This window comes from Streptomyces sp. NPDC048258, from assembly GCF_043201995.1.
Lineage (GTDB): Bacteria > Actinomycetota > Actinomycetes > Streptomycetales > Streptomycetaceae > Streptomyces.
The window spans coordinates 53469-163640 of record NZ_JBICZH010000007.1 but is presented as its reverse complement, the minus strand read 5'-3'; the positions used below and the strand labels follow the sequence as shown (position 1 = coordinate 163640).

Here is a 110172-nt window from a genome sequence, read left to right as displayed (position 1 = left end):
CGCCGGCCTGGCGCTGAGCCGCAAGCCCCACCACTGACCGCGGTACCGAGCGGTTCCTGTGGCAGTCGTCGCGTCGCGGCGACTGCCACAGCCGTGTCGGCCACCACACACACCGATTGACGAGGCCCGGGGGACATGACCAGTCATCAGTTGCAATTCCTCTTCATCGACATCGCACTCGTCCTCGGCATGGCGCGGGGGCTCGGACACCTGGCGACGCGGGTCGGGCAGCCCGCCGTCATCGGGGAGATCATCGCCGGCGTCCTGCTGGGTCCGACGCTGCTCGGGGGCCCGCTGAGCGAGACGCTGCTGCCCGCCGAGGTACGTCCGATGCTCGCCGGGATGGCCAACCTCGGCGTCGCGCTGTTCATGTTCGCGGTCGGTCTGGAGATCGACGGCGCCACGCTCCGGGGCAACGGCCGGGTGACCGCGGCCGCGGCCATCGGCTCGTCGGCCGTGCCGTTCCTCCTCGGCATCGGGCTGGCCTTCGTCCTCATGCGCGGTCACGAGAGCGCCGACAGCGCGGCGTTCGTCGTCTTCATCGGACTGTCCGTCTCGGTCACCGCGTTCCCGGTACTGGCCCGCATCCTCACCGACCGGGGACTGAGCCGGACCGCGGTGGGCGCGATCGCCCTGGCCACGGCGGCGGTCGTCGACGTGGTCGCCTGGGCGGCACTCGCCGGGGTCAACGCCTCCGTCGGCGCCGGGGACGGCCACTGGCGGGTCCTTCTCGTCCTCCCCTACCTGCTGGTCATGCTCTTCGCGGTGCGGCCCCTGCTGCGCCGGTACCTGGCGCCCGGCGGCGAGGCGAAGCCCTTCACCCCGCTCCGCTTCGCGGTCGTCCTGACGGGGGCGCTGCTGTCGGCCGCCGCCACCGAGGCCATGGGCATGCACCACATCTTCGGCGCGTTCCTCTTCGGCCTGGTCCTGCCCCGGGAGGGGACGCGGGCGCTGCGCGAGGACCTCCACGAACGCACGGGCCATCTCACGGGACTGCTGCTGCCCGTCTACTTCGTGGTCGCCGGGTTCCAGGTGAACCTGGGCGGCATCGGCCTGCCCGGGCTCGCGGAACTCGCCCTGATCATGTTGGTGGCCGTCGGGGGCAAGTTCGGCGGCACCTACCTCGCCGCCCGCTCCCAGAAGCTCCCGCACGCCTCCGCCGCGACCCTGGCGTCCCTGATGAACACCCGGGGACTCACCGAGCTGGTGATCCTCGGAGTCGGGCTCGAACTGGGCCTGCTGGACGGGTCCCTGTACTCGATGATGGTGGTCATGGCAGTGGTCACCACCATGATGACCGGCCCGCTGGTGTCCCGTTTCCACCCCAAGGCGCCCGCGCCCCGGGACCGGGTGGCCACGCCCACGGCGTCGGTCTAGGGAGTGTCGGCCGGAGGCTCGTGGAGTGCGGCGAGTTCGGCGCGGATCAGGTCGACGAACGCGGCGCTGAGGCCCGGTTCCGTGCCGCGGGAGGCGGCCGTGGCGTCGAGGTAGTTGAGGACCTCGTTGACCGTGGAGAAGGGGCCGACCGGGCGGAGCAGCCAGAGGCGGCCCTGGGGACGGGGCGGGAGGCCGAGGGCGGCGAGGACCGTATCGGTCTCGCCGTCGAGCTCGCGGAGGTCCGCCTCGGGGAGCGGGGCGCATTCCACCCCGGTGACGTGGCCGTGGCCGTCCAGTGAGGTCTCCACCGCCCAGTGCGTGGAGCGGTCCGGGATCCAGGTGCGAGCCGCCGCGGGCCAGACGTACGGGAGGAACGCCCAGCGCAGTTCCTCGGGCGCCGGCTCCCACCCGAGCGCCTCCAGCTCCCGGATCTCGGGCAGCCGGTCCGGCTCCAGTTCGCTGCGGCCGGTGCGCCGCAGTGCGAGCGGGTGCGGTGCTCCGCCCTCGTCCCACGACATCTCGTCCCACGACATGCGGGCACGCTATCCGACGCGGTAGCGGATGTGGGTGACCTGCGGGGTGGCGACCGTACGGTCCGGGGTGAGGCGGACGGAAGGGTCGACGCCGTCGAAGAGACGGGTGCCGGAGCCCAGGAGGATCGGGGCGAGGTGGATCTCCAGTTCGTCGACGAGACCGGCGTTGAGGCAGGTGCGGACGGTCTCCGCTCCGCCCGAGATCTGGACGTCCTTGCCGCCGGCCGCCTCCCGGGCCGCCGCGAGGGCCGCTTCCGGCCCGTCGGTGACGAAGTGGAAGGTCGTGCCGCCCTGGCGGACCCACGGTTCGCGCGGGGCGTGGGTCAGGACGAAGACGGGCGCCCGGAAGGGCGGCGGGTCCGGCCAGCCGAGCTCGCCCTCCGCGAACATCCGGCGGCCCATGACGTAGGCGCCGGTCCGGGCGAAGTTCTCCTCGACGAGCTCGGCCGAGGCATTGTGCTCGCCGCTGCCGCCCGGAAGGCCCTGCCGCTCGCGCCAGGCGTCGATCTCGAACACCCAGCGGTGGATCGTGAGCCCGCCGTCCCCGAGGGGGTTGCCGGGGCGGGCGTTCGGGCCGGCCATGAAGCCGTCCAGGGTGGTTCCGACGGACGCGAATACGGTGCTCATACGGGGAACTCCCTCAGCAGCGCGGCCGGGCGGGATGCGGCGCGGATACGAACCGCCGCCCCTGCACATGTGGACGATGTCCACTTCCCACGCTTAGGCTATGCCCGGAAGTAAACGCTGTCCACATCTCAGAGAAGAAGCTCATGTCCTCAACGACACCGGACACCGGTCCACCCGCGAAGCGCAGTACGTACCGGCACGGCAACCTCCGCAACGCCCTCCTCGACGCGGCGCTGGAGCTGGCCCGCGAGGGCGGCCCCGACGCCGTCTCGCTGCGCGAGGTCACCCGGCGTGCCGGGGTCTCGCCCAACGCCGCGTACCGGCACTTCGCCGACCGCGCGGCCCTGGTGCACGGGGTCTCGCAGGCGGCCATGGCCCGGGTGGCGCTCACGATGGAGGACGAGATCGCGCGGGCGACCACCGGCGCGGCCCCCGCGGGCGCGGCCCCCACCGACGCGGGCCCCACCGACGCGGGCCCCACCGACGACGCGGCCGTCGCCCGCGCGCGCTTCCGCGCCGTCGGGACGGGGTACGTCCGCTTCGCCGTGACCGAACCGGGGCTCTTCCGCACCGCGTTCCACGTCCCGGCCGACATGACCTACGCCACCGACACCACCGCCGCCGGGGCAGGCGGGCTGACCCCCTTCGAACTGCTGGGCGCCGCCCTGGACGACCTCGTGGAGACGGGCCTGCTGCCCGCCGAACGCCGCCCGGGCGCGGAGTTCCTCGCCTGGTCGGCCGTGCACGGACTGGCGGTCCTGATGATCGACGGTCCCCTCCGCGGAGTCACCGAGGCCCAGGCCCACGACGCCGGCCAGGACCTGATCGGCATGATCGAGCGCGGCCTCTGACAGCCGTCGCTCAGCCCTGCCGGCCGAACCGGTCCAGCGGGTTCGCCGCGATCCGGGTGGCCGCGCCGCCCGCGACGTAGGCGGCCGCCGCGCACTCGGGCTTGCGCTTCGCCTGGTCCTCGACCAGCGCGAGGAAGGAGGCGCCGAAGTCGCCCCGCGGGTACGCGGCGAGCAGGTCGGCCGTGAACGACGGGTCGAACTCGGTGACGCGCAGGCCCGATACGTCGGCGCTCGTACCGACCTGGAGGAGGTGGCTCTCCACGTCCTCGGCCGCGCTCACGTCGTCCCGCATGTGCAGGACGATCACTTCCGCGGCGCGGGCCCGGCGGGCGGCCGGCCAGCCCAGGCCCGCCGTCAGGACGCGCGCGACATGGCCGCCCGCCTCCTCGAAGGGGAGGCTGTGACTGTCGAACGGCGCGGTCAGGCCCAGGTCGTGGACCAGGGCCGACACGTAGAGGAGCTCCTCGTCGTACGCCAGGCCGTGCGCGTCCGCGTACCGCGCGCCGAAGGCGTACGAGCGGACCGAGTGGTGGAGGAGGTCCGCGTCCGCGTACTCCGACGCGATCTCCAGGGCGGCCCGGGCTGAAGGGGTGTCAAGCGTCCATGTCATGGGGCGTCAGCGTAGGCTCCGGCCGAAGTCGACCTCCGACGGGGGCTCCCCCGGCCAGTACAGGCGGGCCGGGGCGGGCGGGGTCTCGGCGACGACGGTGCCGCGCGAGACGACGTACCGCGGGCGGACCTGGCGGCGGAGCGCCTCCTCCGGCGTCGGGGCCGGCAGCAGGACGAAGGAGGCGGGGGCGCCCGCCGTGATGCCGTACTCCGTGTCCGGCAGGCCCAGGACCCGCGCCGCGCGCTCCGTCACCATCGAGAAGGCCAGAGGGATCTCGTCCGCCCCGGTGAGCTGGGCGGCGTACAGCCCGACCAGGGCGGTCTGGAGCGGGTTGCCGGTGCCGAGCGCGTTCCACGGGTCCATCACGTCGTCGTGGCCGAAGGCCACGTTGACCCCCGCCGCCAGCATCTCCTTGACCTGGGTGAGGCCGCGCCGCTTGGGATAGGCGTCGAAGCGGCCCTGGAGGTTGAGGTTGGCGAAGGGGTTGGAGACCAGGTTGATGCCGGAACGGGCCAGCAGGCGCTGGAGTTTGAAGCTGTACGCGCCGTTGTAGGAGCCCATCGCCGTCGTATGGGAGGCCGTGGCGCGCTCGCGTAGGCCGGAGCGCAGCGCGAGGGTGGCCAGCACCTCCACGAAACGGGACTGCTCGTCGTCGATCTCGTCGCAGTGGGCGTCCACCCGCAGGCCGTGCTCCTCGGCCAGCGCGAAGGCCGTCCGCAGCGAGGCCACGCCGTCCTCGCGGGTGTCCTCGAAGTGCGGGATGGCGCCGACGACGTCCGCGCCGCGCGCGACCGCCTCGCGCAGCAGTGCCTCGCCGCCGGGGAAGGAGACGATCCCCTCCTGCGGGAAGGCCACGATCTGCAGGGTCATGACGTCCCGGACCCGGTCGCGCACTTCGAGCAGCGCGTCGAGCGCGGTGAGGGCCGGGTCGGTGATGTCGCAGTGGGTGCGGACGTGCAGCACCCCCTGCGCCGCCTGCCAGCGCAGCACCTCGGTGGCCCGCGCGAGCACGTCCTCGCGGGTCAGGGTCTGCTTGCGCTCGCTCCAGCGGGCGATGCCCTCCCAGAGGGTGCCGGAGACGTTGGGGCGCGGTTCCCCTGCGGTCAGGGCCGTGTCGAGGTGGATGTGCGGCTCGACGAAGGGCGCGGTGAGGAGGCAGCCGTGGGCCTCGATCAGGGTGCCGGTGGCCGGCGGCTCCTTCTGGTCGTCGTACGGGACCACCCGCGCGATCCGGCCGTCCTCGGCGACCTCCACGTCGGACAGGCCATCGGTGTGGAGCAGCCGGGCGCCCCGGACGATCATCCGCATGCGGCCACCGTAGGCCTTGTCCGGGCGATCTCCGAGGACCTCCGCTCGCCTCCCGGACTCAGCCGCGCTTGGCCTGAGCCTTCTGCTGCATGCCCCGCGTCTTCGCGGAGAGCGACTGCGCGTCCCTGACCGCGGCCTTGGCGCGCGCCTCGGCCGCCGTGTTCTTCGCCATCGCGCGTTCGGAGTCCTCGTGGGCATGGTGGCCGTGGTGACCGGTGCGAGCCTTCTTCGCCATGATCGTTCCTCCTTGGACTACGGGTTCCACTGTGCGCCCGTACGGAGCAGTCGGCATCCCGGCGGCCGCTGCGGCCACAATGGGCGCATGACCAGCGACAGCGAGATCACCCCCGAGATGCCCGACTGGGAGAAGCGGTTTCGGGCGCCGCGCGTCGGGCTGCCCGACTGGGCGGAGGACGCCCCGGACCGTTCGCTCTTCGTCTCCAACGCGACCGGGACCTTCGAGCTCTACGCCTGGGACCGCGCCACCGGCGCCCAGCGGCAGGCCACCGACCGCCCCAACGGGACCACCGACGGCGCCCTCTCCCCCGACGGCGAGTGGATCTGGTGGTTCTCCGACACCGACGGCGACGAGTTCGGCACCTGGGTGCGCCAGCCCTTCGCGGGCGGCCCCGACGAGCCGGCCACCCCGGGCCTGGAGCCCTCCTACCCCGCCGGGCTCGCCATCGGGCGGGACGGCACGGCGGTCGTCGGACGCTCCACGGACGAGGAGGGCTCGACGATCCACGTCGTACGCCCCGACGGCTCGGCGCCCTCCGTGATCTACCGGCACCGGGAGTCCGCCGGGGTCGGCGACCTGTCCCGCGACGGGACGCTGGTCGCCGTCGAGCACACCGAGCACGGCGACGCGATGCACTCCGCCCTGCGCGTGCTCACCCTCGACGGGACCACCGTCGCCGACCTCGACGACTCCCGGGGCGGGACCGAGGAGCTGGGCCTGGAGGTACTGGGCTTCGCGCCGGTCGCGGGCGACACCCGGCTGCTGGTCGGCCACCAGCGGCGCGGCCGCTGGGAGCCGATGGTCTGGGACGTGGCCACCGGCGCCGAGGAGGAACTCGCCGTCGACCTGCCCGGCGACGTCAGCGCCGAGTGGTACCCGGACGGCTCCGCCCTGCTGGTCGCGCACAGCTTCGAGGCGCGCAGCGAGCTCTGGCGCTACGACCTGGCCGCGCGGGAGCTCATGCGCGTGGACACGCCGCCGGGGACGGTATCGGGTGCGACGGCGCGCCCCGACGGGGCCGTCGAGTACCAGTGGTCCTCGGCGGCCGAGCCCGCGGCCGTACGGTCCACCGCGGGCGGGATCGTCCTGGACCCTCCCCCAGCTACCGCTGGGGGGACCCCCAGGCTCCGGCCGCCCGGCTCGGTACCGGTGGAGGACGCGTGGGTGGAGGGCCCCGGCGGGCGGATCCACGCCCTCGCGCAGCGGCCGACGGGCCACGGCGACGGGCCCTTCCCGACGGTCTTCGAGATCCACGGCGGGCCCACCTGGCACGACAGCGACGCCTTCGCGGCGACCCCGGCGGCCTGGCTGGACCACGGCTTCGCGGTCGTGCGGGTCAACTACCGGGGCTCGACCGGCTACGGCCGCGAGTGGACGGATGCCCTCAAGCACCGGGTCGGCCTGATCGAGCTGGAGGACATCGCGGCGGTCCGGGAGTGGGCGGTGGCCTCCGGCCTCGCCGACCCGGCGCGCCTGGTGCTGTCGGGCGGCTCCTGGGGCGGCTACCTGACGCTGCTGGGGCTGGGCACGCAGCCGGACGCCTGGGCGGTGGGCCTGGCCGCCGTACCGGTCGCGGACTACGTGACGGCCTACCACGACGAGATGGAGGCGCTGAAGTCCCTGGACCGCACCCTCTTCGGCGGTACGCCGGAGGAGGTCCCGGACCGCTTCGAGGCGTCCTCGCCGCTGACGTACGTGGACCGGGTGACGGCTCCCGTCCACATCGCGGCGGGCGTCAACGACCCGCGCTGCCCGATCCGCCAGATCGACAACTACGTGGACCGGCTGGCGGCGCGCGGGGCGGTGCACGAGGTGTACCGGTACGACGCCGGGCACGGCTCCCTGGTCGTGGAGGAGCGGATCAAGCAGGTCCGGATGGAGCTGGAGTTCGCGCTGAAGCATCTGCCGCGCTGACTCCCCCAGCTACCGCTGGGAGGGGCCCCCACCCGGCGGGAAGGCCGGTGCACCCCCGTACGGTGGTGGGGTGCACCGGTTTCTCCTGACCCCGCGCTGGTGGGGGATCAACGTCTTCGTCGCGCTCGCCGTTCCCTTCTGCCTGTTCATGGGGTCCTGGCAGCTCGGCCGGTTCGAGGACCGCGTCGACAGCCACCGGGAGGCGACCGCCGAGCGGCCCGCCGACCAGGCGCCCGAGCCGCTGGAATCGCTCCTCCCGGTGGACAAGAGGACCTCCGGAAGGCTCGCCTCCACCTCCGGTGAGTACGGCGAACAGCTGCTGGTCCCCGAGCGGCGCCTCGACGGCGCGACCGGCTTCTACGTCCTGACCCTGCTGAAGACCGACTCCGGCAAGGCCGTCCCGGTGGTCCGGGGCTGGCTGCCGGGGGCGGCCGACCCGGCGAAGGCCCCGGCCGCGCCGGCCGGCCGGGTCGAGGTCACCGGCGCGCTCCAGTCCTCGGAGAACTCCGGCACGAAGGGCGTCCACGCCCAGGGCGGCCTCCCGGCCGGGCAGCTCGGGGTCATCGGGGCCGCCTCACTGGTCAACCTCGTCCCGTACGACCTGTACGACGCCTGGCTGACCGTGCAGACCCCCTCCGACGGGCTGACCCCGGTGCCCGCGCAGGCCCCGAACGGCACCGGGCTCGACCTGAAGGCCTTCCAGAACCTCGGCTACACCGGCGAGTGGTTCGTCTTCGTCGCCTTCGTGCTCTTCATGTGGGTCCGCCTCTACCGCCGCGAGCTCGAAACCCTCCGCGACACGGAGGCGGGGCTCCTGCCCGCGGAGACGGCGACGACGGCGGCCTGAAAGCCCTGCCGCCGGGCTACGGCTTGGGTGCTTCCACCGGGATCGCCCCCGTGCGGTACACCGTGCCGGCGCACGCCTCGGGGATCGTCGTCTGCGTGGTCGGGGACCCCGCCTGCGGCGTGTGGGACACCGCCACGCCGGCCGACGCCGGAGTCGTGGTGTCCGTCCGCGGCTCGGGCGCGTCCGCCGCGGTCCCGGAGGCCCCCGCCGCGTCGCCGGACTGGCCCGGCGGCTTGGAGCCCGTCTCCGTGGTCGGTGCGGGGCACGCCTCCCCCGACGGCACGAACGCGAACTGGACCTCGTACGCGGTGTTCGGCTGGAGCACCAGCACCGGCGCCTCCGCCGACGGATCGGGCAGCAGCCCGCTCGCCGGGTCCCCCGCCGTGTGGCCGACCACGGTGACCCCGGCGCCCGGCCCGGTCGCCGTACCGGCCGCGGCGGCCGCCGTGACGGTGTCCGGGCCGGTGACGGCGCAGCCGCGCGCCGAGACGTTGGTGACCTTGAAACTGCCGTACACCTTGCCGTCGGCACGCGGGGCGCGGGCAGAGCCCACCACCCCCAGCTGCTCGGCGCCGCACCCGGGCGCCCCCGCCGCGGATGCCGGCGGCTGCGGGCCCGTGCCCGCCGCCGGAGCCGGGCCGGTGCCGGTCGGACCGGCCGTCACGCCCCCGGTCGGGGCGCCGGCCGCCGCCGGGTCCGGCTGCCCGGTGGCGCCGCCCGCTTCGGGGGCGCCTCCCGCGGAGCGGGTGGACCTGGGCTGGGCCCCGGCGCCGTTCTGGTGCGGGTCGGACGGCACGGCGGCCGGCTTCCCGCCGGGCTCCCCGTGCCCGGCCATGGCCGAGTGGTCGGTGGCGGTGCCCTCCGCGGCCGTCATGTGCAGCGCGGCCGGGATCGCCGTCCCGGCGAGCAGGGCCACGGCCGCGGCGCCGACGTAGACCTGCCGCTTGAGGGTCCGGCGCGCGGGGACGGCGTACCGCAGCCGCTCCAGCGCGCCCTCGGAGGGCTCCAGGCCCTCGACGGCCCCGCGCAGCAGGCCCCGCAGTGCCTGTTCCTCGCTCGCCCCGCCCTGCGGAGTGTGGTCGTCCATCATGACTGCGCAGCCTCCATCGCCACCCGCAGCGCGGCAATGCCCCGCGATCCGTACGCCTTCACCGAGCCGAGTGACACCCCGAGCGTCTCGGCTACCTGGGCTTCCGTCATGTCCGCGAAGTAACGCAGCACGAGCACCTCTCGCTGGCGGCGCTGGAGTCCGCGCATCGCCTTGATCAGATCGTCCCGCTCCAGCTGGTCGTACGCGCCTTCCTCGGCGCTCGCCATGTCCGGCATCGGCTTCGACAGCAGCTTGAGGCCGAGGATGCGCCGGCGCAGGGCGGACCGGGAGAGGTTCACGACGGTCTGGCGCAGGTACGCCAGCGTCTTGTCGCGGTCGCGCACCCGGTTCCGGGCCGAGTGCACGCGGATGAACGCCTCCTGGACCACGTCCTCGCAGGAGGCGGTGTCGTCGAGGAGCAGCGCGGCGAGGCCCAGGAGCGAGCGGTAGTGCGCCTGGTAGGTCTCCGTGAGGTGGTCGACGGTGGTGCCGGCCACGACCTCGGCCACCGGCTCGGTCACCGCATCGGCCACCGCATCGGTCACCGCATCGGCAGCCACGTCGGACGCGGCCCCGGTCACCGCCTCGGACGTCTCGTCTCTGCCGCTCCCGACCTCGTCAGCGCTGTCGCGCGGCGCGGGCACGCGGCCGCCCCGGGTCGGTGCGGCGGCCCGTACGGGCGCCTCGGACGGCCCCGTCGGCGGGACGGGAACGATCACGGGGAGACCGTCGCCGGGCGCGCGGGAACTCCGGCGCGGCGGGATGATCCCGATGCGCGCCGGTACGACGGCCAATTCGAGCAGTGCCTCTGCCACGCCTGTTGGACACGCGTCCCCCCGTCAGGGTTGTACGCGCGAGGCAGCCTCACCAGCAATATCCCCATTGCCCTCATGCGTACCCGCTCTTCCCGATTGCCCCGTTTTTCGAGACGGCAGTCGGGCCATCACCTTGATCAAGGGATCAGCACCGATCCTACAAAGCGAATTACGCAGATTCACCCGCGATCAGTTCCGCGATCTGAGTGGCATTGAGAGCCGCGCCCTTGCGGAGATTGTCGGCGCACACGAAGAACTCCAGCGAGCGCCGGTCGTCGAGCGAGGCCCGCACCCGCCCCACCCAGGCCGGATCCGTGCCGACGGCGTCCGCCGGGGTCGGGAACTCCCCCGCCGCCGGGTCGTCCACGAGGACCACGCCGGGCGCGGCCTCCAGGATCTCGCGGGTGTGCGGGGCGTCCACCTCGTGCTCGAACCGGGCCCGCACGGTCAGGGAATGCCCGGTCAGCACCGGAACCTGTACGCAGGTCACGGCGATCGGCAGCTCCGCCAGGTCCAGGATCCGGCGGGTCTCCGCCCGCACGGCCAGCTCGTGCGAGGACCAGCCGTCCTCGCGCAGCTCACCGGACCACGGCACGACGTTGAGGGCCAGCGGAGCCGCGAAGGGCCCGGTGTCCTCGCCCACGGCCCGGCGGACGTCCCCGGGCTGCTCCCCGAGGGAGGTCCCGGCGACCAGCGACAGCTGGCGGCGCAGCACCTCGGATCCGGCCCGGCCGGCGGCGCCGGCGGCCTGGTACGAGGAGACGGCCAGCTCGGCCAGGGAGTACTCGGCGTGCAGCGCGCCCAGCGCCGCGATCATCGCGGCGGTCACGCAGTCGGGGCCGGCGACGATGCCGCGCGGCCGGATCCGTACGGCGTGCCCGTTGACCTCGGGCACCACCAGCGGCACCTCGGGATCCTCCCGGAAGGCGGCGGACTGGTCCACGACGACGGCCCCGCGCGCGGTGACGACGGGGGCCCAGCGGGCCGAGACCTCGGCCGGGGTGAGGAAGATCGCGACGTCGCCCTCACCGAGGCCGTCGAAGGCGTCCTCGGTGAGGGCGAGCACCTCGCTCTCCTCCGCACGGACGGCCAGCACCCGGCCGGCCGAGCGCGCGGAGGCGATCAGGCGTATGTCGCCCCAGACGTCCGCCCGCTGGGACAGGATCTGGAGCAGGACGGAGCCGACGGCTCCGGTCGCCCCGACCACGGCGAGCGCCGGGCCGGAGGACCGGGCTCGGGTCATCGTCCGGTGCCTCCGTAGACGACGGCCTCGTCGCTGTCGGAGTCGAGGCCGAAGGCCGTGTGCACGGCGCGGACGGCCTCGTTGACGTCGTCCTGGCGGGTCACGACCGAGATGCGGATCTCGGAGGTCGAGATCAGCTCGATGTTGACGCCCGCGTCGGACAGCGCCTGGAAGAACGAGGCGGTGACGCCCGGGTTCGTCTTCATGCCCGCGCCGACCAGGGAGATCTTGCCGATCTGGTCGTCGTAGCGCAGGGAGTCGAAGCCGATCTGGCCCTTCGCCTTCTCCAGGGCGTCGATGGCCTTGTGGCCCTCGGTCTTGGGGAGGGTGAAGGAGATGTCGGTGAGGCCGGTCGAGGCCGCCGACACGTTCTGCACGATCATGTCGATGTTGATCTCGGCGTCCGCGATGGCGCGGAAGATCGCCGCGGCCTCACCCGGCTTGTCCGGGACGCCGACGACCGTGATCTTGGCTTCGGAGACGTCGTGAGCGACTCCGGAGATGATGGCGTGCTCCACCTGCTCGTCCCCTTGCGGATTCTCGTTGCTGACCCACGTGCCCGGCAGTCCCGAGAAGGACGAGCGGACGTGGATCGGGATGTTGTATCGGCGTGCGTACTCGACACAGCGGTGCAGCAGCACCTTGGAACCGGAGGCGGCGAGCTCCAGCATGTCCTCGGAAGAGATCCAGTCGATCTTCTTCGCCTTCTTCACGACGCGGGGGTCCGCGGTGAAGACGCCGTCGACGTCGGTGTAGATCTCGCAGACCTCGGCGTCCAGCGCCGCGGCGAGCGCGACGGCGGTGGTGTCCGAGCCGCCCCGGCCGAGGGTGGTGATGTCCTTGGAGTCCGCGGACACGCCCTGGAAGCCGGCGACGATGGCGATGTTGCCCTCGTCCAGCGCGGTGCGGATACGGCCCGGCGTGACATCGATGATGCGCGCTTTGTTGTGGACCGAGTCGGTGATCACGCCTGCCTGGCTACCGGTGAACGACTGGGCCTCGTGGCCCAGGTTTTTGATCGCCATGGCCAGCAGGGCCATGGAGATCCGCTCTCCGGCGGTCAGCAGCATGTCGAATTCGCGTCCGGCAGGCATCGGAGACACCTGCTCGGCGAGATCGATCAGCTCGTCCGTCGTGTCGCCCATCGCGGATACCACGACGACCACCTGGTGGCCGTTCTTCTTGGCATCCACGATCCGCTTGGCGACGCGCTTGATGCCCTCGGCATCGGCTACGGAGGAGCCTCCGTACTTCTGCACGACAAGGCCCACGTGCGCTCCTCGCTCAGTCCGTCTCATTGCTGGTGCAGTCTAACGAGCGGCCGCGATCCGACCGCTTCGTACCACATCATGAGACGAAAAGATCACAGCATACGTTCCCCCACCGGGGCTTTTACATGCGGCTGCATGCGGCCGCATGCAGCTACTTGCGGCCGAGCCCGCCGAGCTCCTCGGCCATGACCTGCCCGGCCTGCTCCGCGAGGTCGTCCTCGGCCAGGTCCTCGTCCGTGTCCAGGCCGTCCAGGGCCGCCAGCGGCTGGTCCAGGCGTACGTGCGCGATCAGCGACTGGAGGGCACGCAGGGTGGCCGAGGCCGTCGGGCCCCAGTTGGTGAAGTACGAGAACTGCCACCACCACAGCGCCTCTGTGACACGGCCCGACTGGTGGTGGATGAGCCCGTGCCGCAGGTCGGCGACCACGTCGGCCAGGTCGTCGGAGATCCGGTGGGCGACCGGAGCCTTGCGCGGCTCGTACGGGTCGAAGACCTCGGAGTAGACGTCGACCGGCTCCAGCATCAGCGCGAACCGCTCGCGCAGGTCGTCCACGTCCGGCTCCGGACCGAGGTCGGGCTCGTAGCGCTCATCGGGCAGTACGTCCTGGTACGCGCCCAGCCGGCCGCCCGCCAGCAGCAGCTGGGACACCTCCAGCAGGAGGAACGGCACCGCGCTGTCCGGGTCCTCGCCCTTGGCCACCTCTGTGACCGCGACGATGAACGACTCGATCTGGTCCGCGATCGACGCGGCGAAGTCGTCCGGGTCCTGGCCCATGGCGTGCAGCGTTGCGTCAGACATCGAGAAGTCGCCTTCCTTCAAAGGCCCGCCCGAGCGTGACCTCGTCCGCGTACTCCAGATCTCCCCCGACGGGGAGCCCGCTGGCCAGGCGGGTGACCTTCAGGCCCATGGGCTTGATCATGCGGGCGAGGTAGGTGGCGGTCGCCTCGCCCTCCAGGTTCGGGTCGGTGGCGAGGATCAGCTCGGTCACCGTCCCGTCCGCGAGGCGCGCGAGCAGCTCGCGGATGCGCAGGTCGTCGGGGCCGACGCCCTCGATCGGGCTGATCGCTCCGCCGAGGACGTGGTACTTGCCCCGGAACTCCCGGGTCCGCTCGATCGCGACGACGTCCTTCGGCTCCTCCACGACACAGATGACCGTGGTGTCGCGGCGCGGGTCACGGCAGATGCCGCACCGCTCCTCCTGCGCCACGTTCCCGCACACCGCGCAGAACCGGACCTTGTCCTTCACCTCGAGCAGCGCGTGCGCGAGGCGGCGGACGTCGGTGGGCTCGGCCTGCAGGATGTGGAAGGCGATCCGCTGCGCGCTCTTGGGCCCGACGCCGGGCAGCCTGCCCAGTTCGTCGATCAGGTCCTGGACCACGCCTTCGTACAACGGACTGCCTTCTTTCTCTGTGGGTCGGATTCGGTGTTAGAACGGGAGGCCGGGGATGCCGCTGCCGCCGCCCAGGCCCTGGGCGAGGGGCCCCAGCTTCTGCTGCTGGAGCGCCTGGGCATTCTCGTTGGCCGCCTGGACCGCCGCGACCACCAGGTCGGCGAGCGTCTCCGTGTCGTCCGGGTCCACGGCCTTCGGGTCGATCACCAGTGCGCGCAGCTCACCGGAACCGGTGACGGTCGCCTTGACCAGACCGCCGCCGGCCTGGCCCTCGACCTCGGCCTGGGCGAGCTCCTCCTGGGCCGCGGCGAGGTCCTGCTGCATCTTCTGGGCCTGCTGGAGCAGCTGCTGCATGTTGGGCTGGCCACCACCGGGAATCACAGGTCACTCACTCCGTACGGTCGGGACACTCGGTCGGGACGCTTGGTCAATCCGAGCCTACGTGCTCCCCGGGCGCTGCGCCCTACGCCGTGAGGACCAACTCTTTCGAGTGAGAGTCGGGGCGTGCGCGTACCTGCTGGAACCCTCCTTGCGGGCGGAAATCCCGGGATTCGTTGTCCATCGCGCGTCATTCGAAGGTAGGAAGAGCATGCGCACCATTGCGCACACGCGCACCACCACACGTCAGCGCAGGCAGAGGGAGTGCCGGGTGAGCCAGCCGGAGATGCAGCCCGAGGGGCCACCCCGGGATCCCCGGGAAGAGGGCGGCGGGCCTATGGCGGCGGGCGATCTGACCGGCCGGCCGTTTCCCCTCGGGGACTGGGGCGAGCCCGCCGAGCGCCTCGACGAGCTCTACCGCCGGGTCGAGGACGACGCGCTGCGCACCGCCGAGTGGTACCTGTCCGACCGGGCGTGGAAGCGCCGGGGCGCGCGCGTACTGCGCGCCGGTGCCGCCCTCGGCGCCGTCACGGGCGCCGCGATGCCGCTGCTGGAGCTGACGGGCTCGGCGCCGGGCGCTTCGGCGTACGGGTTCCTCGCGCTGCTGCTGGGCGCGGCCTGCCTGGCCTGTGACCGGTTCTTCGGCCTGACGTCCGGCTGGATGCGGGACGTCGCCACCGCGCAGGCGGTCCAGCGCCGCCTGCAGACGCTCCAGTTCGACTGGGCCTCCGAGAACGTACGGGAGGTGCTCGGCCCGACGGAGGGCACGGCGAGCGAGGCCGCCGAGCGCTGCCTCACGGTGCTGCGGCGCTTCTCGGAGGACGTGACGGAGCTGGTCCGCTCCGAGACGGCGGAGTGGATGGTGGAGTTCAGCTCCGGCCCCGCCCCGCTGGTGATGCAGTCCCTGGGCGCCGCGGGCGCCCGCTCGGACGCCTACATCCCCCCGGCCCGCTTCCCCCTCCCCCCGGGCACCCGCCCCAACATGCCCCGCCAACGCCCCCCGGAACAGCCCCGCTGACCTGCGATCCAGCTGGAGCCCAGCCCTATCCAGCCCCGCCGGCGCTTGAGGCGGGGGAACGGGGGGGCGGAGCCCCGGCACCTCCCAGCCCCGCCGGCGCTTGAGGCGCGGGGTCCGGGGGCGGAGCCCCGGGTCTTTGAGCCCCGCCGGCGCTTGAGGCGCGGGGACGGGGGGGCGGAGCCCCGGCACCTCCCAGCCCCGCCGGCGCTTGAGGCGCGGGGTCCGGGGGCGGAGCCCCGGGAAACGGAGAAAGGGCGGGGCGGGGACCAGCTCCGCGCAGCGGCCCCGCACCCACCCACCGGCACGGATCAGCTGAAGATGATCATCGAGCCCTGCCCGAGACTCCGCGTGGCAGCCGCATGCAACCCCAACCAGACATGCCGCTCACGAGCGAAGGGACTGTGGTCGTACGGAATCGGCCCCGCCGGCTCCTCCAACGACGTCGGCCGCCCCGGCGGAGCCGGCGCGGCAGGCGGATTCCCCGGATCTATCCCGATCGCCGGCGCCACGAACTCCAGCTCCCGCAGCAACCCCTGCGCCGACCCCAGCGGCCCCCCGCCGGCCAGCAGCTCCTCGTTCGCCAGCGGAGCCGCGAAGTCCACGGGGACGTACGCCCCCGCGTGGTCGTAGTGCCACACCAGATGCGACTGCTGCGCCGTCGGCTCGAACATCTCCAGCAGCTGCTCGTAGTCCCCGCCCAGCTCGTCCACCGGCGTCACCGGCAGCCCGCAGATCTGGAGCAGGTACGCCCGCCGCAGGAAATGCAGGGCGTCGTAGTCGAAGCCGGCGACGGGGGCGACGTCCCCGCTCAGGCCCGGCATGTAGGCGAACACGGGCACGGACGGCAGTCCGGCCTCCCCCAGCGCCTTGTCGTACGAGGCGATCTCCTCCGCGAACGGATTGTCGGGGCTGTGGCACAGCACGTCGACAAGGGGGACCAGCCACAGGTCACAGGCCACGCGGGCTCCGATCAGTCGATGCCGCCGATCCGGTCAGAGTAGTGGGCCGAACACCCTCCGCGAAGGGGTGCGCAGAACCTGGTCCACGGTGGGTGACGCCATGGGCACGACAGCCCGGCCGCCGGGGGGCGCTACAGTCCGGCGGCCCAGGCCAGGGCGTGCTGGTTGTAGCCCCGCACGATGCTCCGTACCGCGTCCGCGTCCGCGAGGGTCACCGCGTCCACGAGGTCGCTGTGCCCGTCCCACAGCGCCGCCCGCAGCCGCTGCGGATCGCGCTGGAGGTGCGGTACGGCGAAGACCCAGCACTGCACCCGGATGCGGTGGAGGAACTCGGAGATGTAGGTGTTGCCGACCAGCGCGCTCAGCTCCCGCCAGAAGCGCAGGTCGTAGCCGATCAGCACTTCGAGCGAACCGCTCTGCGCGGCCCGCCGCGCCTCCTCGGCCCGGCGGCGCACCGACACCAGCGTCTCGCCGGAGCCGATGGCGGTGCCCCGCTCGGCGAGCCTGCGGAAGATCCCGTCCACGACCAGCGAGCGGGCCTCGATCATGCCCCGGAAGTCGTCCACGGAGAAGATCCGCACGCGGAAGCCGCGGTGCTGGACCAGTTCGAGCAGCCCCTGGGCCGAGAGGTCCACGAGCGCCTCGCGGACCGGGGTCGCGGAGACCTCGTACTGCTCGGCGATCTGCTTGACGGTGAACTCGGTCCCCGGCGGCAGGCGTCCCGCGAGCACCTCGTCACGCAGCGCGTCCGCGATCTGCTGGCGAAGTGTGTTGCGGGTGACCGCTCCACTGCCTGGCATAGGGGTCCGTCTCCTCTGTAGAACTCCGGACACCATAGGCCAGGCAGCGCGGCCGAAATAGAGCGGTTGAAGATCAGTATGCGGATTTAGTGCCCGTTATACGGACGGAATCCAGCCACCCGCGTCGATGCGCGGACGCGCCGCGGACTACCCGGCCGCGGCCGTGGTGTGGCGGTCGGCGACCGTCAGCGCCTCGTCCAGGAGAGCCAGACCCTCCTTCGCCTCCGCCTCCGTGATGGTGCACGGCGGGACGACGTGGGTGCGGTTCATGTTGACGAAGGGCCACAGGCCGGACGCCTTGCAGGCCGCCGCGAATTCGGCCATCGGCGCGTTGGCGGCGCCCGCCGCGTTGTAGGGAACGAGGGGCTCGCGCGTCTCCTTGTCCCGTACGAGTTCCAGCGCCCAGAAGGCACCCAGACCCCGGACCTCGCCCACGGAGGGGTGGCGCTCGGCGATCTCGGCGAGCCCCGGTCCGATCACGTCCTCGCCGAGGCGGGCGGCGTGCTCGACGATGCCCTCCTCCTCCATCGCGTTGATCGTCGCGACGGCGGCGGCGCAGGCGAGGGGGTGACCGGAGTACGTGAGTCCGCCCGGGTAGGGACGTGTGGCGAAGGTCTCGGCGATCGCGGCGGAGATGGCGACGCCGCCGAGCGGCACGTACCCGCTGTTCACACCCTTGGCGAAGGTGATCAGGTCGGGGGTGACGCCCCAGTGGTCGGCGGCGAACCACGTGCCGGTGCGTCCGAAGCCCGACATGACCTCGTCCAGGATGAAGACGATGCCGTGGCGGTCGCAGAGCTCGCGCACGCCCGCGAGGTAGCCGGGCGGCGGGGTCATGATGCCGGCGGTGCCGGGCACGCTCTCCAGGATGATCGCCGCGATGGTCTGCGGCCCCTCGAAGGCGATGGTGTCGGCGAGGTGGGCGAGGGCGCGGGCGCACTCCTCGGCCTCGTTGGTGGCGTGGAAGGCGGAGCGGTAGAGGTACGGGCCCCAGAAGTGCACGACGCCGGCGGCGGCCGTGTCGGAGGGCCAGCGGCGCGGGTCGCCGGTGAGGTTGATCGCGGCGGCGGTGGCGCCGTGGTACGAGCGGTAGGTGGACAGCACCTTCTGCCGGCCGGTGTGCAGCCGGGCCATGCGGACGGCGTTCTCGACGGCCTCGGCGCCGCCGTTGGTGAAGAAGATCTTGTCCAGGTCACCGGGGGTCCGCTCGGCGATGAGGCGTGCGGCCTCGGAGCGGACGTCGACGGCGAAGCCGGGCGCGAGGGTGCAGAGCCGGGCGGCCTGCTCCTGGATCGCGGCGACGACCTTGGGGTGCTGGTGGCCGATGTTGGTGTTGACCAGCTGGGAGGAGAAGTCGAGGTAGCGCTTGCCGTCGTAGTCCCAGAAGTACGACCCCTCGGCCCCGGCGACGGCGAGGGGGTCGATCAGGGCCTGGGCGGACCAGGAGTGGAAGACGTGCTTGCGGTCGGCGTCCTTCACTGCGGCAAGGGTGTGCGAGGCGACATGAGGGGTCATGGCGTCACGCTAGAAGTGCGCAGGTGGGAAGGGATATCGGCGGACTGTATGGGGGTGGGGGGCGGCTCTCGGCAGTCTGTCGTCAGGCGGGCGAAGTCCCGAAGGTTGACAGCATACTGTCGTCATGACAGTCTCTTGTCATAGAGCGCGACCTGGAAGTCGAATCCCCCTCACTCCGGAGGCGATCACCATGAGCGAGACCCCGCGCAAGCCCGTCCACCTCGCGGTCTACGACACGTACGCGGACTGGGAGACCGGCCACACCACCGCTCACCTGACCCAGCGCGGCCACCGCATACGCACCGTCGGCCTGAGCGTCGAGCGGCCGGTCACCACCATGGGCGGCGTCCGCATCCAGCCAGACCTGGCCCTGTCCGGTCTGCGGCCGCAGGACTCCTCCCTGCTGATCCTCACCGGCGCCTCGCTGTGGGACACGAGCGAGGACCTGGCGCCGTTCGCGGCGAAGGCGCGGGAGTTCCTGGCCGCCGGGGTGCCGGTCGCGGCGATCTGCGGAGCCACGGCCGGCCTCGCCCGGGCGGGCCTGCTGGACGACCGCGCGCACACCAGCGCGGCCTCCTTCTACCTGGCGGAGCAGCCGGGCTACGGCGGCGCCGAGCGGTATGTCGTGGCCGACGCGGTGACGGACGGCGACCTGATCACGGCGGGGCCGACGGAGCCGGTGGCCTTCGCCCGCGAGGTCTTCGCCCGCCTGGACGTGTACAAGCCGGATGTCCTGGACGCGTGGTACCGGCTGTTCCACGACTCGGACCCGAGCGCGTACCCGGTGCTGGCAGCGGCGGCGGAGGCGGGCGATGCGTGAACCCTCGGTCCGAGCCCGGCAGGACCTGCTCAGCCGGACCGCGCTCGGGGTTTTCCGGCTGAACGGCCAGTTCCTCTCGGTCTCCGAGGAACTGGCCCGGCCGGCCGGGCTGACGGCCGCGTGGTGGCAGGTACTGGGCGCGGTGCTGCACGAGCCGCTGCCGGTCGCGGGCATCGCCCGGGCCATGGGGATCACCCGGCAGAGCGTCCAGCGCATCGCGGACCTGCTCGCCGCGAAGGGCCTCGCGGAGTACGTCCCGAACCCGGCGCACCGCCGGGCCAAGCTGCTGCGTCCGACGGAGGCCGGCCGCGAGGCGGTGGCCCGCATCGGCCCGGGCCACGCGTCCTTGGCCACCCGCCTCGCGGAGGAACTGGGCGACGCCGCCTTCACGGAAACGGTCCGCGTCCTGGAACGCCTCTCGACCGCCCTGGACACCCTGTCCCCCCTCCCGCCCCCGCCACCCGCCCCCGCCGGCCCCAATCCAGCCTCGCCGGCGTTTGAGGCGCGGGGTCCGGGGCGGAGCCCCGATCTTTGAGCCGCACCACCCCACCCGGCCCCGCCGACCACACTCCAGCCCCGTCGGGCACATTCCAGCCCCGCCGGCCCCAATCCAGCCTCGCCGGGCACAATCCAGCCCCGCCGGCGTTTGAGGCGCGGGGTCCGGGGCGGAGCCCCGATCTTTGAGCCGCACCACCCCACCCGGCCCCGCCGGGCACACTCCAGCCCCGCCGGCGCTTGAGGCGCGGGGCGCGGGGCGGAGCCCCGGCAGCCCACCCCGGCGACGGGCAACCGACCGCACCCCCACCCCAACTCTCGGCCCGGATCGAGGCCCGCGACTGGCACGGCGTAGCCAAGCTCATCGCCGAGGACGCGGTCATCGAATGGCCCGTCAGCGGCGAACGCATCGTGGGACGAGCCAACTTCATAGCCGTCGACAGCGACGACGAGTACGCGGACGAGAGATCCGTCGACCTGTTGCGCATCCTGGCGGACGGCGACCTCGTCGTCACCGAGGTGGAGATCCCCCAGGACCACGTGGTCTACCGGGCCGTCTCCCTGTGGACGGTGCGCGACGGGGAGATCGTGGGGGCTCGGGAGTACCGGACCAGCCCCGGCCAGGACCCGGCCCCGCGGTGGCGCGCGGGCTACGTCGAACCCCTGGTGGCAGACTGAGCCGCGCGCTCGGCCACCACCTCACCCCACCCTCACCCTGCCCTCGCCCCGCCGCTCGGCGCGACCGGCGGCCAACTGCTCTGGGACGCCCTCACCATGGCGGGCCTGGCGGCGCTGCTCGCCGCACCGGCCTAGGTGTACCTCGCGGTGAAGCCCGCGGGCGCCGCGCACCTGCGACGGCGCCAGATCAAACACACCGTCCCCGAACCGAAGAACCAGCGGGCCAACCGACAGCGAAGGCGCGGCAAGGGCGGCCGACCCGCAGGCTTCGACAAGACGATCTACAAGCGAAGGAACGAAGTCGAGCCCTCCGGGCAGACCTAGCCCTTCGAGTCCGGCTTCCAGTCCTGCGCGAGGAGCCCGAGCAGCACCTCGTCAAGAAACTCGCCCATCACCCAGGCCGAGGAGCGCAGCACGCCCTCGCGGACGAAGCCGTTGCTCTCGGCTGAGCGCAGCATCGCGGCGTTGTCCGACAGCGTCTCGATCTGCAGCCGCTGCAAGCCGCGCACGATGAAACCGTAGTGGCACAGCACCGCGACCACGTCGGTGCCGTAGCCCTTGCCACGACAGGACGGCAGCAGTCCAAGGCCGATGTGCGCGGACCGGTTGTGGGTGTCGATGCCCCACAGCGTCGCGGTGCCGACCAGCGTGCCGCCCTCCAGCTCCACTACAGAGAAGGGGACGTGCCCCTGCTCCTTGTCGTCCACCACGAGCCGCGGGTCCTTCGAGCCGGGCGTGATCGGCCGCCACGGCCCCCCTTCGGCCCGCGAGGCGTTGACCACGTCGTCGTAGAGCTCAGCCCGCAGGATCGGGATGTCGTCCTCGTGCCGGGCCCTGAGCCCGACCTTGCTGCCTCTAAGCATGCAGGTTTCCTACCCGACCGGGTTCGCCGACGGCAAACCGATTAGGCAACTGCATCGGCATCTCCCAGGCCCCCAGGGCCCGGAGGCGCGTCGCCGGCCCCAGAAGATCCGCCGGACAGCAGGCCCTGGTCGGAATGCCCTGCCAGGGCATCGAGTTCCGCTCCGATGGCGACCCGCAGACCGTCGTGCCGACGGCTCAGCGCGTGCTGCTCGCCCCGCCAGTACTCCTCCTCGTACAGCCACACGGGCAGCCGGACGCGGTCGGCGGGCTCCCAGTCGTAGCGGGGCCAGATGTGCGCGTGGAGGTTGGGTCGGTGTTGCCCAGGATCTCGATGTTCACGCGGCGGAAGGCCGGGTCGAGCCGCCGGCAGGCGCGCTCGACGGCCTCGGCGAGCCGCTCCAGGTCGGTGAGGTACGCGGTCCTGCCCGCCCGGGGGAGGCCGGAGAGGCGGGTCACGGCGGAATCGTCGGTCAGCAGTACGGAGTATCGGGGCAGGAACTGCCGGTCCCCGATCACGGCGAAACCGGAGTCGAGGCGGCGCAGGACGGTGGGGTTCTCCCCGCGGTGCGCGCTGCCGATGCGGTCGTGGCGCCAGTCGGCCTGGGTCATTCCGGGACCCTAACCGAGCTGTGGCTGGGGCGACTTGGGCTTCGACGTGCCTCTCAGGTATCCCCAGTCATACCTGAGAGCTACGCGCGAACACGGCTCTGGAGCGTGACGCCGACGAGGGGTCCCGATTTCTAACTTCGGAAGCAGAGAAGGGCGGTGACGGCTCTTCCCGACCGAAGGAAGAGACAATGGCGGCGGGGGCGACGACCGTGGGCACGACGGCGGGCAGCGGCGGGGCGCAGGGAGCGGAGGCAGGACCGGGCGCGGGGTCGGAGGCGGGGTCGGGGCGAAGGGCCGTGTCGGCCGGGCGGCTGCGGCGCACGCTGCTGGCCGCGCTGGTCGCGGCGGCGGTCGTGGTCCCCGTGTCCGCCGCCGCCTCCCCCGGTGTTCCCGCGCCGGCGCCCGTGGTGTTCGCCGAAGGCGCCGCTCCGCACGGCCGGTACGCCGCCAACCGTGCCAGCCTCGCCGAGGCGGCCCGCATGGCCGAGGACGCGGGACGGACCGGCCGCGCCGCGAAACTGCGCGTCATGGACGCGGCGGGTTCGGCGCGGTTCCTCGTCTTCGACGGCCGCGGACGGGGCCGGGCCGTCGAGGTGTTCGGCGACCTGGAAACCGCCGACCGGGTCACGGTCCTGGTGCCCGGGTCCGACACGACGCTCGACACCTACCAAAGGTTCCGTGCCGGGGCCGTCTCCCTTCAGCAGCGCCTCCAGGCCGAGCATCCGCGCTCCGCCGTGGTCGCCTGGCTCGGGTACGACACACCCGGCACGGTCAGCACGACCGTCCTGACCGCCGATCGGGCCGACCAGGCCGCCGCCGAACTGGGGCCCTTCCTCGACGGGTTGCGGGACATGACGGGGCCCGGCTCCCACATCTCGCTCCTGTGCCACTCCTACGGCTCCGTGGTCTGCGCCCGGACCTCGACCGGGCCCGAGGTCACCGACATGGTCCTCTTCGGCAGCCCGGGGACGGGGGCCGGCTCCGCCCGGGACCTGCCGACGGGAGCCCGCGTCTGGGCCGGGCGGGGCGGCGGCGACTGGATAGGCAACGTCCCGCACGTCCGGCTCGGCGGGATCGGCTTCGGTACCGACCCCGTCGACCCCGCCTTCGGAGCACGGGCCTTCTCCGCCGGCCCGGCCGGGCACAGCGACTACCTCAAGCCCGGCACCGAGTCCCTCGACAACCTGGCCGCCATCGTCCTCGGTACCGCTGCCCCCGCCACCACCACCACCACCACCCAGGAGGACCCCCATGCGTAAGCTCCGCGCCCGCTGGTCCGTCCTGGCCGAGGGTATCGAGGCGGCCACCCCGGCCGACCGGGACCGCGCCGTGGACGCGCTGCGGACCTTCGCGATCCTCGGCGTGGTGCTCGGCCACTGGCTGGTCACCGCCCTGACCACCGCCGACGGCGGCCTGAGCAACACCAGCCCGCTCGCGCACATGGCCTGGCTCGCCCCGGTGTCCTGGGTGTTCCAGACCCTCGCCGTCTTCTTCCTCGTCGGCGGCCACGTAGCCGCCCGCGGCTACGTCTCGGCGCGCGAGCGCGGGGACTCGTACCGCACCTGGGTCGGGCAGCGGCTGGGCCGGCTGTTCCGTCCGGTCGCCGCCGTGCTCACCGTGTGGGCCGTCGTGGCGGGCGGGATGCTCGTCGGCGGAGTGGAGCTGAACACCGTCCAGACGCTGGTGAAGCTGGTCCTCTCCCCCCTCTGGTTCCTCCTCGTCTTCGCCGCGCTGACCGCGGCGACCCCGCTGGTGGCCAGGCTCAACCCGCTGTGGCCGCTGGCCGTGGTGGCGGGCGTCGACCTGTGGCGCTTCGGACTCGGCGGGCCCGAGTGGGTCGGCTGGGTCAATGTGGCCGCGGGCTGGCTCGTCCCCTACACCCTGGGTGCCGCATGGTCCCGAGGGGCGTTCGCCCGGCGCGGTCCCGCACTCCTCCTGCTCGCCGCCGGAACCGTCGCCACCGCCGCGCTGATCCTGTGGGGCGGCTACCCGGCGTCCATGGTGGGCGTCCCCGGGGCCGCCATGTCGAACCTGAACCCGCCGACGCTCGCCGCGGCCGCGTTCGGACTGGCCCAGTGCGGGCTGGCCCTGCTGGTCCGCGAGCCGCTGGCCCGGGCCATGCGGCGGCCGGCGGCCTGGGCGAAGGTGGCCCTGGTGAACCTCTCCGCCATGACGATCTTCCTCTGGCACCAGACCGCGATGATGGCCGTCACCGCCCTCGGGCTGCTGGTCCCGGCCGACCTGCCCGGGCTGCACACGGTGCCCGGCTCGATGGAGTGGATAGCGGCCCGGCTGCTGTGGCTGCCGGTGTTCGCCGCCGCGCTGACGGTGTGTTGGGCCGCGTTCCGTACGTACGAACAGGCCTCCTGCCATCCGAAGCCCGGCCCCGCCGAGGCCCCCACCGCGGCCCCCACCACGGCTACCGCCGCCGTCCCCCGCCCCCGGACGGCCACCGCCGTCAGGAAGATCACCCATGTCTAGGGCCGGCCTTAGCCTGGACGACGTGAACCAGCAGACCGAGCCGCCCGCCGAGCACCGCACCGTCCTGCCGCGCGGACTGGCCCGGGACCTGTTCACCCTGAAGGGGGATCCCCTCCCGAAGATGTCCCGGCCGCGCTGGCTGGCCTGGCTCCCGCACGTGATCCTCGGCTACGCGGCCATTCCCTGCGGTGTCCTGACGGGGATGCAGCTGAACGACCACTACGGGGTCCACGGCTCCGCCGTGCTGGGGCTGTCGCTGCTGACGTCCGCGTCCATCGTGCTCAGCATGTTCCGGCCGATCGCCGCCTGGTGGCTCGGCCTCGTCACCGCGGCTCTCATCGCCTGGGTCATCCACGACCACGTCGGTCAGGGACAGTCCTGGCCCTGGACGCCCGCCGGGCCGTTCACGCTCGCACCCCTGATCCTGATGGTCGCCCTGCGGGTGCCGCCCCGGGTGACCGTCTGGGTCATCGGCATCACGCTCGCCCTCTCCGGACTGGCCGAGGCCGTCCTCAGACCGCCGCAGAGCCAGACGATCATCGCGGGCGTGGCCATCCTCTTCGGGTTCGTGGGAATCCTCGGCTACGCCCTGCGGGCCACCCGCCTGGCCCGCGGCAAACTCGTCGAGCAGGAGACCCTCACCGAGGAGGAGCGCGCCCGGCGCACGCTGCTGGAGGAGCGCAGCCGGATCGCGCGCGAGCTGCACGACGTCGTCGCGCACCACATGTCGGTGATCTCCATCCAGGCGCAGGTCGCCCCTCACCTGGTGGAGAATCCGTCCGAGGAGCTCAAGGAGAACCTCGCGGGCATCCGGGAGAACGCGCTGGAGGCCCTGACGGAGCTGCGGCGGGTGCTGGGCGTACTGCGCTCCGAGCAGCCTGACGATCCCGCGAACCCCCACCATCCGCAGCCGACCCTCGCCGAGTTGGACGGCCTCGTGGACAACGTGCGCGGGGCCGGGCTCGATGTCACCACCGAGATCGCGGGGATACGGCGGCCGCTGACTCCCGGCGTCGAGCTCACCGCGTACCGGATCGTGCAGGAGGCGCTGAGCAACTGTCTGCGTCACGCGCCGGGTTCGCGGGTCGAGGTCGGCATCGCCTACGGGCCGCGCGACCTGCACCTGTGCGTAGCGAACACCGCGCCGACCCGGCCGGCCGCGCCCTCGCCGGGCGCGGGGCACGGGCTGCTGGGGATGCGGGAGCGGGCAGGCATGCTGGGGGGCGAGCTGGCCGCCGGTCGCCGCCCCGACGGCGGATACGAGGTGACCGCCGTACTCCCGATGGATCCGCAGGACCTGCCCGGCGGCCCCGTACCCGAGACGAAGAGGAATACATGAGCGCCCCGATCAAGGTGATGATCGCCGACGACCAGATGATGGTCCGGCAGGGCTTCACCGTGCTGCTCAACGCCCAGCCGGACATCGAGGTGGTCGGCCAGGCCGTGGACGGGGCGGATGCCGTGGCCAAGGTCGGCGCACTGGGACCGGACGTGGTCCTGATGGACATCCGCATGCCGGGGATGGGCGGCATCGAGGCCACGTCCGTCATCACGGGCGCCGCCGGAGCCACCGTGAAGGTGCTGGTGCTGACCACCTTCGACCTCGACGAGTACGTGTACGAGGCGCTGCGGGCCGGAGCCTCCGGGTTCCTGCTCAAGGACGCGTCGGCCGACCAGCTCGCGGAGGCGGTGCGGGTGGTGGCGGCCGGGGAGGCGTTGCTCTCGCCGAACATCACGAAGCGGCTGATCACGGAGTTCTCCCGGCTGGGGGCGCCGCGCGCGCCGTCGCGGGCGCGCATCGACGAGCTGACCGAGCGGGAGACCGAGGTCCTGTCGCTCGTGGCCCAGGGCCTGTCGAATGCGGAGATCGCGGCGCACCTGACCGTGGCGGAACAGACGGTGAAGACCCACGTGGGACGGATCCTGGTGAAGCTGGGCCTGCGGGACCGTACGCAGGCGGCGGTGTTCGCGTACGAGACGGGTCTGGTCCGTCCGACGGGCTACTGATCTGCCCCACGTAGTACTTGAGAGGGAGCGCGGGATATCCCCATCAGCGGCGACGCGGACGAGGGCGGTGCGGACCTACGGTTCTGTTATGACCGAGACGACCACCGGGGGGACACCCCGGACGCCTGAATTCCGAGTGGCATCGGAGGTGATCGCGACCCTGCGCCAGGATCTCCTCACCGATGCCATGGCCTACCGGCCGCTGCCGCTGGTGGAGACCCCGGGGCGCTTCGTGAGACGGCTGCCCGCTCCGATACGCCGGTACGCGCCATGGAGCCAGTACGCGGCGGTGGGGGCGCTGGCCTTCGTCCTCGTCCTGTTGACCGGGGCTTCGGACTCGGGGTATCTCGGCGAGGCCGGCCTCCTGTTCACGGGGCTGGTGGCCGCGGCGCCGGTCCTGATGACACTGGTCCGGCCGATCGCCGCCTGGTGGGCCGCGGTCGCCATGACGCTGGTGCTCGGCGCCATACCCGGGCTGGGCGGGTATGAAGCGTGGCCCTGGAGCCCGGGGGCCTTCGTCTCCTACATCGCGGTCATGGTCCTCGTCACCCTGCGGACGGGACCCCGGGTGGCCGGGTGGATGTGGACCCTCACCCTGGTCCTCGGCTTCTCGATGTCGGTGGTGCTCAACAACCGGTACGGGACGAACCTGCCGGAGATGGCCGTGACCTCGGCCATCGCGCTGACGATCGCGAGCAGCGTCCAGATACGCCGCAACGCCAAGGCGGAGGTGAGCGCGCAGCAGGAGGTCACGGCCGTCGAGCGGGACAAGCGGACGCTGCTGGAGGAGCGGACCACGATCGCGCGGGAACTGCACGACGTGGTGGCCCACCACATGTCGGTGGTGGCGATCCAGGCGGAGGCCGCGCCGTACCGGGTGAAGAACCCGCCGCCGGAGCTGGAGGCGGCGTTCGTCACCATCCGGGAGAACGCGGTGGCGGCGCTGACGGAGCTGCGGCGGGTGCTGGGCGTGGTGCGTTCCGCGGACTACGAGGCTCCGGACGCCCCGCAGCCGACGCTGGCCTCGCTGGACGGGCTGCTGGCCAATGTGCGTGAGGCCGGGCTGAGCGTGGAGAAGACGGTCACGGGTGCGGTGCGGGAGCTGCCGCAGGGGGTGGAGCTGTCGGCGTACCGGATCATCCAGGAGGCCCTGAGCAACACGCTGCGGCACGCGCCGGGCGCGGCGGCCTCGGTGGAGGTGTCGTATGTGCTGGGCGGTCTGGGGATACGCGTCGTCAACGGGGCGCCGACCGGGGATGTGCGGCCCTCGCCGGGAGCCGGGCACGGGATCACCGGGATGCGGGAGCGGGTGGCCATGCTGGAGGGGGAGATGACGGCTGGCGACACCGGGACGGGCGGGTACGAGGTGGCGGTGTTCATACCGGTGCGCAACCGTCCCGAGCCGGTGGCGGAATCGGGGTCGGGGACGGCATCGGAGGCGGGGACGCCATGACGATCAGGGTGTTGATCGTCGACGACCAGATGATGGTGCGCGAGGGGTTCTCCGTCCTGTTGAACGCCATGGACGGCATCGAGGTGGTGGGCGAGGCGGTCGACGGCCGTGAGGCCATCGCGCAGGTGGCGGCGCTGCGGCCGGACGTGGTGCTGATGGACATCCGGATGCCGTTGATGAACGGGCTGGAGGCGACGCGGGAGATCGTGGCGGCCGACACGGACGCGAAGGTGCTGGTCCTGACGACCTTCGACCTCGACGAGTACGTGTACCAGGCGCTGCGCGCCGGGGCCTCCGGGTTCCTGCTCAAGGACGCGTCGGCCCGTCAGCTGGCGGACGGGGTCCGGGTGGTGGCGGCCGGGGAGGCACTGCTGGCTCCGTCGGTGACCAAGCGGCTGATCGTGGAGTTCTCGAAGCTCGCCGAGACCCCGAAGCTCGCGGACCCCGCGGGGGTGGGTGAGTTGACGGAGCGGGAGAAGGAGGTGCTGGTGCTGATCGCGCAGGGGCTGTCCAACGGGGAGATAGCCGGCCGGCTGATCGTCGCGGAGTCCACGATCAAGACCCATGTGAGCCGGATCCTGGTGAAGCTGGGCCTGCGGGACCGTACCCAGGCGGCGGTGTTCGCCTACGAGACCCGGCTGGTGACCCCGGCATAGGGTGCGGGGATGGGCTTTGATCCGTGGGATGCCGCGTTCGTCGCCGATCCGTATCCGGCGTACCGGGAGTTGCGGGAGCAGGGGCGGGCGGTGTGGTGCGAGGCCACCGGGCAGTGGCTGGTGCCGCACTACGCCGACGTGAGTGCCCTGCTGCGGGACCGGCGGCTGGGGAGGACCTACCTGCACCGGTTCTCGCACGAGGAGTTCGGGCGCACCCCGCCGCCGGCGGAGCACGAGGCCTTCCACGTGCTCAACGGCAACGGGCTGTTGGACCTGGAGGATCCCGCGCACGCGCGGGTGCGCAGGCTGGTGGCGAAGGCCTTCACCCCGCGGACGGTGGAGCGGCTCGTGCCCGCCGTGCGGCGGCTGGCCGGGGAGTTGGTAGGGCGGCTGCTGGCGGACGGGGGCGGGGATCTGCTCACGGCCGTCGCCGAGCCGCTGCCGGTGGCGGTGATCGCCGAGCTGCTGGGCGTCCCGGAGGCGGACCGGGGGCTGCTGCGGCCCTGGTCGGCGGACATCTGCGGGATGTTCGAGCTCCGGCCGGACGAGGAGACGGCGCGGCGCGCGGTGCGGGCGAGCGTCGAGTTCAGCGCGTACCTGCGGGAGCTGATCGCCGAGCGGCGCGCACGCCCCGGCGAGGATTTGATCTCCGGGTTGATCGCCGCCCACGATGAGGAGGGCCGGCTCAGCGAGCAGGAGATGATCTCCACATGCGTGCTCCTGCTGAACGCCGGGCACGAGGCCACCGTCAACACCACCGCCAACGGGTGGTGGGCGCTGTTCCGCAACCCCGGCGAGCTCGCCGCGCTCCGCGAGCGCCACGATCCCGAAAAGTTGTCCACAGCTGTGGATGAACTCATGCGTTATGACACCCCCCTGCAGATGTTCGAGCGCTGGGTCCTCGACGACATCCGGATCGGGGACACCGACATCCCCCGCGGAGCCGAGGTCGCACTGCTGTTCGGTTCCGCGAACCGTGATCCCGAACGGTTCGCGGATCCCGACGCGCTGGACCTCGTACGGGCCGACAATCCGCACCTGAGCTTCGGTGCCGGGATCCACTACTGCCTGGGGGCGCCGCTGGCGCGCCGGGAGCTGGAGGCCTCCTTCGGGGCGCTGCTGGCAGACGGAGTCCCGCCCCTGCGGCTCGTCGAGGAGCCGCAGTGGCGGGACGGGTATGTCATCCGGGGGCTACGGGAACTGCTCGTGCAGTTCTAGGTGTCAGGCGACCAGGTCCCGTCGGCGCAGGGCGGCCAGTCCGGCGCCCGTGAAGGCCACCGCCAGGGCGGTCAGGAGCAGCAGCGGGGTCCAGGCCAGGGCCTGCGCGCCCGGGAGCTTGGGCAGGTGGGCGAAGGGCGAGAGGTCGAGGACCGCCTCCGGGAGGTTCAGCGCCGGGCCGACCCAGCCCAGGGCCAGCGCGGTCCCGGCCACCGCCCAGGCGGCCACCGCGTACGTGGGGGCCGCGCCGTACAGGAGGGCGGCCAGCGCCCCGATCACCCACACCGCCGGGAGCTGCGCGAGGGTGGCACCCACCGCCGCGCCCACGTCCTCGCCGTGCCCGAGCCCCAGCCCGAGGCCGCCCAGCAGCAGGATCAGCGCCGAGCCGCCGAACGCGACGGCGAGGTGGCCGCCGGCCCAGCGCAGCCGGCCGACCGCGTTCGCGAGGAGGGGTTCGGCACGCGCCGAGCTCTCCTCACCGTGCAGCCGCAGCACCGAGGAGACGATGTACAGCGCGGCGACCAGGCCCAGCAGCCCGGCCATCGCGGCGAGGAAGGCGTCGGTGAGCCCGCTCTGCCCGCCCATCCGCTCGATGATCTGACGGGTCTTCTCATTGCCGCCGACCACGTCGGCCGCGCCCTCCGCCATCCCGCCGAAGACGAGACCGGCGGCCAGGAAGCCCGCGCTCCAGCCGAACACGCTGCCGCGCTGCAGCCGCCAGGCCAGCGCACCCGCCGTGCCCAGGCGTCCATCGGCCGGCCCCGGCCGGGTCGGCAGGAAGCTCATGCCCAGGTCGCGGCGCCCGGCCAGGACGTACGCGGCGCCCGCCTGCACCACGACGGCCACGGCGAGCAGCGCGAGCACCCACCAGCGCATCGAGGCGAAGGCCCGTACGTTCTCCACCCAGCCGAGCGGCGAGAGCCAGGTCAGGGCCGACTCCCCGCCGGCCGTCCCGGCGTCGCCCGCCGCCTTCAGGACGAAGGCGGCGCCGAGCACGGCGGCCGTGATCCCCTTGGCGGCCCGGGCGCTCTCGGTCAGCTGGGCGGCGATGGCCGCCATGCCGGCGAAGAGCATCCCGGCGCCCGCGACGGCCAGCCCGAGGGCGAGCGCGCCGGACGCGCCCTGCCCCGCGAGACCGCCCGCGACGAGCAGCGCGACGCACGCGTTGGCCACGAGGGCGGCCAGCAGGGCCGCCGTCATCGGGGCCCGCCGCCCCACCATCGCGGCGGAGAGCGGTTCCTGACGGCCCGTCTCCTCCTCTTCCCTGGTGTGCCGGATGACGATGACCAGGCTCATCACGGCCGCGAGGACGGCGCCGTAGACGCCGATCCGCCAGGCGGTCAGGGCGCCGAGCGAGTCTCCGAAGACCGGCCCGTACAGGGCGCGCATCGAGCTGTTGGCGTTCATCGAGGCGGCGACCTCGGCGCGTTCGGCGGCGCTCCCGTACACGCTCCCCAGGGAGCCGGGCATGCTCACCACCAGCAGGGTGGTGACCAGCACCCAGACCGGCATCATCACGCGGTCGCGGCGCAGGGCGAGCCGGAGCAGCACGCCGGTGCCCGCCAGTTGGTTCTTCATCGCGACGCCTCTTCGGTGTAGTGGCGCAGGAACAGCTCTTCGAGGGTGGGCGGGGTCGAGGTCAGCGACCGCACGCCCGATGCGGTGAGGGCGCGCAGGACGGCGTCCAGCTTGTCGGTGTCGGCCTGGAGCCGGACCTTCAGCCCCTGCACCTGCACGTCGTACACGCCGGGCAGGTGCGCGATGCCGTTCGGCGGGCCGGCCAGCTCGGCGCTGATCGACGTACGGGTGAGGTGGCGCATGTCGGCGAGCGTGCCGGTCTCCACGGTCCGGCCCTTGCGGATGATGCTGACCCGGTCGCAGAGGGTCTCGACCTCGCTGAGGATGTGCGAGCTCAGCAGGATGGTGCGGCCGGCGGCGCGGGCGTCGGCGACGCAGTCCTGGAAGACCTCCTCCATCAGCGGGTCGAGGCCGGAGGTGGGCTCGTCGAGGATGAGCAGTTCGGCGTCGGAGGCGAAGGCGGCGACGAGGGCGACCTTCTGCCGGTTGCCCTTGGAGTACGTACGCCCCTTCTTGGTCGGGTCGAGCTCGAACCGCTCGATCAGCTCGGCGCGGCGGGCCCGGTCGAGGCCTCCGCGCAGCCGTCCGTAGAGGTCGATGACCTCGCCGCCGGAGAGGTTGCGCCACAGGGTGACGTCGCCGGGTACGTAGGCGACGCGGCGGTGGAGGGCCACGGCGTCGGCCCAGGGATCGCCGCCGAGGAGTTCGGCGGTGCCGGAGTCGGCGCGCAGAAGGCCCAGCAGGACCCGGATGGTCGTGGACTTGCCGGCGCCGTTGGGGCCGAGGAAGCCGTGGACCTCGCCGGTGGCGACCGAGAGGTCGAGTCCGTCCAGTGCGTGGGTGCGGCCGAACGCCTTGTGGAGTCCGGCGACGCTGATTGCCTTCGTCATGTTTCTGAACGTACGCTACTTTCACAATTTTATGAAGCTCGGGAATCGCGTAAAGTCGGGAAGGTGGCGGACGACATGGCGGTACCGGCGGTACGGAACGAGGAAGCGGTCTCGCGCTTCGTGGAGCGGTTCGCCGCGCAGCTGACCGAGGCGGGGATGCAGCGGATGGCCGCGCGGGTCTTCGCGCAGCTGCTGGCGAGCGACGAGGGCGCGATGACCTCGGCGGAACTGGGCGAGGCACTGCGGATCAGCCCGGCGGCGGTGTCGGGGGCCGTGTCCTACCTGACCCAGGTCAACATGGTCAGCCGGGAGCGGGAACCGGGCTCGCGGCGGGACCGGTACGTGCTGCACAACGAGCTCTGGTACGAGACCTTCACCCGGCGGGACCAGGTGCTGACCCTGTGGGAGAAGACCCTGCGCGAGGGCGCCACGAGCCTCGGCTCCGACTCGCCGGCCGGGACGCGCATCGCCGAGACGGCCGCGTTCTTCGAGTTCATGCAGGGCGAGCTGCTGGGTCTGATGGACCGCTGGCGGGCCCGCAAGGCGACCCTGGACCTCGGCTAGGTCCTGTCCGGGCGATCTTCGTGGGTCGGCCCGCGTGGTCTGGTGCGGTGCATCGCAAGGCGGAGCACCGCAGCTCGTACTTGGCCGTACTTGCGCAAAGCGACAACGCGGCGAGGTGCCGTGCCAGGCCGCGCGGGCCCGCGAAGATCGCCCGGACGGGACCTGGGCGCCCCGACGGGACGGGCGCGCCCCAGGCGGCGGGCCGCCGGAGTCCAGAGCACGCCCCCGGCCGACGGGTCCCCGGCCAGCCACACCTCGACGGTGTCCGGCGCCGGGGCGGTACGCAGCCACGGGCGCGGCGGCAGGACCCGTCGGCCCAGCAGGCCCAGGCTCAGCGCCGGGCCCGCGTCCAGGACCAGCACCGGGGGCCGCCACCGGGCCCTGACGACGACGGACCCGTACGAGGTCCAGCGCGCGGCCGGGTCCCGCAGGACCCGGCCCGCCCGACGGGCGGCGAGGAGCTCCCGTACCCCGAGCACCACCGGGCTCAGCAGCACCAGCAGCGCCACCGGCCGGGTGAGTACGGCCGCGACCACCGCCGGCCAGCAGAACATCGGCAGGAGGCACAGCAGCAGCCCGTCCCGCCGCCAGTCGGCGAGCGCGTCGCGCATCTGCGCCTCACCCTTCACCGCCTCGCGGGCCACGGCCTCGCGCGCCACCGCCTCACCCCTGACCGCCTCACCCCTCACCGCCCCGCACGCCACCGCCCCGCGCGTCACCGGGGCAGCGTGAGGGTCCATGCCCCTGGGTGCAGGGTCCACGTCCGGCGGCGCACGGGCCCGGTCACCGCCGCGTCGGCCCGGTAGCGGAAGTCTGCGCCCGACACCGTGACCGTCTTCGCCCGGGCCGTCACCTCCGAGCCCGCGCCGGCACCCGTACGGACCACGACCTCCGCCAGCCCTCCGTCACTCCCCATGGCCACCGAGACCTCCTCCACGGGCCGGTCCACATCCGCCAGGACCACCCCGTCCGCCTCGACCCGCAGCCGCAGCCGGCCCGCGCCGCCGCCCGGCCCCGCCGGCCGGACCAGCGTCCGTACCAGCGAGCGGTACGCCGTCCACACGGACGGCCCGGCCGGGGGTCTGACCCCCCGCAGCGGCGGGATCCGCAGTCCGCCCAGGACCACCCCGTCGCTGTCGTCCACCAGCAGGTCGCACCACCGCGGCGCCCCCTCCAGCACCGCCCGCGCCCCGGACACCGTGGACAGCGGCACGCCGAGCGACCTGGCCAGTACCAGGGACCCCGGAGGCCCCACCGGCACGAGCGAAAGGGCCCCCTCGGCCAGCCCCCGCTCCCGGTGCAGCAGCCCCACGGCGCGTGAAAGGGCCCGGTCGTCGCCCACGATCACCAGCCGTCGTTGACCCCGGCGGGCGAGAGCCCGCGCGAATTCCTCCTGCGAGTCCGGGAGGCAGATTTTCGCCGCCGCTCCCGCTGACAACACATCTTTCGCGATCCGCACGGACTCGCCGTCAAGACGGCGGGCGACCGGGTCGACGAGCACGAGCAGGCCGCCTACCGGCGCGCCCGCGTGGCTCATGGTGGGCTCTGGAGCCGACACCTCGGTCCTTCCTCGGGTAGCATCTTTGTGCAAGAGGCCCTTGCGCTATTGCGCCAGGGCCTTCGTCTATTCCGGGGTACCGGTCCGACGGCTCAGCCTGCGGTGTACATCGTCGTACGCCCCCTGACCTTGGACATGCCCCATCCGGAAGAGGTGTACGCCTGTGCCCGCTCTTGTGCTGCTCGGAGCTCAGTGGGGTGACGAGGGCAAGGGAAAGGCCACCGACCTGCTCGGTGGATCCGTTGACTATGTAGTGCGCTACCAGGGTGGCAACAACGCCGGCCACACGGTTGTCGTAGGCGACCAGAAGTACGCACTGCACCTTCTCCCTTCCGGCATCCTCTCCCCCGGATGCACCCCGGTCATCGGTAACGGCGTCGTCGTCGACCCGGCCGTCCTGCTCTCCGAGCTGCGCGGCCTGAACGAGCGCGGCATCGACACCTCCAAGCTGCTCATCAGCGGCAACGCGCACCTGATCACGCCGTACAACGTCACCCTCGACAAGGTCGGCGAGCGCTTCCTCGGCAAGCGCAAGATCGGTACGACCGGCCGCGGCATCGGACCCACCTACGCGGACAAGATCAACCGCATCGGCATCCGGGTCCAGGACCTCTACGACGAGTCGATCCTCACCCAGAAGGTCGAAGCGGCCCTCGAAGGCAAGAACCAGCTCCTCGCGAAGCTGTACAACCGCCGCGCGATCGACGCCGCCGCGATCGTCGAGGAGATGCTCCAGTACGCGGAGCAGATCAAGCCGTTCGTCGCCGACACCACCCTGATCCTCAACAACGCGCTGGACGAGGACAAGGTCGTGCTCTTCGAGGGCGGCCAGGGCACCCTGCTCGACGTCGACCACGGCACCTACCCCTTCGTCACCTCCTCGAACCCGACCGCGGGCGGCGCCTGCACCGGTACCGGCGTGGGCCCGACGAAGATCAGCCGCGTGATCGGCATCCTGAAGGCCTACACGACCCGCGTCGGCGCCGGCCCGTTCCCGACCGAGCTGTTCGACCAGGACGGCGAAGACCTGCGCCGCATCGGCGGCGAGCGCGGCGTGACCACCGGCCGTGACCGCCGCTGCGGCTGGTTCGACGCGCCGATCGCGCGCTACGCCACCCGTGTGAACGGCCTGACGGACTTCTTCCTCACCAAGCTGGACGTGCTGACCGGCTGGGAGCAGATCCCCGTCTGCGTCGCGTACGAGATCGACGGCAAGCGCGTCGAGGAGCTCCCGTACTCGCAGACGGACTTCCACCACGCGAAGCCGATCTACGAATACCTCCCCGGCTGGTCCGAGGACATCACCAAGGCGAAGACCTTCGAGGAGCTCCCGGCGAACGCCCAGGCGTACGTCAAGGCCCTGGAGGAGATGTCGGGCGCCCCGATCTCCGCGATCGGCGTCGGCCCCGGCCGCACCGAGACCATCGAGATCAACTCGTTCCTGTAGGAACGGCCGGTCACGACGAGAAGGGGCGGTGCGCCGTACGGCGCACCGCCCCTTCCGCGTGCCCGCCGGTGGATCAGACCGTCTGGTAGTAGCCGGTCAGGTCGACGAGCAGGTCGATGTTCTCCCAGCCCTGGTTCCAGAAGTCGACCATGCCGCCCTTGCCCCCGGGCGTCTGCACCAGGTTCGGGACGGTCGCGCCCGCCGTCCAGTTCAGGGCCGAGGAGACGGGCCGCTGCGGCGTGACCGCGGTGCCCTTCTGGTAGTCGGACCAGAAGTTCGGGTCGCCGGTGACCGAGAGGAAGCCCGTCCCGGTGGTGTTGGTGACCGTGGTGTTCAGCGCCCAGCCGTCGACGACGGGCGTCGTCGTATCGGCCTCGAGCTGCATGGGTTCGTACGTACGGCCCGCCACCGGGCCGGCCTTCCTGAGGCCCCAGCTGTAGTCCTTGCGGGTGTCCAACATCCGCATCGGCACCCAGGCGGATACGAAGGCGGACCGGCTGTCGGGGGTGTAGTAGCCGACGACGTCGATCACCACGTCGGCCGGGGCCCAGCTGCCGTTGCGAACGGTGATCTTCCCGTCGGGGCCGATCGGCACGATCACCGAGTTGGCGATGGTCCGGCCGGCGGTGAAGTTCAGGTTCGAGGTGGCCGGAGCCGCCTGCCCGCTGGGGTAGGCGGTCAGGTGGCCGTCCGCCCGCGGGTTGGTGGCGGTCAGGTTGAGGGCCACCGCGGTGGCCCCCTTCGGTACGCCCCCGCGCCCGGCGATCTCGACGCCGAAGGTGCCGTAGCCGGGGACCTGGCCCTTCGCCGTACCGACGCCCTCGCGGGTGTCGACGGCGCGGGTCGGGGTCAGCGCGCCGTAACCGGCGGCGGGCGCCGGCGAGAAGGAGCCGGTGACGTCCGCGATCAGGTCGACCGACTCCCAGCCGGCGTTGAACAGGTGCACGTACCCGTCCTCGCCGACCGGCGCGATCACCAGGTTCGGGACGCTCTGGCCCGCGACGTAGTTCACGTTCGACGTCTCGGCGCCCTCGGCCAGGTCCTTATCCTGCTGGACCGAGATGTGGCCCGGTCCCGTGGTGTTGGTGACGGTCACGTTGAGGACCACCGCGCGGACCCCGGCGGGGACCTTGGCGGCGCCCGCGACCTTCAGGGCCACCGAGCTCCGCCCCGCGACCTTCGCCTTCGCGGCGCCGAGGCCCGCGCGGGTGTCCAGCAGCCGGGTCGGCGCGTGCGAGGTGAACTCGTTCCCCGAGGTGACGAACTTGAGCTCGTTCACGGCCTGGACCCCGTGCGTGGTGTCCTTCACCGTGACCGTGACGGTGTACGAGCCGACCGCGGCGTACTTGTGGTTGGTCTGCCGCCTGTCGTAGCCGGTGCTGGAGGCGGTGGCCTTGTCCGTGGTCCCGTCACCCCAGTCGATGGTCACGTCGAGCTCGGCAGCCTCGCTGCTGACGCGGGTCGTCAGCTCGATCGAGTGCGCGCTGGGAGTCGTGGCGTCCAGGTAGATCGCGAGGTACGAGCTGCCCTGCGCGTCCTGCGCCCGCGCGGCCGCCCCGGCCCCGGCGCCGGACGGCGCGGTGACGACCGTACGGTCGGCGGGGCTGCTGAAGGTCTTGCCCTTGAGCCCCCGCGCCGCGTCCGGGCCGGTCCCGGTCGCGGTCGCGGCCACCCCCTGAGCGGCGGGAGCCGCGGGAGCGACAGGACCTGCCGCCTGGGCGATCCCGGGTATGAGCCCCACACCCGCCGCCACGAGGGCAGCGGAAACTACGAGTCGGCGATTGCGCACCGGCCCCCCATTTTCTGTTTCTTGTGCGTGCGTGTGCATACGGAACAGCGCCCCGGGGCCGGCCTTGGCGGCCGGGCCCGGGGCGCTGGAGGGGCTGACTACAGGGTGTCGTAGTAGCCGAAGATGTCGACGATCAGGTCGGCGTCGTCCCAGCCCATGTTCCAGAAGTCGACGATGCCGTGGGTGCCGGCGCTCGCCTGGACCAGGTTCGGGACGGTCTTGCCCGCCGTCCAGTTCAGGGCGGAGGCGGTGGGCTCGTCCGGCCAGACGGCGGTGCCGTTGCCGTACTGGTCCCACGAGTTCGGGTCCGGGGTGACCGACAGGAAGCCGTCGCCGCGCGTGTTCGTGACCGTGGTGTTGAACACGAAGCCGGTGACACCGACCGGGTCGGTGAACGGCCGCATGTAGACGTAGCCGCGGCCCTCCAGCGGGCCGTAGCCCCAGTTCGCGTCGTCGCGGGTGTCGAGCATCCGGCCCGGCGCCGTGGGCATGAAGGCGCCCGAGCTCTCGTTGGTGTAGAAGCCGACGACGTCGACGATGATGTCGGTCCCGGCCCACGCACCGTTGCGGACGTTGATCTTGCCGTCGGCACCGACGGGCACGATCACCGAGTTGGCGACCGTCTGACCGGCCGTGAAGTTCACGCTCGACGTGGACGGAGCCGCCTGGCCGCTCGGGTAGACGGTCAGGTGACCGGCTTCCTTCGGGTTGGTGACCGTCACGTTCAGCGCCACCGCGCTGATGCCCTTCCAGACACCGTTGCGGCCGGCCATCTGCACGTCGAACGACGTCTGCCCGGCGACCGGACCCTGGGCCGTGCCGAGGCCGACACGGGTGTCGACGGCGCGGACCGGGGCCAGCGGGTTGTAGCCGGCGGCCGACTTGTGGCTGAAGTAGCCGGTGATGTCCGCGATCAGGTCGAGCGACTCCCAGCCGCCGTTGTACAGCTCCACGTAGCCGTCCTGGCCGACCGGCACGATCACCAGGTTCGGCACGGTCTGACCGGCGACGAAGTTGACGTTCGAGCTGATCGGCCGCACGACGCCCGACGGGTACGCGGTGACGTGCCCGGCGCTGGTGGCGTTGGTGACGGTCACGTTGAGGGCGACCGCGGTGACCCCGGCGGGGATGCCGCCGTTGCCGCCGACCTTCAGGCGGGTCGTACCGTACGCGGCGACCTTGGCCTTCGGGGCGCCGATGCCGCTACGGGTGTCCAGGAGGCGGGTCGGACCGTACGCGGTGAAGTCCGAGCCCGGCGTCACGACGTTCAGCTGGTTGACGGCCTGCGTGTTGTTCGCGGCGTCCACCACGGTGACGGTGACGGTGTACTGGCCGACCTCGGCGTACGAGTGCTGCCGGGCGACCTGGCCGGAGCCCTGGGCGGTGGCCTTGGTCTCGGTCCCGTCGCCCCACGCGATGGTGATGTCGAGCGCGGCGGGCGCGCTCGTGACGGTGGACGTCACCTCGATCCCGTGGGCGCTCGTGCCCTTGGCCTGGAGACCGACCGCGAGGGTCGGGTTGCCCTCGGCGGCCTGCGCCTGCGGGGCGGCGGCGGCCTTGTCGCCGGCCGCCGGGACGGTCTGCCGGACCGTACGGTCGGCAGGGCTGGTGAAGCTCTTGAAGTTGGAAGCCGCGGCCTTCTTCAGGTCGCCGGCGGGCGCGGACACGCCGTGCGTGCCCGGCTTGACCGGGTCGGCCGCGTGGGCCGCACCCGGGATGAGACCAACGCTGGCCGCGACGATGGCGGCAGCGGACATTACGAGACGGCGACTACGCACCGGCCCCCCCATTTTCGTTTTTGAACGCGCTCAGGGTGAATCCCGATCAGAGTACATAGCCTTTCGGCGGTTCTCATGCGGGTATCACCTTGGGCTGGGGGCGGTTGGCCCGCATCTGCCCGGGAGTGACCCTTTCGGGTGGCCGGGCCCTACCAGGCGAGCTGCGCGATCTCCTCAGAGACCACCGCGCACGCGTCGGCCGCCGGGTCGATGAGCGGGAAGTGGCCGACCCCGTCCAGCAGCGTCAGCCCGACCATCTCCCCCGCCCGCGCGGCGGCGGCCACGTACGCCTCCGCCACCTGCTGCGGGACCACGATGTCGTCGCGGCCCTGGACCACGGCAGTCGCGATGCCCGTCGGGAGCAGGGACGCCGGGTCGGCGGAGGGAAGGCGGGCCTCGAAGTGCTCCGGGCCGCCGAGCAGCTGCGCGCTCGCGCCCCCGCACACGCCCAGTTCCTCCGCCACCGCGAAGTCGGCGATCGGGGCCAGCGCCACCACCCCGCGCAGCGGCGGCGGGGCGGGCAGCCGCCAGGGGGATTCGTACGGGAGCACGTGCCGGGCCGCGGCCCACAGCGCGAGGTGACCGCCGGCCGAGTGGCCGGTGACGACCACGCGGCGGAGGTCGGCCTGCGGCAGCGCTGCGGCGGCGAGCCCCGGGAGGGCGTCCAGCGCCGCGGCGACATCGTCGAAGGTCTCCGGCCAACGCCCCGCGACCGGGCCCTCCGAGCCCTGCTGCGGGAGGGAACGGCCACGCCGGTACTCGACGTTGGCGACCGCGAAACCCTGCCGGGCCAGGAAGTCGGCGAAGGGGGTGACGTGCTGCCGGTCGTACGGGGCCCGCCACGCGCCGCCGTGCAGCACGACGACGAGGGGGACCGGGCCCCGGGTCTCGCCGCGCGGGGCGTAGAAGTCGACGACCTGGTCGGGGTGTTCCCCGTACGCGGCGCTCGCGTCCGGCGCGACGGCCGGATGGGAGAAGGCCGAGGTGGCCTCGGCGGCGTCCCGTTCCACTGCGGCGGGGTCCGTCATCGGCTCAACCTCTCGGTAACGCGTGGGACAGCGGGGACAGATGTTCCGGTGTTCCGGCAGAGCGGGACCGTATCAGTCTGGAACGAGGCATTCCGTGCGGGGCCCGGGATGTGCCGGAGCGGGCGGAGCCGTAGCCCCGCCCGCCCGGTGATGTGACGTTTCGCTACGGGGTCACCCGAAAATGTGACCCAGTGAGCGCGCCGCGCGCTCGGCGTCGGCGAAACCGACGTACAGCGGGGTGAAGCCGAAGCGCAGGACGTCGGGGGCGCGGAAGTCGCCGATGACGCCCCTCTCGATGAGCTCCCGCATGACCTCGCGGGCGTTCTCGGTGCGCAGCGAGACCTGGCTGCCGCGCCGGTCGTGCTCGGCCGGGGTGACCGGCTCGACCCGGCCCTCGGGGACGTACGCGGCCACGCACTCGAGGAAGAAGTCGGTCAGGGCGAGGGACTTCTCCCGGACGGCTGCGACGGACACCCCGTCCCAGGCGTCGAGCGACGCCTCCAGGGCCAGCATGGACAGGATGTCCGGGGTCCCGACGCGGCCGCGCCGCGCGCCGTCGGCCGGGGTGAACTCCGGGGTCATGGCGAAGGGGTCGGCATGGCCGTTCCAGCCGGGCAGGGGGGAGTCGAAGGCGGCCTGGTGGCGGTCGGCGATGTAGAGGTAGGCAGGGGAGCCGGGGCCGCCGTTGAGGTACTTGTACGTACAGCCGACCGCGAGGTCGACGGCGTGCGCGTCGAGGCCGACGGGGAGGGCGCCGGCGGAGTGGCACAGGTCCCAGACCATGATCGCCCCGGCGGCGTGCGCGGCCGCGGTGAGGGCGGGGAGGTCGTGGAGCCGGCCGGAACGGTAGTCGACGTGGTTGAGGAGGACGACGGCGGTGTCCTCGTCCATCGCCTCCGCCGCGTGCGCGGGGTCCACCGGGGTGGCGGTCAGGCCGGTCATCCGGGCCGCCGAGGCGGCGATGTAGCCGTCGGTGGGGAAGGTGGCGGCGTCGACCAGCATCTTCGTCCGGCCGGGGGCCGCCAGGCGGGCGGCACCGACCAGGGCCTTGAAGAGGTTCACGCTGGTGGAGTCGCCGACGACCACCTGGCCGGGGGCCGCGCCGACGAGGGGGGCGAGCTTGTCGCCGATCCGCTCGGGGGCGGTCCACCAGTCGCTCTCGTCCCAGGACCGGATGAGGAGCTCGCCCCACTGCCGCGTGACGACGTCGGCGGTCGTCTGCGCGACGGTCGCCGGGAGGGCGCCGAGGGAGTTGCCGTCCAGGTAGACGACTCCGTCGGGGAGGGTGAAGCGGTCGCGGAGCTTGCCGAGCTCGTCGGTGGCGTCCAGGGCCGCGGCGCGGGCCGCGAGGTCCGGTATCCGCGTCTGCGTCTGCGTCGGGGTCGGGGTCGGGGTCGGGGTCGGCTCAGACATGGCTGCGGGCCGTCCAGAGCTCCGGGAAGACGTTCTTCGTGGCGCGCTTCTCCAGCCAGGTCACACCGGCCGAGCCGCCCGTGCCCGTCTTCGCGCCCATCGCGCGGCGGGTGGCCACGAGGTGGTCGTTGCGCCAGCGCCAGACGAGTTCGGCGACGTCCGTGAGGACCTCGCCCAGGCGGTGGAGGTCAGGGTGCTCGTCGGGAGCGGCGTACAGGCCCGTCCAGACGGCCTCGACCTCGGCCGAGGGCTCGTAGCGCTGCGCGAGGTCGCGGTCCAGGACCGCGTCCGGGACCGGGAACCCGCGGCGGGCCAGGAGGCGCAGGACCTCGTCGTAGAGGCTGGGCTCGTGGAGGGCCTTCTCCAGCTCCGCGTGGACGCGCGGGGCGCCGCGATGCGGGACCAGCATGGAGGAGGACTTCTCGCCGAGCAGGAACTCCATCCGGCGGTACATCGCCGACTGGAAACCGGAACCTTCGCCGAGGGCGGCGCGGTAGGCGTTGAACTGCCCCGGGGTGAGCTGGGCGAGCGGGCGCCAGGAGGAATTGAGGGCCTCCAGCTCGCGGAGGGAACGTTTCAGCGCGTCCATCGCGACCGGAACGCGGTCCTCGCGCAGGGCCTTCGCGGCGGTTTCCCACTCGTGGACGATGACGGTGAACCACAGCTCCATGACCTGGGTCGTGACCAGGAAGACCATCTCGCCCGGGTCGTCCGAGCGGAGGTGCTGGAGGTGGGTGAGGACGTCCGCCTGGACGTAGTCCTCGTAGGGGGTCGTGCCGTCGAAGTCGAGGTTCGGGGTGTCCGAACCGGCTCCGGAGGCATCAAGGGTGTTCGACATCGCTGTCTCCTCGACACGTGCTTCCGGGTAGCGGTCCGCTCCTTCCGTGAGGTGAGTGGAGCCCCGGTCCCCTGCCCGCATCATAGGACCCGCTCGGGGCGGGGCTCCAGCGGGGAGTGACGCAGGTCACATCCCCGCCGTGTCGTGCCGCGTCGTACCTCAGGCGTTCAGCGTGTCCGCCGCCGTCGGGGAGGAGTCGCGCAGGAAGGTCGAGCAGCGCTCGTACTCCTCCTTCTCGCCGATGGCCTCGGCGGCGCGGGCCAGGGCGTGCAGGGCACGGAGGAAACCGCGGTTCGGCTCGTGCTCCCACGGGACCGGGCCGTGGCCCTTCCATCCGGCACGGCGCAAGGCGTCGAGGCCGCGGTGGTAGCCCGTACGGGCGTACGCGTACGACTCGATCGTGCGGCCGGCCGCGAAGGCCTCGTCGGCGAGGGTCGCCCAGGCGAGGGACGAGGTGGGGTGCGCGGCGGCCACCTCGACGGCGGGGGTGCCGGCGGCCAGGGCCTCGCGGCCGGGCTCGTCGGGGAGATGGGTGGGGGCGGGGCCCCCGAGGAGGTTCTGGTGAATGGACATGCCCCCAGTCTGCCGGGCCGGGTGGTGGGCGCCCCACCACCCGGCGGCTCAGGCGTGTGCCCGGCGCACCTCCCCGGGGCGGGGTCCCGGGGCGGAGGGTGGGGGTGCGGACGACGAAGGGGGCAAGTCGTGGACACCAGCACCTGCCGGCGCGATCCGGTCGACGAGGCGGCCGAGGACCTGTGCGAGGCGGTGCTCGGCTCGCTGCGGCGCAGCGATCAGCGAGCGAGGGGGCGCCAGTACGTGCGCGGGCTGCTCGCCACCGAGGGCCGCAAGTCGATCCGCAACATCGCCCAGCAGCTCGGCGGTCCCGCGGCCGAGCAGAACCTCCACCACTTCATCGCCGGTTCCACCTGGGACTGGCAGCCCGTCCGTACCGCGCTGTCGCACTACCTGGAGGAGTCCACCCCGCTCACGGCGTGGGTCGCGCAGCCCATGGCGTTCCCCAAGGGCGGCGAGCACTCGGTGGGTGCCGGGCACCGCTTCGACCCGCACCGGGGCCGGATGTTCCGCGGCCAGCAGGCCTTCGGGATCTGGTTCACGTCGGCGGGGGTGAACACCCCGGTGGGCTGGCGGCTGTTCCTGCCGTCGGAAGACGCGTACGAGTCGTACGAGGAGTGCGCGGTCACCGGTGTCCTGGACACCGTGCGCCAGCGCCGGATGCCCTCGCGGCCGGTCGTCCTCGACGTCCGCGGCATCGGCACCCGCTCCACGATGAACCGTTTCCGCGAGGCCGGGCTGCCGGTGCTGGCCCGGATCGGCGCGACCGCCCGACTGCTCGTCACCGACCCGGCCCTGCCGGGGTACGGCGCGGGGGCGGCGGGCGCGCGGGACATCCTGCAGGGCGTCAGGGGGCTGCGGGTCCCGGTGGAGTGGCCGGACCCCTCGCACCCCGGCGCCCGGCGCACCTCGCTGGTGGCCGCGGTCCGCGTGATGATGCCGGACCCGTCGCCGGCGCGGCGGCGGGAGGTGCTGCTGTTCGGGGAGTGGACCGATCCCCGGCGGCCGGTGGCGCGGCTGTGGGTGACGGACATGACCCGGTCGGCGCCGGCCGCGGTGCTGCGGCTGACGAAGCAGGCGCGGCGGGTGTCGGCGGTGGCCGCGGCGGCGAGCGTGCGGGAGGTCGGGCTGCGGGACTTCGGCGGGCGCTCGCTGTCCGGCTGGCACCGGCACGTCACGATGGCCTCGGTGGCCCACGCGGCCCGCTGCCTGGGCACACGCGTGGCCCTGCGGGCGGATCCCGTCGCCGAACCCGGGCTCTGCCCGGACCCGCGCCTCAATCGCCGGCGAGGCTGAACAGATCCGGGGCTCCGCCCCGCACCCCGCGCCTCAATCGCCGGCGAGGCTGGATTGTGGCTGATGCCGCCTACCAGGCGCGGGATGGTTGCCCGCAGGGCAATTCCAGCCCCGCCGGGACCCAGCCCCGCCTGCGTTTGAGGCGCTGGGGGTCCCCCCGGACGGAGTCTGGGGGAGGGTCCGGGGGCAGCGCCCCCGGCAGCGGCGCCGCGCCCTGGCCCGCCGGCCGCGCTAGGCCTCGGCCTCGGCTCCCGGGCCGCCGCGAAGGGCACCGCGGGCCTTGCGGAGGCGGAGGGCCATCTGGATCTCCAGGGCGCGGGCGGGCTTCTGCCAGCCCTCGCCCAGCAGCTCCGCTATCCGCTCCAGGCGCCGTGACACGGTGTTGGGGTGCACGTGCAACGCCTCGGCGGCATGCGTCGGGCTGGCGCCGGAGTCGAAGTACGCCTCCAGCGTGCGCGTGAGATCCGTGAGCCGCGTCGCGTCGTACTCCACGACCGGCCCGATCGTCGAGGCGACGAACGCGTCCACGTCATGGTCCGCGGACAACAGCAGCCCCAGGAACCCCAGTTCGCGCAGCGACGCCGTCCCGCCCACCCCGCCCAGCGCCGTCAGCGCGTCCAGGCAGCGCGCGGCCTCCTCGTAGACGCCCGCCACCGCCGAGGCACCCTCGGCGGGGCCCGCCGCGCCGGTGGACACCGGGTGGCCGAGCAGCGGCGAGAGCTTCGCCGAGACCTCCCGGGCCACGGCCGAGGCGTCCGTGCCCGGCAGCAGCAGCACCACGCAGCCGCGCCGTACGCCCTTGAGACCGCCGCACCGGTACGCGTACGAACCCGCCCAGGCCACCGCCTTGCCCAGCTCCCCGCCCTCGGGTCGGGCCACGACCACCACGTGCGGCACGTCGAGGTCGATGCCGAGCCGCCGGGTCCGCTCCCGCAGGTGCAGGTCGGAGCGGTGCGGCCGGTCCAGCAGGTCCTGGAGCAGCTCGTCGTGGACCGGTCCCTCGGCGGCCGCCGTGCCCCGCTGGATCAGCAGCAGCGCGGCCACGGACTGGGCCGCCAGTTCCAGCAGCCGTACGTCCTCGTCCGTGAGCGGCGCCGAGGCGCGCAGCACCAGCACCCCGAGGTCCTCGGCCCCGGCCGTCACCGGCGCCACCCACACCTCGCCCGGCAGCGGGACCGGCACCCGCCCGGTGTGCGCCAGCAGGGCGGCCCGGGTGACGGCCTCCTCGGCCTCCTCGTCCAGGTCCGGCATCCCGTCGGCATCGGTCAGCGGCCGCCCGCCCGGGTCCCGTACCTGGAGTACGCCGTCCAGCGCGTCGGCGGCGGCCCGCGCGACGGTGGACAGCCGGGCCCCGTCCAGCACCAGCCGGACCAGCCGGGCGTGGCAGTCCCACAGGTACCGGACGCGGGTCAGCGCGGTGTTCGTGGCGGAGCCGAACCGCTCCAGCTCGGTGACCTCGTCGCGGGTGCGCTCCAGCAGGCCGGCCTGCTGGATGGCCAGCGCCGCGAGGTCCGCGAGGGAGAGCAGCACCCCGATCTCGTCCGGGGTGAAGTGCCGCACCGTGCGGTCCGCGCCGTACAGGGCTCCCAGGGTGGAGTCCCCGTGCCGCAACGGGACCGCGATGATCGCGCGCAGGCCCTCGGCGCGGACCACGGCGTCGATGCCGGGGCCGTGCGGGAAGGAGTCGTCGTCGAGGTAGTCGGCGCTCCACACGGGTGCGCGGCGCTCCTGGGCGAGGCGGCCCAGGCCCTGGCCGGTGCCGAGTTCGAGGCCGGCGGCGAGGGCGGTGGTCTCGCCCTCGGCGGTACGGACGTACGAGGTGCCGTCCGGGCGCCGCAGACTCACGTACGCCATGTCGAAGGTCAGCAGCCTGCGGGCGCGGCGGGCGATCACCCGCAGCAGGGTGTCGAGGTCGTACGGCGAGGTCAGGTCGTGGGCGGTGTCCACGAGCGCGGCGAGGGCCGCCTCCCGTGCGCGGCCGCGTACCGCGACGGCCTGGACGGAGCGGGCGAGTTCGACGGCCTTGGCGAGCTCGGCGAGTCGGGCCTCGTCGGCGCCGGTCCGATGGGCCTCGTGCAGCAGGCCGTCGATGCGGGCGGCCGGGGCCTCCTGGGCGAGGAGTTCCAGCACGGCGAGTGGGCCGCTCCCGTTGTCCCAGGTCATCGCCCTTGTCCCCCTTGGTTCTTGTCGGCCAGGGGTCAAGTGTGGCTGAGGGTGTCTCCGTACAGGCGCGGGAGCGGGGCGAGGGTGGGCAGGGCCGCGGCGGTGCCCCAGCCGATGAGGGAGGGCAGCGCGGCGGAACGCGGCCCGAGGGAGGTCCACATGAGGCGCTGGGGCCTGGCTCCCGCGGCGGCCAGGACGCGCCAGCGCCCGGTGGCCAGGGTCCGGTCCTGGCGCGCGTACAGCAGGCGGGCCGTGCCGATCGCGCCGTCGCCGAGCTCGCGGATCGGGACTCCCGCGTAAGAGGGGATCGCCGCCAGGTCCAGGCCGCGGTCCTGGGCGCGTTCGAGCCCGCACAGCCAGGCCTCCAGGACCGCCTCGTACGCGGCCAGTCCGCGCACCGGGCCCGTGTGCACCCCGGCCCCCTCCCCCAGCAGCCGCGCGGCGGAGTCCAGTCCGGTCGGGGTGGCGGGCAGGACGACCAGCAGGTTGGTCCGGCCCAGCCGGGCGAGCAGCCCGGCGGCGGCTCCGTAGCCGGGATCGGGCGGCGGCATGGCCACCAGGCCGCCGAGCGGCAGGAGTTCGTCGCAGGCGAGGGCCGCCGCGACCGGGTCGCAGGAGGCCAGCAGCACGCCCCGTACGCCCGGGAGGGTCGCGGCGGGGGCGGGGGCGGCCGGGGCTTCGAGCCAGGGCTCCACTCCCTCGGAGACCAGGACGTCGGTCGCGCTCATATCCCGGGAGTGTGCCGCGCCCCGGCGGGGCGGTCACGAAAGGGACGAACAGTGTGTCAACTCGCCTGTCGGCAGAGCCTGTCCGACCAAGGGCCGGTTCACATCGGCCGATTCTCCGTATGCTCGGTATGTTTTGGCCCGGGCAAGGGTCCGCGGCAACCCGTGGGACCCGGGGCCGAGGGCCAGTCCGGCCAGTTCGGCCGGCCCGGAGTGCAGTTCGTGGTGCCGGCCGAGAGCGAGTTCGGCCTCCACCCACTGCTCGGCGACCGCTTCCCGGGTGGCCTCCAGGCCGGCGATCCGCTCGGTGAGCCGGGGGCCGGGGGTCACCCCGCCGAAGGCCGGACCCTTCCAGAGCCGGAGCGCTCCGCGCAGTCGGCGAGCTGCCGTCTCGTAGTCCGCGCGGGCCATCGCGCGGTATCCCGCGCCCGCCTCGCGGGCGAATTCGTGCAGGTCACAGCGGCCGCCGCCGGTGTCGAGGAGATAGCCGCCGGGAGTCTGGAGCAGTACGGTCCCGGCCGTGCGGCGCCCTCCCGGGGCGACGGCGTCGGCCAGCCGCTCGCGCAGTCGGCGGACACAGTTGTGCAGCTCCGACCGCGTGTGCTCCGGCGGTACGTGCACCGCGAGCTCCGCGGCGAGTACGGCGACGGGGACCACCTGGTCGGCGTGTGCGGCGAGCAGGGCCAGGACCTGTCGCGCGGGCGGCGCGGCGGGCGCGATGGGCACACCGTTCTCCAGGACCTTCAGCCCACCGAGTACGTCGATGTCCACAGTCTTCCCCCCGGGCAACGCGTCGCGGAGCCCGGTCGGCGCGAACTCCACCGAGAAAAAGCATACTTGGGATTTTGTTTTATGCCACTGGCCCGCACGGATCAGCGCCAGTGGTCAGCCGTGAGTGGTCAGCGGGGAGTCCGAACAGTCACAGAGGTGCGCCCCGCCGGGCCCGTGCAGCGCCCTGCCGCCGCGGCCGGGCGCGGTGTCGAGCCGGATCGCCACGGCCGAGACCACCAGGCTCGGCATCACGCTCGTGTAGAGCGCCGCGACCTCCTGGTCCAGATCGAGCCCCAGCGTCTGCGACATGACGTTGAGCCCCGCGAAGGCCCCGACCACCAGCCGCGACGGTCCCGCCGGATCCACGTGCGCGAGCAGCTCGCCGCGCTCCTTCGCCTCCACCATCAGGGCGGTGTGCATGTCGATCCAGCCCTGGTAGGGCGCGGCCCGGTCCAGTGCCCGGCCGTTCCGCTCCAGGGTGAGCCGCGCGCTGGCGCGCATCAGCACGTCGTGCCGGAGCCGGTGCGAGAAGATCATGCCGATGTCGACGAACTGCTGCGCCCTGAACTCCTGTGGGGTGAAAGCCGGTTCCACGCCCACCTGGGCGTCGATCACGGCCTGCGCCAGGTCTTCCTTCGAGTCGAAGTGGAAGTAGAGCGCGCCCTTGGTGACATCGGCGATCCGGACGATGTCCGACAGCTTGGCGGCGTCGTACCCGCGGTCCTCGAACACCACGCCGGCGGCTTCCAGGATCGCCTGGCGGGTGCGCACCGCGCGGTCCTGCTTCACCTGCGGTCGTTCGGCCCTCATGCGCATCCGTCCCACTCCATGACCCCGGGCCACCGGCAATACATGCCCCCGGGTACGTATTTGTGAGCAGAAGTTTCACACCCACGCGAAGCCGCCGTCCACCGCGGAAGACGGGAGGCCGGAGACGGGAGGCCGGAGACGGGGGCGGGAACGCCGAAGGGCCCGGCCGCCGTCGTGTGGGACGGGGCCGGGCCCTTCGGTACGTCGTACCGCGGGACTACTTCAGCTTCGTGCCCGTGGAGCGCAGGTTCGCGCACGCCTCGGTGACGCGCGCGGCCATGCCGGCCTCGGCGGCCTTGCCCCAGGTGCGGGGGTCGTACTTGGACTTCGTGCCGACCTCGCCGTCGACCTTCAGGACACCGGCGTAGTTGGCGAACATGTGGTCCACGACCGGGCGGGTGAAGGCGTACTGGGTGTCGGTGTCGAGGTTCATCTTCACGACGCCGTTCTCCAGCGCGGTGGCGATCTCCTCGGCCGTGGAGCCCGAGCCGCCGTGGAACACGAAGTCGAACGGCGAGGCCTTGCCGTACTTCTCGGCGACGCCCGCCTGGAGGTCCTTGAGGAGCTCGGGACGCAGCACCACGTTGCCCGGCTTGTAGACGCCGTGGACGTTGCCGAAGGAGGCGGCCAGCAGGTAGCGGCCCTTCTCGCCCAGGCCCAGGGCCTCGGCGGTGCGGATCGCGTCCTCGACGGTGGTGTACAGCTCGTCGTTGATCTCGTGGCTGACGCCGTCCTCCTCGCCGCCGGTCGGGGTGATCTCGACCTCAAGGATGATCTTCGCGGCGGCGGCCTTGGCGAGCAGCTCCTGGCCGATGGCCAGGTTGTCGGCCAGGGTCTCGGCGGAGCCGTCCCACATGTGCGACTGGAAGAGCGGGTTCAGACCGCGGGCCACGCGCTCGGCGGAGATCTCCAGGAGCGGACGTACGTAGCCGTCCAGCTTGTCCTTGGGGCAGTGGTCCGTGTGCAGCGCGACCGTGATGTCGTACTTCGCCGCGACGATGTGCGCGAACTCGGCCAGGGCGACCGCGCCGGTGACCATGTCCTTGTTGTACTGGCCACCCAGGAACTCCGCACCACCGGTGGAGATCTGGATGATGCCGTCGCTCTCGGCCTCCGCGAAGCCGCGCAGCGCAGCGTGCAGGGTCTGGGAAGAGGTCACGTTGATGGCCGGGTAGGCGAACTTGCCTGCCTTCGCCCGGTCGAGCATCTCGTTGTAGACCTCGGGGGTTGCGATGGGCATCTGTCCGCTCCTTGGATGTGCGGGGAGTGTGCTTATTGCGGGCCCTGACCTGGGGGCGACGTCATCGTCGCGCCTATCTTTCCAGACTCCGCGCGACACTCCACCCCGCCGGTCGCAAGGTGCTGGCCGAACGGGCCGGGATGTTTCACGTGAAACTTCCCGGCCGCCCACAAAAGAGCAGGTCAGGGCCTACTCAGAGCCTCCGCAGGACCTTCGTCTCCAGTTCCGCCCAGGCCGGAACCAGGGCGTCCGGACCCTGAGACCCACCCCTGGGACCTAGGAGAGGCCGAGGTCCTCGAGGCGGTAGCCCGTGAGGTACGAAAGCCCCGCCTCGGCGATGGCGTCGGCCGCGCCGCGGTCCACGATCGTGGCGACGGCGACGACCTCGCCGCCGGCCTCGCGGACCGCCTCGACGGCGGTCAGCGGGGACCCGCCGGTGGTCGAGGTGTCCTCGACCACCAGGCAGCGCTTGCCCTTGACGTCGGTGCCCTCGATGCGGCGCTGCATGCCGTGGGCCTTCTGCGCCTTGCGGACGACGAAGGCGTCCAGGCGCTGACCGCGCGCCGCGGAAGCGTGCAGCATCGAGGTCGCGACCGGGTCGGCGCCCAGGGTCAGACCGCCGACGCAGTCGAAGTCGAGCTCCGCGGTCAGGTCGAGCATGACCTGCCCGACCATCGGAGCCGCCTCGCCGTCGAGGGTGACCCGGCGGAGGTCGATGTAGTAGTCGGCCTCTCGGCCGGAGGAGAGGATCACCTTGCCGTGCACGACGGCCTTGTCCTTGATCTGCTGCAGAAGCGCATCGCGTACGTCACTCATACCCCCGAGCTTAATTGGGTGCTAAGCGAGCCGCCGCCAGGTCCAGGTCGTGGAGATCTCCAGCGGGTCCACCGGGGTGACCAGGCGCGGCAAGGTGTTCAGCCCGTTCGGCGGGCCGGACTGCGGTTCGACGCAGACGGCCTCGGGCGCCTCGTCGAAGACGACCACCCATTCGGCCCGGCTGGTGAGCCTCAGCTCCAGCGCGCCGGGCCAGGTCAGGGTGACGTCGACCCCGTCGGGCATGCCGAAGCAGTCGTCCCAGGGGCCGGGCTTCGGGTCGATGCGGTTGCCGGTGGGGAGGTGGTCGTCGCCGCGCTCCTCCTGCCACGCGGGGTCGAAGGTGAGGCTCACGTCCCCGCCGCCGAGCCCCAGGTCCCGCCGGAACCAGGGGTGCCAGCCGGCCTGGGCCGGGAAGGAGTCCCCGTACGTCTCGACGCCCATGCTGAGGGTCAGCGCGTCCGGCGACAGCTCGAAGATCTGGGTGACGCGGCCCGGGTAGGGCCACGGCTCGCCGAGGTCGTACGTGAAGACCGCCTCGGTGCCGGTGGCGCTGGCCCGGCGCCAGGGCACGTCACGGCCGAAGCCGTGGAGGGCGTGCGGCGGGTGGTTGAGCGGGAGCTGGTGGACGGTCGCGCCGTCCTGGAACTGGCCGTTCCCGGTCCGGCCGCACCACGGAACCATCGGGAAGGACCCGTAGTGCGGGCCCTGGCGCAGCAGCTCCGTCCCGTCGATGCGCAGACTGCTGATCCGGCAGCCGTTCTCCTGGTCGACCGTCACCTCGGCGCCGCCGGCGCTCAGTTGCGTACTCATACGGTCGACCCTAATGGGGCGGCGGGACGTGTCGCGCGTACGGGCTCAGCGGCGGCGGCGCAGGGCCCGGCCGAGGACGACCGCCGAGGCCAGGGCGAGGACGGCGGCCGGGGCGATCCAGCGCAGGCTGTCGCCGGCCGTGGTGGAGGCGGGCGCGGGCACCGGGGCGTACCGGCCGCGCGGGGGCGCGTGGTCCACCTCCTCCGCACTGCGGCCGATCATGGTCCGGCGGGCGTGGGCGGCCTCGGCCGGGGGCCGCGGCAGGTCGTCCTGGTCGTCGAACCCGCCGGCCAGGAAGGGGTCCAGGGACGGCGGCGGCACCTCGGTCTCGAACACGGAGGCGGTCACCTCGGTGACGTCGTCCCCGGAATCCCCGGAACCCGCCGCGTCCCCGGAATCCGAGGCCTCTTCGGCCTCTTCGGCGTCGGCCACGGGATCACTGACACCGGACCCGCCGCCCTCGGCGTCCGCGGCCTCCCCGGCGGTGGCCGCCGGCCCGGTCCCCGGCAGGGTCCCGGCCCCGCCGCCCTCGGCCGCCGGCCCGGTGCGCCCGGTCTCCGTACCCGCCGGGCCCGGCGCCGCCGCGGCCGCCAGCTGCTCGGCGGTCCGCTCCAGCAGCCGCTGTACGGCGGTGGCCGTGGCCTCGGCGGTGAAGGCGGCCGCGCGCCCGTCGGCGGTGCCTTCCGCCGTGAGGTCCAGGCGGGTCCCGTCCCCGTGCGGGGTCAGCCGCAGCGCGAGGGTGAGCTTCACGGTCCCGCTGCCCCGGACCTCCGTGCCCTCGCCGTCGACGGCGAAGTGGCCGGGGTCCCGCTCGGTGACGGACAGGGCCCCCCGGTAGGTCACGGTGTGCCCGCCGACCCGGATCTTGAGCCGGCCCGACAGCGGTCCGGACTCGGCGTCGGCGTCCTGCTGGAGTCCCGGCACGCAGCCGGCCACCCGGACGGGGTCGCGCAGCACGGCGCGGAGGCTGTCAGCCGGTACCGGAACGAACACCTGATGCTCCATGCGGTCGAGCCTACCGACGAGAACCCACCCGGTCACGAATACCGCGGGTGCGGCAGGGTGGACGGCGGGAGCCCGTCCACCCGGGTCCGCTCCGTGTCGCGCGCCGCATCCTGCAGCGAGCCGGTCGACAGCGAGCGCAGCCCCGGCGTGTCGCGGTCCACGCGCAGCGGGGGCACCTGCTCGCGGGAGGCCAGTACGAAGCCCCAGTCCTGCGGTGGCGCGTCGCTGACGCCGAGGGGCGTGCGGTCGGGTCCGGCGGCGAAGCCCGTGAGGCGGCCGCCGGCGCTGTAGGGGGAGGTGTGCAGGCCCGCCGCGCGCAGGGTGGACTCGACGGTCCAGTACGTACGCGGTCGCGTGGCCAGCGGCCCGGCGTGTACGGCGATCCGGCCCCCGGGCCGCAGGGCCCGCGCGGCCAGCCCGTAGAACTCCTGCGAGTACAGCTTCGTGCTGGGGGTGATGCCCGGGTCGGGGAGGTCCGAGACGATGACGTCGTACCGGTCCCGGGCGGCCGGCCCGCGCAGCCAGCGGAACGCGTCCTGCGTGACGACCCCGAGGCGCGGGTCCCCGTACACCCCGGCGTTGAGCGCGGAGAGCATCGGGTCGGTGCGGGCGAGCCGGACCACTCCGGGGTCGAGTTCGACGATGGTGACCGAGGCGACGTCCCGGTAGCGCAGCACCTCGCGGGCGGCGAGCCCGTCGCCGCCGCCGAGGACCAGGACCCGGGCGTGCGGGCCGGTCATGGCGGGGTGGACGAGGGCCTCGTGGTAGCGGTACTCGTCGTAGCCGCTGACCCGCAGCCGCCCGTCGAGGTACAGGTCGAGGGAGCGCGGGGAGCCGGTCCGCGGCCCGGTGAGCACCAGCTCCTGGACGCCGGTCTGGACGGCGACCCGCACCTCCCCGCCGTAGACGGCGCGGCGGGCGACCCGCTCGAAGTCGTCCGCGAGGACGGTCGCGCAGGCGAGCACGGACAGCACGGTCACGTTCGCGGCGATCAGCGTCCACCGGGCGCGCCGGCTCAGGTCGCGGCGGAACAGCCACAGCACCAGACCGCCGCCGACGACCGCGTTGACGGTGCCGGTGAGCATGGCGCCGGTGAGCTGGCCGAGCACCGGCAGCAGCAGGAACGGGAAGGCGAGGCCGCCGACCAGGGCGCCCACGTAGTCGGCGGCGAACAGGTCGGCGACGGCCCCGCCCGCGTCCTGTCTGCGGATGCGCTGGATGAGCACCATCAGCAGCGGGATCTCGGCGCCGATGAGGACGCCGATGGCGAAGGAGAACGCGACGAGCGCGGGCCGGGACTCCCCCAGCCAGGCGAAGGTCGCGTACAGCGCCATGGCCGAGAGCCCGCCGAGCAGGGCCAGCCCGGCCTCGATGGCGGCGAAGCCGAAGGCGGGCCGGTGCCGCAGCCGTTTGGCGAGCAGGGATCCGACACCCATGGCGAAGACCATGACGGACAGCACGACCGACGCCTGGGTGACGGAATCGCCGATGAGATAGGAGCCGAGGGCGAGCAGCTCCAGTTCGTATACGAGCCCGCAGGCGGCGCAGACGAACACGGTGGCCAGGACGAGGAGTCGGCCGGTCCGGGGCCGTACGGGCAGGGCGGCCGGGACGGTCGCCGCGCCCCGCGGCTCCGGAGCCGGGAGGACCCGACGCGGGACGGAACGGTCGATCATGAACCGAACCGTACGTCACCACCCACTCGCACCCGGTCACCCACATGGGTGCAAGTGGCGTACTGATCCAGCCAGTTGGCGTAACCACGCCGCAATGCCCGCACCCCGGACCGCCGCCGGGCGCCGACGCGCTCCGGGCCACCCCACGACACCCGACCGGCCCTAGGTCCGCGCGGCCGTCTGGGCGGCGGCCGTGGCCGTCGCCGAAGCCGTGGCCGTGGTCGCGGCCGTGGTCGCGGCCGTGGTCGCGGCCGTGGTCGGGGCGCCGATCCGTACGGCGACCCGGGTCCTGGTGGCCACCAGCTGGCCTTCCTGCGGGTACGCGTGCCAGGTCCGCCAGCGCACCTGGCCCTCGTAGCGCTGCGCGAGCAGGGCGGTGAAGGCGTGCGGACTGCCCGGGAAGGTGCCCGCTAGTCCGTTCGGGTGGTCGGCGACCAGCGCGAGCAGTTCCTGGGCCCGTCCCGCGAAGGATCCGCGGGACAGCGTCTCGACCCGCGCGGCGAACTCGTACTCCCAGTCGCCCACCCGCTTGGCCACGCCGAGCGGAAGCGGCGTACTGCTGCCGGGCATGCAGGCGACCGTCTCCGAGCAGAGCACCTCACCCTCCTCCAGGAGCACCTGATGGGAGGCCCCGAGCAGGCGCAACTCGACCTTCGCGCCCGACAGTTCGAGGTTCAGTACGGCCAGGGCGGGCAGCCGGTCCCGACCCAGGGCCCAGGCGAGATCGGCGGCACGCGTGTCGGTATAGGTGGTCTGGAGGGTCGTGAGCATGAGTCGGCTCCGCAAACGCGCGAGGGAGATGGGCCGGGGCCCGCCAGCGGTAGTCAACGGGTGGGGGGACACCGGCACGGGTCCACAGGAAGTCCCGGGAGGTCCGGGGACTGGTCTACTCAACCGAGGGAATCATGAAAGGCACGGCACTCACAGCCGTTTTACCCAACTTGACGGGGTTTACATCCCCCCGGGGGCTTCGCAGTTCACGTGTTCAACAAGTTGCGTCCCGCGCGTCGTGGTGCATGGGCGCGAGAGACGCGAAGAAGACCCGAAAGAGACGCTCACGAGTCGCGCGGGCGGCGCGCAGGAGAAGGCGCCCGGCGGACATCAGACCGCCGGGCGCCCCCGTCCGCGCGGCGCCGGCTGCCCCGTGTCAGCTGGAACCGCACCCCCCGCCGCCGCAGGAGGACGACGATCCGCCGCAGGACGAGGAGGATCCACAGGAGGACGATCCGCCCGAACACGAACTCGACGACGAACCACCCCCGCCCGCCCACCAGCTGCTACCGCTGCTGCCACTGCCGGAGCCGCTGCTGCTGCCGGACGAAAAACCGCTCTTGAACGAACGCACCGCCACGGTCACGACGAATGCGACGACCAGGAGCCCGATCACGATGAAGACGAACACGATGCCCGCCCCTCTCTCACACCCCGGTCTTCCCGGGGGGCGGGATCCCCGCGTCCCGCGTGAAGGGGGGATGCCCGCAGGCCACGCGGCCCAAAGCACACTTGAGCAAGTCCAGAGGTTCCCCGCAGGATGGCGCCCATGAGCGCACCCGTGAGCAGCGACCGCCCCTTCCTGAACCGCCGTCTGGCGGCCTTCGGCACCACGATCTTCGCGGAGATGTCGGCGCTGGCCGCCCGCACCGGGTCGATCAACCTGGGCCAGGGCTTCCCCGACACCGACGGCCCGGCCGAGATCGCCGAGGCGGCCTCCCGCGCGGTCCTCACGGGCCGGGGCAACCAGTACCCGCCGGGCCCCGGCGTCCCGGAGCTGCGCGCCGCGATCGCCGCGCACCAGCAGCGCTTCTACGGCCTCGCCTACGACCCCGACACCGAGGTCCTGGTCACGGCGGGCGCCACGGAGGCCATCGCGGCCGCCCTGCTCGCCCTCCTCGAACCGGGCGACGAGGTCATCGCCCTGGAGCCGTACTACGACTCGTACGCGGCCTGCATCGCGATGGCCGGCGCGGTACGCGTCCCCGTCACCCTGCGCCCGCACGCCGGGGCCTTCGCCCTCGACCTGGACGAACTGCGCGCCGCGGTCACCCCGCGCACCCGGCTGATCCTGCTGAACACCCCGCACAACCCGACGGGCACGGTCCTGACCCGCGAGGAGCTGTCCGCCGTCGCCGCCCTCGCCGTGGAGCGCGACCTGCTCGTCGTCACGGACGAGGTGTACGAGCACCTGGTCTTCGAGGGCGCCCACACCCCCCTGGCGGGCTTCCCGGGCATGCGCGAGCGCACGGTCACCATCTCGTCCGCGGGGAAGACCTTTTCGTTCACGGGCTGGAAGGTCGGCTGGGTGACGGCGCCCCCGGAACTGGTCACGGCGGTCCGCTCGGCGAAGCAGTTCCTCACGTACGTCTCCTCGGGCCCCTTCCAGTACGCGATCGCCGAGGCCCTCGCGCTCCCCGACACGTACTACGAGGCCTTCCGCGCGGACCTGGCCGCCAAGCGCGACATCCTCGCCGACGGCCTCACCGCCGCTGGCTTCGAGGTCTTCCGCCCGCAGGGCACGTACTTCATCACCACGGACATCACCCCGCTCGGCGAGAAGGACGGCCTTGCCTTCTGCCGCGCCCTGCCCGAGCGCTGCGGTGTGGTCGCCATCCCGAACCAGGTCTTCTACGACGACACGTCCGCCGGAGCCACCCAGGTCCGCTGGGCCTTCTGCAAGAAGACCGAGGTCCTCCGGGAGGCCGCGGCCCGCCTGCGCCGCCTCTGACCCGCCGCGACAGGGCCTGGGGAAGTGTCGTCAAAGTGGCGTCGGCCGCCCGAAGGGCGGGGCTGGTGGGGCCTGGTGCGTGCGATCGCAAGGCGGAGGAGGGAATCGACGCGGTGGGGGCACCTCCCAGCGGTAGCTGGGGGACGTCGGTGACCGACGACAACGCGGCTGGGGGTCCCCCCGGACGGAGTCTGGGGGAGTGCGTGCCAGGCCCCACCAGCCAGACGGGACTTTGACGACACGACCTAGGAGGGCGGGAGCTCGTAGTCGAACCAGATGCGGTGCGTGCCGTCCTCGTCCACGCGCAGGCCGCCCGCGCCGGTGATGCCGGTCAGGGCGGCCGTGCCGCTGCCCGGGACGATCGCGAAGTGTTCCGCGGCGCGGGACGGGCCGCCGTCGGTGGCGGCCGAGTGGACGAAGTTGAAGGCGCCCTCGCGGCCGTCCAGGACGCCCTCGAAGGACTCCATCGCGACGTAGCTGCCGACGCCCGCCTCCTGGTCGAACGCGGCCGTGAAGAGCGTGGCCGAATGGCCCGTCAGGGTGTCGCCTTCGTACCGTTTCTCCATCGTGGCGACGCCCACCGGGAGACCGGTTTCCACGTGTGGTTGCGGGGTGAGCGAGGCCGGTGTGAAGCTGACGACCTTGAAGGTGCCCGAAGCTCTCATCATCGGATGAGCGTACTCACGAAGAGCGGGAAAGTCGGGATACATGGCAACGGGCAGAGCCTCCGTGTCCGGGTCGCCCCTGGAGATCCGCGCGGTCAAGGCGGTCCGCTCGGCCGCGCCGGCGACGGTCCTCGCGCTCGGAGTGTTCGCCGCCGTGCGCGGCGCCGGGGTACTGGTCCTCACCGTCGGCTCCTGGTGGGCCGGACGGGATCCGCTCCGGGTGCTCGGCGCGTCCTGGGACTCCGCGTGGTACCTGGGGATCGCCGCCAACGGCTACGGCCGGACCCTGATGTGGCCCGAGACCGGCTCCATCCAGAGCGACTACGCCTTCTTCCCGCTCTACCCGGCGCTGATACGGCTCGTCGCCGCCGTCCTGCCGGGCGGGCTCGTCCCCGCCGGGATCCTCGTGGCCTGGCTCTGCGCCGCCGCGGCCGCCGTCGGGGTCTACCGGATCGGGGAGCGGGTGATCGGCCCGCGCGCCGGGCTGCTCCTCGTGGGGCTGTGGGCGGCGCTGCCGCACGCCGTGGTGCTGACCCTGGCCTACACCGAGGCGCTGCTGGCCGCGCTCGCCGCCTGGGCGCTCCACGCCCTGCTGCGGGGCCGCTGGCTGTGGGCGGCCGGCCTGGCCGTGCTCGCCGGGCTGACCCGGCCCACCGGGCTCGCCGTCGCCGCCGCCGTCTCGGCCATGGCCCTGTACGCCGTCCTCGCCCGCGGGTCCCGCGCGCCCGCGGTGTGGGTGGCCGGGCTGGTGGCCCCGGCGGGCTGGGCGGCGTACGTCCTGGCCATCGGGGTGCGGATGGGCGATCCCCTCGGCGGCTACTTCACCGTGCAGCGGCGCTGGGGCTCCCGCTTCGACTTCGGCGAGGGCGCGCTGCGCTCCGCGGAGCGGGTGCTGACCGGCGGGCACGTGCCGCTCGCCACCACCGTCACCGTGGTGCTGCTGGCCGCGGCCGGGCTGCTGGCGGTGCTGCTGGTGCTGGACCGGACCCCGCTGCCGCTGCTCGCGTACACCGCCGTGCTGCTGGTGATCGCCTACGGCGGGGCCGGCTTCTTCGAGTCGAAGCCGCGGTTCCTGCTCCCGGCCTTCCCGCTGCTGCTGCCGGTGGCGGCCGTCATGGCCAGAGCCCGGCCCCGCACCGCGGTCGTGGTGACCGCGGTGCTGGCCGGGCTCGGCTACGGCTACGGGCTGTACCTGCTGCTCGTGGCGCGCGTACCCCTGTAAGAGGGACTGTGGGGGACGGCCGACTACTGGCTGTCGCCGCCGTCCTTGTCGTCGTCGCCGTCGGTGGAGTCGATCTCCTTCTCCAGGCCGAACTGCTCGACGAGCCACTTGTCGAACTCGATGGAGGCGCGGACCCAGCTGACCGTGGAGGACACGAAGTGCTCCAGGTTGACGCCGGTGCCGATCAGCATCTGCGCCTCACCGATCAGCCGGACCGAGCCGTCGTCGTGGGTGTGGCTGTAGACCTTCGGCCACAGGGTGCGGCGGTTCCAGTCGTCGATCGATTCGAGAAGCTGGGGCTTCTCCTCGATCTTGTGCGGACGGTCGTAGAAGGTCCGCACCGAGAAAACCTGCTGCTCGTCCTCGCCGCGGAACATGAAGTACGTGCGGAACTCCTCCCACGGCGCCGCGAGGTCACCCTCGTCGTCGACGACGTACTTGAGCTCCATCTGCTCCAGCAGCTGCTTGACCAGATCCTGGTCGGGGACGACGGGGCCCGCCGGTCCTGTGGCCTGCGGATCGGGCTGCTGCCCTCCGAAGTTCGGAATCGAGGCCGGGTCGATGCTCACCGTGTACTTCCCTTCGTGCGGATACAAGCATCCTCCCCCATCCCGCCCACCCCGTGTCCAGCCCGACGGCCACGATCCGCTCCGGGCGGACAGGGGGTGCGCCCGCCGGAGGGGGACATGCCCGGATCACAGCGCCTTGCCGACCAGCAGGTCCTCGCCCGCCACGTCGACCCGTACGGTGTCGCCGTCCCTGACCTCGCCGGAGAGGATCTCCTTCGCGAGGCGGTCGCCGATCGCCGTCTGGATCAGGCGGCGCAGCGGCCGGGCACCGTACGCCGGGTCGTTGCCCTTGTCCGCCAGCCAGGCCAGGGCCTCGGGCGTGACCTCCAGGGTCAGGCGCCGGTCGGCCAGGCGGGCCGCCAGGCGGTCGATCTGGAGCCTTGCGATGTGCGCCAGCTCGTCCTCGGACAGGGCCGAGAAGACCACCATGTCGTCCAGCCGGTTCAGGAACTCCGGCTTGAAGCTCGTCCTGACCACGTCCAGGACCTGCTGCTTCTTCTCGTCCACAGGTGTGGACGGATTCATCAGGAACTGGCTGCCGAGGTTCGACGTGAGGACCAGGATGGCGTTGCGGAAGTCCACCGTGCGGCCCTGGCCGTCCGTGAGGCGGCCGTCGTCCAGGACCTGGAGCAGGATGTCGAAGACCTCGGGATGGGCCTTCTCGACCTCGTCCAGGAGCACCACGCTGTACGGGCGCCGGCGCACGGCCTCGGTCAGCTGGCCGCCCTCCTCGTAGCCGATGTAGCCGGGCGGGGCTCCGACGAGGCGGGCCACGCTGTGCTTCTCGCCGTACTCGGACATGTCGATGCGGACCATCGCCCGCTCGTCGTCGAACAGGAAGTCCGCGAGCGCCTTGGCCAGCTCGGTCTTGCCGACGCCCGTCGGGCCCAGGAAGAGGAAGGAGCCGGTCGGGCGGTCCGGGTCGGCGATGCCCGCGCGGGTGCGGCGTACGGCGTCGGAGACGGCCCTGACGGCCTCCTGCTGGCCGATCAGGCGGCGGCCCAGCTCGTCCTCCATCCGGAGCAGCTTCTGGGTCTCGCCCTCCAGCAGGCGGCCCGCCGGGATGCCGGTCCAGGCGCCGACCACGTCCGCGATGTCGTCCGGGCCGACCTCGTCCTTGACCATGGTGTCCCGGGCCACCTCGGCCTCGGCCTCGGTGGCCTCCGCCAGCTCGCGCTCCAGGGCCGGGATCTCCCCGTAGAGCAGCTTGGAGGCGGTGTCGAAGTCCCCGTCGCGCTGGGCCCGCTCGGCCTGGCCGCGCAGGTCGTCCAGGCGCTCCTTGAGCTCGCCGACGCGGTTGAGGGACTGCTTCTCCTTCTCCCAGCGCGCGGTCAGGCCGCGCAGCTCCTCCTCCTTGTCCGCGAGGTCCTTGCGGATCTTGTCGAGGCGCTCGCGCGAGGCCGGGTCGGACTCGTTCTTCAGCGCCAGCTCCTCCATCCGCAGCCGGTCCACCGCGCGCTGGAGCTCGTCGATCTCCAGGGGTGAGGAGTCGATCTCCATGCGCAGCCGGGACGCGGCCTCGTCGACGAGGTCGATGGCCTTGTCGGGGAGGAAGCGGGAGGTGATGTACCGGTCGGAGAGGGTCGCGGCCGCGACGAGCGCGCTGTCGTTGATGACGACCTTGTGGTGGGCCTCGTAGCGGCCCTTGAGCCCGCGCAGGATCGCGATCGTGTCCTCGACGGACGGCTCTGCGACCAGCACCTGCTGGAAGCGGCGCTCCAGCGCCGGGTCCTTCTCGATGCGCTCGCGGTACTCGTCGAGGGTGGTCGCGCCGACCATGCGCAGCTCGCCGCGGGCCAGCATGGGCTTGAGCATGTTGCCCGCGTCCATGGCGGAGTCGCCGCCGGCGCCCGCGCCGACGACCGTGTGCAGCTCGTCGATGAAGGTGATGATCTGGCCGTCGCTCGCCTTGATCTCGGCGAGGACGGTCTTCAGCCGCTCCTCGAACTCGCCGCGGTACTTGGCGCCCGCGACCATGGCTCCGAGGTCCAGGGCGACGAGCCGCTTGTTCTTCAGGGACTCGGGGACGTCGCCCTTGACGATGCGCTGGGCCAGGCCCTCGACGACGGCCGTCTTGCCGACGCCGGGCTCGCCGATGAGCACCGGGTTGTTCTTCGTACGGCGCGAGAGCACCTGGACGACGCGGCGGATCTCGTGGTCGCGGCCGATGACCGGGTCGAGCTTGCCCTCGCGGGCAGCCGCCGTGAAGTCGGTGCCGAACTTCTCCAGCGCCTTGTACTGACCCTCGGGGTCGGGGGTGGTCACCCGCCGCCCTCCTCGCGCGTTCTCGAAGGCGTCCAGCAGCTTCTTCGCGCTCGCCCCCTGGGTGGACAGGATCTCACCGGCCGCGCCGCCCTTGGCGGCGATGGCGATGAGCAGGTGTTCGGTGGAGAGGTAGTCGTCGCCGAGCTTGCCCGCCTGAGCGTCGGCCTCGGCGAGTACGGCGAGCAGGTCGCGGGTGGGCTGCGGGGGCGCGACGGTGGAGCCGGTGACGCTGGGCAGGGCGGCCAGCAGCCGCTCCGCGCCGCCGCGTACGGCGGCCTGGTCGACGTCCGAGGCCGCGAGGAGGTCGGTGATGTTCTCGTTGTCCTCGCCGGCGAGGAGCGCCAGCAGCAGGTGCGCGGGGGTCAGATCGGCATGGCCTTCCTTGACGGCCCTGCTGGTGGCCGCGTTCAGCGCGTCTCGGCTCTTGTTGGTCAGCTCGGCGTCCACGGTGCGGTTTCTCCTCTCCGGAAGGGGTGGCGGCCCCCTGACTGATCTGACATGAACAACCTACGCAAAGTTGAGTCTATTCCACTCAAGGCAGGAGTCGTACCCTTCGGGCCATGTCCCATGACGTACTCAACCCGACGCCCGAGTACCTCGCCTTCTGGCGGGAACGGCACGTCTGCACCCTGACCACACCGCGCCCCGACGGCACGCCCCACGTGGTGCCGGTGGGCGTGACGTACGACCCGGAGGCCGGCCTGGCCCGGGTGATCAGCAACAAGCACAGCAGGAAGGTCCGCAACATCCTGGCGGCCCAGGCCGTGCAGCCGGGCGGGGCGCGGGTCGCGGTGTGCCAGATGGAAGGACGCCGCTGGGCCACCCTGGAGGGGCGCGCGGTGATCCGTACGGACGAGGCGTCGGTCGCCGACGCGGTGGCGCGCTACGCGGAGCGCTACGGGCGGACGCCCTCGCCCAATCCCGACCGGGTGGTCATGGAGATCACGCTGGACCGGGCCATGGGCCGCGCCTGAATCGTTGAATTCTCATCCGGTCCCGCATCTTGTCCGGTCAGCGACTGGACGCGGACATCACAACGGCGCCATCGTGGTCAGGTCCACGATGGCGCCGTTGTGTGGGGGTAGCGCCTGAGCGATCTGCAACGACGGGGGAATCGCGTCAGGCACTGCGGGGGGTGGCGGTGGTGATATCGGGTTCGAAGAGCTGGTGATCGCGCTGATCAAGATTGACGAAGACCATTCCGTAGCGCACCTCGCAGCGGACGGGCTGCGGCGCGCCCCGCGGGCGGCGCAGGCACCGGTAGGCACGTACGTCCTCGTCCTCCTCGCGCACGACGACGATCGGTTGGCCGAACAGGGTGACCATCAGCGAGTCCCCGGGGTACGGGATCGCCGTGGCCAGGTCGATGAACTGCCATCCCGAGCGGTAAGCGGAGGCCATTTCGCGGCGGAAGCCGCGGTCGTCGGGGGTCATGCGTCCGAAGACTTCCCACCCACAAGCGGCTTGGGTGCGGGGCCCCAGCCACTGTCGGCCACGACCTTGCCCCAACCACTGTCGCTCTCACCGGTGGTGACACCGGCCCCCCAACCGCTGTCGGCGGGCGCGCCGCCCCAGCTGGTCTGCGCGAGCGAGATTCCACCGACAGCAGCGGCCGTAGAGAGAGCAATGGCAGCCACCGAGCGAAGCAATTTCTTGTACATGGTCGACGTTGTCCTCACTTGATGGATTCCTCTCCCCCGCATCTCAGACGATGACTTATCGAGCCACGCCATTGCCACCGTGGCGATGCATCATGTTCCTGTACATGCAGGACCCTGGGGGTGGGAGATTTGCCGATTATGCGGATGAACCAGACACATCCCCACGCGGTGACGGACCTGTGCGACCTCGGGGCCGAGTTGTACGCGAGCGCGCTCAGCTCCGGCCGCATAGCCCGCGAAGAGGTCGAGCAGACGCCCTGCCTGCTGGAATTCGCCCTGCTGCACCCTGATCCAGACGACGACAACTGGCTTCGTCCGGTTCCACCTTCGGTGGCTCTCGCACAGCGGCTGCACCCGCTGGAACGGGAGATCCTGCAACGCCGGCGCTCCTCCATCGAGCTCACCGAAGCGTTTGAGCCATTCATGGCCATCAGCGCGCTGACTCCCGCCCCCACGCATGCGATCACCGTGCTGGAGGGATTCAACAGGATCAACGCGGCCCTCAATGTGGCCACCGCCGAGTGCCAGGCGGAAATGCTCACCATCCAGCCGGGCGGCGGGCGTTCCGAGAACATTCTGAACCAGGCGATAGAGCGGGACCAGCCGCTCATCCGGCGCGGCGTCAGCATGCGCACCCTCTACCAGCACACGGTGCGGCACAGCCGCGGCACGATGGCCTACGTCGACCGGATGGCCAGTGGCAAGGTCGAGATCCGGACGCTGGAGGAGCTGGTCGAGCGGCTCATCATCTGCGACGAATCGGTCGCCTTCATCCCCGCGAGCGACGACCAGCAGATCGCCCTGGAGCTGCGGCACCCGGCGCTCGTCCGCTACCTGGCCCGGGTCTTCGAGCAGCTGTGGCGCCGGGCCACCCCGCTCAACGAGCAGATTCCGTACGATCCGACACCCTCGGGGATCTCGGGCGTGCAGCGCTCCATCGCCCAGCTCCTCGTCGAGGGGCACGTGGACGAGGCCATCGCGCGCCGCCTGGGCATGAACGTACGGACCTGCCGCGCGCACATCGCCAAGCTGGCCACCGCGCTGGGCAGCGGCAGCCGGGCCCAACTCGGCTTCCTCATCGCCCAGTCGGGGATCCTGGGCCAGGTCTCGGGGCCCGCGCGGGATCCGCAGCTCTGATCCCGCACGGGTACGCGAAAGGCCCCGCCCGGCAAGCCGGACGGGGCCTTCTCGTCGACGCCGTCAGTCCATCGGGCGCTTGGGACGCCACACGACCAGGGCGTTGCCCGGCACCGGCGGCTGGTACTTGACCAGGTCGCGCCGGTAGGAGGCATGCACCTGGGCCTCGCGGGCCTGGAGCGTGGCCGCGGCACCGTCCACCGCGGCGGAGAGCTCGGCCACGCGCTGCTGGAGCGCGGCGACCTGGTTCTCCAGCTCGATGATCCGCTTGATGCCCGCCAGGTTGATGCCCTCGTCCTGGGACAGCGCCTGCACCGTGCGGAGCAGCTCGATGTCACGGGCCGAGTACCGCCGGCCGCGCCCAGCCGTACGGTCCGGGGAGACCAGGCCGAGACGGTCGTACTGGCGCAGGGTCTGCGGATGCAGACCCGAGAGCTGGGCGGCCACCGAGATCACGTAGACCGGGGTCTCGTCGGTGAGCTGGTAGCCCCCACCCAATCGGGAGGACTGTCGTCGGCGGCCGTCCATGTCATGCTCCCTTCGCGGACTCGAACAGCGCGGAGCGCAGGTCCTGCGACCCCATCGCCTCGCGGTACATCTCCAGCGCCTCGCGGGCCTTGTCCGACAGCTCGGTCGGGACCGCGACCTCCACCGTCACCAGCAGGTCGCCGCGGGTGCCGTCCTTGCGGACCGCTCCCTTGCCGCGGGCCCGCATCGTGCGGCCGTTCGGGGTGCCCGGCGGCAGCTTCAGCGTCACCGAGGGGCCGTTCAGGGTCGGGACCTTGATGTCGGCGCCCAGCGCCGCCTCCGCGAACGTCACCGGGACGGTCACCGTCAGGTTGTCGTCCTTGCGGCCGAACACCGGGTGGGAGTCGACGTGCACGACGACGTAGAGGTCACCGCCCGGACCGCCGCGCTCGCCCGGCGCACCCTTGCCGCGCAGCCGGATCCGCTGGCCGTCGGAGACGCCCGCCGGGATCCGGACCTGCATGGTGCGCGAGCTGCGGGCGCGCCCGCTGCCCTTGCAGACGTCGCACGGGGTCTCGGCGATCAGGCCGCGGCCCTTGCAGTCCGCGCAGGGGTCGGTCAGCGAGAAACCGCCGCCGCTGCCCCGCGAGACCTGGCCGGTGCCGACACAGGTCGGGCACACCCTGGGGGTGCCGTTCTTGTCGCCGGTGCCCGAACAGGCCTTGCAGGGGGCCTGGGAGGACATCCGGAGCGGGACCGTGGCCCCGTCCACCGCCTCCGTGAAGGAGAGGGTGACCTCCGACTCGATGTCCTGGCCGCGGCGCGGCTGGGTACGGGTCCCCGCACCCGGCCCGGCGCCGCGGTTGAACAGGCCGCCGAAGACGTCGCCCAGGCCGCCGCCGAAGCCGCCCGCGCCGCCGGCACCCGGCTGGGTGCCGCCGAACAGGTCGCCGAGGTCGAAGTTGAACGAGCCGCCGGCCCCGCCCGGCCCGGGGCGGAAGCCACCGTTGCCGAACAGGGCGCGCGCCTCGTCGTACTCCTTGCGCTTCTTCGCGTCGCCGAGGATGTCGTTCGCCTCGGAGATCTCCTTGAAGCGCTCCTCGGCGGAGGCGTCGCCCTTGTTGGCGTCCGGGTGGAACTCGCGTGCGAGCTTCCGGTACGCCTTCTTGATCTCGGCCTCGGTGGCGTCCTTCGGGACACCGAGGACCTTGTAGTAGTCCTTCTCGACGAAGTCCTTCGTGCTCATCCCCGGTGTCCCTCCTCTCGTGCCTCTACTGGTTCAACATCAGCCCTTGTCGGGGGCATCCGTGTCCTTGTCCGACGGCGTGTCGGCCTCGGCCGACTCGGACTTGGGGGCCGCGCCCGGCTGGGGCTCGGCCACCGCGACCCGCGCGGGGCGGATCGTACGCTCGCCGATCCGGTACCCCGGCTGCAGGATCGCCACGCAGGTCGTCTCGGTGACGTCCGGCGCGTACGAGTGCATCAGGGCCTCGTGGATCGTCGGGTCGAAGGGCTCGCCCTCCTTGCCGAACTGCTGCAGACCCATCTTGGCGGCGACCGTCTCCAGCGATTCGGCCACCGACTTGAAGCCGCCGACCAGCTCGCCATGCTCCCGCGCCCGGCCGATGTCGTCCAGGGTCGGGAGCAGTTCGCTCAGGAGGGACGCGACCGCGATCTCCTTGACGGTGATCCGGTCCCGCTCCACCCGGCGGCGGTAGTTCTGGTACTCCGCCTGGAGCCGCTGGAGGTCCGTGGTGCGCTCACCGAGCGCCGTACGGGCCTGGTCCAGCTGCGCCAGCAGGGCAACATCCGGTGCGGAATCCCCGGCCGGGGCCGCCGCCTCCTCCGTGGCGGAGTCGGCGGCCTTCGGCTCGTCGGGCGTGCCGTCGACGGGGACGTCGGGCTTCTCCTCGAAGCCCGGGGTCTCCTCCGACATCAGGCAGCGCCGCCCTTCGGCTTCTCGTCGTCGACGATCTCGGCGTCGACGACGTCGTCGTCGGCCTTCGCCTGGCCCGCGTCACCGGCATCGGCGCCGGCGGCGCCCTGCGCGGCCTGGGCGTCGGCGTAGATGGCCTGGCCGAGCTTCTGGCTGACCGCGGCGAGCTTCTCGGTCGCGGTACGGATCTCGGTGGTGTCCTCGCCCTTGAGCTTCTCCTTCAGCTCGGCGACGGCGGCCTCGACCTCGGTCTTGACCTCGGCCGGGACCTTGTCCTCGTTGTCCTTGACGAACTTCTCCGTCTGGTAGACGAGCTGCTCGCCCTGGTTGCGGGACTCGGCCGCCTCCTTGCGACGCAGGTCCTCGTCCGCGTACTGCTCCGCCTCCTGGCGCATGCGGTCGACCTCGTCCTTGCCGAGCGAGGAGCCGCCGGTGACGGTCATCTTCTGCTCCTTGCCCGTGCCGAGGTCCTTGGCCGTGACGTGCATGATGCCGTTCGCGTCGATGTCGAAGGAGACCTCGATCTGCGGGACGCCACGCGGGGCCGGCGGCAGGCCGGTCAGCTCGAACATGCCGAGCTTCTTGTTGTACGCCGCGATCTCGCGCTCGCCCTGGTAGACCTGGATCTGCACGGACGGCTGGTTGTCCTCGGCCGTCGTGAAGATCTCCGACCGCTTGGTCGGGATGGTCGTGTTGCGCTCGATCAGCTTGGTCATGATGCCGCCCTTGGTCTCGATACCCAGGGACAGCGGGGTCACGTCGAGGAGCAGGACGTCCTTGACCTCACCCTTGAGCACACCGGCCTGAAGCGTCGCGCCGATGGCGACGACCTCGTCCGGGTTGACGCCCTTGTTGGCGTCCTGACCGCCGGTGAGCTCCTTGACGAGCTCGGCGACGGCCGGCATGCGGGTGGAGCCGCCGACCAGTACCACGTGGTCGATCTCGGACAGGTTGATGCCCGCGTCCTTGATGACGTTGTGGAACGGGGTCTTGCAGCGGTCGAGCAGGTCCGCGGTCAGCTGCTGGAACTGCGAGCGCGTGAGCTTCTCGTCCAGGTGCAGCGGGCCCTCGGCGGAGGCCGTGATGTAGGGCAGGTTGATCGAGGTCTCCGTGGAGGAGGACAGCTCGATCTTCGCCTTCTCGGCGGCCTCGCGCAGACGCTGGAGCGCCATCTTGTCCTTGGACAGGTCGACGCCGTGGCCGTTGGCGAACTGCTTCACGAGGTAGTCGACGACGCGCTGGTCCCAGTCGTCGCCACCGAGGTGGTTGTCACCGTTGGTGGCCTTGACCTCGACGACACCGTCGCCGATCTCCAGGAGCGACACGTCGAAGGTGCCGCCACCGAGGTCGAAGACGAGAATGGTCTGGTCGTCCTTGTCGAGACCGTAGGCCAGGGCGGCGGCGGTCGGCTCGTTGACGATGCGCAGGACGTTGAGGCCCGCGATCTCACCGGCCTCCTTCGTCGCCTGACGCTCGGAGTCGTTGAAGTAGGCCGGGACGGTGATGACCGCGTCCGTGACCTTCTCACCGAGGTACGCCTCGGCGTCGCGCTTCAGCTTCTGCAGGATGAAGGCGCTCATCTGCTGCGGGTTGAAGTCCTTGCCATCCAGGTTGATCTTCCAGTCAGTGCCCATGTGGCGCTTGACGGAGCGGATGGTCCGGTCCACGTTCGTGACCGCCTGGCGCTTGGCCACCTCGCCGACGAGGACCTCGCCGTTCTTGGCGAAGGCGACGACGGACGGCGTGGTCCTGGCGCCCTCGGCGTTGGTGATGACGGTGGGCTCGCCGCCTTCCAGAACGCTGACGACGGAGTTAGTGGTGCCCAGGTCGATGCCGACCGCACGTGCCATTTTGATTTCCTCCAGCTGACTTGAGTGGAACAGACTCAACCATGCCGTACGGCTGCGCGCGCGTCAACAGAGCTGAGTCACATCGACTCAACCTTTAGGTGCCCTTACGCGCAACCCAGCCAGCCCCGCCGGCGCCTGAGGCGCGGGGCGCGGGGCGGAGCCGGGCCTTTCAGCCCCGCCGGCGTTTGAGGCGCGGGGTCTGGGGCGGAGCCTCGGACTTTCAGCCCCGCCGGCGTTTGAGGCGCGGGGCGCGGGGCGGAGCCCCGATCCTTCAGCCCCGCCGGCGTTTGAGGCGCGGGGCGCGGGGCGGAGCCCCGGCGGCGGCGCCGCACCCGAACGGGTCACCGCCGCCGCGCGGCACCCGGGCACCGCCGGAGGCATGCGGCACGGTGCTGGCATGCCTCTGCTGCTGCCCCTCCCCGCCCGGCCAGGGCTCCGGCCGGCCAGGCCATCGGCCAAGCGGGTGGTCGACCTCATCGGGGCGGTGACCCTGCTCCTCCCGCTCGGCCTGCCGCTGCTGCTGGCGACAGGGCTGCTCTACGTGGCCCAGGGCGGCCGGGCCTTCGTACGGGAACCGGCGGCCGGCCTGGCCGGAAGGCCGTTTCGCACCTGGCGGCTGCGCACCGACGACACCGGCCGCCTCGGCGCGGCCCTGGAGCGCTGCGCACTCGACTCGGCGCCCCAGCTGCTCAACGTGCTGCGCGGCGAGATGTCCCTGGTCGGGCCGCGTCCGGAGCCCCGTACCGACCGCCCCGACCGGCTCCTCGTACGCCCCGGAGTGACCGGCCTCTGGCAGGTGAGCGCACGCTCCGACCTGCCCTGGGAGGAGATGGCGCTGCTCGACCGGCACTATGTGGAGAACCACTGGCTGGGGATGGACCTGGCGATCCTGGCGCAGACCCCGAGGGCGGCCTACCGTCATAGGCAAGCCTGAGCGACACAGATCACCGCGCGCTCAGCTACATTGCGGCGTCGGGAGTGGGTAACCTCATGCCTTGACTCAATAAGTTACCGCTTAGTAAGTGCCGCCCGAGGAGCCCTCCCATGCAACTCGCCGCGATCATCGTGTCGCTGGTCATCACGGTGGTAGCCGTCGCGCTGTTCGGCCGTGCCACCGCGCAGATCTACCACTTCGTGCGCCTCGGCCAGCCTGTGCCCGCGGGCACGCGCACCGGCGACCCCACGCAGCGCACCATCACGCTGGTCAAGGAGTTCCTCGGCCACACCCGCATGAACCGCTGGGGCATCGTCGGGTTCGCGCACTGGTTCGTGGCGGTGGGCTTCTTCTCGCTGCTGCTGACCATCGTCAACGCCTTCGGTCAGCTCTTCCAGGCCGACTGGCTGATCCCGATCATCGGTGACTGGCTGCCGTACGAGATCTTCACCGAGTTCCTCGGCCTGATGACCGTGCTCGGCATCGTGACCCTGATCGTGATCCGGCAGCTGAACCGGCCGGGCGGGGCGGGTCGCAAGTCCCGCTTCACGGGCTCCAAGACGGGCCAGGCGTACTTCGTCGAGGCCGTCATCCTGATCGTCGGCGTCTGCATCATGACGCTGCGCGCGCTGGAGGGGGCCCAGCACGGCGTCGACGGCTGGGAGCCCGGCTTCTTCGCCTCGTACCCGCTGATCGCCGCCTTCGACGGGCTGAGCCTGAGCACGCTGCAGTACCTCACGTACTTCTTCGCGGCGCTCAAGATCGTCACGTCCTTCACCTGGATGATCACGGTCTCGCTCAACACCAACATGGGTGTCGCCTGGCACCGCTTCCTCGGCTTCCCGAACATCTGGTTCAAGCGCAACGCGGACGGTTCCACCGCCCTCGGCGCCCTCCAGCCGATGACCAGCGGCGGCAAGGAGATCGACTTCGAGGACCCGGGCGAGGACGACGTCTTCGGCGTCTCCCAGGTCGAGCAGTTCTCCTGGAAGGGCATCCTCGACTTCTCCACGTGTACGGAGTGCGGTCGCTGCCAGTCGCAGTGCCCGGCCTGGAACACCGGCAAGCCGCTGTCCCCGAAGCTCCTGATCATGTCGCTGCGCGACCACGCGCACGCCAAGGCCCCGTACCTGCTCGCCGGTGGCGGCAAGGACATGGAGGGCAACGAGAAGGCGACGGCGGAGCAGCTCAAGGACGTCCCCGCCGCCGCGATCGCCGAGGCCGAGCGCCCGCTGATCGGGACGGCCGAGGAGAACGGCGTCATCGACCCGGACGTGCTGTGGTCGTGCACGACCTGCGGTGCGTGCGTCGAGCAGTGCCCGGTCGACATCGAGCACATCGACCACATCGTCGACATGCGCCGCTACCAGGTGATGATCGAGAGCGCGTTCCCGTCCGAGGCGGGCACGATGCTCAAGAACCTGGAGAAGAAGGGCAACCCCTGGGGCCTGGCGAAGAAGCAGCGCGTCGAGTGGACCAAGGAGGTCGACTTCGAGGTCCCGATCATCGGGAAGGACGCGGAGGACCTCTCGGAGTTCGACTACCTGTACTGGGTCGGCTGCGCGGGCGCCCTCGAGGACCGGGCCAAGAAGACCACGAAGGCCTTCGCGGAGCTGCTGAACATCGCGGGCGTCAAGTTCGCGATCATGGGCGGCGACGAGAAGTGCACCGGTGACTCGCCGCGCCGCCTGGGCAACGAGCCGCTGTTCCAGCAGCTGGGCCAGGAGAACGTGGCCATGCTGAACATGGCCTTCGGCGAGGACGACGACGACCCGGAGACGAAGAAGCCGAAGTCGGCGAAGCGGATCGTCTCGACCTGCCCGCACTGCTTCAACACCATCGCGAACGAGTACCCGCAGCTGGGCGGCGAGTACGAGGTCATCCACCACACGCAGCTGCTCCAGCACCTGATCGACGAGGGCCGCCTCACGCCGGTGACGCCGGTCGACGGCCTGATCACATACCACGACCCGTGCTACCTGGGCCGGCACAACAAGGTCTACACGCCGCCGCGCGAGATCATGTCGGCCGTGCCGGGCCTGCGTCAGCAGGAGATGCACCGCCACAAGGAGCGGGGCTTCTGCTGCGGCGCCGGTGGCGCGCGGATGTGGATGGAGGAGCGGATCGGCAAGCGCATCAACAACGAGCGTGTCGACGAGGCGCTGTCCCTGAACCCGGACATCGTGTCGACTGCGTGCCCGTTCTGCCTGGTGATGCTGACCGACTCGGTGAACGGCAAGAAGAACGAGGGCCAGGCCAAGGAGTCCGTGCAGGTCGTGGACGTGGCCCAGCTGCTGCTGGACTCGGTCAAGACCCCGGAACCGCCGGTGGTCGAGCCGGAGCCGGAGGCCGAGCCGGAGCCGGAGCCGGAGCCCGTCGCGGCGAAGCCGGAGCCGGTCGCGGCGAAGTCCGAGGCGGAGCCCGTCGCGGCAAAGCCCGAGCCCGTCGCTGCGAAGCCCGAGGCGGAGCCCGTCGCGGCGAAGCCCGAGCCCGTCGCTGCGGAGCCCGAGGCGGAGCCGAAGGCGGCCGAGCCGGAAGCGGCGCCGAAGGCAGAGGCCGCGGTCGAGCCGGAGGCCAAGCCGGAGCCGGAGCCCGAGGCGAAGGCAGAGGCCGAGCCCGAGGCTGAGGCTGAGCCCGAAGCGAAGTCCGAAGCGAAGCCCGAGGCGAAGTCCGAAGCGAAGCCCGAGGACGCCAAGTAGTCCCTGGCGACCCTGGCACCACGGAACGGCCGGTCCCCCACTCGGGGGACCGGCCGTTCCGGCATGTCGGCCCCCGTCTCAGCCCTCGCCCTCCGTACGGTTGCGGCGCAGCATCGCGAAGCCGAGCCCGGCCGCGCCCACCGCGGCCATCCCGCCGCCCGCGGCGACGAGCGCCGGGGTGTCTCCGTTCGACGGGGCGACCCCCTCCGCACCGGCCTTCACGCCGCCCTTCGGAACGACCTTCCCGACCACCGGCTTCGTGTCGTCCTTCGTCACGTGCTGCTTCGCGTCCTTCGCGTCCTTCTTCACGTCCTTCTTCGCCGGGTCGACCGTGTACTTCTCGATCAGCTTGCCGTCGAAGTCGTACACCCAGCTGTTCCCGCCGCCCCTGCCGTCGATGACGACGAACTTCACGCGCTTCCCGTCCTGGACGAGCTTGTACGTCCAGCCGTCGTGCCGCGTGCCGGGGTGCTTCAGGTCGATCGTGCCGAGGGAGGTCCCCTTCGGCGTCGAGATCTCGACGCGCTTGCCGTTCGCGCCGTCGACCAGCTTGGCGATCCGCCCGTCGGGCAGGGTGACGCGCACCGAACTCTCCTTCTTGGCCTCGGGCTTGATCTGCGGCTTCGGCTTCTCCACCGGCTTCGGCCGCTCCGCGCCCTCCATCCATGAGGTCACGGTGCCGTTCGGCTGGAGCACGACGTGCAGGCCGTTGCTCTGGCCGTACGCGGCGCCGCCGCCCGTGCTGACCAGGGTGTCGAGCTTCGTGGAGCCGGCGAAGATGTCCGCCTCGAAGTGGTTGTCGCCGATCTTGTAGACCTTGGCGACGGAGCCGTCCGCGAGCTTCACGGTGGTGACGTACGCCCGGACCTCCGGCCTGACCTCCGGCTTGACCTGCGGCTTCGTCGGCGGAGTGACCGGCGGGGTCACGGGCGGGACGGACGGGTCCACCGAAGGCTCGACGGGCGGCTCGACCGACGGCTCGACCGACGGGTCCACCGAAGGCTGCTCGATGCCGGGCAGCGCCTCCGGCTCCGGAACGGCCGGGGAGTCCGCGAAGGCGGATCCGACCGGAAGGGCCAGGACGGCGGCCGCGCCGGCGAGGACGGCGGCGGTACGGAGGGTGGTACGGCGGGTGCTGCGCATGATGGGTGCTCTTCTCGTGTCTCTGCGTGGCGGCGACAGACACGAAGCTACGGACCCGATATGTGGGTATTCCGTCGGGAACGTAACGAAGGCCCGCAGAAACCACCGCAGCTACGTAAACCGGACACCACGCCGGGGTGGGGACAACCCCCCGGGGTTCCCCTAGGGGATGTCACAGCTCAGCCGCAAAGGCCGCCGGTTCCGGCCGCCCGTCCACGGCGGCCCGCAGGACCGGGTACTTTCGATCACGTGGCTGGATTCAGGATCGGACGCGGCCGGGACAACAACCGCACCCCGCAACAACCCCCGCGGCAGCAGCCGTACGGACAGCAGCAACCGCCGCCGTACGGCCAGCAGCCCTACCCTCCCGCAGGCCCGCCGCCGCAGCAGCAGTGGCCGCAGCCGGGTCCCGGGGGGCACGGCGAGCCCGAGTACTTCGACCCGTACGGACAGCAGCAGCCGCCGCAGGCGCAGCAGCCCCCGTACGGCCACGGAGGGCACGGGGGCCAGGGCGGGCACGGCGGGCACGGCGGCTACACCAACGACAACCCCGGGCACACCCAGGTCTTCGCCGTCGGCGAGGACCCGTACAGCCAGGGCGCGACGTACCAGGCGGGCGCGGCCGCGGCCGCTCCGGCCGGCCCGCGGCTGCCGTGGAAGGAACTGCTCCGCGGCATCGTGATGCGGCCCGGGCAGACCTTCCTGCAGATGCGCGACTACGCCGTCTGGGGGCCGGCGCTGACCGTGACCTTCCTCTACGGGCTCCTCGCGGTCTTCGGCCTCGACGACGCCCGCAAGGACGTGATCAACGCGACCCTCGCCAAGGCCGTCCCGATCGTCCTCTCCGCGGGCGTGGCCTTCGTCATCTGCGGACTGATCCTGGGCGCGGTCACGCACACCCTGGCCCGCCAGATGGGCGGCGACGGCTCGTGGCAGCCCACCGTGGGCCTGTCGATGCTGATCATGTCGCTGACCGACGCCCCGCGCCTGCTCTTCGCCGTGTTCCTGGGCGGCGACAACGGGGTGGTCCAGGTCCTGGGCTGGGCCACCTGGGTGGCGGCGGGCTTCCTGTTCACGTCCCTGGTCGCCAAGTCGCACGACCTGCCGTGGCCGAAGGCGCTGGGCGCGTCCGCGATCCAGCTGATCGCCCTGCTGTCGATCATCAAGCTGGGCACGATCTAACGGCACCGACGGACACGCAGAGGGGCCCGCCGCGCGGTATTCGCGCGGCGGGCCCCTTCACGTACGCGTCCGTGTACGGCTACGCGTCGAGGACCTGGCCCTCACGCTTCACGACGGGCGGCTCGACCGACCAGGGGAAGTTGATCCACTCGTCGGTCTTCTTCCACACGTACTCGCACTTCACGAGGGAGTGCGACTTCTCGTAGATGACCGCGGACCGCACCTCGGCGACGTGCCCGAGGCAGAAGTCGTGGACGAGCTTGAGCGTCTTGCCGGTGTCGGCCACATCGTCGGCGATGAGGACCTTCTTGTTCGTGAAGTCGATCGCCTCGGGCACGGGCGCCAGCATGACCGGCATCTCCAGCGTGGTCCCGACACCGGTGTAGAACTCGACGTTCACCAGGTGGATGTTCTTGCAGTCGAGCGCGTACGCCAGGCCGCCGGCGACGAACACCCCGCCCCGGGCGATGCTCAGGATGATGTCGGGCTCGTAGCCGTCATCGGCGATCGTCTGCGCCAGCTCGCGCACGGCGCGCCCGAACCCCTCGTAGTCGAGGTTCTCGCGTACTCCGTCACTCATGCCTCGTGCCTCACCTGGGTGCGGTGGAAATTCTGGAAGGAGCGCGAGGCGGTCGGCCCGCGCTGCCCCTGGTACCTGGATCCGTAGCGCTCACTGCCGTACGGGAACTCGGCGGGCGAGCTGAGCCGGAACATGCACAGCTGCCCGATCTTCATGCCCGGCCAGAGCTTGATCGGGAGGGTGGCGAGGTTCGACAGTTCCAGGGTCACGTGGCCCGAGAACCCGGGGTCGATGAACCCGGCGGTCGAATGCGTCACCAGACCGAGGCGGCCCAGGCTGGACTTCCCCTCCAGTCTGGAGGCGATGTCGTCGGGCAGCGAGATGACCTCGTACGTCGAGGCGAGCACGAACTCACCCGGATGCAGAATGAACGCCTCGTCGCCCTCCGGCTCGACCATCCTGGTCAGGTCGGTCTGCTCGACGGCGGGATCGATGTGCGCGTAGCGGTGATTCTCGAACACCCGGAAGAACCGGTCGAGACGTACATCGATGCTGGAGGGCTGCACCATCGATTCCTCGAACGGGTCGATGCGAACCCGTCCGCTGTCGATCTCGGCCCGGATGTCTTTGTCAGAGAGAAGCACGTCCCGAGGATACGCAGTGCGCACGGGCCACCCCCAATCGAGAGCGGCGGCCCGCGCGCCTGCCCGCTATCGCTTGACCGCCGGCCCCACGGGCACGGCCTGCCTCAGCCGCGCGCAGCGCGGACACCGCAACAGCCGCCCGGGCCCGATCCGGCCGGCACCGAGGTGCTGCAGCGGGAAGGAGGCGGTACTGAAAACGTGCCCTTCGGCACAACGGACGACGGTGTGCTCCATCGAGTCCCTTTCCCCAACGAGCCGTACTGCGACGAATCGCCACATTAGGGGATGATCGGGACCCACTCCAGCCGCCGCTCCGCTGCACACGGTACGCCCCAACTCCCGCCCCCACACGCCCCCGTGCACACCACACACGACAACGACCCCGCGGTCGATTCACCGGGGGTCGATCATGGGGTAGAGTGGGCGACGATACAGATCCAGGCAACTGGAACGCTGTGCGGATGTAGTTTAATGGTAGAACATGAGCTTCCCAAGCTTATAGCGCGGGTTCGATTCCCGTCATCCGCTCTTGAGAGAAGGCCCAGGTCAGCGACCTGGGCCTTCTTCGTTGTCTAGACCTCTCAGAGCCCGCGTGCCATTCGCGTGCCACAAGTTCCCTCACGGGGCGTCAGATTGATCGCCGACCCGCCATGGCCCGCGACAGGGCACCTACGTCGCACGCTGGGGCGTCACCTCCTCCGAGCGGCCCCACCGGGAGCCGGCAGGCGTGGCACGAGCTGGTGGACGGTGGCTGCCGTGGTTGCGCCCGCCTGCCGGTCCGGCTGCGTGCGCTGGCGGCGGACGTCGGCGTCGATGTTGTCGGCGAGCGTGCGCTGGTGCGCCTTGGTGGAGTGCTGATAGATCAGCTGTGCCCGCTCGGACGACTGTCCCGCGCGGACCATGAGGTCCTTCAGCTTGGCGCCGGTATCGGCAGCAAGGGTGTTCCCGGTGTGGCGCAGGTCGTAGAAGCGGAACTCCTTCGGCATGCCGACGGCATCCCGGGCCTTGCGCCACTTGCGGCCGAAGGTGGTGCCACGCAGGGCCGCGCCCTTCTCCCCCACGAACACCAGGCCCTCGGGTCCGGGCTGGGCGTACCAGTCCAGGTGCCGGCGTACGTCGAGGAAGACGAAGCCGGGTGCGCCAACCCCCTTGGCAGCGAGCCTGAATGGGGCCGATCTCCCGCGGAAACAAGAGGCGGAAATCGACACCCCGACCAAGCTGGCGAGAAGCAAGCCCAGCGCCACCTTGGAGCAGGCCGTCGAGATTGGCCGCACTGCTCAGCATGGCCGGGCCGGAAACGCCTCCCGCCGTCATATTGAGGACACCGTCCGCGACAAGGGCTTCACCATCAACAAGGACCTTGCCGAGAAGGCCAAGGACATCATCCAGGCCGAACTGGACGGGCACGCCGCCGCCGTCCACTGATCCGGCCTGCCCACCCGCACTGGCGCCGCGGGTGGGCCGAGGGGCCTTCCCGCACTCCGCTCGCTGAGGCAACCCCACCATCGAAGGAAGGTCCGGCATGCCCGACCGACACAACCCCAACCCCACCGTCCACCAGGAGCACGAGACGCGTACCCCAGCCCCAGACCAGGCAGCAAGGTATGGCGTTGGACCGTCCAAGGGCCGGTCCAACGCTGCCTCCGCCCCGGGGGTGGCGGAGGCAGAACCCCGGCGCGAGGGCGCACCGGGGCAGAAGGAGGTGGCCGGTACCGCCGACGCCGGCCTACCCGTCGTCGTGCGAGCCGCCGACGAGGCCGCGCTGTACCGCGTCGCCCGCCGTCGCGCCCGTGACACCAAGCAGCGCAAGATGCGTGTTGATGTTCGCTACAGCGTCGCCGAGCACACCGAGATCCTCGCCGAGGCCCACCGTCTGAACCTGGCGGGCGCACACTACGTCGGCGCCGTCGTCATGGCCCACCTGAACGGCGTCCTCGCCCTGCCCGACCAACGGACCTCACATGATGATCTGATCGACGAGCTGGCCGCCCTGCGTACGGAGATCGCCGCGATCGGCAACAACGTCAACCAGATCGCCAAGAGGCTGAACTCCGGAGGCCATCCACACCCTGGGGACGCCGCCGTGCTCACGGAGGCCCGGCGGGTCCTCGCCCTCGCCTGCGACGCCGCCACGTCAGTCGATGTGGCAGCGGACAAGGCCGCCACATCGAAGCGGGCGGCCTGATTGATCGCGAAGATCGGCAAGGCCGGCGCCGACACCCGCGGTGTCCTGCGTTACCTCTACGGGCCAGGCCGTGCCAACGAACACACCGACCCCCACCTCGTGGCGTCCTTCGACGGCTTCGCCCCCGACCCTGGCCGGGACGAGACCGCCACCCGCACCCAGCTCGCCACGGTTCTCGACCTTCGCGTCAAGCAGGCAGGCGACCGCGCCCCCGACAAGCACGTGTGGCAATGCTCGGTCCGGGCCGCACCCGAGGACCGGACCCTGACGGACGACGAATGGGCGGTGATCGCCCGTCGGGTCCTGAACGCCACCGGCATCGCGCCGGCCGGTGACCCCGACGCCTGCCGGTGGGTCGCTGTCCGCCACGCCGACGATCACATCCACATCGTCGCCACCAAGGTCCGCGGAGACCTCCGCGAGCCCCGCCACTGGAACGACTACACGCGTGCAGACAAGGAACTCGCCGCCATCGAGAAGGACTACGGGCTCCGCCAGGTCATACGCGGCGACCGGACCGCCGCCAAGCGGCCCACCCGAGCCGAGCAGGAGAAGGCCCGCCGCACCGGCCGGACCACCACGCCCAGGGAAAGACTGCGCACCACCGTCCGCACCGCGCTCTCCGCAGCCACGAGCACGGAGGAGTTCTTCCAGGTCCTGGCCGGCGCCGGGGTGCTGGTGGACGTCCAGCACTTCCCTTCGGGGGACGTGCGCGGCTACAAGGTCGCCCTGGACGGCGACACCAACAAGGACGGGCACCCGGTGTGGTTCTCCGGCTCCGTCCTCGCCCCGGACCTGTCCTACCCCAAGATCGCAGAGCGCTTCGCCAGCGTGTTCGCACCGGCCAGCCCGGAGAGCGACAACAGCCGTCCGGCGTGGCAGCAGGTTACCGACGCCACCGACCGCCTCCCCGACCTCCTCGACCGCAGCGACGAAGGCGTAGCGCAGGCACATATCGCGGTCCTCGCCGAGACCCTCGACGCCCTCCCGTTGATCGCACCCGTCGACCTGCGGCCGCAACTCCTCCAGGCAGCAGCCGCGTTCGAGCGCGCTAACCGATCCCGCATCCGAGCCCGCCACGAATAGGCACAGACCACCCGGCGGGCGGTCAAGGCGATCGCGCGGGAACCCGCCCCGAAGGACGCAGCCGCCCTGGCGATCATGCTCGACGTGATCTGCCTCGCGGTCATCGCGGCACGGCACTGGCACCAGGTCCGCCAGCACGACCAGCAAGCCGAAGCCGCCCGCCAGACGGCAGAGCACCTGCACGCCGCCTACCAGCAAGCCTCATCCCAGCCCACCGCCGTGCTCGCCCAGCGGGGCCGACGCCTAGGCGTACGGGTTCAGCAGCGGCAGGTGTCCGTCCTCCGCCAGGTGCTGCCTGAACTGGCCGAGCAGATCGTGACCGAGCCCACCTGGCCCGCCCTCGCAGCCACCCTCGCCGACGCCCAGGTCGCCGGCCACAGCCCATCCGCCCTCCTCGCCGAGGCCGCTACACGAAGGGAACTCGACACCGCCACCTCCATCAGCGACGTCCTCGTCTGGCGCCTACGCCGCGCGCCGCCGACCTGCCACTGCAACCCGCCATAGGGCAGTCGGCAGCTGCTCCACCCCCAGTCAGGTCATCCGACCCCACCCAGCAGCGCCGCCGTGTTCGCTGAGCCCAACACCTCGCCGCACGGAAGAGCCTTACGGGGCCAACGACCTCACGGCGTTGGCCCCGGGGCGTCCAGGAACAGAGGCCGGTGCTCCGGCTGGTCCAGTAGCGGTCGCCGCTCGACCTCAGAAGCCGCGGGCTAGGTGTATTGCCTCGTGAGGTTGGGGACGCGGCTTGCGGGTGGTTTGCCTGCCGGGAATCGGATCGCCATCAACGGGGTTGGTGGGGGATGAGCCGTTATTGGAGGGCCATGCGAGCGATTCAGGTGTACGAAGTGGGCGGTCCCGAGGTGCTGCAGGAGGCCGAGGTGGACCAGCCGCGGCCGGGTCCGGGCGAGGCGATCGTGGAGGTCGCCGCATCCGGGGTCAACTTCCTCGACGTCTACCACCGCGAAGGCCGGTACAGCCTCCCGCTGCCCTTCACCCCGGGCGCTGAGGGCGCCGGCACGGTCGTCGAAGTTGGACCCGGCGTCGCTGACGTCGCAGTCGGGGACCGGGTCGGTTGGGTGGAGATTCCCGGCACGTATGCCGAGCGGGCCGTCGTGGACTCCTCCCGGCTGGTGCCGCTGCCCGACGATATCGACTTCGAGACCGCCGCCGCCGTGCTCCTGCAAGGTATGACCGCGCACTATCTCGTCAAGGACGCCTACCCGGTTCAGGGGGGCGACACGGTGCTCGTGCATGCGGCTGCTGGTGGCATGGGGCTGCTTTTGACCCAGCTCATCACCCATCTCGGCGGCAGGGTGATCGGCACGACGTCGACCACGGCGAAGGCCGAGCTGGCGAAGCGTGCCGGGGCCGCTGAGGTGATCCTTTCCTCCGCAGTCGACGATCTCGCAGCCGAGGTGAGGCGGCTCAACGGCGGTCAGGGACTGCCGGTTGTCTTCGACGGCGTCGGCGCGCACACCTTCGATGCGAGCCTCGCCAGCCTGCGAACCCGCGGCCATCTCGTGCTCTTCGGCGCGGCAAGTGGTGCCGTGCCGCCGTTTGATCCGATTCGGCTCGCCCACGGCGGTTCGCTGACCCTGATCCGGCCCAGCCTCGGGGACTTCATCGCCGATCGGTCCGAACTGCTCCGACGGGCCGCCGATGTGTTCGAGTGGGTGCGCTCCAAGGCGCTTGAGGTCACCGTAACGGGCCGCTACGCATTGTCCGAGGCCGCCCAGGCCCACAGCGATCTGGAGGCTCGGCGTACCACCGGCAAGCTGCTCGTCGTACCCGATGCGGCCGCTATTGGACGCCGCGAGGAGACGCAGAGCTGATCGCGGGTGACGAGGTCGGGGATCTTGGAGACTGAGATGTCGAGGGCATGGCCGACCGTCATCGCCAAGATCCCCGACAGCGTCAGGCACTCAGCAGGCCAAGATCAAGTTCTGGCGGGTTTCTGGCGTATCTGGGTCACACCCCTTCAAGATCCCTCAGCCGAGACCTGGCTCACCCGTCCACAACCTCCCGGGACAGAACAGCTAGGCCGCGCAACGCACGGGCATGCCGCCAGGGCCGGCTCATCTCAGTGCCGGCCCCAGCGATGTGTTGACGTGTCGAGGGATCAGCGCGTTGCCTCGTCTCCGAGGCTTCCGGAGCTGATGGCGCCCCGCAGGACATGAGCGATCTCCTCGGGCTTGAGGTCGATGCTGTCGACCCCCTCCACAGTCAGCGGGATCTCCTCCAAGGCGTATTCGCCGCGTCCCTCGGCACTGAACTCGGGGCCGGTGCGGTCCTCGAAGGACCACGTCGTGATGCGGGCGAGGTAGAAGAGCTGACGCTCGGTGTCGGACTCCATCGTGTGCAGGAGGCGGACGATGTCGGCTTTCCCCGCGATCTCTTCGTGGATCTCCCTGTGGAGTGCTGCCTCCCGGGACGCGTCGCTCTCCTCGACCCCGCCGCCGGGCAGCACCCAGTACACGGGGATTCCGGGCTTGGTGCGGCGGATGACCAGCATCGTGTCGTCCGCGGTGACGAGGACGGCTCGTACTCGTTCGATCATTTCGCTCTGTCTCCTTGCTTGTTGACTGTCTCAGTGCAGCAGCCAGCCGCCGTCGACGTGGACGGATTGCCCAGTGATGAACGACGCGGACGGGCCGACGAGGAACGCCACCAGGGCTGCCACGTCTTCGGGTCGTCCGCGTCGCGGGACGCACTGACGGTTGATCTGGTCTTCCGGGCGGGCCCGGTGGTGGGCGGGGATGGCGGTTTCGGCTTGCACCTCGATGGCGCCGGGCAGGACGGTGTTGACGCAGATGCCGTACGGGCCGAGTTCGCGGGCCAGGGAACGGGTCAGGCCCAGGAGGCCGGCCTTGGCGGTGCTGTAGGCGACGAGGTTGGTGCGGCCGGCGCGGGCGTTGACGCTGCCGATGTTCACGATCCGGCCCCAGCGGCGTTCGATCATGCCGGGGGTCAGGGCGTGGCAAGTGCGGTAGTGGGCGGTGAGGTTCACATCGAGGGAGTAGTTCCAGGCGGCTTCGTCGGTGTCCTGCCAGGGGACCCGGGGGTAGGAGCCGGCGTTGTTGACGAGGATGTCGACGGGGCCGATCTCGGCGCGGACCAGGTCGGCCATGGTCTGAACGGCGGTCGGGTCGGTCAGGTCGGCATTCACGGCGATGCCGGGGCTGCCGTCGCGTTCGAAGGAGGCGAGGAGGGCGTGGGCGTCGGGGTCCTGGCCGAGGTGGTTGACGGCGACGGTGGCTCCGGCAGCGGCGAGTGCCCGTCCGATCTCGGCGCCGATGCCGGTGGCTCCGCCTGTGACGAGGGCGTTGCGGCCCTGCAGTGGGCGGGCCTGCAGGGGGATCTCAAGCAGGGGCAGGGACATGGCTGCTCCGTTCACCGGGGTTGGGGTGAGGTGCCTGGGTGGTGGTGAAGAACGTGTCGAGGGTCGTGAGCGGGTCCTGGCTTTCGGCGAGCTTGATCAGCACGAGCAGGAGGTCGTGGCCGGTCAGCCGGGCTGCCGGGCTGCCGGGCTGCCGGAATGACGCCGAGGATGCGCAGGGCGAGGAAAGCGTGGATCTCATCCAGGGCGGTGCCCCCTCTCCACGGAGAGCGTCCAGGGCCCGGGTGATGGCCGCTCCGCGGCCGAGGCCGGTGTTCCAGGAGTACCGGACGTCGATGCGCCGGCTGCTCTCGTGGAGCTCCAGGTGTTCGATGCGGGGACGGGTCTGTGGCGGGAGCCCGGGCGTCAGCGTCCGGCCGGCGAAAGGTGCCCGCCGGCGATCCGGGTAACCACACCCCCTCCAAGGCAGTACCGCGAAGGGCGTGCCCCAACCGTGCCCTTAGGAGCGGTCAACAGCGGTCAGAATCGGATCCCGGAGGGCCATCCAGAGGGGGCCGATAGGGCTTGTTTGCGCAGGTCAGCCACGGTGCGAACGGCCTCCGCGCAATAGATTCCCAAGCTTATAGCGCGGGTTCGAATCCCGTCATCCGCTCTTGAGAGAAGGCCCGGGTCAAGGACCTGGGCCTTCTTTGTTGTCTAGACCTCTCCGGGCCCGCGTGCATTCGCGTGCCATGCGAACACGCCCCCGCGCAACCGGAGACCTGCCCGGAGGTGTGGTCCGAGGCCGCATGCCGCCAGGGCCAAATCACTCGGGAGGAGTTTGAGAAAAGGTACTGGCGTCGCCGCTGATCAGGAACAGCCTGTTTCTTGCCCCCGCATCGCTCTCCTACGACCGGGAAACTGACCTTACGCGGTTCGGTTCGATGCGGGTCCAGAGATTGGGATTCGCGGATCATCGATGTCGACTGCAATCTCGAATCCCGAGGTCGAACTAAAGGTAGCGACGTTTCCGGACAGCCGAATCCGATCAAATGGATTGGATTCCATAAAGAACATCGCCCAAATCAGCGCACGGTCGACAGTCAAACGTGCAATGAACCCCTCCGAGCCGTACGAACCCTCACCGCCCCACAGCAGCCCCTTCTCTCCCAGGTCTACGGCGGCAAGCCCATCGACCGAAGACACCCAAGACGGGTCGCTTTCCAGCGTCTCATTGAGATCGAAGGGGGCCAGCACCGCGAAACCCCTCGGTGCGGCGCGGTCGAGGGTCACATCGTAAGAGTGCCCGTCGGCGTAGTGGAGTGCATCCTTGATAGGAAGCTCAAAGTCTTCCCACAGGCTTTCGATCGTGGTCATTTATTCTTACACTTCCCGTTGCGCACGTGCTCTGGCCTCTCCTGGAGTCCAGTCGGGGGAACTGGCTCACCTAGTTCATTTCTGTTCCGCGAAGAATTCATGCGCCTTTTGAACTGATCCGCCCAGGTCCGTCCGGTCGTCGAATCAGGGTGAACCGCGTTCGGGTCGACGCGCTCGATGATTACCGGCCTACCCACTTCGCGCGCCGCGTCAAGCCTTCGGTTGTCGTATGACACCAGCTGACCGTCCACTTCCATGACCTTCAACGCTGTACCAGGGCGTTGCCAATCCCACTCCCCGGAGCGCATCTTCTCCACGTAGTCGTTCGGCGATACGGTGCGTTGGGAGAAGTTTATTTCGTCCGGATTGGCCCATTCCGGCTCGCCAGCAAGCCCCAGGTGGTCAGCCCAGCTGTGGGGGTTACGAACATACGCCACTGCGTTGGGTGCCGGAACCAACCCGAGCGGGTCAGGTGTGGTGTAGCGGGCGGTTTCGGGGTCGTAGTGCCGAAAGTAGTTGTAGTGAAGGCCGGTTTCCTCGTCCGCGTACTGGCCGGGAAAGCGGAGCGGGCAGTCCACCCCATCCCCTGAAGCGGGGAGGGGCGTGCCCCAGAGGGTGGTGCGGGATTGCCAGGCAAGAGAGCCGTCGGAAGTGACCAGTTCGATGGGCGTGCCAACCAGGTCCGTGACGATCGCGAGGAAGCGAGCATCGAACTCGGACTGGGGGGTGGTGTCGGCAAGAGCGAGGAGCGAGTGGTCTGCCTCGGGTTCGGCCTCGATCGTCCGGCGTGTGCATTGGGATATCGGTCGGTGGGTGCCAGGCGCGTAGTCCCATGTCGTCGCCGTGCCGTCCGAGGCGAACTGCTCGACCAGGCAGGTGCCGTCCCAGGTGAAGGTGAGGGCGGTTCCGTCCGGACTTGTTTTGGAGACGCGGCGGCCCAGCGGGTCGTAAGCGTAAGTCCATTCTCCGCCGTCCGGGGTGGTGGCCCTGATGAGCCGGTTCTCCGCATTCCAGGTGTACGTCCAGGTGCGGGTCTGGCCGTTGAGGAGCTTGCGGGTCTTGCGGATCAGACGGCCTGCGGCGTCGTGTTCGTAGGTGGTGCGGCCCGCCCGGCGGATGATGGCGCCCTCGTAGCTCCGGTCTCCCGTGGTGGGGTGATGCGGTGCGTCGGCGTGGGTCTGATTGCCCGTGGCGTCGTACGCGTACTTCTCGCTCCAGCCGTGTGCCTGGACTCCCGTCACACGCCCCACCGGATCCAGCGTGAAATGCCGTGTCCCGGTGGTCAGTTCGCGTATCTCGGTGAGGTAGCCGTCGGCGCGGTACGCGTAGGTGCGCTGTTGGAGGATTCGATCCGCTTCGGTCTCGTGGCGAGTGGCGAGGGTCTGTGCGGTGAGACGGTCACCCTTGTCCCAGGTCTGCGTGAGGGTGGTGTCGTCGCCGATGCGGCGTTCCGTCTCGCGGCCCGCGGCGTCGTGGACGAAGGCAATGGTTCCGTCGCCGCTGCTCAGTCTGGTAGGGCGACCCACGGGGTCGCTGGCCCACTCCGAGCGCACGCCGGAGGGGGTGGTGCGGCGGGTGCGGCGGCCCATGGCGTCGTAGGTGTAGGCGCTTATGCGGCCGTTGACTGTTTCCGAGATGACGCGACCGACCGCGTCGTGTTCCCGAGTGAGTTCCGTATCCGCGTTCGCGGCGCGGAGCAGGGCACCGCTCGCGTCGTACGCGTAGGTCGTGACGTCACCGGTGGTCTCGTCGTGCTGGGCGACCATGCGCCCGAGCGCATCGAGTGTGAAACGCAGCGTTTGGCCCAGCGCGTTCGTCTGCGCCGTGAGACGGCCCCCCGCATCGCGTTCATAGGTGCGCGTGGCGCCGTCGAAGTCGGTTTCGGCGACCAGTCGGCCGGCCGCGTCGTACGTGTAATGCCACTTTGCCCCTTGGGGGTTGGTGACCTCGATCAGACGGAGCTCGGTGTCGTAGGCGAAGGCGTACTGCGCTCCGTCCGGGTCGGTCCTCGTGGCGGGCTGGTCGAAGTAGGTGTAGGTGTAGGCGGTGGCGTGCCCGGCCTCGTCGGTATGGAGGACGAGATTGCCTTCGGTATCCCACTGCCACACCTCGCGGGCACCGTCCGGCCCCTCGCGCCAGGCGGGCATGCCCTCGATCGTCCAGCCGTGACGCGTGGTCCGGCCCAGGGCGTCGGTGACGGCGGTGACCTGGCCGTGCGGGCCCCGGCGCATGCGACGGGTGACGCCCAGGGGGTCGATGGTCTCCACAGGGAGACCCGCCGCGTTCGTGGTGATCAGGGTGGTGTGGCCCAGAGGGTCCGTGACGGAGGTGAGGTGGCCTGAACTGTTGTAACCGTAATGCGTGACGGCGCCGCTGGGGTCGGTGGTGGACGTGTGGGCCCCGCGGTCGTCATAGGTGTGGTGCCACACCGCGCCGCCCGGTTCGCGCGTCTCCAACGGCAGCCCGTGGTTGTCGTAGACCGTCTCGGCCACGGTGCCGTCCGGCCGCTCGACAGCGATCAACCGACTCTGCTCGTCGTAGCGGTAGCTCGTGGTTCGGCCCCGGGGGTCGGTGACGGCGACGGGATGCCGGTTCGTCTCGTCCCATTCCGTGCGGGTGGTGTTCCCCAGCGGGTCCGTGCACGCGATGATCTTGTACGCCTCGTTGCAGACGTAGACGGTGGTGTTGCCCTGTGAGTCGGTGTAACGAGAGGTGCGGGCGGCCGTGTCGTAGTGCATCCGGCCCGACAGGATGCCGTCTGGACCGATGCCGCGCAGGACACGGCCCCGGTGGTCGTAGACATAGCCGTACGACGTCCCGTTGCGATCCGTCCACGACGTCACACGGTGTTCTTCGTCATACCGGTAACGCAGCGCCTTGCCAGTCGAGTTGAAGACCTGGGTCAGGTTGCCGGCGGCGTCGTAGGCGTAGGAGGTGAGGGTGGTGCTGTGCTCCCGCTGTGCACCGTGCAGGAGACGCAGGGCCGTCACCCGCAGCAGCTGGGGATCGGTGTCGACGGCGATACGGTAGCCGCCGGAGTGCGTGATCTCCTTCGGTGCGCCTTGGGCGTCGTAGGCGATGTCGATGCGGTCGCCGTCGCCCGTCCGGTCGGTGATCGCCATCAGAGCCATCTCACGGCCGCTCACAGGCAGCGAGGCGAAGTGGAGAGTTCTATTCCGCTCTGGGATGAGGATACGGAAGGCACCGTCGGGCTTGCCGTCCCAGTACAGCGGCCAACGAGGACCTGAGGAGGGCAACGTCGCCACATCGGGCGTCGGAACCGGATACGTCAGCAGCATGCCGCCGTCCGTGATGTAGACGACACCCGCCCCGTCGATCTCCAGACGCTGGTCCAGCGTGCCCGCCCAGGTGGGACCGAACCACCCCCCGCACGGATGCCCCGACACGTAGTGCCGCTCAAGGACCACCGGCAGGACGCCGGGCAGGGTGACGTCGATGGCGGACATGATCATCTCGCCGGTCGCCACATCGATCGGCTCGCCGGCCGTGGGACGCTCCTTGTTGGGCGTGGTGTTCCTGTCCGGATCACTGTCCGTCCGCGCGCGGGCGCTGCCGTCCCGGCGCAGGCCGTCCACCCGGCTGCTCAGACGCTGCGCAGCGTTCTTGGTCACGGAGACGCCGCGCCGTATCGCGCCGGCGCCGCCACTGGCGAGGGCGAGGAGGAGTTCGGGGGTGAGCTGGCCGGCCGCACGGGCCGGGTTTCGCTGCCACTCGTCCCAGTTGACGACGGCTTTGGCGAACTCCTGAGGGTGCTGGACAGCGTAGGAGGCCCCGTCTACCATGCCCGCCAGGTGCAGACCGACGCCATCAGGCCCGTCCCTTACAAGGTCGTCGAAACCCTCGTACCAGCCGCGCATGGTGTCGCCCGCGCCGCCGAAGAAGTCGCCGAGCCCCTTCTCGAACTTGTCCCACCCCTTGCGGGGCGGGGGCTTATCAGGGGCTTTCTCCGCCGCTGTGTCGAGTTGCCGCTTGGCCGAGTCGATGACTGTCTGAAGTTCGCTCTCCAGCTTGTCCAAGCGGTCGTAGCAGTCATTCAACGCGGTGATGCCGGGATCGTCGTCCGGCGGACGCTCCGGCAGCGGATCATCCTTACGATCCAAGGCGGCGTTGTAGTCCGTGACGCGGTTCCAGTAGTTCTTGGAGGTCGCCCGAGCCTCGTCCGCGTCGTCGATGATCGGCCTGAGACGCGTGTGGACCGAGCGCAGTTTGTAGGCGTAGGAGTCCAGGGCCTTCCCGGAGGACTCGAAGTACTCCTGCGCGGACTCCAGTTCCTGGGGAAGCTTCTTCGTCGCGTCCTTGAACCCTTCCGCGCCGGCCCCGGTCCAGTCCATCAAGGACAGGTCGACCAGCCTGTCCATTCCGTCCTTGAACGCGCCTGCATAGGCCAGGAATTTGAGGGCGAGAGCATCGACGTCCATCGAGTTGCCGTAGATGACGTCGCTGGGCTTGGCATGGGAGGTATGCGCTCGACCCCGCCGCCCTCCATCGCATCGCGACTCGTCATATGACCGGCCCCTTCGACTTCGACCCGCCGTCGACCTCCCAGCCGCCGTCGACCCGCAGGCGGGGGCGGTGGGGCACATCCTGGTAATTGCCGGTGTCGCCGTCGTCCAGCCACGGCTCCTGATAGATCTCCGGTGGCGGATCGAACTTCGGCCTGGACCCTTCCTGCCACGCCTTCATGCCTTGTTCGCCGAACGGCAGCTTGGCGATGTTGGCTGCGGTCGGCGAGAAGTCCTTGATACGCAGCAGATCGGCCAGCACGTAGGCGGCGAGGACCTGTCGGAGCGTCGCCACCACCGTGTCCGTGTGCTCAGCCACCCGCCCCATGCCGAAGCCCCATGCCGAGAGCATCTTCTGGGTCGAAGAGCGGATTTCGAAGTCGGCCGAGTTCGCGATCTGCGCCGACATCTCGCTCCAGTCACGCTTGATCTGGTGCGCGGCCACCACGGACTCCTCCAGCGGCGTCAGCACCTTGCGCACCGAGGAGATCTCGATCTTGTAGCCCTCGCCCGGGCTCATGCCCGGCTCTCCCCCATCAGGCTCCGCCATTGCGCTCCCCCTCTGCGTCCGTGGCCTCGAGTGCTTTCGCGTCCAGCACGAACGTCCGTGGACCCAGAGGATCCACCAACGCGCGTACGCCCTCGGGCAGCAGCTCCACCAAGTCCTCGACGGTAGTGGAGGCCCACCCACAGGGCCCGGCGAACAGCCCCAGTGCTTCACAGGAGGTGAAGACCGGCACCACCGGACCCTCCTCCGTCTCGCAGACCAAGAAGCCGGGCTCGTCGGGGCGTTGGAAGTACAGGCGCGCAGAGCGCAACGCCGCCAACCGCTCGGGACGAGACATCGATGCGAATGTTTCGTCACGCACTAGATCACGCAGCGACATGCGCCCCCCTCAGTTCGCTCGCGCTATCACTGACTGCCAACTTAGGGGAATTATCGTACACATGTGCAATCCCTGTTGGGCTCTGTTGGATCTTGGCAACCCGTGTCGGTGTCACTGGCGGAGTGTGCACGGGTTCCGGGCGACCGTACGGGCACGACCTCCGGGCGGTGTAAAGCGGGACGCGACCTCTACTGCCGGAACAGCATTCGGCACCCCACACCACCTATGAGCTCGTTGAGTCGGGTGGCGCGTGCACTCCCCTGGCCCACGGGGGCGTCTCGGGCGCCCTCACCAGGTCGGTGAAGCCCCTGCCTCCGCATCCGCGGACGACCGAGGAGGGAGGACGCGATCGCACCAGCCCCGAGGACTTGAGTCGACGCCACTTGCAGCCGCAACGCACCAGCGCGGACGCCTCCGGCGAGGTCAGCGAGAGTTGGTCGTGCGCCCCGAGATGCGCTTCGTACGGCGTTTGCGTCGCGGGCGCCCCATCCGCGCCCTTCAGGGCAGCAAACAGGGGTCAACAGAGGTGCCCGAAGCGCCGGATACAGCACTTCCCGGGTGCCTGGTGCTGGGTGCTGGGTGTCGGCACCCTCCGACGCCTACCCGTCCCCCGGCCGCACCCTCGGAAAGAGTTTAGTGTTGAAGCCGGCCCCGGCCTCCCGACAGGGCCGTGCCACAACGTGCCAGTAGAAGCGGTATCCAGCGGTCAGGAAGGGACTGTCCAGAGCCCTCCCGGCCGTCACCGCAGATGATGTTTCCGCAGGTCAAAGGCCATGGAGCGGTTCAAGTGCCGGGTGATTCCCAAGCTTATAGCGCGGGTTCGATTCCCGTCATCCGCTCTTGAACGAAGGCCCAGGTCAGCGACCTGGGCCTTCGTCGTTGTCTAGACCGGCTCAGGAGTCCCGCACCACCTGCGCACCGTTTGGGCCGGTGGTCAGGGCACGCCGGGGCCGGCCATGAGCGCCCGGCCCCACGCCAGCAGCCGACCGTCAGCACTCGGCCGTCCTGCCGGTCGGCCCGCTCAGAGCCAGCCCTGCTGGGCTGCCTTCAGGCCGGCTTCGAAGCGGCTGGTGGCGTGGAGGCGTTCCATCAGTGCGGACATCTGGCGGCGGACGGTGCGCAGGGACACTCCGAGGCGTTTGCCGGCTGCTTCGTCCGTCATCCCCGACGCCAGGAGTTTGAGGAGTTCGAGTTCGCCCGCGGTGGGAGTCGAGTCGGTGGGGCGGGGGCGGTCCGCGCCGAGGGGGACAGCGGAGTCCCAGGTCTGCTCGAACAAGGTCAGCAGTGACGCCACGATGCCGGGCGTGCTCGTGCACAGGGCGCCCAGGCGGGAGTTGGCGGGATCGATCGGGACGACCGCCACGCTGCGGTCGAAGATCAGCAGACGGGGCGGCAGCAGCGGGCTGGTGCGCACCTGGCCGCCCTCTTCCGTGAGCCACCGGGCGTAGGTCAGCGTCATCGGATCATTACGGGCGCTGTCCTGGTAGACCGAGCGCATCTCGATGCCGCGGCCCAGGGCGCGCCGGTCGAGCGGACGCGACGCCTCCAGGCTGGCCTCGGACAGGGCGCCGCCGGGCAGGATCGCCAGGCATTCCCGCGTCAGCCCGTGGGCGAGCTCTTCGAGCCGGCTCTGGATCGCGTCCATGCCCACCAGCCGTTCCGCACCGTCGACCTCGGTGTTCGGGCGGAGCTCCGCGAACTCGGAGACGGCCCGTGCGGCGGCCGCCTTGCTGCGGGCCAACTCCTCCTGGCGCCTGGCCAGTTCCTCCTCCTGGCGTCGCAGCAGCAGCTCCAGGCCCAGCTCGGGGCTCACCGCACGCAGGGCACCCGGACTGTCCCGCGACGGCCTCAGCAGGTCGAGGTCGACGAGCCGGTCCAGGCCGTCCCGCACCTGTATCTCGGTGAGACCGAGGCGTACACAGAGGTCCGCGACACCCCCCGACGCGTCCGCCAGCATCCCCCGGTACACGGCTTCCACGTCCGGTCCCAGCCCCAGCGATTGCAGCATTACCCAGCCCCCCAGCTGAACGTCGACCGCTTACACGGGCGGCCGGTTCCGTGATCGTAAGCCACGGGCTGGCACCAAGGTGACAGGCGCGTTGGTGCCAGCCGGAAGCTCTTCTCCGCAGGTCAGGAGGGCAGCAACATAGTGATCACCGGAACGGCGGGGGCGAGAGTCTCCGACTCAGGCCAGAGCCGCAAGGACGGTCCGGAGCAGCGCGCAGCAGCACTCGCCCGAACGCCCGAACCCGCTTCACGACCTTCGATCCAGGGGGATCCCATGTCCCGCACCGCCCGCATCGCCGCTGCCGCCACCCTCTCCGCCCTGCTCTGCGTCGGAGCCGCCTCGGCCGCCGTCGCCGACGGGAGCACCAAGATCACCGCCTCCGGTCCGGGCAGCATCAACTGGGACACCGCCCCGATGGCCGGCACCAACAGCATCAACTGGGACTGACCCTGATGCGCGTCATCCGCGCCTCGCTCGCCGGGAGTCCCCAAGGTCCCGCCCAGGACAGCGCACTCGCTCTCGTCTCCGATCTGCTCTGGGCGCACACCGCCCCGTCCCACGGCCTGGAGCACCTTCGGGCCAAGGCCTCCGACGAAGGCATGGACGTCTACCTCTTCCTGCGCGCCGCATCCGAGGCCGCAGCCCTCGACCAGGCGCACGCCATCCTCACCAGCGCCCACTCGCCCCTCGTCTCGCACGGCTACCGCGCCACCGCGACGCACCGCTGACGCCTTCTCCGCTCAGCGCACCCCGACTTCCCCGCACCGAGGCCCTCTTCGGCCTGCCCACTTCCAGGAGTCCCGCCATGTCCCGCACCGCCGCGCCCCGTCGCGTCCGTAACGCCGTGCTCGCCAGTGCGGGCGTCCTTGCCGCCGCAACCGTCACCGTCTACGGGCTGGCCCAGCACGCCGACGCCTCCGACGCCCCGCAGCGCCCGGCGGTGGGCAGCGCGGCGAGCGCCGACGGCGCACCTCCTGCCGACGCGGCGGGGAACGCCCCCGCGGGTCAGAAACCGTCGGAGCAGCCCCCGGCTGGCGCGACCCCCAGCCCCTCCACGGCAGCCCCCAAGAGCGCGGCCAAGAACAAAGACAAGGGCTCGAAGGGCGCCAAAGGCGGCGGTCTCGTCGTCGAGGCCCTGGAGGCCGACCGGGTGGAGCCCGCCCAGCTCCCGGACAGCGCCCAGCAGAAGTGGAAGGAACTGGCACCGGCCCGCACCCAGCCGCTGGCCCAGGACTTCCAGCTCAACGAGTGCGCATCGGTGCCGGGCGCCACCAACTGGCGGCAGCAGGCCTTCATCAGCTCCCACAAGACCCCGGCCATCCAGAACTCCCTGTCGTTCAAGGACGAGGCGGCGGCGAAGGCCGCGTACCAGATGGTTCTCGACGGCATGAACTCCTGTGCCCAGACCAGCCAGGCACTGCAGAAGCAGTACGGACTGACCCCCGACGCCGCGGTCCAGCAGACGGCCGCCATCGACAACGGCCGGGCATGGTCACGCCGTTGGATCGGGGTCCAGGGAGCCTCGGCGGCCGGCCCACAGACCAACCACATCTACGTCGCTCAGCGCGGCGCCGTACTGACGCTTCTCACCTTCGACGAGTGGGATTCCGCCGCGCCCTCGTCCTACGACTCCCGCTCGGACGCCTCAGTGCTGGCCATGCTCGCCGGCTGACGTCCGCCCACCGACTTCGCACCACCACCGCTTCACCACTCGCTTCCCGACACACCTGCCAGGAGACACCCATGTCCCGCACCACGCGTCTCACCATCCTGCGCTGCACCTCTGCCCTGATCACCGCCGGCCTCGCCGCGACCGCACTGACGGCTGTGGCGGCCGCTCCCGCCCAGGCCGCCTCCACCAAGGGCGGAAAGATCACCCGCAGCGAGGTGATGGCCCGCGCCCAGTACTGGGTGGACCAGGGCGTCCCGTACAACCAGGGGGGCTGGCACACGGACGGCCAGGGGACCAACTACCGTGAGGACTGCTCGGGTTACGTGTCCATGGCCTGGCACGCCACCGAGTCGTTCACCACCTGGAGCCTGCCCAGCGTGTCGTCCGACATCAGCAACTCCTCGCTGCTTCCGGGTGACGCCCTGAACTACTCCGACGCCCACGTCATCCTCTTCGGCGGCTGGCAGGACAAGGCAGCGGGCACCTTCACGTACTTCGCCGAGCAGAACCCGAGCGTGCTGACCAACAAGTACACCGGGAACCTCAACAGCAGCTCCGTCGCGGGCTGGCCGACCAGCGTCTACCAGGCCATCCGCTACGACAACATCGTCGAGGACGCTCCGGCGCCGGTGTACACGCAGACCGCGGCCGCCGACTTCACCGGTGACGGCGCCGCGGACATCATCGCCAAGGACGCCTCCGGGAACCTGAAGATGTGGGTCCACAACCCTGCCGGTACCTTCAACTCGCCCGCTCAGGTCACCACCGGCTGGAACTTCACCCAGACCGCTGCCGCCGACTTCAACAACGACGGCAAGGCCGACATCATCGCCCGTGACGGCTCCGGGAACCTGAAGTACTGGAAGGGCAACGGCGACGCCACCTTCCAGAGCCCCACCACACTCACCGCGGGCTGGGACTTCACCCAGACCGCTGCCGCGGACTTCGACGGCGACGGCAACGTGGATCTGATCGCCAAGGACTCGGCGAACAATCTCAAGATCTGGGCGGGCAACGGGAACGGCACGTTCGCCGCCCCTGGCACGCAGAGTGCCGGCTGGAACTTCACGCAGACCGCTGCCGCGGACTTCACCGGTGACGGCAAGGCCGACATCATCGCCAAGGACACCAACGGCAAGCTCAAGATGTGGGTCCACAACTCCGGCGGCAGCTTCAACGCACCGGTCGAGCTGACCGACTGGAACTACAGCCAGACCACGGCCGCCGACTTCGACGGCAACGGCAAGGTCGACCTCATCGCCCGCAACGACACCAGCGCCGACCTCAACATCTGGGCCGGGAACGGAAACGGCACCTTCACCACCCCCTACAAGCTCACCGGCGGCTGGTAACCACCACCCCCACCACCCACCCCCTGCCGCCCGGAACACCACCGGGCGGCAGGGCCCCCACAGCTGCCTGCCACTCCGTATGTCTCAGAAGGACGTTGCCGCACCATGAAGATCACCAGCCGTGTCTCCCGCCCCAAGCGCCTTGCCGTCGCCACCGCCACCGTCGCCTCCTCGGCCCTCGTCGTCCTCACCTTCGCGGCCGGGACAGCCGGTGCGGCCTCGGTCTCCACCTGGGACAAGGTCGCCCAGTGCGAGAGCGGCGGCAACTGGGCCATCAACACCGGAAACGGCTACTACGGCGGTGTGCAGTTCTCGCAGTCCACCTGGTCGGGGTTCGGTGGCACCGCATACGCGGCGCGGGCTGACCTGGCCACCAAGCAGCAGCAGATCCTGATAGCCGAGAAGGTCCTGAAGGTCCAGGGCGAGGGTGCCTGGCCGACCTGTGGACCGGCGGCCGGCCTCGGCGCCGACCACGCCGACCCGTACCCGGTGAACGAGGCTCCGGCGCCGGTGTACACGCAGACCGCGGCCGCCGACTTCACCGGTGACGGCGCCGCGGACATCATCGCCAAGGACGCCTCCGGGAACCTGAAGATGTGGGTCCACAACCCTGCCGGTACCTTCAACTCGCCCGCTCAGGTCACCACCGGCTGGAACTTCACCCAGACCGCTGCCGCCGACTTCAACAACGACGGCAAGGCCGACATCATCGCCCGTGACGGCTCCGGGAACCTGAAGTACTGGAAGGGCAACGGCGACGCCACCTTCCAGAGCCCCACCACACTCACCGCGGGCTGGGACTTCACCCAGACCGCTGCCGCGGACTTCGACGGCGACGGCAACGTGGATCTGATCGCCAAGGACTCGGCGAACAATCTCAAGATCTGGGCGGGCAATGGGAACGGCACGTTCGCCGCCCCTGGCACGCAGAGTGCCGGCTGGAACTTCACGCAGACCGCTGCCGCGGACTTCACCGGTGACGGCAAGGCCGACATCATCGCCAAGGACACCAACGGCAAGCTCAAGATGTGGGTCCACAACTCCGGCGGCAGCTTCAACGCACCGGTCGAGCTGACCGACTGGAACTACAGCCAGACCACGGCCGCCGACTTCGACGGCAGCGGCAAGGTCGACCTCATCGCCCGCAACGACACCAGCGCCGACCTCAACATCTGGGCCGGGAACGGAAACGGCACCTTCACCACCCCCTACAAGCTCACCGGCGGCTGGTAACCACCACCCCCACCACCCACCCCCTGCCGCCCGGAACACCACCGGGCGGCAGGGCCCGTACGCCACAGGACAAGGAACCCCATGCGTTACGCGAGGCGCAGCGTCGCCGCACTGCGGGCGGCCGCGACGTTCTCCGCCTTGAGCATGACGGCCACCGGGCTGACGATGGCCTGCGCAGGGACCGCGCAGGCCGCCTCCATCCCCCTGACCGCCGCCTTCAACAGCACGTCCATCAGCGCCGACGCCGATCCGTCCGCGGCGGACTTCGACGGCGCCGGGGCCAGCTTGTCCGCCTCCGACCTGGACAACGCCGGATGGACCCGTGGTACGCGGATCACCGTCAACGGGACCACGTATACCCGGCCCGACGTGGCACCCGGGCAGCCCGACAACGTGCTGGCCACCGGCCAGACGGTGGCCGTGTCGGGTTCGGGCAACGCCCTCGGCTTCCTGGCCTCCGCCACGCACGGACCAGTCTCCGCCGGCGGAACGATCACCTACAGCGACGGCAGCTCCTCCGCCTACACGCTCACGGTCGACGACTGGAAGTCCGGCAGCGCCGCCGCCGCCGTCACCCTCCCCCACGCCAACACCCCGGGCGGGCAGCAGAACGGCCCCGTCCGGCTGTACGGCGTCACGGTCCCCGTCACACCGGGCAAGACGGTGGCCTCGGTGACCCTGCCCAAGGCGTCCGCCACGGTGAGCGGCACGGGCCCGGCCCTGCACGTCTACTCCATCGCTGTACGCACCACCCCCGCGGCACCCGGCGGGAAGACCTGGACCGGCAGCTGGGCCGCCTCCTTCGGCTCCGCGCCGGCCGTCGCACAGACCCCGGACTGGCGTGACCAGACGCTCCGGATGGTCGTCCACCCCCACACCAGCGGCAGCAGTGCCCGTATCCGCTTCGCGAACACGTTCTCCGCCGCACCGGTCCGCTTCGGCCACGCCACGGTCGCCACCCAGAGCAGCGGGGCGGCCTCCGCCCAGACCCCGGTCTCCTTGACCTTCAGCGGAAGTCAGCAGGTCACCGTCCCGGCGGGCGGCGAGGTCTTCAGCGACCCGGTCGACTTCCCCGTCGTCGCGGGCCAGAACCTGCTGGTCAGCGTCCACCTGCCCGGTCCGGTCACCGCGGCGCCCGTCCACGAGTACGCCCTCGCCACCTCGTACACCACCAGCCGCCTGGCTGGCGATCACACCGCGGACAGCGGCGGGTCCTCGTTCCCCGGCACCTTCTCGTACTGGACGTACCTCAGCGGCATCGACGTCGCCACCGCCGACAACCCCGGCACCGTCGTGGCCCTGGGCGACTCCCAGACCGACGGCGGCCACTCGACGAAGGACGCCAACCGGCGCTGGCCCGACGAGTACGCAGCCCTCCTGCGCGCCAAGCCCGCTGCCCCCGGCGTACTGAACGCGGGCATCTCCGCCAACCAGCTGCTCCGGGACCGCGTGACCGCACCGGCCTCGCCGAGCGCGCTCGGCCGCCTGGACCGCGATGTCTTCTCCCAGACGAACGTCCGCTCCGTCGTCCTCTACGAAGGCATCAACGACATCCTGTCGGGCGCCGACGCGGACGACATGAAGGAGGGCATCCGCCAGATCGCCGGGCAGTCCCGCGCCCGTGGCCTGCGTACCGTCGCGGCCACCATCCCTGCCTTCGGCGCCCATTCCGGCTACAGCGACAGCCGGGAGGACGTCCGCCAGGCCGTCAACGCCTACATCCGCACCACCAGTGACGTCGACGGCTACATCGACTTCGACCTCGCCACCCGTGACCCGGACATGCCCCACATGCTCCGCGAAGGCATCTACGATCCTGCGGACCACCTGCACTTCAACGACGCGGGTACGAAGCTGCTCGCCGAGACCCTCGCCACCGGAACCAACGGCACCCCACTGCACATGTCCCAGACCGCCGCGGCCGACTTCGACAACGACGACGTGGCCGACCTGATCGCCCGGGACGACGCGACGGGGACGCTGAAGATGTGGCTGGGCAAGGGGGACGGAACCTTCGCCTCGGAGACCGCACTCACCAACGGCTGGCGCGCCTACTCCCAGACCACGGCGGCCGACTTCACCGAGGACGGCCGCGCCGACCTCATCGCCCGGGACAGCTCCGGCAACCTGCTGCTGTGGGTCGGCAACGGTGACGGCACCTTCCAGCGGCCCACCACCCTGACGGGCGGCTGGGACTTCACCCAGACCGCGGCCGCCGACTTCGACGGCGACGGCAAGACCGATCTGATCGCGAAGGACCCCGCGAACAACCTGAGGATCTGGGCCGGCAACGGAAACGGCACCTTCGCCGCCTCCCACACCCTCACCGGAGGCTGGGCCTTCGCCCAGACCATCGCCGGCGATTTCAACGGAGACGGGCAGGCCGACATCATGGCCCGCGACAGTTCCGGCACCCTCAAGCTGTGGACGCACAACCCCGCCGGTACCTTCAACGCTCCGGTCAAGGTGACCGACGGATGGCACCTCACCCAGACCACCACGGGCGACTTCACCAAGGACGGCCGCGCCGACCTCATTGCCCGCGACTCCACCGGAACCCTCAAGCTGTGGTCCGGCTACGGCAACGGCACCTTCTCGGCCCCCCGCACCCTCACCACCGGCTGGTGACGGCCACCCACGAGCCCCATCCGCCGGCACATCGAACCGCCTCACCCCAACCTGCGCCGGGGGGCGTGCCCCAACCGTGCCCTTCAGAGCAGTGAACAACGGTCGACACGGGTGCCAGACGTACCCGGTGACCGCGCCCCTGATAGGGATAAATGCCAGGTCAGAGGTTCATCAGTCAGCGAAGCGGCATTGATTCCCAAGCTTATAGCGCGGGTTCGATTCCCGTCATCCGCTCTTGAAAGAAGGCCCAGGTCAGCGACCTGGGCCTTCTTCGTTGTCCAGACCTCTCTGGCCTCGCCGTGCCCTCCGCGTGCCCCAACTCGCAGGAACTCCCTGGCCGGAGGGCTCTTGGCGCACCACTTGCACCCCACGGGCCCACGCCGGTCTCGCGTCGCGAGACGCGTTCTCGATGACCTGCGTCACACCGCTGCCTCCGTCGCGTGAATTCGCTTTCAAAAAGGGGCGGTTGGCCGGAGGGGTTGGCTCAGGCCCTCGACGGGACTACCTAGTCCTCTTTCCCCGCCAACACGCGATCGGCGGCGTAGTGCGGGCAGGAAGGGAGGTGCCACGTCACCGTCACCCGGCGCCGGTCGGCGGCGATGGTACGGGCCTGCCCAGTGGCCGGGCAGGCCGCGCAGTGCGGACACACGACGGTTTCGAACTTCAGCTCAGCCATCACCCACGCCACCTTCCCCGCCAACGGTGCTCGCGACTCCACCTGCGAGAGCGGCTTCGCGAACGACCGCAGTGACGGTCAGGCGCTGCGGAACAGACGTGTAGCGAGTGCGGGGCTGGCCGCGCCGCCTTGCCGTGGACGCCCCCGAGACCGCCATGGAGCACCTGCGAGCTGCTGATCCCTTCGGGAGGGCGCTGCGGACCCGCCCCGCAGGCTCACGTCCCCTGGACTGCACGTCGCAGCTGGCGGACGCCCTTGCTCACGAAACGCTGCACTCGGGGGGAATCAATATCTATCCCCGCGGTCAGAGAGTTTAATGGACCCCGCAGGGAGAGTTTTTCCGCACCGTACACGATGGAGATATTTAACGCACACAAACCGCTGCAGCGTGCTACTGTCGATCTCGGTTGCAGTTTTGGTACCCAAAAACTTCAAGCGCTCCAGTCGGCCTTCGCGCCACATTCGAGTGCTTCATATTTCCGGGTCATTTTCCGGCGGGGCATCATCGCGGCGACACGGTGTCCGTACAGTGCGGATGCTGGTGTACTGCCCCAAAGGAGATATGACATGGCATCTGGCACCGTGAAGTGGTTCAACGCGGCTAAGGGTTTCGGCTTCATCGAGCAGGACGGTGGCGGCGACGATGTCTTCGCCCACTTCTCGAACATCGCCACCCAGGGCTTCCGCGAGCTGCTGGAAGGCCAGAAGGTCACCTTCGACATCGCGCAGGGCCAGAAGGGCCCGACGGCCGAGAACATCGTTCCCGCCTGACGCTGACGCGCATTTCGTAGCTGGGGCCCGCATCCCTCGGGGTGCGGGCCCCAGCTGCACGCATTTCCCGCAGTGGTGTCACCTGCGTGACGAAGTATTCAGGGTTACAGCCTGCTCGGCGCTTCACCCCCTCGATTTTTCTTGGTTTCGCGTCCGCATGACGCCACCCCATCTCAGCGCATGCGCCCATACAGAATCCCTGTAGGCCAGAGTCGCTTTCGCATTCCATTCGGCCCGTTCTTGTGATTCCCCGCGCTGCGTTTCTGCTGCGGGAATTCCTTGATATGTGCCGCATCAAGGAAGGTTCTGAATGAACCGCACACGTACGAACGACCGTTCCTCTCGCACCCGCAGCCGCACCGGCGGCCCCGCTTTCGGCGCTGCCGCCGGTTCGGAGCGGGGCAGCCGCTTCGGCTCGTCGGCCCCGAGCCGTTCCGGAGGTCCGCGCCGCTCCGGCGGCTACGGCCGCCGACCCGCCGCGATCCAAGGCGAGTTCGCCCTGCCGAAGACCATCACTCCCGCGCTGCCCGCCGTCGAGGCCTTCGCCGACCTCGACATGCCGGCCGAGCTGCTTGCTGCCCTCGGCGCGCAGGGCGTGACCGTGCCGTTCCCGATCCAGGGAGCCACCCTGCCCAACACCCTCGCGGGCCGCGACGTCCTCGGCCGCGGACGGACCGGCTCCGGCAAGACCCTCGCCTTCGGCCTCGCGCTGCTGGCCCGCACCGCCGGACAGCGCGCCGAGCCGCGCCAGCCGCTCGCCCTGGTCCTCGTCCCCACCCGCGAGCTGGCCCAGCAGGTGACCGACGCCCTCACCCCGTACGCCCGCGCCGTGAAGCTGCGCCTGACCACGGTCGTCGGCGGCATGTCGATCGGCAAGCAGGCCGGAGCGCTGCGCGGAGGCGCGGAGGTCGTCGTGGCCACGCCCGGCCGGTTGAAGGACCTCATCGACCGGGGCGACTGCCGGCTGAACCAGGTCGCGATCACCGTCCTCGACGAGGCCGACCAGATGGCCGACATGGGCTTCATGCCGCAGGTCACCGCACTCCTGGACCAGGTGCGCCCCGAGGGCCAGCGGATGCTGTTCTCCGCCACCCTCGACCGCAACGTCGACCTGCTGGTCCGCCGCTACCTCACCGACCCGGTCGTGCACTCGGTGGACCCCTCGGCCGGTGCGGTGACGACGATGGAGCACCACGTGCTGCACGTCCACGGCGCCGACAAGCACCGGACGACGACGGAGATCGCAGCGCGCGAGGGCCGGGTGATGATGTTCCTGGACACCAAGCACGCCGTGGACCGGCTGACCGAGGACCTGCTGAACAGCGGTGTCCGGGCCGCCGCCCTGCACGGCGGGAAGTCGCAGCCCCAGCGCACCCGCACCCTGGCCCAGTTCAAGACCGGACACGTGACCGTGCTGGTCGCGACGAACGTGGCGGCGCGCGGCATCCACGTCGACAACCTCGACCTCGTCGTCAACGTCGACCCGCCCACCGACCCCAAGGACTACCTCCACCGCGGCGGCCGCACCGCCCGCGCCGGCGAGTCCGGCAGCGTCGTCACCCTCGTCACCCCAAACCAGCGCCGCGACATGACCCGCCTCATGCAGGCCGCCGGCATCACCCCGCAGACCACCCAGGTCCGCTCCGGCGAAGAGGCCCTGAACCGCATCACCGGCTCCCAGGCCCCCTCCGGCGTCCCCGTCGTCATCACCGCACCGGTCGTCGAACGCGCCAAGCGCAGCACCGCTTCCCGGGGCAGGCGCCGGCCCGCTTCGACGGCCCGGCGCGTGAGCGTGCGGCAGTCCGCCTTCGATGCGGCGGCCTGAGAAGCACGTGATCAGGAAACTGACCCATCTCTGCAGGAGGCACGTTTTGACGCTGGTCCAGATGCAGCCCCGCTCGGCGAACACCAACCCTGTGCACCGGACGGTGGACGACGCGATGGAGGCGGCCGGTCCACAGGTCTGTGACGACATGACGGTCGAGGTGGCCCTGGCCGTCATGGCCGGCGCGCGCGCGGGTCATCTGCTCGTCTGCGACGAGGACGGCCTGTGCACCGGGCTGGTCACCCAGGGCCGGCTCGCCGCCATCCGCGACAGCGCGGCGTACACCGACCGGGTCCGTCTCCGCGACCTGCTGGGGGACCGCGGGCCGGTCGCCTCACCCGTGACCACGATGGCCGAAGCCGAACACGCGATGCGCTACCGCAGGCTCGATGCCCTGCCCGTCGTCGATGAACAAGGCAGCGCTCTGGGCGTCCTCGCCCTTGCCCGCTGAACCGCCTCACCACGGCACGACCGTCCCCCTTTCTTCTTCCTGTGAGGCAACATGCGCTGTGTCATCGCCCGTTTCCCGTTCGACCTGACCAAGAGCGGTGTCCTGGAGTCGATGAAGGGCATCAAGCCCGAGCAGGTCGTCGGCGAGTCAGTGATCATCGGGCGCCGTACCTACCCCGCCAAGCAGGTCGGCCAGGTCATCACTCGGCAGGACCGCCGTGACTTCAGCGCCGGTGAAGTCCTCCGGGCCATGACCCAGCTCGGGTTCACCTGCCGCGGCCTCCCCCGGGCCGCCGTGCCCACGCGCGTCCTCAGCCCGCTCCAGCAGGCTTCCGCGATGCTCGGCATCCCGGTGACCGTCTGACGGACAGGACCTGCGCAAGCCGACACCCGAACAGCGAGGAGGGCCCGACCGGCACACGCCGGTCGGGCCCTCCCGCGTACCCAGGGGGTTTCTTACGCGATGTCGGGTCAGTGGTCGGAGTAGCTGAAGTCGCCCATGGTCCAGGCGCTGACATCCGCGATCGAGACGCGATACATCCCACCCGTCTCCGGGATCCCCACCGTGCCCTGAAGGATGCGGGCCACATGGAAGTGCAGATGAGTGGGCGGTCCCTCGTGGGGTGTCGTGGCGGTGAAGATGGCGGCGAACTCGCCCAGGCGGGCGGAATCCGTCAGGACCTCCGACACCCGCTGCCTCCACACGACTTCGGGTGCCAGCCGACCGGTGATGACAGCGCCACCGGTGACCACGGTCAGGGACATCTGATTGCTCTGCCCGGACTCCACCAGGGTGGCAACGTCAACGAGCAGCTCGTCAGGCTTCGACATGGGAGCCGATTTTATGCACCGGTCGTCCCGTTCTCTCGACCGGTAGCGCTACCGGTGTAGAAGAGCACTCACCGTCTTCCCGCCGGAGGCCCCACGGGTGACAGCGGTCGCTCGGGCGAGGCGGTTGACCATGGGCCAGCCGAATCCACCGGTACCGCCGTACAGGTCAGGGGTGCGCATACGCGGCGCGCGCCCCTGCCTACCTGATCCCTGTGCCCCACCCCACTGCACGCCAACCCGACTCAGGTCTCCAAGAAGGGATCGAAGAGCAGTCGAAGCACGACGCCAATCGACGAGATGTGGGGGACCCCACGCGCTCGGCTGCGAACCTCCCGTGCCCCTGACCTGCTGCGCAGGCTGCTCTGCGCATCCTGGGCCGACCGTGAAGGTCTAGCTCTCCTCGGCGAGCACGGAAATCTATGACGGCCGGAGTAGACATTGGGCTGTGGCGTAGTTATGGTTTCTCTCGTAGCCCAGAGAGACAGCAGGGCCTGGCAGAGACGAACTGCCGGGCAGCAGTACCCGCAGTTGCAGTTCGCATGACGGTGCGGTGGTGGAGTTCCGAAGCCAGGGTTGTTGCAGGACGGCGACGGGGCTGACGACCGGACCGGGTGGCCCGCAGTCATCAGGGGCCGCCGAGAGCAGTACCGCAGTTAACGCAGTGGCAGTACCCGTAAGTGCAGTGCGCAGTACCCAGCAGTGAAGTAGTGAGCAGCACCTCGGTGAAGGCGTCGGCTGCGGACGCGCGCACCGGGAAGTTCGGCAGTGGGGTTCCAAGCCAGAGCAGACGCAGGACGGGCGACGGGGCTGGCTGCCGAAGAGTGGCGCTAGGTCAGGCCACCAGCAGTACGCAGTAGAGCAGTAAGCAGTTGATCACCGAGGGAAGAACGGAGGAGCCGAGCACCATCAGGATCGCCCGGGCCGAAAGGCTGAGCCCGGGTACCGCAGGACATCGATAGTGAGGTGGTCTCCGGTCAAGCAACCGCGATCCCCGCACTCCCGGCAGCATCTCGGTCGGGTCGGCGGAAACACAGGGTCGGCGCAGTATCAGGGCCGACAGATGGTGTAGTAGTTCCTTCGGGGCCCTGGTGCCGTACGGCACCAGGGCCCCTCCACGCGTTCCATGAAAGAGGTTCAATGACAGCAGACGACTCGTTCGGCCGTCTCGACGACGACGATTACCCCGCCTACACCATGGGCCGGGCGGCAGACATGCTCGGCACCACCCAGGGCTTCCTCCGCGCCCTCGGAGAGGCCCGCCTGATCACCCCGCTCCGCTCCGAGGGCGGCCACCGCCGCTACTCCCGCTACCAACTGCGCATCGCCGCCCGCGCCCGGGAACTCGTCGACCAGGGCACCCCCATCGAGGCCGCCTGTCGCATCATCATCCTCGAGGACCAGCTCGAGGAAGCCCAGCGCATCAACGCCGAGTACCGCCGCGCCGCCGAATCATCCGCGCCGCCGCCCTCGGCCTGAACCGAGCGTGCCCGTCGGGATCGGCGGGCCTCGGTCGTCGAAGGAGTGCTACTCGGGCGCGGACGCCTCCGCCAGGTCCGCCCCGGCGTCAGCGCTGCGTGTGACCTGGTGGGTACCGTGCTGGTCAGGATTTTCCGATCCTGTTCCTAGCCATGGCTGTGCCGGTTCTTACACCCTTCTGGTGGCTGCTTGACCGCCGCCCGGCCAGGGGAGCCTCGTACCGGCACCGGGCAACGATCCGCATTCAGGAAGCCCTCCGCACTTGCGCAGATGCCTACAGCCAAGAGTCCGGCCTCCGCTCGTCGCATCTTCGAGAGGTCGATCGCGCTCTGCGAGAGGCGCAGGACGCCATCCTTCGCGTGCATCGCTACGCCGGGACCATCCGGCGCCGTTCAGCTCGACGGTCAGCAGCCCGCAATCACGCCGCCTTGGTCGTCGGCGCACTCCAGGCAGAGCTATTACAGATCGACGTCGAGCCGGACGCCGCGCTACCTCGGTTGGGGGCCAAGCTGGCCATGATTGGTGAACGCTGCGCGGAGGGCCGCATCGGGGCCTTGCTGCCGGAAGACGCCCTTGCTGGAGTCACCCCTGTCTCCGCTGCCCGAACCGCGCTCCGGGAATCCCTCCACGTCGCGCTCGTCATTCTCACAGCCATGGCAGCGGCCGTCGGAGCATCCGCGATGCTGCCCCACGCAGGAGTGAGCGATGACATGCGCCCCTGGCTGATCATGGGGTCCGCCGTGCTAGCCGCGATCCTCGTAGGCGGGTGGCATCGGGTCGGCCGGATTCTGGAACTGGTCCCTGGAAAGTGACCCTCGCTCCCATGGGCCCTGCGCCAGATGGCGCGTGTTGCGCACGCCAATCGCCCTCGCGCAGCCACGATGCGGCTCGTGAGGAGGAAGCCAGCCGAAGCCAAGAAATCGCAGCGACTCGGTGCGTGCCCCAGCCGTGCACTTCGGGGCGGTGAGCAGCGGTCAATAGGGGGTCAGTACGACCCTCTCACCACCCACACCTTTAAGGTCATCTTCGCAGGTCAGCTGCTATGCCCAAGCTTATAGCGCGGGTTCGATTCCCGTCATCCGCTCTTGAACGAAGGCCCAGGTCAGCGACCTGGGCCTTCTTCGTTGTCTGTCATGGTCAGCGCGCCAACTCGGCCAGGGCCCGGACGCCTTCGAGCACCTCGGCAGCGGTGGGGGCGCTGGAGGGGTCGCTGAGGCACTGGAGCATCACACCCGACACGAGCGCCAACTGCACGGCGCCGAGGGTGCGGACGGAGGCGTCCGACACCTCCTCCTCGCGGACGCCGTCCAGGATGGCCGCCATGCCACGCCGCCCCTGAGCGGTGCCCCCAGCCAGAGCGGCGCGCAGCTCCTGCTGCCGCTGGGCCTGCATGAACAGTTCCACCGAGGCGAGCCAGAGGTCGGGGTGCGCACCGAAGTCCTCGATCAGGCTCTCCCAGATGCGCTCGAAGTGCGCCCTGGAGGAGCCGTTGGCGTCGGGTACCAGCGCCCTGCCCATCGCGTCGCCCCACTCGTCGAGGATCTCGAACAGGGCCTGGTTGAGCAGTGCCTCGCGTGAGCCGTAGTGGTAGCCGACGGCGGCCGTGCTCACGCCGGCGGCCGTGGCGATGTCACGCACAGAGGTGCGGTCGTATCCCTTTTCCCGCAGGCAGGCCTTGGCGCTGATGAGCAGGGCTTCGCGGTTTCCCATGCTCACGAGCCTAGCGCCCGTGTGACACGAACGCCTCATACGATCGAGTTAGACAAGTGTATTGCACGATCGTGCAAATCTGCGTAGCGTTCGGGCCATGAGACACACCAGGAACGTTTCCAAGGGGTTCATCGCCGCCGCCCTCACGCTGACCACGCTGGGCATGGGCATGGGCATGGGCCTGGGCCTGGGCGTCGGGCCGGCCACCCCCGCCCGAGCGGCAGCAGGCAGCACCGCCGGCACGGTCGTCGGCACCACCGGCGGCGCCGTGCGTGGCACCGCCGACAACGGCGGCCTGCGCAGCTTCCAGGGCATCCCGTACGCCGCCCCGCCGGTGGGCGACCTGCGCTGGGCCTCGCCTCAGCCCGCCGCGACCTGGACGGGGGTGCGCGAGGCGACCGCTCCGGGATCCCCCTGCTCGCAGCCGGCGGGGCTGCCCATCGGGGTCCCCAGCGAGGCCGAGGACTGCCTCTACCTGAATGTCACCACCCCCGCCACGCAGACCGGCAAGCGGCCGGTGATCGTGTGGATCCACGGCGGCAGCCTGATGTTCGGCAGTGGCGACCTCTACGGCCCCGAGCGGCTGGCCGCCGAGGGCGCCGTCGTCGTGTCGGTCAACTACCGGCTGGGTGTCATGGGCTTCCTGTCCGACCCGGCGCTCAAGACCTCCGGCGGCCTCGGCCTGGAGGACCAGCAGGCGGCGCTGCGCTGGGTCCGCGCCAACGCGGGCGCCTTCGGGGGCGATCCCGGCAACGTGACGATCATGGGTGAGTCCGGCGGCGGGTACAGCGTCTGCGGCCACCTCGCCTCGCCGAAGTCGACCGGACTGTTCGACCGCGCCATCGTGCAGAGCGCTCCCTGCGCCACAGGTGGCTCCCGCACCCGGGAGGAAGCCGAGGCCGAGGCCAAGGCCACGCTCGCCAAGCTCAAGGAGCTGAAGTCCAAGGAGGGCAAGGACTGCAATGATGCGGAGTCCTGCCTGCGCGGCACGGACGCGGCCACGCTCATGAAGGCGTACGGGACCTGGAACGAGCCCCGCCCGATCGCCGGTACGGACCTCATGCCACTGACCCCCGCCGAGGCGCTGCACACGGGCAAGTTCAACCGCGTCCCGGTCCTCATCGGGGTCAACCACGACGAGGAGCGCGGCCGGATCCTCGGTCAGGAGCTGACGGGCGATGCCATGCCGCCCGAGGCGTACGAGCCCGAAATCCGCAAGGAGTTCGGCGCCCAGGCCGACGCGGTACTGGCCCGCTACCCGCTGAGCCGCTTCAGCTCCGCCGGCGAGGCCCTGGCAACGGTCCTGACCGACCGCAGCTGGTCGGTTCCGACGCTGGACACCGCCCGGCTGCTGTCGCAGTGGACGCCGACCCGGATGTTCGAGTTCAGCGAGCGCGAGACGCCCTCGTGGCCAGGTAACCCGAAGCTCAGCTTCGAGCTCCGCGCCTCGCACATGTCGGAGCTCCCCTACCTCTTCGACTTCAAGCCGCCCCTGTTCGAGAAGCTGACAGAGAAGCAGGAACGCCTCGGCAAGCGAATGACTGACACCTGGGTGGACTTCGCCGAGTCCGGGAAGACGGATTGGCCGAGCTTCCGCCGCGGCGGCTACGTGCAGTCGCTGGCCTCGGGGCCGTGGAAGCGAACGGAGTTCACCAAGGACCACAACCATGCGTTCTGGAAGAACCTCCGCTGACGCCAAGCGTCGTCCCGCCGACCGAGGTGCCTGGGACGCCGGGCAGCACACGACTCATGCCACTACGTGCCAGTCAGGGCGGTAAACAGCGGTCAACACGGGGGTTCCGCGGGCCCCGGAACTCGGCTCCACAGCGGACGTTTTCGCAGGTCACCAGGGGTTCAGGCCCCCGAGTGCCGAGTGATTCCCAAGCTTATAGCGCGGGTTCGATTCCCGTCATCCGCTCTTGAGAGAAGGCCCAGGTCAGCGACCTGGGCCTTCTTCGTTGTCTAGACCTCTCAGCCCTCGCCGTGCCCTCCGCGTGCCCCAAGTCGCTGAAATGCCCTGGCCGGAGGGCGTTCCATGCACCACTTGCACCACCCGGACGCGGTGGCGTCTCATATCGCGAGACGCATTTCCTGTCACCTGCGCCACAATCGGCCACATTGGGTGCGGATTCGCGCTCCCAAAGAGGCAGTTGACGGACGGTGTCCGCTCTGGCGGCATCTACCCGCGCGCACGCCGGGCGGACCAAAGCAGACCAATGAGGGCGACGCCCATCCAGGCGGTGAGGTAGGCGAAGGCGGCGGTCGGGGAGACGAGAATCCACAGGAGGCCGGCGATCGTGGAGGCGGCGAGGTTGCCGAGCGACTGGACGGTGGCGAGCATGCCGAAGGCGGAGCCGCGCAGGCCCTTCGGGGCGAGGGCCGCGACGGCGGAGTGCTCGGCGGTCTCGACCGCTCCGATGCCTACGCCGGCGAGGACGAACGGGATCACGAGGAGGGCAACTGTGGTGGCGTCGATGATGAAGAGGCCGTAGGAGAGTGCGAATGCCGCGACGCCTCCGGCGAGGACGACGACTGGGCCTCGGGTGCCGAGCCGGTCCGAGAACCGGCCGGCGGGCACGGAGGCGATCGTGGCCGCGACGTTGTAGGCGGTGTAAAGGCCAAGTGCGATCGTCGTCGCCGTCTTCGTGCCGTGTTCGGGGGCCAGCAAGTCCGAGGCGCGCAGGATCAGCAGGGTCGCGGCGACGTTGCCGACCTCGAACGCAGCAACCGCTCCCAGCAGTTTGCCGAGATCGCCCTGGAGAACCGGCTTGATACGGATCTTGAGGGGGACCTTGTCTCGGCTGGTCGGGCGGGGAGTCTTGCGGATCGCGTAAACGATCGCGCCGGCGGCGAGGAGTCCGGGAATGACGGAGAGGCCGATGGCCCATTGGACGCCGAGCCAGGCCACCAGGCCGAGGGCGAGGAGCGGTCCGAAGATGGCGCCGAGGTTGTCCATCATCCGCTCGAAGCCATAGGCCCGCCCGTACGCCTTGGCGGGGACGATGTCCGCCAGGAGCGCGTTCCGGGCGGGAACACGCAGACCGCGCGCGGTCCAGGCGGCGGCGCGCAGCAGGCCCACCTGCCATACCGCTGTCGCGCCGGCGGTGGCCGCGCCCAGCACTGCCGTCGTCGCATAGCCCCCGACGGCGACCTTCCGCCGACGCGCCGGGTCGTCCGCGAGAACGCCACCCCCGAACCTTGCCGCTCCTGCCAGCGCATCGGAGATGCCCTCAATCGCGCCCAGGGCAGCGGCCGGTGCTCCAAGGGTGGAGGTCAGCAGCGATGGCAGCAACGCCGTGGGAATCTCGTGGCCGACGTCGGCCAGAAAGCTCGCTGAGCCGACGCCTTTCACGCTTGGGGTCAGCCACTTGTCCTGGTCGGGAGTGGTCTCTGCAGTCGGCGCGGCATCAGTCACGTTGGGCAGTCTGACGGGCGGAAGGAACGGTTCACAGTGGATGATCCCACCAGCTCCCTGGGCCGGTATCTGCAATCTCTCCGAGCCCATGCCCTTGCAGATCCCAAGAAGACCCAGTTTCCCTGGCGCAGCTGAGCGGAGAGCCGGAAAGGCGACCCGCCTTCGCCGTACGCCGATCAGTGCCCGCACACCACCAGCCTGCCTACTGGGGGAGTCCGTCCGGGTATTCCCTCGGATGGCAGCCGGCGGTCGGCGGGTCTTGGTCCACGGGGAAGAGGGACAGTGCGCCGGTGATCTCCA

105 protein-coding genes, 1 tRNA gene and 4 pseudogenes (2 of these 110 running past the window's edge) are annotated in these 110172 nt (G+C 71.0%); 46 read left to right on the top strand and 64 right to left on the bottom strand.

Annotated features, from left to right (window positions below; genetic code table 11):
- Positions 1-37, top strand: the end of a protein-coding gene (locus tag ACGFYQ_RS18445; RefSeq protein ID WP_393745026.1) for a hypothetical protein. 149 nt of this gene lie to the left of the window's left edge; the window shows 37 of its 186 coding nt (coding positions 150-186); its start codon lies beyond the left edge, outside the window; it ends in the stop codon at positions 35-37.
- A gap of 98 nt (positions 38-135) precedes the next feature.
- The gene (locus ACGFYQ_RS18440; protein WP_393745024.1) at positions 136-1377 is read left to right on the top strand and encodes a cation:proton antiporter; all 1242 of its coding nucleotides are present in this window, start codon (positions 136-138) and stop codon (positions 1375-1377) included.
- Here ACGFYQ_RS18440 and ACGFYQ_RS18435 read toward each other — a convergent pair.
- A complete protein-coding gene (locus ACGFYQ_RS18435; RefSeq protein WP_393745022.1) occupies positions 1374-1910 on the bottom strand; it encodes a DUF5956 family protein in 537 nt (178 codons plus the stop codon). The two genes, ACGFYQ_RS18440 and ACGFYQ_RS18435, sit on opposite strands and share 4 nt — an antisense overlap.
- A 9-nt stretch (positions 1911-1919) precedes the next feature.
- The gene (locus tag ACGFYQ_RS18430) at positions 1920-2537 is read right to left on the bottom strand and encodes a dihydrofolate reductase family protein (RefSeq protein WP_393745020.1); all 618 of its coding nucleotides are present in this window, start codon (positions 2535-2537) and stop codon (positions 1920-1922) included.
- A gap of 143 nt (positions 2538-2680) precedes the next feature.
- On the opposite strand from ACGFYQ_RS18430, the gene ACGFYQ_RS18425 reads away from it, so the two are divergent.
- Positions 2681-3388 carry a TetR/AcrR family transcriptional regulator gene (locus ACGFYQ_RS18425; protein ID WP_393745018.1) on the top strand — a complete coding sequence of 236 codons (708 nt, stop codon included), beginning with the start codon at positions 2681-2683 and terminating at the stop codon, positions 3386-3388.
- Positions 3389-3398: 10 nt separating this feature from the next.
- Here the strand turns inward: ACGFYQ_RS18425 and ACGFYQ_RS18420 are convergent, their stop codons facing one another.
- Genes ACGFYQ_RS18420 through ACGFYQ_RS18410 form a run of 3 tightly spaced genes read right to left on the bottom strand, consistent with a single transcriptional unit; the run spans position 3399 to position 5541 of the window.
- A complete protein-coding gene (locus ACGFYQ_RS18420) occupies positions 3399-3998 on the bottom strand; it encodes an HD domain-containing protein (RefSeq protein WP_393745016.1) in 600 nt (199 codons plus the stop codon).
- 6 nt (positions 3999-4004) lie between these two features.
- On the bottom strand, positions 4005-5306 hold the full coding sequence (codA, locus tag ACGFYQ_RS18415) for a cytosine deaminase (protein WP_393745014.1): 1302 nt from the start codon (positions 5304-5306) through the stop codon (positions 4005-4007).
- 58 nt (positions 5307-5364) lie between these two features.
- Positions 5365-5541, bottom strand: coding sequence for a hypothetical protein (locus ACGFYQ_RS18410; RefSeq protein ID WP_393745012.1), 177 nt, complete (start codon positions 5539-5541; stop codon positions 5365-5367).
- Between the two features lie 87 nt (positions 5542-5628).
- On the opposite strand from ACGFYQ_RS18410, the gene ACGFYQ_RS18405 reads away from it, so the two are divergent.
- Positions 5629-7458 (top strand): prolyl oligopeptidase family serine peptidase, encoded by a 1830-nt coding sequence (locus tag ACGFYQ_RS18405; RefSeq protein ID WP_393745010.1) that lies wholly within the window; start codon positions 5629-5631, stop codon positions 7456-7458.
- A 70-nt stretch (positions 7459-7528) separates the two neighbouring features.
- Complete coding sequence (locus ACGFYQ_RS18400; RefSeq protein WP_393745008.1) at positions 7529-8305, top strand: SURF1 family protein; 777 nt, start codon at positions 7529-7531, stop codon at positions 8303-8305.
- Positions 8306-8321: 16 nt separating this feature from the next.
- Here the strand turns inward: ACGFYQ_RS18400 and ACGFYQ_RS18395 are convergent, their stop codons facing one another.
- The 7 genes from ACGFYQ_RS18395 to ACGFYQ_RS18365 all read right to left on the bottom strand — a co-directional run bounded on the left by ACGFYQ_RS18395 (position 8322) and on the right by ACGFYQ_RS18365 (position 14496).
- Positions 8322-9395: a hypothetical protein gene (locus tag ACGFYQ_RS18395; protein ID WP_393745006.1), complete on the bottom strand. Its 1074-nt coding sequence runs from the start codon at positions 9393-9395 to the stop codon at positions 8322-8324.
- Positions 9392-10210 carry a SigE family RNA polymerase sigma factor gene (locus ACGFYQ_RS18390; protein ID WP_393745004.1) on the bottom strand — a complete coding sequence of 273 codons (819 nt, stop codon included), beginning with the start codon at positions 10208-10210 and terminating at the stop codon, positions 9392-9394. Before ACGFYQ_RS18390 ends, ACGFYQ_RS18395 begins: the two co-directional genes overlap by 4 nt.
- A 169-nt stretch (positions 10211-10379) precedes the next feature.
- Positions 10380-11453, bottom strand: a complete 1074-nt coding sequence (locus ACGFYQ_RS18385; protein ID WP_393745002.1) for an aspartate-semialdehyde dehydrogenase — start codon at positions 11451-11453, stop codon at positions 10380-10382.
- Complete coding sequence (locus ACGFYQ_RS18380; protein WP_030709298.1) at positions 11450-12724, bottom strand: aspartate kinase; 1275 nt, start codon at positions 12722-12724, stop codon at positions 11450-11452. The genes ACGFYQ_RS18385 and ACGFYQ_RS18380 overlap by 4 nt, the downstream gene beginning before the upstream one ends.
- A 151-nt stretch (positions 12725-12875) precedes the next feature.
- Positions 12876-13523 (bottom strand): DUF5063 domain-containing protein, encoded by a 648-nt coding sequence (locus tag ACGFYQ_RS18375; protein ID WP_393745000.1) that lies wholly within the window; start codon positions 13521-13523, stop codon positions 12876-12878.
- Positions 13516-14115: a recombination mediator RecR gene (gene recR, locus ACGFYQ_RS18370; RefSeq protein ID WP_363057095.1), complete on the bottom strand. Its 600-nt coding sequence runs from the start codon at positions 14113-14115 to the stop codon at positions 13516-13518. Before recR ends, ACGFYQ_RS18375 begins: the two co-directional genes overlap by 8 nt.
- Positions 14116-14151: 36 nt before the next feature.
- Positions 14152-14496 carry a YbaB/EbfC family nucleoid-associated protein gene (locus tag ACGFYQ_RS18365; protein ID WP_362394527.1) on the bottom strand — a complete coding sequence of 115 codons (345 nt, stop codon included), beginning with the start codon at positions 14494-14496 and terminating at the stop codon, positions 14152-14154.
- A gap of 268 nt (positions 14497-14764) precedes the next feature.
- Here ACGFYQ_RS18365 and ACGFYQ_RS18360 point away from each other — a divergent pair, with 268 nt between their 5' ends.
- Positions 14765-15511, top strand: coding sequence for an SLATT domain-containing protein (locus ACGFYQ_RS18360; RefSeq protein WP_393744997.1), 747 nt, complete (start codon positions 14765-14767; stop codon positions 15509-15511).
- 308 nt (positions 15512-15819) lie between these two features.
- Here the strand turns inward: ACGFYQ_RS18360 and ACGFYQ_RS18355 are convergent, their stop codons facing one another.
- From ACGFYQ_RS18355 to ACGFYQ_RS18345, 3 genes are all read right to left on the bottom strand, one after another.
- Entirely contained in the window at positions 15820-16470 is a 651-nt protein-coding gene (locus ACGFYQ_RS18355) for a hypothetical protein (protein ID WP_393744995.1), read from the bottom strand.
- A gap of 131 nt (positions 16471-16601) precedes the next feature.
- Positions 16602-17270: a GntR family transcriptional regulator gene (locus tag ACGFYQ_RS18350; RefSeq protein WP_393744993.1), complete on the bottom strand. Its 669-nt coding sequence runs from the start codon at positions 17268-17270 to the stop codon at positions 16602-16604.
- A gap of 147 nt (positions 17271-17417) precedes the next feature.
- Positions 17418-18785 (bottom strand): aspartate aminotransferase family protein, encoded by a 1368-nt coding sequence (locus tag ACGFYQ_RS18345; protein ID WP_393744991.1) that lies wholly within the window; start codon positions 18783-18785, stop codon positions 17418-17420.
- A 190-nt stretch (positions 18786-18975) separates the two neighbouring features.
- Between ACGFYQ_RS18345 and ACGFYQ_RS18340 the strand changes: the two genes are divergently transcribed.
- From ACGFYQ_RS18340 to ACGFYQ_RS18325, 4 genes and pseudogenes are all read left to right on the top strand, one after another.
- Positions 18976-19605 (top strand): type 1 glutamine amidotransferase family protein, encoded by a 630-nt coding sequence (locus ACGFYQ_RS18340; RefSeq protein WP_393744989.1) that lies wholly within the window; start codon positions 18976-18978, stop codon positions 19603-19605.
- On the top strand, positions 19598-20140 hold the full coding sequence (locus tag ACGFYQ_RS18335) for a MarR family winged helix-turn-helix transcriptional regulator (RefSeq protein WP_393744987.1): 543 nt from the start codon (positions 19598-19600) through the stop codon (positions 20138-20140). Before ACGFYQ_RS18340 ends, ACGFYQ_RS18335 begins: the two co-directional genes overlap by 8 nt.
- 200 nt (positions 20141-20340) lie before the next feature.
- Positions 20341-20778 (top strand): nuclear transport factor 2 family protein, encoded by a 438-nt coding sequence (locus ACGFYQ_RS18330; RefSeq protein ID WP_393744985.1) that lies wholly within the window; start codon positions 20341-20343, stop codon positions 20776-20778.
- 168 nt (positions 20779-20946) lie between these two features.
- Positions 20947-21084, top strand: a pseudogene (locus ACGFYQ_RS18325) (IS5/IS1182 family transposase); the annotation flags it as partial.
- A gap of 14 nt (positions 21085-21098) precedes the next feature.
- Here ACGFYQ_RS18325 and ACGFYQ_RS18320 read toward each other — a convergent pair.
- A complete protein-coding gene (locus ACGFYQ_RS18320) occupies positions 21099-21641 on the bottom strand; it encodes a GNAT family N-acetyltransferase (RefSeq protein ID WP_393744983.1) in 543 nt (180 codons plus the stop codon).
- A 143-nt stretch (positions 21642-21784) separates the two neighbouring features.
- Positions 21785-22251, bottom strand: a pseudogene (locus ACGFYQ_RS18315) (diadenosine tetraphosphate hydrolase); the annotation flags it as partial.
- A gap of 188 nt (positions 22252-22439) precedes the next feature.
- Between ACGFYQ_RS18315 and ACGFYQ_RS18310 the strand changes: the two are divergent.
- From ACGFYQ_RS18310 to ACGFYQ_RS18280, 7 genes are all read left to right on the top strand, one after another.
- A complete protein-coding gene (locus ACGFYQ_RS18310; protein ID WP_393744981.1) occupies positions 22440-23510 on the top strand; it encodes an alpha/beta hydrolase in 1071 nt (356 codons plus the stop codon).
- On the top strand, positions 23503-24732 hold the full coding sequence (locus tag ACGFYQ_RS18305) for an acyltransferase (RefSeq protein WP_393744979.1): 1230 nt from the start codon (positions 23503-23505) through the stop codon (positions 24730-24732). The genes ACGFYQ_RS18310 and ACGFYQ_RS18305 overlap by 8 nt, the downstream gene beginning before the upstream one ends.
- 22 nt (positions 24733-24754) lie before the next feature.
- Positions 24755-26071 (top strand): sensor histidine kinase, encoded by a 1317-nt coding sequence (locus ACGFYQ_RS18300; RefSeq protein WP_393744977.1) that lies wholly within the window; start codon positions 24755-24757, stop codon positions 26069-26071.
- On the top strand, positions 26068-26739 hold the full coding sequence (locus tag ACGFYQ_RS18295; RefSeq protein ID WP_393744975.1) for a response regulator: 672 nt from the start codon (positions 26068-26070) through the stop codon (positions 26737-26739). The genes ACGFYQ_RS18300 and ACGFYQ_RS18295 overlap by 4 nt, the downstream gene beginning before the upstream one ends.
- A gap of 88 nt (positions 26740-26827) precedes the next feature.
- Positions 26828-28192 carry a sensor histidine kinase gene (locus ACGFYQ_RS18290; protein ID WP_393744973.1) on the top strand — a complete coding sequence of 455 codons (1365 nt, stop codon included), beginning with the start codon at positions 26828-26830 and terminating at the stop codon, positions 28190-28192.
- Entirely contained in the window at positions 28189-28848 is a 660-nt protein-coding gene (locus ACGFYQ_RS18285) for a response regulator (RefSeq protein ID WP_388561254.1), read from the top strand. The genes ACGFYQ_RS18290 and ACGFYQ_RS18285 overlap by 4 nt, the downstream gene beginning before the upstream one ends.
- Positions 28849-28857: 9 nt before the next feature.
- Positions 28858-30066: a cytochrome P450 gene (locus tag ACGFYQ_RS18280; protein ID WP_393744970.1), complete on the top strand. Its 1209-nt coding sequence runs from the start codon at positions 28858-28860 to the stop codon at positions 30064-30066.
- Positions 30067-30069: 3 nt separating this feature from the next.
- Here ACGFYQ_RS18280 and ACGFYQ_RS18275 read toward each other — a convergent pair whose 3' ends face one another.
- Positions 30070-31644 carry an ABC transporter permease gene (locus tag ACGFYQ_RS18275; protein ID WP_393744968.1) on the bottom strand — a complete coding sequence of 525 codons (1575 nt, stop codon included), beginning with the start codon at positions 31642-31644 and terminating at the stop codon, positions 30070-30072.
- The gene (locus ACGFYQ_RS18270) at positions 31641-32534 is read right to left on the bottom strand and encodes an ATP-binding cassette domain-containing protein (RefSeq protein ID WP_393744966.1); all 894 of its coding nucleotides are present in this window, start codon (positions 32532-32534) and stop codon (positions 31641-31643) included. The genes ACGFYQ_RS18275 and ACGFYQ_RS18270 overlap by 4 nt, the downstream gene beginning before the upstream one ends.
- A 75-nt stretch (positions 32535-32609) precedes the next feature.
- Between ACGFYQ_RS18270 and ACGFYQ_RS18265 the strand changes: the two genes are divergently transcribed.
- Entirely contained in the window at positions 32610-33098 is a 489-nt protein-coding gene (locus tag ACGFYQ_RS18265) for a GbsR/MarR family transcriptional regulator (protein WP_393745328.1), read from the top strand.
- On the opposite strand, the gene ACGFYQ_RS18260 is transcribed toward ACGFYQ_RS18265, so the two are convergent.
- Positions 33095-33838: a hypothetical protein gene (locus ACGFYQ_RS18260; protein WP_393744964.1), complete on the bottom strand. Its 744-nt coding sequence runs from the start codon at positions 33836-33838 to the stop codon at positions 33095-33097. The genes ACGFYQ_RS18265 and ACGFYQ_RS18260 overlap by 4 nt on opposite strands.
- The gene (locus ACGFYQ_RS18255) at positions 33814-34635 is read right to left on the bottom strand and encodes a diacylglycerol kinase (protein ID WP_393745326.1); all 822 of its coding nucleotides are present in this window, start codon (positions 34633-34635) and stop codon (positions 33814-33816) included. Before ACGFYQ_RS18255 ends, ACGFYQ_RS18260 begins: the two co-directional genes overlap by 25 nt.
- Positions 34636-34819: 184 nt before the next feature.
- Here ACGFYQ_RS18255 and ACGFYQ_RS18250 point away from each other — a divergent pair, with 184 nt between their 5' ends.
- Positions 34820-36103 (top strand): adenylosuccinate synthase, encoded by a 1284-nt coding sequence (locus ACGFYQ_RS18250; protein WP_393744962.1) that lies wholly within the window; start codon positions 34820-34822, stop codon positions 36101-36103.
- Positions 36104-36176: 73 nt separating this feature from the next.
- Here the strand turns inward: ACGFYQ_RS18250 and ACGFYQ_RS18245 are convergent, their stop codons facing one another.
- The 6 genes from ACGFYQ_RS18245 to ACGFYQ_RS18220 all read right to left on the bottom strand — a co-directional run bounded on the left by ACGFYQ_RS18245 (position 36177) and on the right by ACGFYQ_RS18220 (position 43522).
- Positions 36177-37775 carry a PKD domain-containing protein gene (locus ACGFYQ_RS18245; RefSeq protein ID WP_393744960.1) on the bottom strand — a complete coding sequence of 533 codons (1599 nt, stop codon included), beginning with the start codon at positions 37773-37775 and terminating at the stop codon, positions 36177-36179.
- 215 nt (positions 37776-37990) lie between these two features.
- Positions 37991-39649 (bottom strand): hypothetical protein, encoded by a 1659-nt coding sequence (locus ACGFYQ_RS18240; protein WP_393744958.1) that lies wholly within the window; start codon positions 39647-39649, stop codon positions 37991-37993.
- A 170-nt stretch (positions 39650-39819) separates the two neighbouring features.
- Positions 39820-40698, bottom strand: a complete 879-nt coding sequence (locus ACGFYQ_RS18235; protein WP_393744956.1) for an alpha/beta hydrolase family protein — start codon at positions 40696-40698, stop codon at positions 39820-39822.
- Positions 40699-40869: 171 nt separating this feature from the next.
- Complete coding sequence (kynU, locus tag ACGFYQ_RS18230; RefSeq protein WP_393744954.1) at positions 40870-42111, bottom strand: kynureninase; 1242 nt, start codon at positions 42109-42111, stop codon at positions 40870-40872.
- Positions 42104-42949 carry a tryptophan 2,3-dioxygenase family protein gene (locus ACGFYQ_RS18225; protein ID WP_393744952.1) on the bottom strand — a complete coding sequence of 282 codons (846 nt, stop codon included), beginning with the start codon at positions 42947-42949 and terminating at the stop codon, positions 42104-42106. The genes kynU and ACGFYQ_RS18225 overlap by 8 nt, the downstream gene beginning before the upstream one ends.
- Positions 42950-43108: 159 nt before the next feature.
- Entirely contained in the window at positions 43109-43522 is a 414-nt protein-coding gene (locus tag ACGFYQ_RS18220) for a DUF3151 domain-containing protein (protein ID WP_393744950.1), read from the bottom strand.
- 129 nt (positions 43523-43651) lie between these two features.
- On the opposite strand from ACGFYQ_RS18220, the gene ACGFYQ_RS18215 reads away from it, so the two are divergent.
- On the top strand, positions 43652-44818 hold the full coding sequence (locus ACGFYQ_RS18215; RefSeq protein WP_393744948.1) for an IS701 family transposase: 1167 nt from the start codon (positions 43652-43654) through the stop codon (positions 44816-44818).
- Positions 44819-45049: 231 nt separating this feature from the next.
- On the opposite strand, the gene ACGFYQ_RS18210 is transcribed toward ACGFYQ_RS18215, so the two are convergent.
- The 10 genes from ACGFYQ_RS18210 to ACGFYQ_RS18165 all read right to left on the bottom strand — a co-directional run bounded on the left by ACGFYQ_RS18210 (position 45050) and on the right by ACGFYQ_RS18165 (position 55605).
- Positions 45050-46981: a GAF domain-containing protein gene (locus tag ACGFYQ_RS18210; RefSeq protein WP_393744946.1), complete on the bottom strand. Its 1932-nt coding sequence runs from the start codon at positions 46979-46981 to the stop codon at positions 45050-45052.
- A gap of 35 nt (positions 46982-47016) precedes the next feature.
- Entirely contained in the window at positions 47017-47709 is a 693-nt protein-coding gene (locus ACGFYQ_RS18205; RefSeq protein ID WP_393744944.1) for a hypothetical protein, read from the bottom strand.
- Between the two features lie 33 nt (positions 47710-47742).
- A complete protein-coding gene (locus tag ACGFYQ_RS18200) occupies positions 47743-48477 on the bottom strand; it encodes a BTAD domain-containing putative transcriptional regulator (protein ID WP_393744942.1) in 735 nt (244 codons plus the stop codon).
- A gap of 114 nt (positions 48478-48591) precedes the next feature.
- On the bottom strand, positions 48592-49287 hold the full coding sequence (locus ACGFYQ_RS18195) for a ScbR family autoregulator-binding transcription factor (RefSeq protein WP_393744940.1): 696 nt from the start codon (positions 49285-49287) through the stop codon (positions 48592-48594).
- 217 nt (positions 49288-49504) lie between these two features.
- Positions 49505-50527: a class II fructose-bisphosphate aldolase gene (fbaA, locus tag ACGFYQ_RS18190; protein WP_393744938.1), complete on the bottom strand. Its 1023-nt coding sequence runs from the start codon at positions 50525-50527 to the stop codon at positions 49505-49507.
- Between the two features lie 276 nt (positions 50528-50803).
- Positions 50804-51343, bottom strand: a complete 540-nt coding sequence (gene pyrE / locus ACGFYQ_RS18185) for an orotate phosphoribosyltransferase (RefSeq protein ID WP_393744936.1) — start codon at positions 51341-51343, stop codon at positions 50804-50806.
- A gap of 21 nt (positions 51344-51364) precedes the next feature.
- Positions 51365-52153 (bottom strand): aldose 1-epimerase, encoded by a 789-nt coding sequence (locus ACGFYQ_RS18180; protein WP_393744934.1) that lies wholly within the window; start codon positions 52151-52153, stop codon positions 51365-51367.
- Between the two features lie 45 nt (positions 52154-52198).
- Positions 52199-53158, bottom strand: coding sequence for an SRPBCC domain-containing protein (locus tag ACGFYQ_RS18175; protein WP_393744932.1), 960 nt, complete (start codon positions 53156-53158; stop codon positions 52199-52201).
- A gap of 32 nt (positions 53159-53190) precedes the next feature.
- A complete protein-coding gene (locus tag ACGFYQ_RS18170; RefSeq protein ID WP_393744930.1) occupies positions 53191-54834 on the bottom strand; it encodes a polyamine aminopropyltransferase in 1644 nt (547 codons plus the stop codon).
- Positions 54835-54996: 162 nt separating this feature from the next.
- Positions 54997-55605, bottom strand: a complete 609-nt coding sequence (locus tag ACGFYQ_RS18165; protein WP_393744928.1) for a DUF2617 family protein — start codon at positions 55603-55605, stop codon at positions 54997-54999.
- 760 nt (positions 55606-56365) lie between these two features.
- Between ACGFYQ_RS18165 and ACGFYQ_RS18160 the strand changes: the two genes are divergently transcribed.
- Positions 56366-57556, top strand: a complete 1191-nt coding sequence (locus tag ACGFYQ_RS18160) for a pyridoxal phosphate-dependent aminotransferase (protein WP_393744926.1) — start codon at positions 56366-56368, stop codon at positions 57554-57556.
- 245 nt (positions 57557-57801) lie between these two features.
- Here ACGFYQ_RS18160 and ACGFYQ_RS18155 read toward each other — a convergent pair whose 3' ends face one another.
- Positions 57802-58221: a DUF3224 domain-containing protein gene (locus ACGFYQ_RS18155; protein ID WP_393745324.1), complete on the bottom strand. Its 420-nt coding sequence runs from the start codon at positions 58219-58221 to the stop codon at positions 57802-57804.
- 43 nt (positions 58222-58264) lie between these two features.
- Here ACGFYQ_RS18155 and ACGFYQ_RS18150 point away from each other — a divergent pair, with 43 nt between their 5' ends.
- On the top strand, positions 58265-59443 hold the full coding sequence (locus ACGFYQ_RS18150; RefSeq protein WP_393744924.1) for a hypothetical protein: 1179 nt from the start codon (positions 58265-58267) through the stop codon (positions 59441-59443).
- Between the two features lie 23 nt (positions 59444-59466).
- Here ACGFYQ_RS18150 and ACGFYQ_RS18145 read toward each other — a convergent pair whose 3' ends face one another.
- Positions 59467-60012 carry a YbjN domain-containing protein gene (locus ACGFYQ_RS18145; protein WP_393744922.1) on the bottom strand — a complete coding sequence of 182 codons (546 nt, stop codon included), beginning with the start codon at positions 60010-60012 and terminating at the stop codon, positions 59467-59469.
- A gap of 126 nt (positions 60013-60138) precedes the next feature.
- On the bottom strand, positions 60139-62724 hold the full coding sequence (clpB, locus tag ACGFYQ_RS18140) for an ATP-dependent chaperone ClpB (RefSeq protein ID WP_393744920.1): 2586 nt from the start codon (positions 62722-62724) through the stop codon (positions 60139-60141).
- A gap of 113 nt (positions 62725-62837) precedes the next feature.
- Here clpB and ACGFYQ_RS18135 point away from each other — a divergent pair, with 113 nt between their 5' ends.
- Positions 62838-63251: a pyridoxamine 5'-phosphate oxidase family protein gene (locus ACGFYQ_RS18135; protein WP_393744918.1), complete on the top strand. Its 414-nt coding sequence runs from the start codon at positions 62838-62840 to the stop codon at positions 63249-63251.
- Positions 63252-63396: 145 nt separating this feature from the next.
- On the opposite strand, the gene ACGFYQ_RS18130 is transcribed toward ACGFYQ_RS18135, so the two are convergent.
- Entirely contained in the window at positions 63397-63711 is a 315-nt protein-coding gene (locus tag ACGFYQ_RS18130; protein ID WP_073917230.1) for a (2Fe-2S)-binding protein, read from the bottom strand.
- 371 nt (positions 63712-64082) lie between these two features.
- On the opposite strand from ACGFYQ_RS18130, the gene ACGFYQ_RS18125 reads away from it, so the two are divergent.
- Positions 64083-65075 (top strand): helix-turn-helix transcriptional regulator, encoded by a 993-nt coding sequence (locus ACGFYQ_RS18125; RefSeq protein WP_393744916.1) that lies wholly within the window; start codon positions 64083-64085, stop codon positions 65073-65075.
- Positions 65076-65138: 63 nt separating this feature from the next.
- On the opposite strand, the gene ACGFYQ_RS18120 is transcribed toward ACGFYQ_RS18125, so the two are convergent.
- From ACGFYQ_RS18120 to dnaK, 4 genes are read right to left on the bottom strand one after another with little or no spacing between them, the layout of a single operon-like run.
- A complete protein-coding gene (locus tag ACGFYQ_RS18120) occupies positions 65139-65603 on the bottom strand; it encodes a heat shock protein transcriptional repressor HspR (protein ID WP_393744914.1) in 465 nt (154 codons plus the stop codon).
- A gap of 1 nt (position 65604) precedes the next feature.
- A complete protein-coding gene (dnaJ, locus tag ACGFYQ_RS18115) occupies positions 65605-66789 on the bottom strand; it encodes a molecular chaperone DnaJ (RefSeq protein WP_393744912.1) in 1185 nt (394 codons plus the stop codon).
- A 39-nt stretch (positions 66790-66828) separates the two neighbouring features.
- The gene (grpE, locus tag ACGFYQ_RS18110; RefSeq protein WP_393744910.1) at positions 66829-67479 is read right to left on the bottom strand and encodes a nucleotide exchange factor GrpE; all 651 of its coding nucleotides are present in this window, start codon (positions 67477-67479) and stop codon (positions 66829-66831) included.
- Entirely contained in the window at positions 67479-69329 is a 1851-nt protein-coding gene (gene dnaK / locus ACGFYQ_RS18105) for a molecular chaperone DnaK (RefSeq protein ID WP_393744908.1), read from the bottom strand. Before dnaK ends, grpE begins: the two co-directional genes overlap by 1 nt.
- A gap of 397 nt (positions 69330-69726) precedes the next feature.
- Between dnaK and ACGFYQ_RS18100 the strand changes: the two genes are divergently transcribed.
- Together ACGFYQ_RS18100 and ACGFYQ_RS18095 are read left to right on the top strand one after the other, a co-directional pair.
- On the top strand, positions 69727-70263 hold the full coding sequence (locus tag ACGFYQ_RS18100; protein WP_393744906.1) for a sugar transferase: 537 nt from the start codon (positions 69727-69729) through the stop codon (positions 70261-70263).
- Positions 70264-70373: 110 nt separating this feature from the next.
- Entirely contained in the window at positions 70374-72962 is a 2589-nt protein-coding gene (locus tag ACGFYQ_RS18095; RefSeq protein WP_393744904.1) for a (Fe-S)-binding protein, read from the top strand.
- A 78-nt stretch (positions 72963-73040) separates the two neighbouring features.
- On the opposite strand, the gene ACGFYQ_RS18090 is transcribed toward ACGFYQ_RS18095, so the two are convergent.
- Entirely contained in the window at positions 73041-74105 is a 1065-nt protein-coding gene (locus tag ACGFYQ_RS18090; RefSeq protein WP_393744902.1) for a hypothetical protein, read from the bottom strand.
- Positions 74106-74354: 249 nt separating this feature from the next.
- Between ACGFYQ_RS18090 and ACGFYQ_RS18085 the strand changes: the two genes are divergently transcribed.
- Entirely contained in the window at positions 74355-75287 is a 933-nt protein-coding gene (locus ACGFYQ_RS18085) for a Yip1 family protein (RefSeq protein ID WP_393744900.1), read from the top strand.
- 79 nt (positions 75288-75366) lie between these two features.
- Here the strand turns inward: ACGFYQ_RS18085 and ACGFYQ_RS18080 are convergent, their stop codons facing one another.
- The 3 genes from ACGFYQ_RS18080 to ACGFYQ_RS18070 form a co-directional block, all read right to left on the bottom strand.
- Positions 75367-75867, bottom strand: a complete 501-nt coding sequence (locus tag ACGFYQ_RS18080) for a phosphoribosyltransferase (protein WP_356873565.1) — start codon at positions 75865-75867, stop codon at positions 75367-75369.
- On the bottom strand, positions 75864-76451 hold the full coding sequence (gene dcd / locus ACGFYQ_RS18075) for a dCTP deaminase (RefSeq protein WP_362389302.1): 588 nt from the start codon (positions 76449-76451) through the stop codon (positions 75864-75866). Before dcd ends, ACGFYQ_RS18080 begins: the two co-directional genes overlap by 4 nt.
- A 66-nt stretch (positions 76452-76517) precedes the next feature.
- Positions 76518-76730: a hypothetical protein gene (locus tag ACGFYQ_RS18070; RefSeq protein WP_362389303.1), complete on the bottom strand. Its 213-nt coding sequence runs from the start codon at positions 76728-76730 to the stop codon at positions 76518-76520.
- Positions 76731-76908: 178 nt separating this feature from the next.
- Between ACGFYQ_RS18070 and ACGFYQ_RS18065 the strand changes: the two genes are divergently transcribed.
- Positions 76909-76979: transfer RNA gene (locus tag ACGFYQ_RS18065), tRNA-Gly, on the top strand.
- A gap of 161 nt (positions 76980-77140) precedes the next feature.
- Here the strand turns inward: ACGFYQ_RS18065 and ACGFYQ_RS18060 are convergent.
- Positions 77141-77581 (bottom strand): annotated as a pseudogene (locus ACGFYQ_RS18060) (site-specific integrase); the annotation flags it as partial.
- Positions 77582-77696: 115 nt separating this feature from the next.
- Here ACGFYQ_RS18060 and ACGFYQ_RS18055 point away from each other — a divergent pair.
- The 5 genes from ACGFYQ_RS18055 to ACGFYQ_RS18035 all read left to right on the top strand — a co-directional run bounded on the left by ACGFYQ_RS18055 (position 77697) and on the right by ACGFYQ_RS18035 (position 81554).
- On the top strand, positions 77697-77876 hold the full coding sequence (locus ACGFYQ_RS18055; RefSeq protein WP_393744897.1) for a hypothetical protein: 180 nt from the start codon (positions 77697-77699) through the stop codon (positions 77874-77876).
- 97 nt (positions 77877-77973) lie between these two features.
- Positions 77974-78636, top strand: a complete 663-nt coding sequence (locus tag ACGFYQ_RS18050; RefSeq protein WP_393744895.1) for a MobC family plasmid mobilization relaxosome protein — start codon at positions 77974-77976, stop codon at positions 78634-78636.
- Positions 78637-79722: a relaxase/mobilization nuclease domain-containing protein gene (locus ACGFYQ_RS18045; RefSeq protein ID WP_393744893.1), complete on the top strand. Its 1086-nt coding sequence runs from the start codon at positions 78637-78639 to the stop codon at positions 79720-79722.
- Positions 79723-79797: 75 nt separating this feature from the next.
- Positions 79798-80226, top strand: coding sequence for a relaxase (locus ACGFYQ_RS18040; protein WP_393744891.1), 429 nt, complete (start codon positions 79798-79800; stop codon positions 80224-80226).
- A 317-nt stretch (positions 80227-80543) separates the two neighbouring features.
- A complete protein-coding gene (locus ACGFYQ_RS18035) occupies positions 80544-81554 on the top strand; it encodes a quinone oxidoreductase family protein (protein WP_393744889.1) in 1011 nt (336 codons plus the stop codon).
- 287 nt (positions 81555-81841) lie between these two features.
- Here the strand turns inward: ACGFYQ_RS18035 and ACGFYQ_RS18030 are convergent, their stop codons facing one another.
- The 8 genes from ACGFYQ_RS18030 to ACGFYQ_RS17995 all read right to left on the bottom strand — a co-directional run bounded on the left by ACGFYQ_RS18030 (position 81842) and on the right by ACGFYQ_RS17995 (position 91833).
- Entirely contained in the window at positions 81842-82279 is a 438-nt protein-coding gene (locus ACGFYQ_RS18030) for an NUDIX domain-containing protein (RefSeq protein WP_393744887.1), read from the bottom strand.
- A gap of 30 nt (positions 82280-82309) precedes the next feature.
- Positions 82310-83101 (bottom strand): SDR family NAD(P)-dependent oxidoreductase, encoded by a 792-nt coding sequence (locus tag ACGFYQ_RS18025; protein WP_393744885.1) that lies wholly within the window; start codon positions 83099-83101, stop codon positions 82310-82312.
- A complete protein-coding gene (locus tag ACGFYQ_RS18020; RefSeq protein WP_393744883.1) occupies positions 83082-83300 on the bottom strand; it encodes a hypothetical protein in 219 nt (72 codons plus the stop codon). The genes ACGFYQ_RS18025 and ACGFYQ_RS18020 overlap by 20 nt, the downstream gene beginning before the upstream one ends.
- A gap of 665 nt (positions 83301-83965) precedes the next feature.
- Positions 83966-84415 (bottom strand): hypothetical protein, encoded by a 450-nt coding sequence (locus ACGFYQ_RS18015; protein ID WP_393744881.1) that lies wholly within the window; start codon positions 84413-84415, stop codon positions 83966-83968.
- The gene (locus ACGFYQ_RS18010) at positions 84412-88854 is read right to left on the bottom strand and encodes a DUF6531 domain-containing protein (RefSeq protein WP_393744879.1); all 4443 of its coding nucleotides are present in this window, start codon (positions 88852-88854) and stop codon (positions 84412-84414) included. Before ACGFYQ_RS18010 ends, ACGFYQ_RS18015 begins: the two co-directional genes overlap by 4 nt.
- A gap of 82 nt (positions 88855-88936) precedes the next feature.
- The gene (locus ACGFYQ_RS18005; protein WP_393744877.1) at positions 88937-89458 is read right to left on the bottom strand and encodes a hypothetical protein; all 522 of its coding nucleotides are present in this window, start codon (positions 89456-89458) and stop codon (positions 88937-88939) included.
- 16 nt (positions 89459-89474) lie between these two features.
- Positions 89475-89825 carry an SseB family protein gene (locus ACGFYQ_RS18000; RefSeq protein WP_393744875.1) on the bottom strand — a complete coding sequence of 117 codons (351 nt, stop codon included), beginning with the start codon at positions 89823-89825 and terminating at the stop codon, positions 89475-89477.
- Between the two features lie 1021 nt (positions 89826-90846).
- Positions 90847-91833, bottom strand: a complete 987-nt coding sequence (locus ACGFYQ_RS17995) for a LuxR C-terminal-related transcriptional regulator (RefSeq protein ID WP_393744873.1) — start codon at positions 91831-91833, stop codon at positions 90847-90849.
- A 273-nt stretch (positions 91834-92106) separates the two neighbouring features.
- Here ACGFYQ_RS17995 and ACGFYQ_RS17990 point away from each other — a divergent pair, with 273 nt between their 5' ends.
- The 6 genes from ACGFYQ_RS17990 (at position 92107) to ACGFYQ_RS17965 (ending at position 98718) form a co-directional block, all read left to right on the top strand.
- The gene (locus ACGFYQ_RS17990) at positions 92107-92280 is read left to right on the top strand and encodes a hypothetical protein (RefSeq protein ID WP_393744871.1); all 174 of its coding nucleotides are present in this window, start codon (positions 92107-92109) and stop codon (positions 92278-92280) included.
- A gap of 5 nt (positions 92281-92285) precedes the next feature.
- On the top strand, positions 92286-92561 hold the full coding sequence (locus ACGFYQ_RS17985) for a hypothetical protein (RefSeq protein WP_393744869.1): 276 nt from the start codon (positions 92286-92288) through the stop codon (positions 92559-92561).
- 77 nt (positions 92562-92638) lie between these two features.
- Positions 92639-93505, top strand: coding sequence for a hypothetical protein (locus tag ACGFYQ_RS17980; protein WP_393744867.1), 867 nt, complete (start codon positions 92639-92641; stop codon positions 93503-93505).
- Positions 93506-93576: 71 nt separating this feature from the next.
- On the top strand, positions 93577-94857 hold the full coding sequence (locus tag ACGFYQ_RS17975; protein ID WP_393744865.1) for an FG-GAP repeat domain-containing protein: 1281 nt from the start codon (positions 93577-93579) through the stop codon (positions 94855-94857).
- A 105-nt stretch (positions 94858-94962) separates the two neighbouring features.
- The gene (locus ACGFYQ_RS17970) at positions 94963-96090 is read left to right on the top strand and encodes a transglycosylase family protein (protein WP_393744863.1); all 1128 of its coding nucleotides are present in this window, start codon (positions 94963-94965) and stop codon (positions 96088-96090) included.
- 81 nt (positions 96091-96171) lie between these two features.
- Positions 96172-98718, top strand: coding sequence for an FG-GAP-like repeat-containing protein (locus ACGFYQ_RS17965; RefSeq protein ID WP_393744861.1), 2547 nt, complete (start codon positions 96172-96174; stop codon positions 98716-98718).
- A gap of 505 nt (positions 98719-99223) precedes the next feature.
- Here the strand turns inward: ACGFYQ_RS17965 and ACGFYQ_RS17960 are convergent.
- The gene (locus ACGFYQ_RS17960; RefSeq protein WP_366474606.1) at positions 99224-99394 is read right to left on the bottom strand and encodes a hypothetical protein; all 171 of its coding nucleotides are present in this window, start codon (positions 99392-99394) and stop codon (positions 99224-99226) included.
- 567 nt (positions 99395-99961) lie between these two features.
- On the opposite strand from ACGFYQ_RS17960, the gene ACGFYQ_RS17955 reads away from it, so the two are divergent.
- The 4 genes from ACGFYQ_RS17955 (at position 99962) to ACGFYQ_RS17940 (ending at position 102804) form a co-directional block, all read left to right on the top strand.
- Positions 99962-100165 (top strand): cold-shock protein, encoded by a 204-nt coding sequence (locus ACGFYQ_RS17955; protein ID WP_030228768.1) that lies wholly within the window; start codon positions 99962-99964, stop codon positions 100163-100165.
- A 310-nt stretch (positions 100166-100475) separates the two neighbouring features.
- Entirely contained in the window at positions 100476-101990 is a 1515-nt protein-coding gene (locus tag ACGFYQ_RS17950) for a DEAD/DEAH box helicase (RefSeq protein WP_393744858.1), read from the top strand.
- Between the two features lie 46 nt (positions 101991-102036).
- The gene (locus ACGFYQ_RS17945; RefSeq protein ID WP_393744856.1) at positions 102037-102441 is read left to right on the top strand and encodes a CBS domain-containing protein; all 405 of its coding nucleotides are present in this window, start codon (positions 102037-102039) and stop codon (positions 102439-102441) included.
- 51 nt (positions 102442-102492) lie between these two features.
- Positions 102493-102804 carry an SCO5918 family protein gene (locus ACGFYQ_RS17940; protein ID WP_393744854.1) on the top strand — a complete coding sequence of 104 codons (312 nt, stop codon included), beginning with the start codon at positions 102493-102495 and terminating at the stop codon, positions 102802-102804.
- Between the two features lie 107 nt (positions 102805-102911).
- On the opposite strand, the gene ACGFYQ_RS17935 is transcribed toward ACGFYQ_RS17940, so the two are convergent.
- The gene (locus tag ACGFYQ_RS17935) at positions 102912-103271 is read right to left on the bottom strand and encodes a hypothetical protein (RefSeq protein ID WP_393744852.1); all 360 of its coding nucleotides are present in this window, start codon (positions 103269-103271) and stop codon (positions 102912-102914) included.
- A gap of 48 nt (positions 103272-103319) precedes the next feature.
- Positions 103320-103463, bottom strand: a pseudogene (locus tag ACGFYQ_RS17930) (ATP-binding protein); the annotation flags it as partial.
- 945 nt (positions 103464-104408) lie between these two features.
- On the opposite strand from ACGFYQ_RS17930, the gene ACGFYQ_RS17925 reads away from it, so the two are divergent.
- Both ACGFYQ_RS17925 and ACGFYQ_RS17920 read left to right on the top strand, forming a co-directional pair.
- Complete coding sequence (locus tag ACGFYQ_RS17925) at positions 104409-104747, top strand: MerR family transcriptional regulator (protein ID WP_319722718.1); 339 nt, start codon at positions 104409-104411, stop codon at positions 104745-104747.
- A 152-nt stretch (positions 104748-104899) separates the two neighbouring features.
- The gene (locus ACGFYQ_RS17920; protein WP_393744849.1) at positions 104900-105559 is read left to right on the top strand and encodes a hypothetical protein; all 660 of its coding nucleotides are present in this window, start codon (positions 104900-104902) and stop codon (positions 105557-105559) included.
- Positions 105560-105884: 325 nt separating this feature from the next.
- On the opposite strand, the gene ACGFYQ_RS17915 is transcribed toward ACGFYQ_RS17920, so the two are convergent.
- Positions 105885-106457, bottom strand: a complete 573-nt coding sequence (locus ACGFYQ_RS17915) for a TetR/AcrR family transcriptional regulator (protein ID WP_393744847.1) — start codon at positions 106455-106457, stop codon at positions 105885-105887.
- Between the two features lie 97 nt (positions 106458-106554).
- Here ACGFYQ_RS17915 and ACGFYQ_RS17910 point away from each other — a divergent pair, with 97 nt between their 5' ends.
- Positions 106555-108150, top strand: a complete 1596-nt coding sequence (locus ACGFYQ_RS17910; RefSeq protein WP_393744845.1) for a carboxylesterase/lipase family protein — start codon at positions 106555-106557, stop codon at positions 108148-108150.
- 486 nt (positions 108151-108636) lie between these two features.
- Here ACGFYQ_RS17910 and ACGFYQ_RS17905 read toward each other — a convergent pair whose 3' ends face one another.
- Both ACGFYQ_RS17905 and ACGFYQ_RS17900 read right to left on the bottom strand, forming a co-directional pair.
- Positions 108637-109872, bottom strand: coding sequence for an MFS transporter (locus ACGFYQ_RS17905; RefSeq protein WP_393744843.1), 1236 nt, complete (start codon positions 109870-109872; stop codon positions 108637-108639).
- Positions 109873-110074: 202 nt separating this feature from the next.
- On the bottom strand, positions 110075-110172 hold the final stretch of the coding sequence (locus ACGFYQ_RS17900) for an STAS domain-containing protein (RefSeq protein WP_393744841.1). It continues 301 nt past the right edge of the window; only the last 98 of its 399 coding nucleotides appear in the window; the start codon falls outside the window, past its right edge; its stop codon occupies positions 110075-110077.

What these genes read in the sequence shown, in the direction of transcription:
- ACGFYQ_RS18440 (WP_393745024.1), top strand. Translation starts at nt 136, where the DNA reads ATGACCAGTCATCAGTTGCAATTCCTCTTCATCGACATCGCACTCGTC.
- ACGFYQ_RS18435 (WP_393745022.1), bottom strand. Translation starts at nt 1,910, where the DNA reads ATGTCGTGGGACGAGATGTCGTGGGACGAGGGCGGAGCACCGCACCCG.
- ACGFYQ_RS18430 (WP_393745020.1), bottom strand. Translation starts at nt 2,537, where the DNA reads ATGAGCACCGTATTCGCGTCCGTCGGAACCACCCTGGACGGCTTCATG.
- ACGFYQ_RS18425 (WP_393745018.1), top strand. Translation starts at nt 2,681, where the DNA reads ATGTCCTCAACGACACCGGACACCGGTCCACCCGCGAAGCGCAGTACG.
- ACGFYQ_RS18420 (WP_393745016.1), bottom strand. Translation starts at nt 3,998, where the DNA reads ATGACATGGACGCTTGACACCCCTTCAGCCCGGGCCGCCCTGGAGATC.
- codA (WP_393745014.1), bottom strand. Translation starts at nt 5,306, where the DNA reads ATGCGGATGATCGTCCGGGGCGCCCGGCTGCTCCACACCGATGGCCTG.
- ACGFYQ_RS18410 (WP_393745012.1), bottom strand. Translation starts at nt 5,541, where the DNA reads ATGGCGAAGAAGGCTCGCACCGGTCACCACGGCCACCATGCCCACGAG.
- ACGFYQ_RS18405 (WP_393745010.1), top strand. Translation starts at nt 5,629, where the DNA reads ATGACCAGCGACAGCGAGATCACCCCCGAGATGCCCGACTGGGAGAAG.
- ACGFYQ_RS18395 (WP_393745006.1), bottom strand. Translation starts at nt 9,395, where the DNA reads ATGATGGACGACCACACTCCGCAGGGCGGGGCGAGCGAGGAACAGGCA.
- ACGFYQ_RS18385 (WP_393745002.1), bottom strand. Translation starts at nt 11,453, where the DNA reads ATGACCCGAGCCCGGTCCTCCGGCCCGGCGCTCGCCGTGGTCGGGGCG.
- ACGFYQ_RS18375 (WP_393745000.1), bottom strand. Translation starts at nt 13,523, where the DNA reads ATGTCTGACGCAACGCTGCACGCCATGGGCCAGGACCCGGACGACTTC.
- ACGFYQ_RS18350 (WP_393744993.1), bottom strand. Translation starts at nt 17,270, where the DNA reads ATGCCAGGCAGTGGAGCGGTCACCCGCAACACACTTCGCCAGCAGATC.
- ACGFYQ_RS18345 (WP_393744991.1), bottom strand. Translation starts at nt 18,785, where the DNA reads ATGACCCCTCATGTCGCCTCGCACACCCTTGCCGCAGTGAAGGACGCC.
- ACGFYQ_RS18340 (WP_393744989.1), top strand. Translation starts at nt 18,976, where the DNA reads ATGAGCGAGACCCCGCGCAAGCCCGTCCACCTCGCGGTCTACGACACG.
- ACGFYQ_RS18335 (WP_393744987.1), top strand. Translation starts at nt 19,598, where the DNA reads ATGCGTGAACCCTCGGTCCGAGCCCGGCAGGACCTGCTCAGCCGGACC.
- ACGFYQ_RS18320 (WP_393744983.1), bottom strand. Translation starts at nt 21,641, where the DNA reads ATGCTTAGAGGCAGCAAGGTCGGGCTCAGGGCCCGGCACGAGGACGAC.
- ACGFYQ_RS18310 (WP_393744981.1), top strand. Translation starts at nt 22,440, where the DNA reads ATGGCGGCGGGGGCGACGACCGTGGGCACGACGGCGGGCAGCGGCGGG.
- ACGFYQ_RS18305 (WP_393744979.1), top strand. Translation starts at nt 23,503, where the DNA reads ATGCGTAAGCTCCGCGCCCGCTGGTCCGTCCTGGCCGAGGGTATCGAG.
- ACGFYQ_RS18295 (WP_393744975.1), top strand. Translation starts at nt 26,068, where the DNA reads ATGAGCGCCCCGATCAAGGTGATGATCGCCGACGACCAGATGATGGTC.
- ACGFYQ_RS18290 (WP_393744973.1), top strand. Translation starts at nt 26,828, where the DNA reads ATGACCGAGACGACCACCGGGGGGACACCCCGGACGCCTGAATTCCGA.
- ACGFYQ_RS18285 (WP_388561254.1), top strand. Translation starts at nt 28,189, where the DNA reads ATGACGATCAGGGTGTTGATCGTCGACGACCAGATGATGGTGCGCGAG.
- ACGFYQ_RS18280 (WP_393744970.1), top strand. Translation starts at nt 28,858, where the DNA reads ATGGGCTTTGATCCGTGGGATGCCGCGTTCGTCGCCGATCCGTATCCG.
- ACGFYQ_RS18275 (WP_393744968.1), bottom strand. Translation starts at nt 31,644, where the DNA reads ATGAAGAACCAACTGGCGGGCACCGGCGTGCTGCTCCGGCTCGCCCTG.
- ACGFYQ_RS18270 (WP_393744966.1), bottom strand. Translation starts at nt 32,534, where the DNA reads ATGACGAAGGCAATCAGCGTCGCCGGACTCCACAAGGCGTTCGGCCGC.
- ACGFYQ_RS18265 (WP_393745328.1), top strand. Translation starts at nt 32,610, where the DNA reads ATGGCGGTACCGGCGGTACGGAACGAGGAAGCGGTCTCGCGCTTCGTG.
- ACGFYQ_RS18260 (WP_393744964.1), bottom strand. Translation starts at nt 33,838, where the DNA reads ATGGACCCTCACGCTGCCCCGGTGACGCGCGGGGCGGTGGCGTGCGGG.
- ACGFYQ_RS18255 (WP_393745326.1), bottom strand. Translation starts at nt 34,635, where the DNA reads ATGAGCCACGCGGGCGCGCCGGTAGGCGGCCTGCTCGTGCTCGTCGAC.
- ACGFYQ_RS18240 (WP_393744958.1), bottom strand. Translation starts at nt 39,649, where the DNA reads ATGTCCGCTGCCGCCATCGTCGCGGCCAGCGTTGGTCTCATCCCGGGT.
- ACGFYQ_RS18235 (WP_393744956.1), bottom strand. Translation starts at nt 40,698, where the DNA reads ATGACGGACCCCGCCGCAGTGGAACGGGACGCCGCCGAGGCCACCTCG.
- kynU (WP_393744954.1), bottom strand. Translation starts at nt 42,111, where the DNA reads ATGTCTGAGCCGACCCCGACCCCGACCCCGACCCCGACGCAGACGCAG.
- ACGFYQ_RS18225 (WP_393744952.1), bottom strand. Translation starts at nt 42,949, where the DNA reads ATGTCGAACACCCTTGATGCCTCCGGAGCCGGTTCGGACACCCCGAAC.
- ACGFYQ_RS18220 (WP_393744950.1), bottom strand. Translation starts at nt 43,522, where the DNA reads ATGTCCATTCACCAGAACCTCCTCGGGGGCCCCGCCCCCACCCATCTC.
- ACGFYQ_RS18210 (WP_393744946.1), bottom strand. Translation starts at nt 46,981, where the DNA reads ATGACCTGGGACAACGGGAGCGGCCCACTCGCCGTGCTGGAACTCCTC.
- ACGFYQ_RS18205 (WP_393744944.1), bottom strand. Translation starts at nt 47,709, where the DNA reads ATGAGCGCGACCGACGTCCTGGTCTCCGAGGGAGTGGAGCCCTGGCTC.
- ACGFYQ_RS18195 (WP_393744940.1), bottom strand. Translation starts at nt 49,287, where the DNA reads ATGAGGGCCGAACGACCGCAGGTGAAGCAGGACCGCGCGGTGCGCACC.
- fbaA (WP_393744938.1), bottom strand. Translation starts at nt 50,527, where the DNA reads ATGCCCATCGCAACCCCCGAGGTCTACAACGAGATGCTCGACCGGGCG.
- pyrE (WP_393744936.1), bottom strand. Translation starts at nt 51,343, where the DNA reads ATGAGTGACGTACGCGATGCGCTTCTGCAGCAGATCAAGGACAAGGCC.
- ACGFYQ_RS18180 (WP_393744934.1), bottom strand. Translation starts at nt 52,153, where the DNA reads ATGAGTACGCAACTGAGCGCCGGCGGCGCCGAGGTGACGGTCGACCAG.
- ACGFYQ_RS18175 (WP_393744932.1), bottom strand. Translation starts at nt 53,158, where the DNA reads ATGGAGCATCAGGTGTTCGTTCCGGTACCGGCTGACAGCCTCCGCGCC.
- ACGFYQ_RS18170 (WP_393744930.1), bottom strand. Translation starts at nt 54,834, where the DNA reads ATGATCGACCGTTCCGTCCCGCGTCGGGTCCTCCCGGCTCCGGAGCCG.
- ACGFYQ_RS18165 (WP_393744928.1), bottom strand. Translation starts at nt 55,605, where the DNA reads ATGCTCACGACCCTCCAGACCACCTATACCGACACGCGTGCCGCCGAT.
- ACGFYQ_RS18160 (WP_393744926.1), top strand. Translation starts at nt 56,366, where the DNA reads ATGGCGCCCATGAGCGCACCCGTGAGCAGCGACCGCCCCTTCCTGAAC.
- ACGFYQ_RS18155 (WP_393745324.1), bottom strand. Translation starts at nt 58,221, where the DNA reads ATGAGAGCTTCGGGCACCTTCAAGGTCGTCAGCTTCACACCGGCCTCG.
- ACGFYQ_RS18150 (WP_393744924.1), top strand. Translation starts at nt 58,265, where the DNA reads ATGGCAACGGGCAGAGCCTCCGTGTCCGGGTCGCCCCTGGAGATCCGC.
- ACGFYQ_RS18135 (WP_393744918.1), top strand. Translation starts at nt 62,838, where the DNA reads ATGTCCCATGACGTACTCAACCCGACGCCCGAGTACCTCGCCTTCTGG.
- ACGFYQ_RS18130 (WP_073917230.1), bottom strand. Translation starts at nt 63,711, where the DNA reads ATGACCCCCGACGACCGCGGCTTCCGCCGCGAAATGGCCTCCGCTTAC.
- ACGFYQ_RS18125 (WP_393744916.1), top strand. Translation starts at nt 64,083, where the DNA reads ATGAACCAGACACATCCCCACGCGGTGACGGACCTGTGCGACCTCGGG.
- ACGFYQ_RS18120 (WP_393744914.1), bottom strand. Translation starts at nt 65,603, where the DNA reads ATGGACGGCCGCCGACGACAGTCCTCCCGATTGGGTGGGGGCTACCAG.
- dnaJ (WP_393744912.1), bottom strand. Translation starts at nt 66,789, where the DNA reads ATGAGCACGAAGGACTTCGTCGAGAAGGACTACTACAAGGTCCTCGGT.
- grpE (WP_393744910.1), bottom strand. Translation starts at nt 67,479, where the DNA reads ATGTCGGAGGAGACCCCGGGCTTCGAGGAGAAGCCCGACGTCCCCGTC.
- dnaK (WP_393744908.1), bottom strand. Translation starts at nt 69,329, where the DNA reads ATGGCACGTGCGGTCGGCATCGACCTGGGCACCACTAACTCCGTCGTC.
- ACGFYQ_RS18100 (WP_393744906.1), top strand. Translation starts at nt 69,727, where the DNA reads ATGCCTCTGCTGCTGCCCCTCCCCGCCCGGCCAGGGCTCCGGCCGGCC.
- ACGFYQ_RS18095 (WP_393744904.1), top strand. Translation starts at nt 70,374, where the DNA reads ATGCAACTCGCCGCGATCATCGTGTCGCTGGTCATCACGGTGGTAGCC.
- ACGFYQ_RS18090 (WP_393744902.1), bottom strand. Translation starts at nt 74,105, where the DNA reads ATGCGCAGCACCCGCCGTACCACCCTCCGTACCGCCGCCGTCCTCGCC.
- ACGFYQ_RS18080 (WP_356873565.1), bottom strand. Translation starts at nt 75,867, where the DNA reads ATGAGTGACGGAGTACGCGAGAACCTCGACTACGAGGGGTTCGGGCGC.
- ACGFYQ_RS18070 (WP_362389303.1), bottom strand. Translation starts at nt 76,730, where the DNA reads ATGTGGCGATTCGTCGCAGTACGGCTCGTTGGGGAAAGGGACTCGATG.
- ACGFYQ_RS18050 (WP_393744895.1), top strand. Translation starts at nt 77,974, where the DNA reads ATGCCCGACCGACACAACCCCAACCCCACCGTCCACCAGGAGCACGAG.
- ACGFYQ_RS18040 (WP_393744891.1), top strand. Translation starts at nt 79,798, where the DNA reads ATGCTCGACGTGATCTGCCTCGCGGTCATCGCGGCACGGCACTGGCAC.
- ACGFYQ_RS18035 (WP_393744889.1), top strand. Translation starts at nt 80,544, where the DNA reads ATGCGAGCGATTCAGGTGTACGAAGTGGGCGGTCCCGAGGTGCTGCAG.
- ACGFYQ_RS18030 (WP_393744887.1), bottom strand. Translation starts at nt 82,279, where the DNA reads ATGATCGAACGAGTACGAGCCGTCCTCGTCACCGCGGACGACACGATG.
- ACGFYQ_RS18025 (WP_393744885.1), bottom strand. Translation starts at nt 83,101, where the DNA reads ATGTCCCTGCCCCTGCTTGAGATCCCCCTGCAGGCCCGCCCACTGCAG.
- ACGFYQ_RS18020 (WP_393744883.1), bottom strand. Translation starts at nt 83,300, where the DNA reads ATGAGATCCACGCTTTCCTCGCCCTGCGCATCCTCGGCGTCATTCCGG.
- ACGFYQ_RS18015 (WP_393744881.1), bottom strand. Translation starts at nt 84,415, where the DNA reads ATGACCACGATCGAAAGCCTGTGGGAAGACTTTGAGCTTCCTATCAAG.
- ACGFYQ_RS18010 (WP_393744879.1), bottom strand. Translation starts at nt 88,854, where the DNA reads ATGGACGTCGATGCTCTCGCCCTCAAATTCCTGGCCTATGCAGGCGCG.
- ACGFYQ_RS18005 (WP_393744877.1), bottom strand. Translation starts at nt 89,458, where the DNA reads ATGAGCCCGGGCGAGGGCTACAAGATCGAGATCTCCTCGGTGCGCAAG.
- ACGFYQ_RS18000 (WP_393744875.1), bottom strand. Translation starts at nt 89,825, where the DNA reads ATGTCGCTGCGTGATCTAGTGCGTGACGAAACATTCGCATCGATGTCT.
- ACGFYQ_RS17995 (WP_393744873.1), bottom strand. Translation starts at nt 91,833, where the DNA reads ATGCTGCAATCGCTGGGGCTGGGACCGGACGTGGAAGCCGTGTACCGG.
- ACGFYQ_RS17990 (WP_393744871.1), top strand. Translation starts at nt 92,107, where the DNA reads ATGTCCCGCACCGCCCGCATCGCCGCTGCCGCCACCCTCTCCGCCCTG.
- ACGFYQ_RS17985 (WP_393744869.1), top strand. Translation starts at nt 92,286, where the DNA reads ATGCGCGTCATCCGCGCCTCGCTCGCCGGGAGTCCCCAAGGTCCCGCC.
- ACGFYQ_RS17980 (WP_393744867.1), top strand. Translation starts at nt 92,639, where the DNA reads ATGTCCCGCACCGCCGCGCCCCGTCGCGTCCGTAACGCCGTGCTCGCC.
- ACGFYQ_RS17975 (WP_393744865.1), top strand. Translation starts at nt 93,577, where the DNA reads ATGTCCCGCACCACGCGTCTCACCATCCTGCGCTGCACCTCTGCCCTG.
- ACGFYQ_RS17970 (WP_393744863.1), top strand. Translation starts at nt 94,963, where the DNA reads ATGAAGATCACCAGCCGTGTCTCCCGCCCCAAGCGCCTTGCCGTCGCC.
- ACGFYQ_RS17965 (WP_393744861.1), top strand. Translation starts at nt 96,172, where the DNA reads ATGCGTTACGCGAGGCGCAGCGTCGCCGCACTGCGGGCGGCCGCGACG.
- ACGFYQ_RS17960 (WP_366474606.1), bottom strand. Translation starts at nt 99,394, where the DNA reads ATGGCTGAGCTGAAGTTCGAAACCGTCGTGTGTCCGCACTGCGCGGCC.
- ACGFYQ_RS17955 (WP_030228768.1), top strand. Translation starts at nt 99,962, where the DNA reads ATGGCATCTGGCACCGTGAAGTGGTTCAACGCGGCTAAGGGTTTCGGC.
- ACGFYQ_RS17950 (WP_393744858.1), top strand. Translation starts at nt 100,476, where the DNA reads ATGAACCGCACACGTACGAACGACCGTTCCTCTCGCACCCGCAGCCGC.
- ACGFYQ_RS17940 (WP_393744854.1), top strand. Translation starts at nt 102,493, where the DNA reads ATGCGCTGTGTCATCGCCCGTTTCCCGTTCGACCTGACCAAGAGCGGT.
- ACGFYQ_RS17935 (WP_393744852.1), bottom strand. Translation starts at nt 103,271, where the DNA reads ATGTCGAAGCCTGACGAGCTGCTCGTTGACGTTGCCACCCTGGTGGAG.
- ACGFYQ_RS17925 (WP_319722718.1), top strand. Translation starts at nt 104,409, where the DNA reads ATGACAGCAGACGACTCGTTCGGCCGTCTCGACGACGACGATTACCCC.
- ACGFYQ_RS17920 (WP_393744849.1), top strand. Translation starts at nt 104,900, where the DNA reads ATGGCTGTGCCGGTTCTTACACCCTTCTGGTGGCTGCTTGACCGCCGC.
- ACGFYQ_RS17915 (WP_393744847.1), bottom strand. Translation starts at nt 106,457, where the DNA reads ATGGGAAACCGCGAAGCCCTGCTCATCAGCGCCAAGGCCTGCCTGCGG.
- ACGFYQ_RS17910 (WP_393744845.1), top strand. Translation starts at nt 106,555, where the DNA reads ATGAGACACACCAGGAACGTTTCCAAGGGGTTCATCGCCGCCGCCCTC.